The organism is Marinicauda sp. Alg238-R41, assembly GCF_947331485.1.
GTDB classification, from domain to species: Bacteria; Pseudomonadota; Alphaproteobacteria; order Caulobacterales; family Maricaulaceae; genus Marinicauda; species Marinicauda pacifica.
Genome location: NZ_CAMZOJ010000001.1, coordinates 1541878 through 1656258, shown reverse-complemented (window position 1 = coordinate 1656258; position 114381 = coordinate 1541878). Strand labels below are relative to the sequence as shown.

100 protein-coding genes and 3 tRNA genes (2 of these 103 cut by a window edge) are annotated in these 114381 nt (G+C 64.2%); 40 read left to right on the top strand and 63 right to left on the bottom strand.

Annotation, left to right across the window (positions count from 1 at the left end; genetic code table 11):
- The 7 genes from PGP17_RS07895 to PGP17_RS07865 all read right to left on the bottom strand — a co-directional run.
- Positions 1 to 1352, bottom strand: partial view of a serine hydrolase domain-containing protein gene (locus PGP17_RS07895; protein ID WP_270374878.1) — the 5' portion only. 718 nt of this gene lie to the left of the window's left edge; 1352 of the gene's 2070 nt are visible here — the first part of the coding sequence; its start codon is at positions 1350 to 1352; its stop codon lies beyond the left edge, outside the window.
- 36 nt (positions 1353 to 1388) lie between these two features.
- Complete coding sequence (locus PGP17_RS07890; protein WP_270374877.1) at positions 1389 to 2525, bottom strand: DUF819 family protein; 1137 nt, start codon at positions 2523 to 2525, stop codon at positions 1389 to 1391.
- A gap of 46 nt (positions 2526 to 2571) precedes the next feature.
- Entirely contained in the window at positions 2572 to 3561 is a 990-nt protein-coding gene (gene dgcA, locus PGP17_RS07885; RefSeq protein ID WP_270374876.1) for an N-acetyl-D-Glu racemase DgcA, read from the bottom strand.
- A 5-nt stretch (positions 3562 to 3566) separates the two neighbouring features.
- Positions 3567 to 4610 (bottom strand): DUF1611 domain-containing protein, encoded by a 1044-nt coding sequence (locus PGP17_RS07880; protein WP_442915140.1) that lies wholly within the window; start codon positions 4608 to 4610, stop codon positions 3567 to 3569.
- 13 nt (positions 4611 to 4623) lie between these two features.
- Positions 4624 to 5745, bottom strand: a complete 1122-nt coding sequence (locus tag PGP17_RS07875; RefSeq protein WP_270374874.1) for a YkvI family membrane protein — start codon at positions 5743 to 5745, stop codon at positions 4624 to 4626.
- Between the two features lie 123 nt (positions 5746 to 5868).
- Positions 5869 to 8208 (bottom strand): TonB-dependent receptor, encoded by a 2340-nt coding sequence (locus PGP17_RS07870; protein ID WP_270374873.1) that lies wholly within the window; start codon positions 8206 to 8208, stop codon positions 5869 to 5871.
- 263 nt (positions 8209 to 8471) lie between these two features.
- On the bottom strand, positions 8472 to 9203 hold the full coding sequence (locus PGP17_RS07865; RefSeq protein ID WP_270374872.1) for a GntR family transcriptional regulator: 732 nt from the start codon (positions 9201 to 9203) through the stop codon (positions 8472 to 8474).
- 149 nt (positions 9204 to 9352) lie between these two features.
- Here PGP17_RS07865 and PGP17_RS07860 point away from each other — a divergent pair, with 149 nt between their 5' ends.
- The 5 genes from PGP17_RS07860 to PGP17_RS07840 all read left to right on the top strand — a co-directional run bounded on the left by PGP17_RS07860 (position 9353) and on the right by PGP17_RS07840 (position 17257).
- Positions 9353 to 10546, top strand: coding sequence for a dipeptidase (locus tag PGP17_RS07860; RefSeq protein WP_270374871.1), 1194 nt, complete (start codon positions 9353 to 9355; stop codon positions 10544 to 10546).
- 33 nt (positions 10547 to 10579) lie between these two features.
- Positions 10580 to 12142 carry a serine hydrolase gene (locus tag PGP17_RS07855; protein WP_270374870.1) on the top strand — a complete coding sequence of 521 codons (1563 nt, stop codon included), beginning with the start codon at positions 10580 to 10582 and terminating at the stop codon, positions 12140 to 12142.
- 44 nt (positions 12143 to 12186) lie between these two features.
- Positions 12187 to 13740, top strand: a complete 1554-nt coding sequence (locus PGP17_RS07850; RefSeq protein WP_270374869.1) for an amidohydrolase family protein — start codon at positions 12187 to 12189, stop codon at positions 13738 to 13740.
- Between the two features lie 128 nt (positions 13741 to 13868).
- Complete coding sequence (locus tag PGP17_RS07845; protein ID WP_270374868.1) at positions 13869 to 15296, top strand: serine hydrolase domain-containing protein; 1428 nt, start codon at positions 13869 to 13871, stop codon at positions 15294 to 15296.
- A 5-nt stretch (positions 15297 to 15301) separates the two neighbouring features.
- Positions 15302 to 17257 carry a serine hydrolase domain-containing protein gene (locus PGP17_RS07840; RefSeq protein ID WP_270374867.1) on the top strand — a complete coding sequence of 652 codons (1956 nt, stop codon included), beginning with the start codon at positions 15302 to 15304 and terminating at the stop codon, positions 17255 to 17257.
- Between the two features lie 213 nt (positions 17258 to 17470).
- On the opposite strand, the gene PGP17_RS07835 is transcribed toward PGP17_RS07840, so the two are convergent.
- A tRNA-Ile gene (locus tag PGP17_RS07835) sits at positions 17471 to 17547 on the bottom strand.
- Between the two features lie 181 nt (positions 17548 to 17728).
- Between PGP17_RS07835 and PGP17_RS07830 the strand changes: the two genes are divergently transcribed.
- Together PGP17_RS07830 and PGP17_RS07825 are read left to right on the top strand one after the other, a co-directional pair.
- Positions 17729 to 18958 carry a mechanosensitive ion channel family protein gene (locus PGP17_RS07830; protein WP_270374866.1) on the top strand — a complete coding sequence of 410 codons (1230 nt, stop codon included), beginning with the start codon at positions 17729 to 17731 and terminating at the stop codon, positions 18956 to 18958.
- Positions 18959 to 19051: 93 nt separating this feature from the next.
- On the top strand, positions 19052 to 19786 hold the full coding sequence (locus tag PGP17_RS07825) for an SIMPL domain-containing protein (protein WP_270374865.1): 735 nt from the start codon (positions 19052 to 19054) through the stop codon (positions 19784 to 19786).
- Positions 19787 to 19860: 74 nt separating this feature from the next.
- Here the strand turns inward: PGP17_RS07825 and panD are convergent, their stop codons facing one another.
- Positions 19861 to 20226, bottom strand: a complete 366-nt coding sequence (panD, locus tag PGP17_RS07820) for an aspartate 1-decarboxylase (protein ID WP_270374864.1) — start codon at positions 20224 to 20226, stop codon at positions 19861 to 19863.
- Positions 20227 to 20417: 191 nt separating this feature from the next.
- On the opposite strand from panD, the gene PGP17_RS07815 reads away from it, so the two are divergent.
- Together PGP17_RS07815 and PGP17_RS07810 are read left to right on the top strand one after the other, a co-directional pair.
- A complete protein-coding gene (locus PGP17_RS07815) occupies positions 20418 to 21212 on the top strand; it encodes a carbon-nitrogen hydrolase family protein (protein ID WP_270374863.1) in 795 nt (264 codons plus the stop codon).
- A gap of 155 nt (positions 21213 to 21367) precedes the next feature.
- Positions 21368 to 22165: an exodeoxyribonuclease III gene (locus PGP17_RS07810; RefSeq protein WP_270374862.1), complete on the top strand. Its 798-nt coding sequence runs from the start codon at positions 21368 to 21370 to the stop codon at positions 22163 to 22165.
- An 18-nt stretch (positions 22166 to 22183) separates the two neighbouring features.
- Here PGP17_RS07810 and PGP17_RS07805 read toward each other — a convergent pair whose 3' ends face one another.
- The 4 genes from PGP17_RS07805 to PGP17_RS07790 all read right to left on the bottom strand — a co-directional run bounded on the left by PGP17_RS07805 (position 22184) and on the right by PGP17_RS07790 (position 26100).
- The gene (locus PGP17_RS07805) at positions 22184 to 23152 is read right to left on the bottom strand and encodes a DUF3137 domain-containing protein (protein ID WP_270374861.1); all 969 of its coding nucleotides are present in this window, start codon (positions 23150 to 23152) and stop codon (positions 22184 to 22186) included.
- Positions 23153 to 23226: 74 nt separating this feature from the next.
- Positions 23227 to 23889: a DUF2497 domain-containing protein gene (locus PGP17_RS07800; RefSeq protein ID WP_270374860.1), complete on the bottom strand. Its 663-nt coding sequence runs from the start codon at positions 23887 to 23889 to the stop codon at positions 23227 to 23229.
- A 104-nt stretch (positions 23890 to 23993) separates the two neighbouring features.
- A complete protein-coding gene (locus tag PGP17_RS07795) occupies positions 23994 to 25352 on the bottom strand; it encodes a TolC family outer membrane protein (protein ID WP_270374859.1) in 1359 nt (452 codons plus the stop codon).
- A gap of 91 nt (positions 25353 to 25443) precedes the next feature.
- The gene (locus PGP17_RS07790) at positions 25444 to 26100 is read right to left on the bottom strand and encodes a protein-L-isoaspartate O-methyltransferase family protein (protein WP_135943373.1); all 657 of its coding nucleotides are present in this window, start codon (positions 26098 to 26100) and stop codon (positions 25444 to 25446) included.
- A gap of 150 nt (positions 26101 to 26250) precedes the next feature.
- Here PGP17_RS07790 and PGP17_RS07785 point away from each other — a divergent pair.
- Positions 26251 to 26324: transfer RNA gene (locus tag PGP17_RS07785), tRNA-Cys, on the top strand.
- A gap of 34 nt (positions 26325 to 26358) precedes the next feature.
- Here PGP17_RS07785 and PGP17_RS07780 read toward each other — a convergent pair.
- On the bottom strand, positions 26359 to 26724 hold the full coding sequence (locus tag PGP17_RS07780; RefSeq protein ID WP_135943372.1) for a DUF962 domain-containing protein: 366 nt from the start codon (positions 26722 to 26724) through the stop codon (positions 26359 to 26361).
- Between the two features lie 348 nt (positions 26725 to 27072).
- Here PGP17_RS07780 and PGP17_RS07775 point away from each other — a divergent pair.
- A tRNA-Asn gene (locus tag PGP17_RS07775) sits at positions 27073 to 27148 on the top strand.
- Between the two features lie 133 nt (positions 27149 to 27281).
- Here PGP17_RS07775 and PGP17_RS07770 read toward each other — a convergent pair.
- The 3 genes from PGP17_RS07770 to PGP17_RS07760 all read right to left on the bottom strand — a co-directional run bounded on the left by PGP17_RS07770 (position 27282) and on the right by PGP17_RS07760 (position 30703).
- Positions 27282 to 27728, bottom strand: coding sequence for a hypothetical protein (locus tag PGP17_RS07770; RefSeq protein WP_270374858.1), 447 nt, complete (start codon positions 27726 to 27728; stop codon positions 27282 to 27284).
- A gap of 87 nt (positions 27729 to 27815) precedes the next feature.
- Positions 27816 to 29672 carry an ABCB family ABC transporter ATP-binding protein/permease gene (locus PGP17_RS07765; protein WP_270374857.1) on the bottom strand — a complete coding sequence of 619 codons (1857 nt, stop codon included), beginning with the start codon at positions 29670 to 29672 and terminating at the stop codon, positions 27816 to 27818.
- Between the two features lie 56 nt (positions 29673 to 29728).
- Positions 29729 to 30703, bottom strand: coding sequence for a LysM peptidoglycan-binding domain-containing protein (locus PGP17_RS07760; protein WP_135943369.1), 975 nt, complete (start codon positions 30701 to 30703; stop codon positions 29729 to 29731).
- A 127-nt stretch (positions 30704 to 30830) separates the two neighbouring features.
- Here PGP17_RS07760 and PGP17_RS07755 point away from each other — a divergent pair, with 127 nt between their 5' ends.
- Positions 30831 to 31382, top strand: a complete 552-nt coding sequence (locus PGP17_RS07755; RefSeq protein WP_135943368.1) for a TIGR00730 family Rossman fold protein — start codon at positions 30831 to 30833, stop codon at positions 31380 to 31382.
- Here PGP17_RS07755 and PGP17_RS07750 read toward each other — a convergent pair.
- A complete protein-coding gene (locus PGP17_RS07750; RefSeq protein ID WP_270374856.1) occupies positions 31379 to 32053 on the bottom strand; it encodes an SOS response-associated peptidase in 675 nt (224 codons plus the stop codon). The genes PGP17_RS07755 and PGP17_RS07750 overlap by 4 nt on opposite strands.
- A 53-nt stretch (positions 32054 to 32106) precedes the next feature.
- On the opposite strand from PGP17_RS07750, the gene PGP17_RS07745 reads away from it, so the two are divergent.
- The 3 genes from PGP17_RS07745 (at position 32107) to PGP17_RS07735 (ending at position 35144) form a co-directional block, all read left to right on the top strand.
- Positions 32107 to 32538, top strand: coding sequence for an NUDIX hydrolase (locus tag PGP17_RS07745; protein ID WP_135943366.1), 432 nt, complete (start codon positions 32107 to 32109; stop codon positions 32536 to 32538).
- Positions 32539 to 32544: 6 nt separating this feature from the next.
- The gene (locus PGP17_RS07740; RefSeq protein ID WP_233342126.1) at positions 32545 to 32949 is read left to right on the top strand and encodes a TIGR02301 family protein; all 405 of its coding nucleotides are present in this window, start codon (positions 32545 to 32547) and stop codon (positions 32947 to 32949) included.
- A 227-nt stretch (positions 32950 to 33176) separates the two neighbouring features.
- Positions 33177 to 35144 (top strand): HAMP domain-containing methyl-accepting chemotaxis protein, encoded by a 1968-nt coding sequence (locus PGP17_RS07735; protein WP_270374855.1) that lies wholly within the window; start codon positions 33177 to 33179, stop codon positions 35142 to 35144.
- Between the two features lie 63 nt (positions 35145 to 35207).
- Here PGP17_RS07735 and PGP17_RS07730 read toward each other — a convergent pair whose 3' ends face one another.
- Both PGP17_RS07730 and PGP17_RS07725 read right to left on the bottom strand, forming a co-directional pair.
- A complete protein-coding gene (locus tag PGP17_RS07730) occupies positions 35208 to 36545 on the bottom strand; it encodes a dihydroorotase (protein WP_135943364.1) in 1338 nt (445 codons plus the stop codon).
- Positions 36542 to 37504, bottom strand: coding sequence for a glycosyltransferase family 9 protein (locus PGP17_RS07725; RefSeq protein WP_270374854.1), 963 nt, complete (start codon positions 37502 to 37504; stop codon positions 36542 to 36544). Before PGP17_RS07725 ends, PGP17_RS07730 begins: the two co-directional genes overlap by 4 nt.
- Before the next feature lie 91 nt (positions 37505 to 37595).
- Here PGP17_RS07725 and ygfZ point away from each other — a divergent pair, with 91 nt between their 5' ends.
- Entirely contained in the window at positions 37596 to 38426 is an 831-nt protein-coding gene (gene ygfZ / locus PGP17_RS07720) for a CAF17-like 4Fe-4S cluster assembly/insertion protein YgfZ (RefSeq protein ID WP_270374853.1), read from the top strand.
- Here ygfZ and PGP17_RS07715 read toward each other — a convergent pair.
- A complete protein-coding gene (locus PGP17_RS07715; protein ID WP_270374852.1) occupies positions 38423 to 39472 on the bottom strand; it encodes a cation transporter in 1050 nt (349 codons plus the stop codon). The genes ygfZ and PGP17_RS07715 overlap by 4 nt on opposite strands.
- A complete protein-coding gene (locus PGP17_RS07710; RefSeq protein ID WP_135943361.1) occupies positions 39469 to 39891 on the bottom strand; it encodes a hypothetical protein in 423 nt (140 codons plus the stop codon). Before PGP17_RS07710 ends, PGP17_RS07715 begins: the two co-directional genes overlap by 4 nt.
- Before the next feature lie 169 nt (positions 39892 to 40060).
- Between PGP17_RS07710 and PGP17_RS07705 the strand changes: the two genes are divergently transcribed.
- From PGP17_RS07705 to PGP17_RS07680, 6 genes are all read left to right on the top strand, one after another.
- The gene (locus PGP17_RS07705) at positions 40061 to 41461 is read left to right on the top strand and encodes a cytochrome ubiquinol oxidase subunit I (protein ID WP_135943360.1); all 1401 of its coding nucleotides are present in this window, start codon (positions 40061 to 40063) and stop codon (positions 41459 to 41461) included.
- Positions 41458 to 42462, top strand: a complete 1005-nt coding sequence (cydB, locus tag PGP17_RS07700; protein ID WP_135943359.1) for a cytochrome d ubiquinol oxidase subunit II — start codon at positions 41458 to 41460, stop codon at positions 42460 to 42462. Before PGP17_RS07705 ends, cydB begins: the two co-directional genes overlap by 4 nt.
- Positions 42410 to 42601 carry a DUF2474 domain-containing protein gene (locus PGP17_RS07695; protein ID WP_135943358.1) on the top strand — a complete coding sequence of 64 codons (192 nt, stop codon included), beginning with the start codon at positions 42410 to 42412 and terminating at the stop codon, positions 42599 to 42601. Before cydB ends, PGP17_RS07695 begins: the two co-directional genes overlap by 53 nt.
- 56 nt (positions 42602 to 42657) lie before the next feature.
- Entirely contained in the window at positions 42658 to 43245 is a 588-nt protein-coding gene (locus PGP17_RS07690; protein WP_135943357.1) for a DNA-3-methyladenine glycosylase I, read from the top strand.
- Between the two features lie 105 nt (positions 43246 to 43350).
- Complete coding sequence (locus PGP17_RS07685) at positions 43351 to 44496, top strand: beta-ketoacyl-ACP synthase III (RefSeq protein ID WP_270374851.1); 1146 nt, start codon at positions 43351 to 43353, stop codon at positions 44494 to 44496.
- Complete coding sequence (locus PGP17_RS07680; RefSeq protein WP_270374850.1) at positions 44493 to 45554, top strand: hypothetical protein; 1062 nt, start codon at positions 44493 to 44495, stop codon at positions 45552 to 45554. Before PGP17_RS07685 ends, PGP17_RS07680 begins: the two co-directional genes overlap by 4 nt.
- A 19-nt stretch (positions 45555 to 45573) precedes the next feature.
- Here the strand turns inward: PGP17_RS07680 and PGP17_RS07675 are convergent, their stop codons facing one another.
- On the bottom strand, positions 45574 to 45948 hold the full coding sequence (locus PGP17_RS07675) for a hypothetical protein (RefSeq protein ID WP_135943354.1): 375 nt from the start codon (positions 45946 to 45948) through the stop codon (positions 45574 to 45576).
- A 30-nt stretch (positions 45949 to 45978) separates the two neighbouring features.
- On the bottom strand, positions 45979 to 46809 hold the full coding sequence (locus PGP17_RS07670; protein WP_270374849.1) for a universal stress protein: 831 nt from the start codon (positions 46807 to 46809) through the stop codon (positions 45979 to 45981).
- Between the two features lie 123 nt (positions 46810 to 46932).
- Here PGP17_RS07670 and PGP17_RS07665 point away from each other — a divergent pair, with 123 nt between their 5' ends.
- Both PGP17_RS07665 and PGP17_RS07660 read left to right on the top strand, forming a co-directional pair.
- Positions 46933 to 47574, top strand: a complete 642-nt coding sequence (locus PGP17_RS07665; protein WP_270374848.1) for an HD family hydrolase — start codon at positions 46933 to 46935, stop codon at positions 47572 to 47574.
- Positions 47571 to 48572, top strand: coding sequence for an NUDIX hydrolase (locus PGP17_RS07660; protein ID WP_135943352.1), 1002 nt, complete (start codon positions 47571 to 47573; stop codon positions 48570 to 48572). Before PGP17_RS07665 ends, PGP17_RS07660 begins: the two co-directional genes overlap by 4 nt.
- A 1032-nt stretch (positions 48573 to 49604) precedes the next feature.
- On the opposite strand, the gene PGP17_RS07655 is transcribed toward PGP17_RS07660, so the two are convergent.
- Positions 49605 to 50333, bottom strand: coding sequence for a hypothetical protein (locus tag PGP17_RS07655; RefSeq protein ID WP_270374847.1), 729 nt, complete (start codon positions 50331 to 50333; stop codon positions 49605 to 49607).
- 842 nt (positions 50334 to 51175) lie between these two features.
- On the opposite strand from PGP17_RS07655, the gene nadA reads away from it, so the two are divergent.
- From nadA to nadC, 3 genes are all read left to right on the top strand, one after another.
- Entirely contained in the window at positions 51176 to 52354 is a 1179-nt protein-coding gene (gene nadA, locus PGP17_RS07650; RefSeq protein WP_270374846.1) for a quinolinate synthase NadA, read from the top strand.
- A 155-nt stretch (positions 52355 to 52509) separates the two neighbouring features.
- On the top strand, positions 52510 to 54039 hold the full coding sequence (locus PGP17_RS07645) for an L-aspartate oxidase (RefSeq protein ID WP_270374845.1): 1530 nt from the start codon (positions 52510 to 52512) through the stop codon (positions 54037 to 54039).
- Positions 54036 to 54881, top strand: coding sequence for a carboxylating nicotinate-nucleotide diphosphorylase (nadC, locus tag PGP17_RS07640; protein WP_270374844.1), 846 nt, complete (start codon positions 54036 to 54038; stop codon positions 54879 to 54881). Before PGP17_RS07645 ends, nadC begins: the two co-directional genes overlap by 4 nt.
- Before the next feature lie 23 nt (positions 54882 to 54904).
- Here nadC and PGP17_RS07635 read toward each other — a convergent pair whose 3' ends face one another.
- From PGP17_RS07635 to PGP17_RS07615, 5 genes are all read right to left on the bottom strand, one after another.
- The gene (locus PGP17_RS07635) at positions 54905 to 55624 is read right to left on the bottom strand and encodes a cell wall hydrolase (RefSeq protein ID WP_270374843.1); all 720 of its coding nucleotides are present in this window, start codon (positions 55622 to 55624) and stop codon (positions 54905 to 54907) included.
- 271 nt (positions 55625 to 55895) lie between these two features.
- Positions 55896 to 58562, bottom strand: coding sequence for a pyruvate, phosphate dikinase (gene ppdK, locus PGP17_RS07630; RefSeq protein ID WP_270374842.1), 2667 nt, complete (start codon positions 58560 to 58562; stop codon positions 55896 to 55898).
- 59 nt (positions 58563 to 58621) lie between these two features.
- Positions 58622 to 60826, bottom strand: a complete 2205-nt coding sequence (gene glyS, locus PGP17_RS07625; RefSeq protein ID WP_270374841.1) for a glycine--tRNA ligase subunit beta — start codon at positions 60824 to 60826, stop codon at positions 58622 to 58624.
- Between the two features lie 26 nt (positions 60827 to 60852).
- Positions 60853 to 61461, bottom strand: a complete 609-nt coding sequence (locus PGP17_RS07620; protein WP_270374840.1) for a glutathione S-transferase family protein — start codon at positions 61459 to 61461, stop codon at positions 60853 to 60855.
- On the bottom strand, positions 61461 to 62339 hold the full coding sequence (locus PGP17_RS07615; RefSeq protein WP_270374839.1) for a glycine--tRNA ligase subunit alpha: 879 nt from the start codon (positions 62337 to 62339) through the stop codon (positions 61461 to 61463). The genes PGP17_RS07620 and PGP17_RS07615 overlap by 1 nt, the downstream gene beginning before the upstream one ends.
- A 249-nt stretch (positions 62340 to 62588) precedes the next feature.
- On the opposite strand from PGP17_RS07615, the gene PGP17_RS07610 reads away from it, so the two are divergent.
- On the top strand, positions 62589 to 63191 hold the full coding sequence (locus tag PGP17_RS07610) for a hypothetical protein (protein ID WP_270374838.1): 603 nt from the start codon (positions 62589 to 62591) through the stop codon (positions 63189 to 63191).
- Between the two features lie 26 nt (positions 63192 to 63217).
- Here PGP17_RS07610 and PGP17_RS07605 read toward each other — a convergent pair whose 3' ends face one another.
- The 6 genes from PGP17_RS07605 to PGP17_RS07580 form a co-directional block, all read right to left on the bottom strand.
- On the bottom strand, positions 63218 to 65416 hold the full coding sequence (locus tag PGP17_RS07605; RefSeq protein ID WP_270374837.1) for a 3-hydroxyacyl-CoA dehydrogenase NAD-binding domain-containing protein: 2199 nt from the start codon (positions 65414 to 65416) through the stop codon (positions 63218 to 63220).
- 18 nt (positions 65417 to 65434) lie between these two features.
- Positions 65435 to 66643 (bottom strand): acetyl-CoA C-acetyltransferase, encoded by a 1209-nt coding sequence (locus tag PGP17_RS07600; protein WP_135943340.1) that lies wholly within the window; start codon positions 66641 to 66643, stop codon positions 65435 to 65437.
- Positions 66644 to 66679: 36 nt separating this feature from the next.
- Positions 66680 to 67846, bottom strand: coding sequence for an acyl-CoA dehydrogenase family protein (locus PGP17_RS07595; RefSeq protein ID WP_135943339.1), 1167 nt, complete (start codon positions 67844 to 67846; stop codon positions 66680 to 66682).
- Positions 67847 to 67973: 127 nt separating this feature from the next.
- Positions 67974 to 69764 (bottom strand): acyl-CoA dehydrogenase C-terminal domain-containing protein, encoded by a 1791-nt coding sequence (locus tag PGP17_RS07590; protein WP_270374836.1) that lies wholly within the window; start codon positions 69762 to 69764, stop codon positions 67974 to 67976.
- Between the two features lie 55 nt (positions 69765 to 69819).
- On the bottom strand, positions 69820 to 70302 hold the full coding sequence (locus tag PGP17_RS07585; protein WP_135943337.1) for a MerR family transcriptional regulator: 483 nt from the start codon (positions 70300 to 70302) through the stop codon (positions 69820 to 69822).
- Positions 70303 to 70675: 373 nt separating this feature from the next.
- Positions 70676 to 73171 carry a ligase-associated DNA damage response DEXH box helicase gene (locus tag PGP17_RS07580; RefSeq protein ID WP_270374835.1) on the bottom strand — a complete coding sequence of 832 codons (2496 nt, stop codon included), beginning with the start codon at positions 73169 to 73171 and terminating at the stop codon, positions 70676 to 70678.
- Positions 73172 to 73266: 95 nt separating this feature from the next.
- On the opposite strand from PGP17_RS07580, the gene PGP17_RS07575 reads away from it, so the two are divergent.
- From PGP17_RS07575 to PGP17_RS07565, 3 genes are all read left to right on the top strand, one after another.
- Positions 73267 to 75549, top strand: coding sequence for a prolyl oligopeptidase family serine peptidase (locus PGP17_RS07575; protein ID WP_270374834.1), 2283 nt, complete (start codon positions 73267 to 73269; stop codon positions 75547 to 75549).
- Between the two features lie 79 nt (positions 75550 to 75628).
- Positions 75629 to 76600: a hypothetical protein gene (locus tag PGP17_RS07570; RefSeq protein ID WP_270374833.1), complete on the top strand. Its 972-nt coding sequence runs from the start codon at positions 75629 to 75631 to the stop codon at positions 76598 to 76600.
- Positions 76601 to 76706: 106 nt separating this feature from the next.
- Positions 76707 to 77531, top strand: coding sequence for an alpha/beta fold hydrolase (locus PGP17_RS07565; RefSeq protein WP_270374832.1), 825 nt, complete (start codon positions 76707 to 76709; stop codon positions 77529 to 77531).
- A 15-nt stretch (positions 77532 to 77546) separates the two neighbouring features.
- Here PGP17_RS07565 and PGP17_RS07560 read toward each other — a convergent pair whose 3' ends face one another.
- A complete protein-coding gene (locus tag PGP17_RS07560) occupies positions 77547 to 79202 on the bottom strand; it encodes a thiamine pyrophosphate-binding protein (RefSeq protein WP_270374831.1) in 1656 nt (551 codons plus the stop codon).
- 158 nt (positions 79203 to 79360) lie between these two features.
- Here PGP17_RS07560 and PGP17_RS07555 point away from each other — a divergent pair, with 158 nt between their 5' ends.
- Together PGP17_RS07555 and PGP17_RS07550 are read left to right on the top strand one after the other, a co-directional pair.
- On the top strand, positions 79361 to 79831 hold the full coding sequence (locus PGP17_RS07555; RefSeq protein WP_135943331.1) for a hypothetical protein: 471 nt from the start codon (positions 79361 to 79363) through the stop codon (positions 79829 to 79831).
- 116 nt (positions 79832 to 79947) lie between these two features.
- Entirely contained in the window at positions 79948 to 80367 is a 420-nt protein-coding gene (locus PGP17_RS07550) for a hypothetical protein (RefSeq protein WP_135943330.1), read from the top strand.
- A gap of 54 nt (positions 80368 to 80421) precedes the next feature.
- Here the strand turns inward: PGP17_RS07550 and PGP17_RS07545 are convergent, their stop codons facing one another.
- Positions 80422 to 82434, bottom strand: a complete 2013-nt coding sequence (locus PGP17_RS07545; protein ID WP_270374830.1) for a TonB-dependent receptor — start codon at positions 82432 to 82434, stop codon at positions 80422 to 80424.
- Between the two features lie 122 nt (positions 82435 to 82556).
- On the opposite strand from PGP17_RS07545, the gene PGP17_RS07540 reads away from it, so the two are divergent.
- Positions 82557 to 85160: a M14 family metallopeptidase gene (locus PGP17_RS07540; RefSeq protein WP_270374829.1), complete on the top strand. Its 2604-nt coding sequence runs from the start codon at positions 82557 to 82559 to the stop codon at positions 85158 to 85160.
- A 79-nt stretch (positions 85161 to 85239) separates the two neighbouring features.
- Here the strand turns inward: PGP17_RS07540 and clpA are convergent, their stop codons facing one another.
- From clpA to PGP17_RS07525, 3 genes are all read right to left on the bottom strand, one after another.
- On the bottom strand, positions 85240 to 87564 hold the full coding sequence (clpA, locus tag PGP17_RS07535) for an ATP-dependent Clp protease ATP-binding subunit ClpA (protein WP_135943327.1): 2325 nt from the start codon (positions 87562 to 87564) through the stop codon (positions 85240 to 85242).
- Positions 87565 to 87568: 4 nt separating this feature from the next.
- A complete protein-coding gene (gene clpS, locus PGP17_RS07530; protein WP_135943326.1) occupies positions 87569 to 87895 on the bottom strand; it encodes an ATP-dependent Clp protease adapter ClpS in 327 nt (108 codons plus the stop codon).
- A 272-nt stretch (positions 87896 to 88167) separates the two neighbouring features.
- Entirely contained in the window at positions 88168 to 88581 is a 414-nt protein-coding gene (locus PGP17_RS07525; protein ID WP_270374828.1) for a phasin family protein, read from the bottom strand.
- Between the two features lie 230 nt (positions 88582 to 88811).
- Here PGP17_RS07525 and PGP17_RS07520 point away from each other — a divergent pair, with 230 nt between their 5' ends.
- Positions 88812 to 90119, top strand: coding sequence for a D-alanyl-D-alanine carboxypeptidase (locus PGP17_RS07520; RefSeq protein WP_270374827.1), 1308 nt, complete (start codon positions 88812 to 88814; stop codon positions 90117 to 90119).
- A gap of 182 nt (positions 90120 to 90301) precedes the next feature.
- Here the strand turns inward: PGP17_RS07520 and PGP17_RS07515 are convergent, their stop codons facing one another.
- The 3 genes from PGP17_RS07515 to PGP17_RS07505 form a co-directional block, all read right to left on the bottom strand.
- A complete protein-coding gene (locus tag PGP17_RS07515; protein WP_270374826.1) occupies positions 90302 to 90763 on the bottom strand; it encodes a J domain-containing protein in 462 nt (153 codons plus the stop codon).
- Positions 90764 to 90834: 71 nt separating this feature from the next.
- Complete coding sequence (locus tag PGP17_RS07510) at positions 90835 to 91719, bottom strand: division plane positioning ATPase MipZ (protein WP_270374825.1); 885 nt, start codon at positions 91717 to 91719, stop codon at positions 90835 to 90837.
- Between the two features lie 50 nt (positions 91720 to 91769).
- Positions 91770 to 92372, bottom strand: a complete 603-nt coding sequence (locus PGP17_RS07505) for an SPOR domain-containing protein (protein WP_270374824.1) — start codon at positions 92370 to 92372, stop codon at positions 91770 to 91772.
- Positions 92373 to 92381: 9 nt separating this feature from the next.
- Between PGP17_RS07505 and panC the strand changes: the two genes are divergently transcribed.
- Positions 92382 to 93239 (top strand): pantoate--beta-alanine ligase, encoded by an 858-nt coding sequence (gene panC, locus PGP17_RS07500; RefSeq protein ID WP_270374823.1) that lies wholly within the window; start codon positions 92382 to 92384, stop codon positions 93237 to 93239.
- A 4-nt stretch (positions 93240 to 93243) separates the two neighbouring features.
- Here panC and PGP17_RS07495 read toward each other — a convergent pair whose 3' ends face one another.
- From PGP17_RS07495 to PGP17_RS07440, 12 genes are all read right to left on the bottom strand, one after another.
- On the bottom strand, positions 93244 to 93660 hold the full coding sequence (locus PGP17_RS07495) for a DUF1489 family protein (RefSeq protein WP_135943320.1): 417 nt from the start codon (positions 93658 to 93660) through the stop codon (positions 93244 to 93246).
- A 46-nt stretch (positions 93661 to 93706) separates the two neighbouring features.
- The gene (locus tag PGP17_RS07490; protein ID WP_270374822.1) at positions 93707 to 94405 is read right to left on the bottom strand and encodes a hypothetical protein; all 699 of its coding nucleotides are present in this window, start codon (positions 94403 to 94405) and stop codon (positions 93707 to 93709) included.
- Between the two features lie 102 nt (positions 94406 to 94507).
- The gene (locus PGP17_RS07485; RefSeq protein WP_270374821.1) at positions 94508 to 95443 is read right to left on the bottom strand and encodes a cupin-like domain-containing protein; all 936 of its coding nucleotides are present in this window, start codon (positions 95441 to 95443) and stop codon (positions 94508 to 94510) included.
- Positions 95444 to 95526: 83 nt separating this feature from the next.
- A complete protein-coding gene (locus PGP17_RS07480; protein WP_270374820.1) occupies positions 95527 to 97533 on the bottom strand; it encodes an acetyl/propionyl/methylcrotonyl-CoA carboxylase subunit alpha in 2007 nt (668 codons plus the stop codon).
- Complete coding sequence (locus tag PGP17_RS07475; protein WP_442915139.1) at positions 97530 to 98333, bottom strand: DUF817 domain-containing protein; 804 nt, start codon at positions 98331 to 98333, stop codon at positions 97530 to 97532. Before PGP17_RS07475 ends, PGP17_RS07480 begins: the two co-directional genes overlap by 4 nt.
- 77 nt (positions 98334 to 98410) lie before the next feature.
- Positions 98411 to 99208 (bottom strand): enoyl-CoA hydratase-related protein, encoded by a 798-nt coding sequence (locus tag PGP17_RS07470; RefSeq protein ID WP_135943317.1) that lies wholly within the window; start codon positions 99206 to 99208, stop codon positions 98411 to 98413.
- A gap of 157 nt (positions 99209 to 99365) precedes the next feature.
- A complete protein-coding gene (locus tag PGP17_RS07465) occupies positions 99366 to 99746 on the bottom strand; it encodes a hypothetical protein (protein ID WP_270374818.1) in 381 nt (126 codons plus the stop codon).
- Between the two features lie 141 nt (positions 99747 to 99887).
- Positions 99888 to 100205 (bottom strand): hypothetical protein, encoded by a 318-nt coding sequence (locus PGP17_RS07460; protein ID WP_270374817.1) that lies wholly within the window; start codon positions 100203 to 100205, stop codon positions 99888 to 99890.
- A gap of 128 nt (positions 100206 to 100333) precedes the next feature.
- Positions 100334 to 100858 carry an NAD(P)H-dependent oxidoreductase gene (locus tag PGP17_RS07455; RefSeq protein WP_270374816.1) on the bottom strand — a complete coding sequence of 175 codons (525 nt, stop codon included), beginning with the start codon at positions 100856 to 100858 and terminating at the stop codon, positions 100334 to 100336.
- Between the two features lie 143 nt (positions 100859 to 101001).
- Complete coding sequence (locus PGP17_RS07450) at positions 101002 to 101286, bottom strand: nucleotidyltransferase family protein (RefSeq protein WP_270374815.1); 285 nt, start codon at positions 101284 to 101286, stop codon at positions 101002 to 101004.
- A gap of 265 nt (positions 101287 to 101551) precedes the next feature.
- Positions 101552 to 102220: a hypothetical protein gene (locus PGP17_RS07445; RefSeq protein ID WP_270374814.1), complete on the bottom strand. Its 669-nt coding sequence runs from the start codon at positions 102218 to 102220 to the stop codon at positions 101552 to 101554.
- Between the two features lie 23 nt (positions 102221 to 102243).
- Positions 102244 to 103851 carry a carboxyl transferase domain-containing protein gene (locus PGP17_RS07440; protein WP_270374813.1) on the bottom strand — a complete coding sequence of 536 codons (1608 nt, stop codon included), beginning with the start codon at positions 103849 to 103851 and terminating at the stop codon, positions 102244 to 102246.
- A 142-nt stretch (positions 103852 to 103993) separates the two neighbouring features.
- On the opposite strand from PGP17_RS07440, the gene PGP17_RS07435 reads away from it, so the two are divergent.
- The 4 genes from PGP17_RS07435 (at position 103994) to PGP17_RS07420 (ending at position 107863) form a co-directional block, all read left to right on the top strand.
- A complete protein-coding gene (locus tag PGP17_RS07435) occupies positions 103994 to 104815 on the top strand; it encodes a DUF5694 domain-containing protein (RefSeq protein ID WP_270374812.1) in 822 nt (273 codons plus the stop codon).
- Positions 104816 to 104892: 77 nt separating this feature from the next.
- Positions 104893 to 105732: an enoyl-CoA hydratase-related protein gene (locus PGP17_RS07430; RefSeq protein WP_135943311.1), complete on the top strand. Its 840-nt coding sequence runs from the start codon at positions 104893 to 104895 to the stop codon at positions 105730 to 105732.
- Positions 105729 to 106088, top strand: a complete 360-nt coding sequence (locus PGP17_RS07425; RefSeq protein ID WP_135943310.1) for a GFA family protein — start codon at positions 105729 to 105731, stop codon at positions 106086 to 106088. Before PGP17_RS07430 ends, PGP17_RS07425 begins: the two co-directional genes overlap by 4 nt.
- A complete protein-coding gene (locus PGP17_RS07420) occupies positions 106085 to 107863 on the top strand; it encodes a patatin-like phospholipase family protein (RefSeq protein WP_270374811.1) in 1779 nt (592 codons plus the stop codon). The genes PGP17_RS07425 and PGP17_RS07420 overlap by 4 nt, the downstream gene beginning before the upstream one ends.
- Here PGP17_RS07420 and PGP17_RS07415 read toward each other — a convergent pair whose 3' ends face one another.
- From PGP17_RS07415 to PGP17_RS07390, 7 genes are all read right to left on the bottom strand, one after another.
- Positions 107864 to 108091: a DUF3126 family protein gene (locus PGP17_RS07415; RefSeq protein ID WP_135943309.1), complete on the bottom strand. Its 228-nt coding sequence runs from the start codon at positions 108089 to 108091 to the stop codon at positions 107864 to 107866.
- Positions 108092 to 108735: 644 nt separating this feature from the next.
- Positions 108736 to 109602 (bottom strand): hypothetical protein, encoded by an 867-nt coding sequence (locus tag PGP17_RS07410; RefSeq protein WP_158291171.1) that lies wholly within the window; start codon positions 109600 to 109602, stop codon positions 108736 to 108738.
- The gene (locus PGP17_RS14960) at positions 109563 to 109736 is read right to left on the bottom strand and encodes a DUF6471 domain-containing protein (RefSeq protein ID WP_371872204.1); all 174 of its coding nucleotides are present in this window, start codon (positions 109734 to 109736) and stop codon (positions 109563 to 109565) included. The genes PGP17_RS07410 and PGP17_RS14960 overlap by 40 nt, the downstream gene beginning before the upstream one ends.
- Entirely contained in the window at positions 109687 to 110541 is an 855-nt protein-coding gene (gene cysE, locus PGP17_RS07405; protein WP_135943307.1) for a serine O-acetyltransferase, read from the bottom strand. The genes PGP17_RS14960 and cysE overlap by 50 nt, the downstream gene beginning before the upstream one ends.
- A 34-nt stretch (positions 110542 to 110575) precedes the next feature.
- Positions 110576 to 111166 (bottom strand): NUDIX domain-containing protein, encoded by a 591-nt coding sequence (locus PGP17_RS07400; RefSeq protein WP_135943306.1) that lies wholly within the window; start codon positions 111164 to 111166, stop codon positions 110576 to 110578.
- A gap of 40 nt (positions 111167 to 111206) precedes the next feature.
- Positions 111207 to 114308, bottom strand: a complete 3102-nt coding sequence (locus PGP17_RS07395) for an efflux RND transporter permease subunit (protein WP_270374810.1) — start codon at positions 114306 to 114308, stop codon at positions 111207 to 111209.
- 2 nt (positions 114309 to 114310) lie between these two features.
- On the bottom strand, positions 114311 to 114381 hold the final stretch of the coding sequence (locus tag PGP17_RS07390) for an efflux RND transporter periplasmic adaptor subunit (protein WP_158291170.1). It continues 892 nt past the right edge of the window; 71 of the gene's 963 nt are visible here — the last part of the coding sequence; its start codon lies beyond the right edge, outside the window — the gene reads right to left on this strand; the stop codon is at positions 114311 to 114313.

Sequence of the window (114381 nt, the reverse complement as noted above, 5' to 3'; positions counted from 1 at the left end):
GATATCTCATACACGCCGGCAAGCTGTGCGCCGTGTTCCGCCGCGCTGTCCAGCGTTGGGCGATCCTCCGTCTCGGCGGGGAAATAGCGATCCGTGAAGCCGGTGAAGAGCGCATCGCGTATGGTACCGGAGGCGCCGCTCACCCCGCTGCTGTTCATTGAAACGAACAGGCCCACGCCCTCATCAAGGAAGAGGTGGAGATTGGAGTGAAAATACTGCGTGTCCCCACCATGACCGATGATGGACAGACCGTTGCGATCCTGCTCGTAAAAGCCGAGCATCATGGCATTGAGGGACGAGAAATGACGGTCCGCGCTCGTGTGCATCTGTTCGGCCCGGCCCGGTTCGAGCAGCGGGCCGCCCTCATCGAGATGGGCGATCATGAAGCGGCCCATATCGGCCCCGGTTGATGACAGGGCGCCTGCCGGCGCGGCGGGAATGATCTCGAAGGCTTGCGCTTCGCCGTCAGAGGCTTTGGTATAAGCGCTCGACATCTGACCGGAAAACCGCTCTGGCAAGGGCTGACGGAACGTCGAGTTCTCCATCCCCAGCGGCTCGAAGATATGTGTTTCGACATAGTCGTCAAAGCTCAGGCCGGAGACCTGCGCCACGATGTGGCCGGCCAGCGCCGTAGCATAGTTGGAGTAGGCCGGCACTTCACCGGGCGGGAAGACGGCTCCGGGGATATTCTCGCGGACATAGTCCGCCAGCGAGGGTGCCGCACTGGTATCCGCCATGATCAGGTTTCGGAAGACCTCTTCAAAGCCCGGCGTATGGGTCATCACGTCCCGCAAGGTCACCGGCCGGCCCGCCGACGGCACCTCGAAATCGAGATAGCTGTTGATATCGGCATCGAGATCGAGCTCGCCACGCTCGACCAGCTGCATCACCGCGGTCCAGGTGAAGAGCTTCGAGGTGGAGCCGGGACGAAACAGCGTACGCTCCGGATCGACCGGCGTTTCGGTCTCCAGATCGGAATACCCATAGCCGCGATTGACGATGATCTCGCCGTCGCTGACCACAGTGACGACAGCACCAGCAATATCACCGCGGGCGAGCGCATAGGGCATGTAGCCATCGAGCCAGGCAGTCACGTCGGCGGGGTCGAGGAGAGGCTCACGCTCGGGCTCGACGTCCTCGATGCCGCTTGTCTGGGTCGGAACCGGCTGGTCCATCGGCGGCTCGATATTCTGGGCGTGAGCCGGAGCGAGCACCATCGCCGCTACCAGGGCGGTCAAGGCCGGCCGGAAGAAGGCTGCTGCCACCCTGGAAAACATGCTGATGAACGCGTTCGCCGGCCACGTCTTGCGGCGCATGCGGCGCCGCCACTCCAGTTGCGTATTCACGGACATTTCAACCTCCCGATTATGTTTTACGAGTAGACAGAGTCATGGAACCTGGCCTTCGAGCAGGGCAAATATTCCGACGCCCGCGAAGTTGCCCAGCACATAGCCAAGGATGCCGGTGAGAATTCCCGGCGCCACCAGATTGCGCCACTTGAAGAGGATCGCGATGGCCGCCGCGATCGGCGGTCCGGCAATACACGCAAGCGACGCGGTTACGAGTTCGGCATAGTTCAGCTTCAGAAGCCGGCCCGCGACCAGCATGAACGCCAGGTGGACGGCGAATATGAAGCCGACCATCACGAACATTCCGGGTGCAGCGCGGAGCATCTCGTTCAGGTCGGCACCGGCACCGATGATGGCGAAGAACAGATACATGAACATCATGGCTACGATGTCTTCGCCATGGAGGCCGGCGAGCAGTCTTCGCCCTGTCGTTGCCACAGCGGTGACGAGGAGTGTGAGCACGAGAAGCTCGTATTCGGGAAACCCGAGGGCGCCGGAGATCATGCTGCTCGCCGCCACCGCAGCCGCGGAGATGGCAAGCGCGCTCAGCAGGCCGAACAGGCTCGGCGCCGGTGCTGTCTCTGTCCGGGCGATGCCCCCCTCGCCCAGCGCGGCGTCCAGGCGCCATCCGTACCAGCGCTTGAACAGCCCCCACCCGGCGCACACGTTTAGAAGGACGATGAATCCCACGCCAAAAATGCTGTCGATCGCCAGTGCGGCGGACAGCTGAGAATTGTCATCGAACCCTACGGCCTCTGCGACGGCGACGAAATTGAGCGAGCCGCCGGTGTAGGTCGCCGTGAAAACCGCCGCGATCTTCGCCTCATCAGCTCCCAGATCGACAACGAGCGCGGCGAGGCCGGCGCCCACGATCGTCCCGGCCATGCCGACGAGGAAGGCGACAAGGACGCGTCCGCCTTCGCTGAACACCCGCACGAGATCGGCTTTCAGCAGGAACAGGGCGATCGCGAGCGGGACCATATAGGTCCAGATCGCCCCGTAGAGCGGCGCCGTCTTCGGCAAAATCTCAAATTGTGCCGCAACCAGCGCTGTCAGGAGAATGATGCCCGCGCCGGAAATGCGCCTGCCCAGCGCGGTTCGCTCAAGGCCTGCGGCCACAGCGCAGATCGCAAGCAGGGCTGCGAGCAGCCCGAAGATGTTGTCCGCACCGATCAACGGCTTCTGCCTGCGTCAGATCTGGCTCGCGATGGCGCCAGGCCGATCATGGGCATCCCCAGAACTGCGAGCGCGGCGCCTCCACCGCTCCGCCGCGATACTGCATGGACGGCATGGCATCCGATTTCAGATTGAGCGGCCCGTCCAGGTCCACGAAATCGCAGAGCTGAGCGATCACGAAGGCCGGTGCCATCGAGAGTGACGTGCCGAGCATGTTACCCACCATCAGCCCTTTGCCCGCCTCACGCGCTTCCCTTGCCAGGGCGAGGGCTTCGGTGAGACCACCGGTCTTGTCGAGCTTGATGTTAATCATGTCATAGCGCTGCAGCGCCGCCTGGAGCTCGCCTCGATGAAGGCAGCTTTCGTCCGCACACAGCGGAATCGGCGAGCTGAAGCCCTCCAGCGCCTCATCTGCGCCGCGCGGCAGGGGCTGTTCAACCATCGCCACGTTCAGGTCGGCGAACGGAGCGAGCACAGACTTGAGCAGATCGAAGGAAAAGCCCTGGTTCGCGTCGATGATGATCTCGGCATCAGGACGCGCCGCTCGCACGGCGGTCACGCGCTCGACCGGATCCACATCATTGAGCTTGATCTTGATCAGCGAGTAGTCGCGCGCACGCGCCGCCTGCTGCGCCATCAGCTCGGGTCTCTCCTGAATGCCCAGGGTGAAGGCGGTCTTTCGCTGCCGAGGCTCCACCCCGGTGAGCTCCCAGATGGAGACCTGCTTCTGCTTGGCCTCGAGATCCCACAGCGCGCAGTCGACGGCGTTCCGCGCTCCGCCATGAGGCAATAGCTCTTGAATTTCGCTGCGGCTTACTCCGGCTTCGATCGCAGGCCGGATTGCTTCGATCTGATCGAGCATCTCCTCGGAGCGTTCCTGCAGATAATAAACCGGTACGCCCTCTCCGCGGCCCACCTTGCCGTCCTGCTCCACGGCTACGACAACCGCTTCGAGACTGTCGAAGACATGGCCGGTGATGACGAACGGGGCCGTCATCGGCCAGCTCGCGCGGTGCACGCTCAATCGCATTGTCATGCCCCTTATTCTCCGAGCAGTCTGTCGATGATGCGGGCGGTCCCGTCTTTGATGGGATCGACAACCGGCAGGCCCGTTTCCCGTTCGTATCGGTCGACCAGCGCAGCCTTGTCGTCGTCCGGCAGCGCTGAGGTGTTGATGGCCACCCCGACGAAGCGCGCCTCGGGATTCACGCGGCGGGCAAATGTGAGACACTGCTCGATACTCTCGGAGACGGGCAGCACGGGGAATTTGCGGCCTACCCCGGCGCTCAGAAGATAGTCCCTTGACGGATCGTGACAGAGGACGAGCGCGTCCGGCTGTGCACCATGCAACAGTCCAAGACTCACGCCTGCAAAGCTCGGATGAGAGAGGGAGCCTTGCCCCTCGATGACGTCCCAGTGATCGGGTGAAGCGGCCGGCGACAGGAGTTCGGCAGCGCCGGACAGGAAGTCCGAAACGACGCAGTCCAGGGGAATACCTGTCCCTGCAATCATGATTCCGGTCTGTCCCGTCGCGCGGAAGTTCGCGTCCATGCCCCGCGCGCGCATCTCCCGCTCGAGTGCAAGCGCGGTGTACTTCTTGCCCACCGCGCAGTCGGTGCCGACCGTCAGCAGACGGCGCCCGGAGCGCTTCTCACCTGTGCCGACGGGAATGGACCTCGGCGGGGTCCGGATATCCAGAAGGCGCGCGCCGGACGCCCGCGCCGCGAGTTGTATCTCCGGAAAATCGGCAAGGCGCACATGCATGCCTGACACGACGTCGAGACCAGCACGGGCCGCTTGCGCAAGGTCATTGATCCAGGCTTTCGGGATCGTTCCGCCTTCGGAAGCCACACCGATCACGATCGACCCGACGCCCTCCGCGACAGCCTGCGAAATCGTCATGTCGGGGAGCCCGCCATCCACCTGGCACCCCTGGCCACGCAGCTGGCCGGCACAGTGTTCGCGGCGCCACTGGATGAGGCCAAGGCCTGTCTTGGCGTGGCCCTTGTCCCGGACATCACCAAAATAGATGAGGTAGGGAGCCTTCAGCTGGACGGTCCGGAGGCCGGTGGGGATCGAAGCCACACCCTGGAAGTCCTCATTGGTTGCAAGAGACACGGTGTTCCTCCGTCTGTTTTTCTTTCGCCACTGCGATCTTGAAAAGTCCGATTGTTAGGAGCGGGGCGACGACAATGGCGATGAAGGCGTACGACAAAATGCCGTAGCCGCCGGCGATCAGGTCGATGATGCCGATTGCTTCGGCAAGAAAGATCGCGGTCGCCAGGAAGACGATTGCCAGGACAAACCGCGCCCAATGCGGGAAGGCGCGGCCGCTCGCGGTCATCGCTGCCGCGATGCGTTCGTTGATGGCGTGGATGATCCCAACACCGGTTTCCACGAACGTGCCGAAGAGCACGACCTGGAACAGAATACTCAGCCACACGACATTCAGCGTCTGAAGCAGGAAGACCACCGGCACGGCTTGTTGCTGGATGTCTGGATAACGGGCGAGCATGGCGACGAAGACCAGCACACCGGGAATGACGCTGATCGCGCCCGCAAGTGCGCCGGAGAGGATGGCTTCCCGGCGTGTCTTCAGGCTTGGAAGAACGAAGAGCACGGCGGCGAACGCGACCAGATTGTAGGCCGCGTAGCGAACGCCATCGAGAAGCCATCCGCCATCGACCTGCCCGACCTCCAATGTGGACGCGATGGCGTCGCCGAAGGAGATCGCCACCCAGATGAAGAACACCGCGTAGAGCGCAAACAGGAGCAGAGACCACCAGGCCATGACCCGGGCTATGACAGAGCCTCCGAAGAACGCCAGCACTCCGATGGTAAGCAGCAGGCCGAGAGATCCCGCAATCGTCGAAATCCCGAACGCTTCCGCCACCATCCGGCCCGCCGCAGAACCGAGCACCGAAAGCACGAGAAGCGCGATCAGCACATACAGGATCTCGAACAGGCGCCAGAAGGGGCCCAGGAGCGCGACAAAGAACGTCTTGTAATCATAGGCTTTCATGATGCGCGAGAACTCGAAGCCCAGCGCAAGGATTATTGCCCACGTTGCCGCGGTCGCGGCAAAGCCGAGCAATCCGCCCAGAGCTCCGTGAGAGAGGAAGAATTCCGCGATCTCACGCCCGGTGCCGTAGCCACCTCCGATAATCACAGACTGGAAAACCAGGCCGGGGAGAAGATATGTCCTGAAAATGCTGGTCATTCTGCCTGTTGACGACAATGTCCCTGCCCTGGCCTTTCAGCCGAGGCGTTACCCCTGACCGGGTAGTGGCGCGTCCGGCAGGACGGTCGAACCGTCGCTGCCGGACCCATCGCGATGGCCTGCCTAGTAGCGCAGGGAAAGGCTCAGTCCGACAGACCGCGGCCGATTGACGTTGGTCGCGATGATCGGAGCGTCGAGCTGGCCCTCCGCCGTGATGAACTGCTGAAGCGGGTTCGAGGCGGTGCTGACGGCCTCGATGTCGTTCAACAGATTCGTCCCGAAGACATGCAGCCCCCACCTGTCGTTGGAGACGCCCACTCGCAGATTGAGAAGCTCCAGAGAGTCCAGTTCAGCCGACTGGAAATTCTGGACGTTGGAGAAGCGCTCGCCGACATACTGGAAAGAGCCGGTGGAATTCAGCGTCCACCCGGCCGGTCCGATCGGCCGCTCGAACGAATAACCGGCCGACATGCTGAACTCGGGGATGTTCGACGGATGATTGCCCTCACGCAGATCGAAAGGCCCAACCGGTCCGCCTGGTGGCGCGGTGATGAGCGCACCCTCTTCAAACTGGGCATCCGTCAGCGTCATGTTGAGGAAGGTGGACAGGCTGTCATTCACCTCCAGTGTCGTCTCGATTTCCATGCCGACGATGGATTGTTCGGGGCCGTTGACCGTATTGTTGGCCGGTGTATTCACCCAGATCTGGGTGTCTTCGTAGGTCGTCCGGAAGACGCCGACATTGGTGATCAGGTTGCCGTCGAACCAGGACGCCTTGACGCCCGCATCGACCGACAATACCGAGTCTTCATCGAAAGTGAGATTGTTGAGGAAGACGTCCTGATCCCCGCCCGAAGCGCCAAGCGCCGCAATGGCATTGCCGATGCCGCCATTGCGTGCACCGCGCGCCACGTTGCCGTAGAGCAGAATGTCCTCCGAAACTTCGAACTCGACACCGGCGCGCGGCAGAAATTCTTCAAGCTCGAATTCGAAATCGGTACCGACGCCTGCGCTCTCGAGAACCGCGAGCGTACTGACAAACCCGATCGGATTGCTTTCAGTCCAGGGAATGAGATTACCGCCACTGTCGAACTCGGGCACGAGATTCACGACATTGTCCTGTTGGAGCGATGCCGTGACGGTGTCCTTCACATAGCGGGCTCCGCCGATCAGACGAAACCGGTCGGTGACCTCGTAAGTCACCTCTGCGAACGCAGAATATTGCTCGGACACAGTACTCGAGAGCCTCGTGGCGAGATTCTCGGTCGCTGGCGTCGTCACGGTGACAAATCCGTCGCCTGTAAGGAATTGACCGCTGACATCCTGTCGATCGCGGTAATAGGCGCCGGCAGTGAAGTTCAATGGACCCTCGAGGTCCGAGACGAAACGCAGTTCTTGCGAGAATTGCTCGAACTCGCCGCTGCTCGTCGAGAAGGTCGTCGTATCCACCGTCGGAAAGAAGGGAGCCAGACCGAACGAGTTACCGGCGCTGAACAGCGACGACGAGGTGTCGCGTTCGTAGTAGCCGGTGATGGATGTCACCTCGCCGACGTCGAAACTGTAGGAGATGCGACCGGCATAGAGGCCGAAATCGTCAGAGTAGTTACCCGAGCGCGGTGAGGCGCCGAAAGTCAGATCCTCGGGATCGGAGCCAGGGTCGACCTGTGTGGATTCGCCGAGCTCATCGCGGGAAAGGAAAGCGGACAGCCGGACCTCGAGTTTCGGAGTCGGTCGTGCGAGCAGCACGGCGCGCCCGCCAGCGGTCTCGAAATCGTTGACGTCCTCGCCCTCGCTGGGATTGTCGATGAAGCCGTCATCTTCGCGCTGAAAGCCGGACACGCGGAGCCCCAGCTTTCCGGGCACGAGAATGAAGGAAGACGCGTTCTGGACCGTATAGGCCATGCCGCCATCCTCGATCGACTCGATCCGCCCGGCCGCTTCACCGGTGAAGCGCTCACCATCAAGATCGGGGTCGTTGGTGAAGTAACGGATCACGCCGCCCACTGCGCCTTCGCCGAACAGGGTGGGCTGGGGCCCCCGGATAACTTCGATCCGGTCCAGGTCCACCGAGCTGAAGTCGCGGATATTGCCTGATCCCGTCACAGAGACATCGTCGAGGAAAACGCTGAACACGGTGCTGGTTTCGTAGCCGCTACCCGCGCTGCGTACCCCGCGGATCGCGATGTCGTTGGAGTTCTGACGCGTTTTTACGTTCTGCATCCCCGCAATGGCTCGGGCGAGGTCCTCGATATCCTGGATACCGCGCTGGCGAATGTCGTCGCCGGAAATCCCCGCGATACTTGCGCCGATGTCCTGGACCGATTCCTCGCGGAACCGCGCCGTGACGGTAATCACGTCACGTGATGCGCTCTCGTCTGCGCCCCCCGGCGCGGTGTCTTGTGCCGCCACGGGCGCGGCCATGGCCACGCTCGCAAGAAGCCCGATTTTCAGATGATGAGACATGATACACTCCCCTTTTTGCCGCCACAGCTGTCAAAGCGCTATTTTTTAGCAGCCTTATTCGACACTATGGCAGTTTTGTTGCGTTGGGAAGGCAAAACTCAAAATTCGCAAGCAAACCTGGGCACCGGACACGGCGACACCCAGGCAAAGGCGTGAAGCCGCATGCCGTTAACTGGTTGATTTTTGAGATGATGGCGCGTCACCGGCCGCTCAGGGCGACCGTTTCAAGTCCGGCCGACAGCACCGGCTGCAGCCGGTGAGTGTTAACTCCGGCTGGGAATTTTCAGATCCTGCATGTAGAGCTGATCGTGCATGAACAAGGCGTCCAGCACACGCTCCTCGGAGCTGGAGAGCATCTTGTGAACCTGTGCGCGAATATCATCCGAGGCATCGCGCCGGACCGCATCGACCAATGCGCGCTGGTGTTCCCAGGTATAGGGCAGCGTGCGGTTGAGCTTCACGTAGAGCCAGTAGATTCGCATCGTCGTATCCTCCAGCTGGCGCACCCAGTGGATCATAAGCGGATACTTCACGTGCTGGGCCATGAAGACGTTGAAATGCTTGTTCGCCTTTAGAATATTCAACGCGAGCTGATCATCCTGGATCGGGGTTTTGTGCGAGGTGTCCTCATTCATCCGCACGATTTGCTCATGGTCCACCTGGGAGGCAGCCATCGCGAAAACCTCCGGTTGGAGGATTTTCCGCATCGCGAAGTTCTGCTTCACGTCAAGAAGAGTCAGCGGGGCCACTCGGGTGATTCTGGGGGAGACCGAGACGAGGAATTGCTGTGCGGTGAGCTGTTCCATGATGTTCCGCGCGGTCGTGCGGCTGATATCGAACATCTCGGTGAGGATATTCTCGGACACTTTCTGACTGGGCGCCAGTTTCTGCGTCACGATCGCGTCCATGATGACCTCGTAGGCCGAGGCCGGATCGCCGCCCCCTGTCATCGCTGGCTTTCGTATCTGCGCCTTCTTGCTCATTCCGTCGATCACTTCGTTTCCTGGGGTTTCACCGACCGCCTGAGGGATCCACCTCCCCTAAGGACAGGGCTTATATAAGCCTTATTCCAAAATAAGGCTGTATTAATGCCGCGCTTTCCGTTAGCGTAGATGGCGTAGCGAGGATGAGAAAGCGATTTGGCATGAAGTTGACGGCAAACTCCAAGGTCAAGAACGCGCATGGCGCGACGCGCAGAAACCTTCTGAAGGGCGGATTAGGCGCTGCGCTGGCCGCGCCCATGCTGAACTCCGCGGGCTTCAAGGTATTCGCACAATCGGAAACCACGTATTCGGCCCGTGCCGTCGCGCTAGTGGATCGCAGCCTTGTCATCGACATGCTGTCCATCCTCGCAGATCTCGGCGACATGCTTGAGGCTGGCTATAGCGAGCGCCCCAAGCTGGAAGACGGCCTGGCGATCACCGACGCGCATCTGGAAAAGCTTCGCGCATCCGGGATCAATGTTTTCCACCCCGCCGTTGGCCTGGGAGGCCGGGACAGCGCACTCGCCTTCATCGCACGGCTCAATGCCTATGCCGCCGAACGGCCGGATGTCTTCCGCCGGATCGATGCCGTCTCCGATTTCGACAGGATCATGGAGGACGGCCGGATCGGCTATATCGTCGGTATTCAGAACGCGCAGCACTTCGAGACGCCCGACGATGTGAACGAATTCTACAACCTCGGACAGCGCGTCAGTCAGCTCACCTACAATTCCCAGAACCGCATTGGCGCGGGCGCAACCGAGCGCGTTGACGGTGGCGTGACCCATTTTGGCGCGGCGATCATCGAGCGCATGAACGAGGTCGGCATGGCCGTCGACGTCTCCCATTGCGGTGACCGCACGACGTTGGACGCCTTCGAGATTTCCAGCGCCCCGGTTCTGATCACCCATTCCAATGCACGCGCCCTGGTGGGCAACCACCCCCGGGCCAAGTCCGACGAGGCGATCCGCGCGATGGCACGTCAGGGCGGCGTCATGGGCATTACCGGCGTGCGCAACTTCGTTCGCGATCGCGAGCCCACGACGATCGAGCATCTGCTCGACCATTTCGACTACGTTGCAGACTTGGTGGGCATCGAACATGTGGGCGTCGGGACCGACATGGACGCTGATGGCTATGACGACGTGCCGCAGCCCGCCTATGACCGGTTGAGGAGCGGCTACAACGAGTCTTACGCGTTCCGTGGGCGGATCGACACGGACGGTTTCGATCACCCGAAAAAGATTTTCGACCTGACCGAAGGACTTATCCGGCGCGGCTATTCCGACGCCGACATCGAACTCGTCCTCGGCGGTAATTTCAGACGTGCGCTCGGCCAGATATGGAAGCCGTAACCTCGACGCACGCGATGTGGGGAGGACACCATCATGAAATGGACAGATCTGGCGGCCGCAACGGCGGCTGCGGCGATTTTCACGGCGAGCACGACCGCCCAGGAACTCACCGCCGAGCGGATTGACGCCGCGGCACGCGAGACCGTTGAAGCGTTCGACATTCCTGGCATGGCCGTCTCGGTCGTCAGGGGTGGGGACGTCATCTTCACGCAGACCTACGGCGTGCGCGATGTGCGGGCCCCGGAGGTTCCGGTCGACCAGAACACGATCTTCCCGTTCGCTTCGGTCGGCAAGGCGTTCACGACGGCAGCGCTCGCCATGCTCGTGGATGAGGGCAAGCTGAACTGGGACGATCCGGTGCGCCGTTTCATCCCGGAATTCGAGATGTCCGATCCCTACATCACCGAGCATTTCTCGGTACGCGATCTGGTGACGCACCGGTCCGGGTTACCCCTGGGTGCCGGCGACCTCCTCGTCTTCCCGGATGCCGATCCGGAAGTATCCGATATCCTCGCGGCCATCCGGAATATTCCGCCAGAAACGAGCTTCCGCGCGGAATATGCCTACGACAATCTGATGTATGTCATCGCTGGCGAGGTCGCTGCTCGTGCAGCCGGCAAGCCCTGGCACGAAGTGATCGAAGATCGGATCTTCGAGCCGCTGGGCATGGAGTCCTGCCAGGCCCTGCCCTCCGAGGCGGCCGCCGATGACAACACGGTGACCCAGCATTCGCGCGCACCTGGGGAGACCGAAGCCACCCCCATCGACCCGCGTTATATCGTGGGAGACAACACCGCACCCGCCGGCGGCCTGAGCTGTTCGATTGCCGATCTCTCGACCTGGGCCCAATTCTGGCTGAACGAAGGCGTCGGTCCGGACGGCGAACGTCTCCTGTCGCAGGAACAGGTTGAAGAACTCTGGAGCCCGGTCACGCCGCAGAATGTGAGCCCGCTCCTGGAGCAGCTCTCCGGCACCCACTTCTCGCTCTACGCGCTCGGATGGTCGCTGCGTGATTTCCATGGCGAGTTCTTCGTCGGACACAGCGGCGGTCTTCTCGGCGCAGCATCCTATTTCGGCCTACTGCCGGACCAGGACCTGGCCGTCTTCGTGACAAGCAATATTTCGACTTACGGGTCCTCTGCGCTCGCGCTCCAACTGCTCAGCGACGCTGCAGCTCCGGAGGCAGAATCCGACTGGCTGGGCACGCTCCACGGCGCCTATCTGGCAAGCCAGGAGACCGCGATCCGCGACTCCGGCGCCGGCGACGAGCCGGATGTCGCCATCGATCCGGTGCGCGATCTGGAAGCCTATGCCGGCGAGTATGTCGATCCTTGGTACGGGCTGGTCACTGTCGAAATTCGCGATGGCGGCCTGTTCCTGGACATGAGCCGGTCTGAAGTCCTCGATGCGCCGTTGGTGGCCGTGGGCCCCGATCGCTTTGTCGCCCGCTGGCCCGACCGCAGCCTTAATGCGGATGCTTTTGTCGATTTCACCGCCGAGGACGGCCAGGTTGTGGGAATGACCATGGAGCCGGTTTCCGAGACCACGGATTTCTCTTTCGATTTCCACGATCTCGATTTCACCAAACGTGACTGATGGCGAACCGGCGCTACACACCAGCTCGCAAGGAGAGCCCGGCCATGATCAAACTTCTGCCACTCTGTCTGGCCCTCGCCGGACCGGCACCCGCTGCCCTCGCGCAGATCGCGTCCGGCGACTCCTATGACCTCGTCATTCTGGGTGGACGGGTTATCGACCCCGAAACCGGTCTGGACGCCGTGCGCAACGTCGCGATCGAAGGCGACCGCATCGCCCGCCTCACCGAAGAGCCCATCTCTGGTCTGCGCACGATCGACGCCTCCGGGCTCGTCGTCGCGCCGGGCTTCATCGACCTGCACGCGCATGGCCAGACCCTGCTTGCGGGCCGCGTCCAGGCCCTGGATGGCGTGACGACGGCGCTGGAGCTGGAGGCCGGCGTATATCCGGTGGCCGAATATTACGAGGACGTGGACGCGCAAGGCCGGGCCGTCAATTACGGTGCCTCGGTGGACTGGTCCCGCGTCCGCAGCGCGGTGCTGACCGGTGCCGAGCCCGCCTCCCATGACGATGAGTTCGACGCGCACGGCCACGACACGGACTGGCGCTACACGCCTGCCAGTTCGCAACAGACCGCCAGCGTGCTGGAGCGTGTCGAAGACGGCCTTGACGAGGGCGCGCTGGGTGTCGGCGTACTCCTCGGCTACGTCCCGGGGTCGGGACGCAACGAGTATTACGCTCTGCACGAACTGGCCGCGGCGCGCGATGTGCCCACCTTCACCCATGCCCGCTATCTCTCCAATCTCGAGCCGGACAGCTCCTTGGAAGGCTTTCAGGAGATGGTGGCCGTCTCCGCCGCGACTGGGGCGGATATGCACATCTCTCATCTCAACAGCATCAGCCTGCGCGATATCGGTCTGATCCGGCCCTTGCTCGAGGCGGCCCAGTCGCACGGCGTGAACATCACCGTGGAGGCCTACCCCTACGGCGCCGGCTCGACTGCAATCGGTACAGCGCTTTTCGAAGGGACTGACTGGCAGGCCCGGTTCGGCGGGATCGAGAAATCCGATTTCACCCTCGCCGGCCAACCGCTGAGTGACGAGGAATTCGACAGGCTCCAGACCGAAGCACCCGGCACGACCATTGTCGTCCACTTTCTCGACACCGAAAACGACCCGGACGACCGTGCCATCCTCTCCCAATCCATTCTCTTTCCCGGAGGCGCCATCGCATCGGACGGCGGAACATGGCTCGTCGACGGGGAGGAATTGCCCGGCGATACGTGGCCGCTGCCGGCCGATGCCGACTCCCATCCTCGCAGCGCCGGCACGTTTTCCCGCTTCCTGCGGACCTATGTGCGCGAAGCCGGAACGATCGGGCTTAGCGAGGCGCTGGCAAAAACCAGCCTGATCCCGGCGCAGATACTGGAAGACGCCGTGCCGCAAATGCGCACCAAAGGACGTCTCCAGGAGGGCGCGGACGCCGACATCGTCGTCTTTGACCTTGCCGCGGTCAGCGACCGGGCGACCTACGAACAACCGGCGCAGCCCTCGACCGGATTCCAGTACGTCATCGTGGCCGGTACGCCGCTCGTCTGGGCAGGTGAGCTGGACACGACGGTCCTGCCAGGTCGCCCGATCCGGCGGACGCCAAACTAGCCTTTGTCGAACAATGAGATCGCCGCAATGGCGACCGACCAGTAGAAGGGGGAAGACCAATGGGCCCGAAAACGAGAAGACGCGGAGACGGCTACGTTGCTGCTGCCGCGGCAGTGTTGATTTTCGCCATGCCCGCTGCGTCGATCGCGCAAAGCGCGCCCCACTCCGACACTCTGGTCGAACAGGAGACGCTGGACGGGCTGCATGATTTCGTGGACGGCGTCATGGCTCAGCAGATTGCCAGCCATGAGGTTGCCGGCGCCACGATCTCCGTCGTCCATGACGGAGAGCGCCTGTTCTCGGCAGGCTATGGATACGCCGATATCGATGCGGGCGCGCGGGTCGATCCTGCAGTGACGCTGTTCCGGCCCGGCTCGGTCTCCAAGCTCTTCACCTGGACCGCGCTGATGCAGCAGGTCGAGCAGCGCCGGGTGGCCCTCGACGAGGATGTGAACGCCTACATCGATTTCGAAATTCCCGCCTATGAAGGCGAAGCGTTACGCGTCCGCGATCTCCTCACCCACAGCCCGGGAATGAGCGATGTCGGCGGCATCACCGCGCCGACCCTCGAAGAGCTCACGCCCTATGGCGAGTGGATCGCCGAGCACATCCCCCAGCGCGTCTGGGCGCCCGGCACGGAGATCGCCTATTCCAACTACGGCGTTGCGCTGGCCGGATACATCGTCGAGCGCGTCTCCGGCGAGCCCTTCGCCGACTATGTCGAGGCCCACATCTTCACCCCGCTCGGCATGGAGTCCACGACATTCCGCGAACCCTTGCCGGACGCACTCGAAGACCGGATGGCGAGCGGATACGAGGCGGAAGACGGACGCCTCGTGGCCCAGCCCTTCGAGCTGTTCAGCAACATCATGCCGGCCGGGTCCGGCACCTCCACCGCTCACGACATGTCGCGCTTCATGCTCGCGATGCTGAACGAAGGCGAATATGGCGGCGCGAGAGTCCTTCAGCCGGACTCGGTCCAGCTGCTGTTCGAGAACTCGCTTCGCAATGCGCCGGACCTGCCGGGCATGGCGCACGGCTTCTATGTCGTGCGCGAGGCCGGACCTCGCCTGGTCGGCCATGGCGGCAACACCGGCGACTTCCATTCCAATCTGATCCTCGCCCCCGAAGCCGGCTTTGGCGTTTTCATCTCGGTCACGGGCGGAGGTGAAAGCTCGGCCGGGCGCACAGATCTCACCAACGCGATCATCGGCCGTGTCTTCCCGGAGGAGCCCGCCGCCCGCGAACCGCGCCCCTCCGCCGAGGCGTCGCCGGCAGGACGCTACCGGGCCAATCGGCGCGACTATTCACGTCCCGCGCGAGAAGAATACGACATCGTGGTTGCCGAGGCCGGTGACGACGCCCTCACGATGACCAGCCAGGACGAAACGACGTACTGGGAGCGCACCGGCCCCCTGACCTATGAGAAGGTCACCGGCGCCCGGCCCGGCGGTCCCTTCGAGCGGATCCAGTTCCACAGCGGCGAGACCGGCCTCGTCCTGTCCTTCAGCAATCAACCCTACATGGCGTATCGCCGCGTCGCCACCGAGGAGTAGCCCTCATGACCCTGCCCAATCTTAAAACCCTCGTCTCAGTCCTCGCGCTCACTGCGGCCTTGGGCGGTGCACAATCGTTCGCACAGGACAGCGAAGCGCCGGCTATCGTGCAGCCGGACGACTGGAGCCTCGATCAGCGCGACGCCGTCTCGATCCTGACCGCACCGGAAGGCGATCTCGACATCGCCGTTATCGAGGTCGGCCCGGCAGAGGATGCGGTCTCTGCCGCCGCCGCCGCCTGGCAAGCCTATGCCCCGGATGCGGAACGCGAAGTGGAACTCACCACCCCGGGCGCACCCGAGAACGGCTGGGAAGAGCGCGTCGCGATCAGCTACGTCACCTCGCCTTCCGAACAGGCAACCGTGAACGCGCTCGCGCTGCGCCAAGGCGAGACCTGGACCGTGGTCATCACCAACGGCGCGCAGGCGACCGCGAACAAGCGATCGGCTGCCGTCTCGCTGGCGCGCGACTCCGTGCGCGCGGAAGGCTTCGAACGCGAAGACTTCTCCGGACAGACCGCCCATGCGCTCACGCCCGAACGCGTCGAATTGCTGCGCGAGTTTGTGGCCGAGGCGGCCGAGCGGCTCGACGTGCCGGGGGTCGGGCTGGCACTCATCGACCAGGGCGAGGTCGTCTACGAAGGCGGCGTCGGCGTGCGCGAGCTCGGCGGGGCCGCGCCGGTCGACGCCGATACCCAGTTCATGATCGCCTCGAACACGAAGGGCATGTCGACGCTGCTTCTTTCGATCCTCGTCGATCAGGGCGCGCTGGAGTGGGACCAACAAGTCGTCGAGCTCTACCCGTCCTTCCGGCTTGGGTCCGACGAGACCACACAGTCAACGCTGGTGCGCCACCTTCTGTGCGCCTGCACCGGTCTGCCCCGCAAGGACTGGGGCTTCATTCTGGCTGACCTGGACACGCCTGCCTCCGATGTCTTCCGGCAGCTATCCGAGACCCAGCCGACCAGCGAATTCGGCGAACTCTTCCAATATAACAATAATATGGCCGCTGCGGCGGGCTATATCGGGGGCACGCTTGCCTACCCGGACATGGAGGTCGGCGCAGCCTACGACCGCGCCATGGAGGAGCTGATTTTCGAACCGCTTGAGATGGACGATACCACGTTCGACTTTGCGCAAGGCGAAAGTGGAAACTGGGCGCGGCCGCACGGGCTGGACGTGGACGGCGCGCAGACCGTCATGTCCAACCACTTCAATCGGGCTGTCTATCCCTATCGCCCGGCAGGCGGCGCGTTCTCGACCGCCTCGGACATGGCTCACTACGTCCAGCTGGAGCTGTCGAAAGGCCTGACACCGGATGGCGAGCGTCTCGTCAGCGAGGAGAACCTGCTCGCCCGCCGCGAACGCGGCGTCGAGGTCGGCGAAGGCGTCTGGTACGGCATGGGCCTCTTCGATGAAGTGAACTGGGGCTTGCCCGTGGTCACCCATGGCGGAACACTGCTCGGCTATCACAGCAACTGGTATGCGCTCCCCGAAGCGGGCGTCGGCGCGGTCATCCTGACCAATGCGGACACCGGATCCGCGATCCTTCGGCCGTTTTTGCGGCGCCTGGTCGAAGTGCTCTACGATGGCCGTCCCGAAGCCATGGATCAGATCGAAGCGGCAGCAGCGCGCTTCGATGCTCAGGCCGACGCCCGCCGTCAGGGGCTGACCATTCCCGGCGATCCCGCCGTGCTCGACAACCTTGCCCGCCGGTACGAGAGCCCGGGCCTCGGCGTACTGACCATCTTCGAGCAGGACGGCGAGACCTGGATCGAGGCCGGCGCAATTCAAGGCCCTCTGGCCACGCGTGAAAACGCGGACGGCACGGTATCGATCGTGTCCGTCGGCCCGGGCGTCATCAGCCTGGAAGCGGAGATCGGGATGCAGGATGGCACGAGAACCCTCACCGCGCGCGATAGCCAGCACGAATACGTCTACGTAGAGGCTGAGACCGACTAGAGACGCCAGCCAGACTCCGGCAAACAAGCCACGAACAATTAATCCCGGCGGGCGCCCGCATCGCGCCCGCCGGGATTTTCTTGAGTCTCGGGCGGCGGCATCGCTATCGGTCAGCATTGATGCAGTAGTGCTGAAAACCGACCGGCAAACTGGGGGCGGGTTGGTGGCAATTCTCGTTTTTATATATTTAATTTCAATATCTTAAAATGAAAATGGTGGGCCCGGAGGGACTCGAACCCCCAACCAAGCGGTTATGAGCCGCCGGCTCTAACCAGTTGAGCTACAGGCCCTGCGTCTGCGTGTCCCGCATGGCGGTGCGCAGGCAGGCCCTCCTCATAGCCAAACCCGGCCGCGGAGGAAAGACGGTGTCTCACGCGCTTCAAATCGGCTAGGAACACGCATGGGTCCAGGCCCGGATACCGGGCAGGCTGGATCGCGTTTTCGAGAAGATCGCGAGCAAGACAAGTTACGATGCAGCAAACGCCGCCCGACACCGAACAGACGTCCAATTCAACCGGCGATTCGCCCGACCCTAATGTGGGCAACACGGTTGATAACCTGTTCGACCGCCTCAACGCCTCGGTGCGCGAGCTTTACGAGTGGAGCCACGCCAACCAGTCTACTGCGCTCACCGCTCTGGCCATAGCGGCGGGGATCTATCTCACGCTTCTGGTCCTGCGCATGATCATCGCAGCGGTCATCAAGCGCTTCGCCGACTCCGATCCCACCTCGGTGCCGGCCATCCTGTCCCGCGCGATCTCGAAGATCGGCTCGCTGTTCCTTCTCGTGATCGCGATCGCGTCGACGGCGGCCCTCTTCCCCGTTCCCGAACCTGCGCAGGGCCTGATCCGCGGCGTTCTCACGCTCGCCATCATCCTGCAAACCGCAGCCCTGGTTCAGGAAGTCGCCGTCTCCCTTCTGGTGCGACGGGCGCAACGCGGCGGCGAGGGAGGCTCCGGCCTGGCCAACGCGGTCGGGGTGTTACGCTGGCTTCTGGTCGGCGTGATCTGGATCATCACCTTCATCATCCTGCTGGATACGGCCGGGGTTCAGGTGACCGCGCTGATCGCGGGCCTGGGGGTTGGCGGGATCGCCATCGGTCTGGCCGCGCAGGGGATTTTCTCCGACCTCTTCGCCTCTATCTCCATCCTGTCAGACAAGCCTTTCAAGAAAGGCGATTTCATCATGTTCGGCACGATCTGGGGCACGGTCGAGGAAATCGGTCTGCGCACGACGCGGATCCGGTCTCTGTCCGGCGAGCAGATCACCGTCTCCAATACCGACCTGATCGGCGAGCGCGTGCACAACTACCAGCGCCTTCAGCGGCGGCGCCACGTGATGAATGTGGGGGTCCTCTATCAGACCCCGGCCGAGACGATCGAGGCCATCCCCAAATGGGTCCGCGAAGACTGGGAAAAGATCGAGCTGCTCACCATCGACAGGCTCCACTTCATCGGCTTTGGCGACAGCTCGTTGAACTTCGAGTTCGTGTGCTGGGTCGAGGCACCGGACTTCGTGACGTATCGCGACACGATCCAGGCTGCGGCGCTGGCCGTCATGCGGCGCTTTGCGGACGAAGGCGTGGACTTCGCCTATCCCACGCGCACGCTCTTCATGGCCGAGCCCTCGGGGAACCCGATCGATCCCAGGGGGCTTGTGAAGTTCGAGACCGGCACGGACTCCGACGTGAATGAGAGCTGAAGCCAAATGCCTTCAGGACTTCTTGTGCAGGCCATGATTTGGCCACCGGCGGGGCGCCAAGCTGCGACGAGTTGATCAAAGGAGAATTTATTCATGTTGCGTCCCCTGCTTCTTGCCACCGCCCTCGTCCTCCCCGGCGCCATGGCCGCCCCGGCCTTTGCCCAGAGTGCGCAGACCGAGGCGAGCGAACCGGCGACCCTGTCCCTGACGGCCAGCGGCGAAGTCAGTATCGCGCCCGATATGGCGGTCGTGACCGCTGGCGCCGTTACGCGCGGCGAAACGGCCGCAGAAGCGCTGCGGGCCAATTCGCGCCTGATGAACGAGGTTTTCGCCGCTCTGGACGAGGCCGGCATCACCGGCAATGACCGTCAGACGTCCAATCTTTCGGTCAATCCGGTCTACGCCTCGCAGGACCCGAACCGCTCCCGCCCCCAGTCCAGCGACCGCGAGATTGTCGGCTACGAGGCCCGCAATACCGTGACTGCGGTGGTTCGCGACCTTGATTCGCTGGGCCAGACCATTGATGCGCTGGTGGACAGCGGAGCAAACGAGCTTCAGGGCGTCTCGTTTTCAGCCGAGGACCCCGCCGAGGCCCGCAATGAAGCGCGCCGCCGCGCGGTGGCCAAGCTGAACGAGTTGCGCGATCTCTATGCGGACGCCGCCGGGTTCACCGTGCTGGGCCTGCAGTCGATCAGCGAGAGCGGCGGCTATTCCGAGCCGATGATGATGCGTTCAGCCGGCATGGCGATGGACGAGTCCACGCCGGTCGCGGCCGGCGAAGTGACGGTTCGCGTTACGGTCAACGCCAGCTGGCGCATCGACGACTAGACCGTTTCCAACACACGAAAGCAAAAACCCCGGAGCCAGGCTCCGGGGTTTTTTACGTGGGCATGGTGCAGGAATTACGCAGCTTTGGGCTGGGAAATCACCTGATTATCCTCGTCCAGCAAAACCACGGTCGGCTGGAAAGACCGCGCCTCTTCGGCATTCATGGCACAATAGGCCACGACAATGATCCGGTCGCCCGGCTGGGCCAAGCGCGCGGCCGCACCGTTGATGCCGAACGTCTTCGATCCGCGCGGCGCGGTAATCGCATACGTCGTGAATCGCTCGCCGTTATTGATGTTCAGCACATCGACCTGCTCATGAGGCAGGATACCGGCGGCATCGAGGAGATCGGCGTCGATCGAGATCGAGCCCTCATAATGCAGATCGGCCTGGGTCACGGCGGCGCGGTGAAGCTTCGCCTTCATCATGGTCAGTTGCATGGCACGCGCGCTCCTGTTGGCGGGTCTGCAAGAGAAATGTTGCGCTGCATATAACCGATTTCCATCGACGAATACAGGCCCTTGCAGACCGGTGTATCAGCACCGGTCTTGCTCAGCCCTGATATAGGAAGGCATGCTCGCGAATCCACCGGTCCTGACCTTGTCTCCACTTTAAAAAAAGCACTCCGCTCATGGCTCGCTTCGCAATCGCCCAGCATGGCGCCTCGTCCGATGTGGCGGTCAACATGGCCAAGGCCGTTCAGATGGTCGAGGACGCGGCCCGCCAGCGCGCCAGGCTGGTCTGTTTTCCCGAGATTCACCTGACGCCGTTCTTCCCCAAGACCAGAGGCGGCAACGCCGAGGCGTGGCGCATGGCCGAAGACGGTCCCGAGATCGCGACCTTCCGCGACCTCGCGCGGCGTCATCAGATCGTGATCATATCCAACCTGTATCTGACGGGCCCGGACGGAAAGGCTTATGACGCCTCCCCCATCATCGACGCGGACGGCGACGTGCTGGCCATTGCGCGCATGAACCAGATCGCCCAGTTCGATGGGTTTTGGGAGCAGGACTATTACGCGCCGGGGCGCGGATTCGAGGTTCATGACACCGCCGCCGGGCGCATCGGTGTGGTGATCTGCTTCGACCGGCACTTTCCTGAAAGCTACCGGGCCGTTGCGCGCGCAGGCGCCGATATCGTGTTGACGCCGACCTGCATCGAGCGCGACGAGCCGCTCTCCCTGTTCGAGGCGGAGATGCGCATCCTCTCCTTCCACAACTCGGTATACAGCCTGCTAGCCAATCGCTGCGGCGAGGAGGCGCCGCGCGCCTATGCCGGCCACTCGCTGATCTGCGGGCCGCAGGGCGAGGTGCTGGCGCGTGCCGGTCGCGAAAGCGAACTCCTGATCGCCGATTACGACCTTGAGGACCGGCGCCAGATCGTACGCGAGCGCGGCTTTCTCGACGCGAAGCTCACGATTTCCTGAACACGGGCACCCCTTGCGCGGTTGCGTTCACCGGACCCAGCCTCGCCAGGCCAAACCGGCACAGCCGAGAGGCTTGCCAGCATCATGGAGAATACCCTTACAAGGGTGTATCTCCGCTTGGAACGCCCTTCAGTCACAGACGGACCCTGCACCTTATGACCCTCTCCGTAACCTCGTGGAACGTCAATTCCATCAAGGCCCGCCTGCCCAACGTGATCGAATGGCTCAAGGAGGCTGCGCCCGACGTGGCCTGCCTGCAGGAGCTCAAATGCGTGGACGAGGCGTTTCCCCGGCTCGAGATCGAGGACCTTGGCTACAATGTCGAGACGGTCGGGCAGAAGACCTATAACGGCGTGGCCCTGCTCTCGAAACGTCCCATCGAGGAGGTTGCCCTGCGCGGCCTCCCCTTGCCGGAGGGCGAGGAGGACGAGCAATCGCGCTATATCGAGGCGGTGATCGGGGCCGAATCCGGCCCGGTTCGCATTGCCTGCCTCTATTTGCCCAACGGCAATCCGGCGCCGGGGCCCAAGTATGACTACAAGCTCTCCTGGATGAAGCGCCTGCATGATCGCGCCCAGGAATTGCTCGCGCTGGAAGAGCCCGTGATTCTGGCCGGCGACTACAATGTCATTCCGCGCAACGCGGACGTGCACGATCCGGCGCGCTGGGAAGGCGATGCGCTCTTTCGTCCCGAAACCCACGATGCCTTCTATGCGCTGCGCTGGCTCGGCTACTCGGACGCTTTCGAACAGGCTGACGGGCGCGCCCACCAGTACACGTTCTGGGACTATCAGGCCGGCGCCTGGCCGAAGAATAACGGCATAAGGATCGACCATCTGCTGCTGAGCCCGCGGGCGGCCGACACGCTGGAGAGCGTCGAGATCGATAAGGGTCCCCGCGGCAAGGAAAAGGCGTCCGATCACACGCCTATCACCGGGCATTTCGCGCTCTAGATCACGGCGGGCGCCTGGCTAGCTGGAGACGCCGCCGAGCGTTTCCTTTTCCAGAAGCGTCCGGGCAATCTCCTCGATCAGGCTTATCTCGGTGTGCAGGGTCTCGACCCGCTTACGGTCGGCGAGCGTGGACAACATGGAGCCCGCCTCGAACTGATTTCCCGTTTCCGCCGCGATCAGCAGCTCGCCGCGCCCGGGCGCCTCGGCCAGGGCTTCATCGAATACGCAGCGGATTCGCTTGCCTTTCAGCGCCGTTTCAAGGCGCAGCAGACGCTCCATGAAGGTTGGAGTCAGGAGATAGCGGCTCATCACCTGATCGGTCGCATAGACCTCGAACTGCTTTTCGAACGCGGGATCGACCAGGCCGACCCGTTCCAGGTTTTTGCCGGAGAAGGAAGTCTTCACCCAGCCTTGCAGGGCGTTGAAGATGCCCTGATCGCGGGTGACCAGGGTCACGCCCTCGATGGTGCGCGGAAAGGCGATGCGAATCAGCGCGCCGCGAAACACGGTTTCGTAATAGGTGCGCTTTTCCGTCTCGCGCTTTTCTTCAAGATGGGCTTCGTAAAGCTCGAACTCGACACCATCGAAGCGGCCTTCGAAATGGTCCTCGAACGCCCTGCGCGTGTAGGACGGCACCAGCCCATGATCGCGGAACGCCTCAAAGCGGGTCGGACTGGCAGGTGCCGGCGCATAGCTCATCGAGAAGGCGCTGGCGATCCGGGTATTGAGCTCGAGTTTCACCTGCTTGCGCAGGGCACGCAAGGGAGCGGACGCCCACGCCAATCCGCCGACGAGCGTACCGATCGCCGCCAGGAGCAGGAAGGGTGCTGGCAGACCGACAAGAGCCAGCACGCCGGCGATGGCGGCCGCAGTGATGAGGGCGCCGAATCCCCCGACAATGGATCGGCGGACTGCGCGCTTGCGCTGGCTTTCACGCGCTTCCAGCCACGGGCGCAACTGCTCGTAAACGGCGTCGAGGGATTTCAAGTCTGTCTCCGAAATGAAAACGGGCGCCGGCTTGGCCGGCGCCCGAAAACTCTAAAACCGCGTCGCGGGCCTGCCTAGTGACGGCGGCGCGCCACACGTTCGATTTCGGCTTGAACCTTCTCTTCCACGATGGACGGCAGATTCTCGTCCAGCCATTGCTTGAGCATCGGACGCAGCATTTCGCGCACGATGCCTTCCAGCGTCAGCCCTTGTTCGGACGAAACGCGCAGGTTCTCGGACAGGGCTGCAAAGGCGCTCGATGCCGCGCTCGACTGCACGTCGCCCAGCAGGGACTCGTCATCGGCGGCCGGAGCCGGCTTCGGTGCCGGTTCGGGCTCGGCTTCGAATTCCGGTTCCGGTTCGACTTCCGGTTCGGGCTCAAGCTCAGGTTCTTCCGGCTCTTCCTCGCGATCCACGATCATGAGGTCGTCGGAAATCGACATCGGATCCGTGCCAGACATGTCGTCTTCGACGCGTTCGGTAAGCTCCAGAACATCGTCATTGTCGCCGAAATCGTCATCCGCCGCGGCTTCTTCAGCCTGCGGCTCGGACTCTGCTTCAGCCTCGGCCTCTGCCTGAGGCTCGTCCCCGTCCATGTCGGACTCAGGCTCGGACTCGGTTTCAGTGGACGCAGCCTCGGCCTCGGCCGGCGCGGCCTCTTCCTCGTCCTCGTTGATGATCCTGCGGATGGAGGCGAGGATCTCCTCCATTGTCGGTTCTTGTTCGGCGTTTGCCATGGGAAACGTCCTTCGTCCGTCGCGTTGAGAGCCAGCCTGATAGGCTTAAAACTAGTGCTGCGGCGCACCCAATGTCCAGCAAAGCTTGCCCGCTTGGCAGCACACTAGTTCCAGGGCGTTAAATCCAGGTTAGGGCCCCAGCCGCGATCGAGAGAAGCTTCAGCATCATAGGCATCAACCGGCAATTCCAGACGCTGGGCATCGAGCACGCCCATCGACTGCAGCAGGTTGTAGGATGCAACGTAGAGGTCGCGTTCGGCCTGAACGAGATTCAGGCGCGAGTTGAGCAATTCCTGCTCGGCATTGAGCACGTCCAGCGTCGTGCGCAGGCCGACAAAGGCTTCCTGCTCCACGCCGTCGAAGGCGATTTCGTTTGCCTGCACCGCTTCGCGGCTGGATTCGATCACCGCTCTGGCCGCGAGAAGATTATTCCAGGCCGTGGTCACTCCCTCGATGACCTGGCGACGGGCCTGAACCACCTGCAGCCGGGCCTGATCTTCTGCTGCGATCGCTTCGCGCACACGCGAGGCATTCAACCCGCCGGTGAACAACGGTACCGATACCTGGGCCCGGATCGTCGCCGATCCCCGCCCCCGGCCGGTAAAATCCGATTCCCGGTTTTCCGAAGCGGTCGCCTGGAGGCCGATCTCCGGACGGCGCGCGCCTCGCGCGATTTGCACCCCCTGGCTGGCCGCGATCTCCGAATACTGGGCCGCCAGCAATTCAGGGTTCGCCGCCAGCGCCACATCGGCCGCGTTGGCCAGGTCTTGGGGCAGGACCGGAAGGCCCTCCGGCTCGACCAGAGTCGTCGGCGTGATCCCGACAACGCGCTCGTAATTGGCGCGGGACGCCGCCAGCTGGGCCTGCGCAGCCGCGAGTTCGGCCTGGGCGCCCGACAGGCGTGCCTCGGCCTGAGCCACGTCGGTCCGCGTGATCTCTCCCACCTCGAAACGGTCCCGCGCGGCGTCGAGCTGGCGGGCCAGCACTTCGACGTTATTGCGGCGGATTGCAACGATTTCCTGATCCCGGATCACGGTGGTGTGCGCCGTGACCGCATCGACGAGCACGCCCTGTTCGGTGGACAGAAGGCGCATCCGCCCGGCCTCGATCCCGGCGAGAGCCTGATCGATGGCGCCCGAGATCCGGCCGCCGCGATAGAGCGCCTGGTTGGCGGTTACAGAATAGCCCGCGCTGCCGGACCCGGTCTGGCCAAGCGTCGCCTGGCTGCTGCCACCCCAGGTCTCGCTCTCGGAGACCGAAGCGCTCGCCGAGAGCGAAGGCAGCGCCCCGGCTCGCGCCTGATAATAGCCTTCATTGGTCTGGCGCAGCTGGGCGCGCTGGCCGGCCAGAACCGGATTGGACTCGTAGGCGGCAGCCAGCGTTTCTTCCAGGGTCTGGGCGGTGGCCGGAGCCGCGAGCGCCGCGGCACAGAGAATCGCGGTCGAGAGAAGTCGGAATGTCATACCTGCCTCGCGTGGTGAACCCGGCAACGCGTATACGCCGTCGCACTCAAAAAGTGAACACCGTTCACCCCGGTTTCACCGAGGCGGCGGCCTAGAAAACGAATTCGTCTTCTTTTCCAAAGCCGGGCACGAGAGTCGGCGTGCCGTCGAAAACCACATATTCGCCGACCGAACCGCCCTGCCCCTTGGTAAAGACCGTTGCACGCCCCACCGGGCCGGACCGCACGAAGGTCACCAGCCGGCCGCCTTCGGCCAGCTGCTCCAGCAGCGCATCCGGCACTTCGTCGACCGCGCCGGCAATGACGATCACGTCGAAGGGCCCCTGGTCGGGCACGCCGGCCGTGGGGTCGGCCTTGACCACGACTGCATTGTCGGCGCGCACCTCGGTCAGGCGCTCGCTGGCGCGGCGGACCAGATCGTCGTCTGAATCGATTCCCACGACCGTTTCCGCCAGACGGGCCAGAAGCGCAGTCGTGTAGCCGCGCCCGCAAGCCACATCGAGAACCAGGTCGGTCGGACGGACATTGGCAACGTGGATCAGCTTGGCCAGGTCCCGCGGGCTGATGAGGAAGCGTCCTTCGGCCACTTCAACCTCGGCATCGCCATAGGCCTTGGCCTGCTTGGAGCGCGGCACGAAGAGTTCGCGCGGCAGCTCGAGCATGGCATCCTGAATACGGTAGTCCGTCACGTCGTTGATCCGCACCTGGCTGTTGACCATCGCGCGGCGGGCTTGGACGAAATCGCTCATAGACCAGACACTCCCGAGTACCGTTCAGCGGGTGTATATCGCTTCAAACGACGCGGTGACAACGCATCCGTCGCAAGGATCGCAGCATCGGCTGCCGCTGGCGCGTTGCGGGCCGCCAAAGGCTTGGTTATACATTCGCATCCTGCGTGAGGCGCCATGGCGGAGTGGTGACGCAGCGGATTGCAAATCCGTGTACCCCGGTTCGATTCCGGGTGGCGCCTCCATCCCCCTCTTCGCGTTTAGCTATCGCCAGGCCGATCACTCTGCCGGACGGGCATGAGGATGATCCTCCACGCCGGCCCTCACCAGTTCCTCGCGCAAGCGCCCGGTCAGGAAAAGATAGAACATCCGGTAATCGCTGATCAGCGACCACCAGGGATGGGTGAAGGTCGCCGGCCGGTTGTGCTCGACAAAGGCGTGGGCGACCCAGGCGAAGAAATATCCCGCCACCGGCACAAGAAGCAGAGCCCACCAGGTCTGGGTCAGAAGCGCATAGGCCAGCACCACCGGTGCGGCCGTCGAACCGATGAAGTGCCAGACCCGCGTGGCCGGCACCGCGTGCTCGCGCAGATAGAACGGCCAGAATTCCGAATATGTCGCACAGCGGCCTTGCTTGCCTGCCATGTCACGCCTCCCTTGCGTTGCAATCATCACGTTCTGCAGCCTAGCACAGGTGCGGAATATTCTCGATAACCCCGTGGTTTCTTAACCTTACGGATAGACCTGTCACCAGTTTCCCCCATTCCGGCGTTAATATTAGGACGGCGTTAACCCTCGAATCGTTAAACATGAGTCGTCTTCTTCGGAAGACACCCCACCATCCACCCAAGCCTTTTCGGGAGCCCTTCGTGGCTCCCGTTTTTTCTTGCCGGATGGACGGGCTGCGGAAAATGGCAGGTCGCGGTGAAAACCTGTCTTGCCCCGCACGGACGGCGTTGCTAAAGACCACGTCCTCCAGACGAGAGTGGATATTCCCCGGTAGCTCAGTTGGTAGAGCAGGTGACTGTTAATCACCGGGTCGGCGGTTCGAGCCCGTCCCGGGGAGCCATCTCACATTCTGGATTTTCTTCATATTTCAAACGCCTGCCTGGCCAGCGTGGCTGCGCCCAGCACAAACGAATACGGCCCGCGCTGCGCGCAGGCCGTTCCGCTTGCTGTCTCTGCAAAGCTGGGGCGTGCGCCTAGGCGCGCCCGAGAAGCCCGGCGAAGAACCGGCCGACAGGCCCACCCTTCTCCTGGCTCTTGGCCCCTGCTTCCTCGCCCGAGCTGGATCTGAGAAACGCACGCGCCTGATCCTCGGTCTCGACGACCGCGATCGTGCGGCCCTCCCCCGCGACGACTTCCTGGAAGGCCTGGATAAAGCGGTAGCCGGTCTCGCGCGTCGGCAGGACCGCCGCCACACTGAGCGAATCGGGCGTGGATCGCACGAACATCTGCGCCAGTCCGCGCGCCTCGCCGGCCGGGATATGGATTTCAGCCTCGCTCATGTCCATGAGCAGCTTGCGCGCACCGGAATCCTCGACCATCGCGGAATAGAGCGAGAAGGACTCCATCGCCTCCTCCCAATCCACGCTGCCGACGCGCCGGGACAGAATAATCCCGTCGTCAATCTCAAGTGATCGGCTCATGCCTCCCCCTTCTTAGGTCTGAGCGGCTCGTCTAAATGTGAAAATCACTATCGGGATAAACCCTTAGCAAGAGCTGAATACGAGTATTCAGACCTTCAGTGCGCGCACCCGGGCAGGCGCCGTATCGGACTGGTCTGCCTGGCGCCGCCACATGCTGGCATAGAGCCCGCCCGCAGCCAGCAACTCCTCGTGGCGCCCGGATTCCACCAGCGCACCTTCCTCCAGAACGTGAATCTGGTCGGCGCCGGCAATGGTGGACAACCGGTGGGCCACCGCGATCGTCGTGCGTCCGCGAGCCGCTTCGGCCAGGGCCGCCTGGACTTCGGCCTCGGTGTGGGAGTCCAGCGCCGAAGTCGCCTCGTCCAGGATCAGGATGGGCGGATTCTTCAGGATCGCCCGCGCCACACCGACACGCTGCTTCTCGCCGCCGGACAGGCGCAGGCCCCGCTCGCCGACGCGCGTCTGCATGCCCGCCGGCAGGCCATCCACAAAGCTCTTCAGACGCGCGCGCTCGATCGCGTCCATCACGTCGGCGTCGGTCGCCCCGGGCCGGCCGTAGAGGACGTTTTCCCAGAGCGTATCGTTGAACAGCACGACCTCCTGGGGCACCAGCCCCAGCGCGTCGCGCAGCGAGGCCTGGCTGACCCTGGAGATGTCCTGCCCGTCGATCAGGATGCGGCCGCTATCGGGATCGAAAAAGCGGTAGAGCAGACGCAACAGGGTCGATTTGCCCGCGCCGGACGGGCCGCAGAACCCGACAAAGCTCCCCGGCTCGATGGTCAGGCTGAGATCGGCAACTGAGCGCTCCCGGCCCTCATGGGAAAAGCTCACATCCTCGTAGCGCACCTCTGCGCCGGAAACCTCCAGCGCCGGGGCATCCGGGATGTCGGCAACCTCGGGGCGCAAACGCAGCATCTGGAACAGGCGCTCCAGATCGACGGTGGCCTGTTTGATCTCGCGATACGCCCAGCCGAGAATATTCAGCGGCTGGTACACATTCATCAGCATCAGCGTCAGGGCCGCAATATCGCCCGGCTCCAGCTCGCCGCGGATTGCCAGCACCCCGCCCAGCAGCGCAACCGCCAGCAGGCCGCCATTCATGATCGCGGCCTGGGCTGCGTTCAGCCCCGCAAGGCTTTGCTGGCTGGCCGCAGCCGCGTCGGCATACCGGGTCTTGGACGCGTTATAGCGGTCGACTTCGCGCTGCTCGGCGGCGAAGGCCTTGACGGTTTCGAAATTGGACAGCGTATCGACCGAGCGCGCATTCACCTCGGTGTCGGCCTCGTTCATCCGGCGGCGCAGCTTCACGCGCCATTCCGTCATCACCCCGGTCACCACCGCGTAGGCGAGGACGGCAATCACGATGACCACCGAGAATATCCAGTTGTAGATCACAGCCGCAACGATGGCCGCGAGCGTCAGCTCGACAAGCGCCGGCAGGATGTTGAACACCAGGAAGCGTAGCAGGAAATCGACCGCGTTCGCGCCGCGATCGATGATCCGGTTGACCGCGCCCGTGCGCTTCATCTGATGATAGCGCAGCGACAGGCTCTGCACGTGAGCAAAGCCCTGGACCGCCACGAGACGCTGCGCGTCGTTGGACACAGGAGCAAACAGCGCATCGCGCGCCTGCGGCGCCGCAGTTCCGGCAAAGCGCGCGAGGCCGTAGGCCAAGAAGGCGCCGCCAAAGCTCCACCAGGCCAGCGTGCTCAATGTGCCGTCGGTCGCCGCGCGCGTGAGCACGTTGACCCCTTCACCGAACAGGACCGGGGCCCCGACAGAGAAGAATTTCGCCAGCACGGTCAGGCCAAAGGCGATCGCCATGCGTACGCGCCACTTGGCCATTTCCGGCGAGGCGAGCAGCGTCAGGAGCCGCCCGATCGCCTCGTCCAGCCGGCCTTCGGGCGCCGGCCCTTCCTGTGTGTCGTCGCTGGGTGCTGTCATCGCGCGTTAGGTAGGGCGCATGGTGCGCAACTGCCAGTCCCGCGGATCGCCCGGGCTCAGCCCTCGCTGTCCTCGCCTTCTTCACCGGGCACATCCAGCACCTGACCGGGATAGATCAGGTCGGGATCGCGGATCTGGGACTGGTTGGCTTCGTAGATGACGGTGTACTGCACGCCTTCGCCATAGAGGCGGCGCGCGATCCGCCACAGCGAATTGCCCGGCTGCACGACGACCCGATTATCGCCCATGTTCAGCTCGTCTGCCGAGACCCGCTCGAACGGCAGCACGATCACGGCCGTGACCTGCCCGTCCTCGATCTGGTCGATCTGCAGATCGTAGACGCCCGGCGCGAAGGTCTCGTCGGCCTGAACCGTCCAGCGCCCGGCAGCGTCCGCCGTGGTCTCGCCGACCACGTCGCCATCGGCCAGCACGCGGATGCCCGCGCCCGGCGCGGAGCGGCCGCTGAAGATCACCGCGCCGGCTTCGTCATAGTCGACGGTTTCCAGCGACAGCGATCCCATGGATATGCCGTCGAACGGCGACTGGAGGACTTCGCTCGCGCCGCCCGGACGGCCCAGCACCACGAGTGGCGTGCGGTCGCGCGATTCCGGAATGGCCACAACCACCACCTGGTCGGAGCGGATTTCCTGGCCCGAGGGCGTACGCATGAGAAGGCTCAGTTCGACCGAGCCCGCCGGCAGCGGGTCCTCGATGATCATGACCCACTCGCCCGCGGCATCGATTTCGGCCTCGGCCACCTCGCGCTCGCCGGCCAGCAGGCTGACCCGGGCACCGGGGCTGCCGCGCCCGGCGACAACGGCGGTGCCGCGAGGGTCGACGCGCACGACGTCGAAGCTCGGCGGGGCGAGTGCCGCGCTCTCGGCGGGGGCCTCGGCCTCGCTCTCGGCCTGGGAAGCGGCCGGGGCAGGCTCGGGGGTGTCAGCTTCGCGCGTGAAGACATAGCCCAGCGCCGCAGCCACAGCGACAATGAGCAAGGCGGCTGCAATCAGTAAGGATCGAGTTGCACTCATGGAGGTCTCCTTAAGGGCGCTCGGCCGTGGGGGATGACGCCAGGGTCGCGCCATCATTTACATAGGATTAAGCTTACCATACCGAGGCGTCGAGTCTGGAACACCACTCTCTTCATACAGGTATGACATGGCAAAACTACGAAGCGTTTGCGTCTATTGCGGGACCCGGACCGGCAATGAACCCGCTTTCGAGGCACTCGCCGAAGAGGCCGGGCGCCGGGTCGCGCAGGCCGGCTACCGTCTTGTGTTCGGCGGCGGAACGGCCGGGCTGGCCGGAATCGCCGCGCGTGCCGCAGCCGATGCCGGCGGAACGGTGCTCGGTGTTATCCCCGAATTTCTGATCCCGGTGGAAGGTGCGTTCGAGGGGATCGAGCTGCGCAAGGTGGCCACCCTTGGCGCGCGCAAATCGATGATGATTGCCGAATCGGACGGATTCCTGGCCCTGCCCGGCGGCACCGGAACCCTCGAAGAAGTCTTCGACCTGCTCACCCGGCGCAATCTCGGCCTCGAAAACAAGCCGGTCGCCTTTGTCGACAATCAGTTCTGGGGTCCGTTCTCCACCCTGCTCGACCACGTCGTGCGCTACGAATTCACCGATCCTGCCCTGGTCGACGGACTCAGCTTTGAACCGGACATCCAGAGCGCGCTCGCAGCTTTGCGCATCGGCGAGCCCGGCTAGTCCAGTTCGCCCTGCAAACGGGCGACAGGCTCGATAAGCCCGGGGCCGCCATTGCGCACGGAGTTTACCTTTTCGGAAACCTCGCGCAGAACAAACGTCCCCTCTGGCGGCGGCTTCAGAAACGGCGCGGGCTCTGTGCCGGGGTCGAGCCAGTCACTGGCTGCGCCAGGATCGATGAGAACCGGCGTGCGGTGATGAATGGACGCGATGTCTTCATTGGCCGCCGCAGTCAGGATGGCAAAGCTGTCAATCTGCGCCTCGCCTTCGCCCCAACGCTCCCACAGACCGGCAAACATCATGGGCCTGGCGTCGCTCCGCGTGATGAAATAGGGCGTCTTCGTCTCACCCACCCGGTGCCATTCATAGAACCCGCTCGCGGGAACCAGGGCCCGGCGGCGCGCCAGTGCCTGGCGGAAGCTCGGCTTCTGCGCCGCCGTTTCATTGCGCGCATTGATCGGGTCCTGCGATCCCGGTCCGCGTTTCGACCAGTGCGGAACCAGCCCCCAGCGTACCGGCGTCAGGCGCATCCCGCCTTCCGCACCCCGGCGCAGCACCGGCAGGTTCAAGGATGGCGCGACGTTATAGTTCGGCTCCAAATTGGGCCGGTCTTCAAACTCGAGGAGTTGCCGCAACTCGTCGAGCGTGTAGGAGATGACATAGCGTCCGCACATGAACCCTATCGGGCCGCAAGCCCCGGTCCGCCGTCAAGCCAGGGACACCGCTCATGACTCATCCCCGCCCGGTCGCCTGCGTCGGTCTCGTCGTCTGGAAGGACAACGAGGTGCTGCTGATCCGGCGCGGCCGGCCTCCGATGGAGGGCGCCTGGTCCATCCCCGGAGGCAAGATCGAGTTTGGCGAAAACACACAGGAAGCCGGGTTGAGGGAGCTGGCTGAGGAAACCGGAGTCGAGGCGCGCATCGAGACTCTTCTGGGTGTCTACGAGGCGATCGCTCCGGACAGCCATTACGTGCTGATCGACTTTACCGCCGAATGGGTGAGCGGCGATCCCGAGCCCGGCGACGATGCCAGCGAGGCCGAATTCGTGCCATTGGACGAGGCGCTTTCGCGCCTGTCATGGGACAAGACGCGTACGGCTGTGCAGGACAGCTTCCACGCGCGCGCCGCCTCAATCCAGCCGAAATCGAAAGGCAACTGACGTTTCATGATCGTTATGCTCCGCCCTCTCCTCATTCTCGCTGTCGCGCTCAGCGCCACGAGCGCACACGGGCAGACCTATCAGTCCGTGCAGGATCCCGCGGCTCCGGTCACGCGCGGCTATCCGGTGGAGGAGCTCGCAGGGATTCTCGGCGAACTGCACTACCTGTCCTTCGCGTGCGGCGGCGAGAACGATCAGCAATGGCGCGAAGTGATGCTGGAAATGCTCGACCTCGAGGCCCCGACCCGCGGCGCCTATCGCGAGCGGCTCGCCAACAGCTTCAACGAAGGCTTCCGCTTTCACGAACGGCGCCAGACACGCTGCGGCGCCGAGGCGGAGCTCGCGCGCGAGCAACTGGCCAGCCAGGGACGCGCGCTGGCGGAGTCCCTCGAGAACGAATATTTCAACTGACGCACCGATGTGCGGCTGCGGATTTCCGCGTCATTTCCGATTCTCGTGCAGGTAATGCAGAATATTCCATATTACACCTCAGATAGAAAATTCGGCGAGAAAGCGACTTTCCCTATTCTCAGGCCAAAATGACCCCTTTCAGGCTGTTTTGTGCAAGAGTCTTGCATAATTCTTCGGTAACCATTCGAGCGCACCCGTGAACGCATACGTTCAATCGGGGCATCGCAATGCACAAACTCACCTTAAGGCAGCAATTGGTTGGCGGCTTCCTGCTCGTCGCCATCCTCACCACGATCGTCGGCGCGATAGGATTTTTCGGCACGCGCGGCCTGGCGACCACCTTTACCCAGTATCGCGCAACCGCGCGTCAGAGCCTTCTGGTCGACGAGGTGAACGGAGACCTGGCCACCGCCCGTCTTGACGGGTTTCGCTGGCGTGCCAACGGCGACCCTGCCATCGCGCAGCAATTCGAAGCACGTATTGCCGAGTTGATCGAACTTCTCGACGAGGCCGAACTCTCCGCCCAGATACCCGAGGCCGAAGCGTATCTGGCAGCTTTCCGGCAAGCGCGCAGCCAACAGGCCATCCGCGACACGCAGGCCGAGATCATGGCGGAGTCCGGTCTTCAGGGTCGCATCGCGCTGACTGGTGTCACCGAGTCCGCCTATGCCGACGGAGACACAGAGGCCTCATTTTTTGCCTCCCTGGCCAAGGAGCACCTGCTTCTCGCCCGGCTGAACGCCGAGCGGTTTCTGGTCAGTAATCTTTCCGAAGATGCGCAGCGTGCCCGCTCCGAGATCGATCTCGCCCGGGGATCGCTGGCCACACTCCTGCCGCTCCTGCAAAACCCGGAGCGCCGCGCTCTGACTATGGAAGCGCAGCAACAGATTGATCTTTACGCGCAAGCGGTTGACGCCACGGTGACGGCGATCCTCACACGCAATCAGTATCTCGGTGAGATGGACACGGTTGGCCCGGCCATTTCCGGAGCCGCAAGCGAACGCCGCGCGGCCAATCTCGAACGGCAGAACACGCTCGGCCCGCAAGCTCAGGCCAGCGCGGAACGCACGCAGACGCTGGTGCTGGCTGCGGTGATTGCCGGCGCGCTCGCGGCCATCGCTCTGGGGCTGGTCTTCGCCAGCCAGATCAGCCGCGCCCTGGGCAAGATCACGACAAAGATGGGCTTGCTGGCAGACGGTGACACCTCGATCGAGATCGAAGGCGCAAATCGTGCTGACGAGATCGGCCACATGGCCCGCGCGCTGGAGATCTTCCGCGACAACACGATCAAGATGGAAGAGGCGCGCGCCGAAGCCTCGCAGGCCGAGACGCGCGCGCAGCAGGCCCGCCGTGAGGGGGCCCTGAAAATGGCCGACGCATTCGAGAGCTCGGTGGGAGGGATCGTCCAGGCCCTGGCCAAGGCCTCCGAGGGACTTGAAGCCAATGCGCGCGAGCTGAACAGCGCGGTTTCCCAGTCGGGAACGCGTTCCAGCTCGGTCGCCGCCGCTGCGGTTCAGGCCAGCGCCGGCGTCGAGGCTGTCGCCTCGGCCGCCGAGGAGCTGACCGCCTCCATCCAGGAAGTCTCCAGCCAGGTGAGTTCGGCCGCGACCGCGGCACGCAGCTCCAGTGACCATGCCCGCGTCAGCAGCGAGCAGCTGGACCGCCTGAACGAAGCGATTGTCGGTGTGGACGAGATCATCCGCTCCATCACCGGCGTTGCCGAGCAGACCAATCTGCTGGCACTCAACGCCACCATCGAAGCGGCCCGCGCCGGGGAAGCAGGCAAGGGGTTCGCGGTCGTGGCCAGCGAGGTGAAAACGCTTGCGCGCCAGACCCAGACCCTCACCGACGAGATCGACTCGCAGCTGAAGAAGATCGGCCAGGCCGCGACCGATGCCATCGGCTCGACGCGCGAGATCATCGGGCGCATCCGCGAAATCGACGATACGTCGTCTGCGCTGGCCGCAGCGGTGGAGGAACAGACCTCGGCGACCAGCGAAATCTCGGCCTCCGCCCAGCAGGCCGCACTCGGGGCCCGCACGGTCTCCGGCGACATCACCGGCGTGCAAAGCGCTGTGTCGGATTCTGAAAAGGTCGCACGGACGGTCGACCAGGCGGCGAGTGCGCTGCGGGCGCACTCCGATACGCTTCAGCGTGAAGTGGCGGACTTCCTGCAGAATGTCCGCGCTGCCTAGACGGCGCGCACAGGGTGAACAGATCGGGGCGGTCCGGCACTTGCCGGGCCGCCCTTCCCGTTTCTAGACCGCGCCGAGTGTCTCCACGAAGCGGCAGGCCTGGCCCGTGGACGGCCGGGTCAGCTCACCCTCGCGCATGACAGCGGTGCCGCGCACGATCGTCCCGACCGGCCAGCCCTTGACCCGCTCGCCGGTGAAGGGCGACCAGCCGCATTTGGACGCCAGCCAGTCTTCGGTGATCTCGCGCTCGGCATCCAGATCGACCAGCGTCACGTCGGCGTCGTAACCATTCGCGATCCGCCCCTTGCCGGCCAGGCCGAAAATGCGCTGCGGTCCGTGGCTGGTCAGGTCGACCAGGCGCTCTAGGCTCAGCCGGCCTTCGGCCACATGGTTCAGCATTAGCGGCAGCAGCGTCTGCACGCCCGGCATGCCGGACGGGCTCTGGGGATAGGGGCGATCCTTCTCCTCGATCGTATGCGGGGCATGATCGGAGCCCAGCACGTCGGCCACGCCCTGCGCGATACCGCGCCACAGCCCCATGCGGTGCTCGTGCCCGCGAATGGGCGGGTTCATCTGGGCATAGGCCTTCAGCCGCTCATAGGCCTCGGGCGCTTCCAGCGTGAGATGCTGGGGCGTGATCTCGACGCTCGCCACATCCTTGTGCTGTTCCAGGAAATCGATCTCCTGGGCCGTGGAGATGTGCAGCACGTGAATGCGCTTGCCCGCCTCGCGCGCCAGGCGCACGAGCCGCTCGGTCGACTGCATCGCCGCGGTCGCGTCGCGCACCTCCTCATGGCTCGTCCAGTCGCCGTCGCGGGCGAGACTGCGGCGGTCGGCCAGGCGGAACTCGTCTTCGGAATGGAAGGCTGCCCGGCGCTCGATGACCTTCAGCACCGCAGCGACGCCCTCATCGTCATCGACCAGCAAATCCCCGGTCGAGGCGCCCATGAAGACCTTCACGCCGCAGCACCCGCGCATGCGCTCCATCTCGCGCAGCACGGCCGGGTTCTCCTTGGTCGCCCCGGCATAGAAGGCAAAGTCGCAATGCATGCGGTCGGTGCCGCGCTTGACCTTGTCTTCCATCAGGTCGGGCGTGATCGTGGAGGGCTTGGTGTTGGGCATCTCGAACACGGCGGTCACCCCGCCCATCACCGCGGCGCGGCTTCCCGACTCCAGGTCTTCCTTCCATTCGAGGCCCGGCTCGCGGAAATGGACCTGGCTGTCGATGATGCCGGGCAGCACGTGCAGGCCGGTCGCGTCGATGACTTCGCCGGCCTGGTCGGCGGACAGATTGCCGACGGCGGCAAACTTGCCGTCGCGAATCCCGACATCGGCGCGCGCGCGCCCGGCGTGGCTGACCACGGTGCCGCCCTTGATAATCGTGTCAAACGTCTCGCTCATCGTTTCACGTGCTCCTCGATCAGACTTTCCGCTGCGGCGATCACCGGTTCAAGTTCCAGATCACCCATCAGGCTTTCGGAGGCAAAGCGCAACCGCGCCCGTTCGCGCTCATCGGCCGGGCCACCGGCGCGAATGGCGCGCGCTTTGCGCCCCCACGGCCCGTACAGGCGCTCGTCGGTGGGTCCGAACAGGCCCAGCGTCGGCGTGCCGGCCGCAGCCGACAGGTGCATCAGTCCGGAGTCGTTGCCTACGAACAGGCTGGCCTTTTCCAGACAGGCCGCAGCCTCGTCGATGGCCAGCTTTCCGGTCAGGTCGATCACCCGGTCCGGGTCGAGCCCGGCGGTTGCTTCGCGCGCTGCCGCCTCGTCGCCCGGTCCGCCGAACACCGCGATCCGCGCGCCGGCCAGCGCCCCGTCCGGGCCGGTCAGGTGCGCGGCGAGCGCCGCGAAGCGCTCGCACGGCCATTCCTTGAAGGGCGCGGCCGCCGCCGGCGCGATCGCCAGTATGGCCCCCTCGCCGCCCAGCAGTGTCTCGGCTTTCGCCCGCGCCGCCTCGCTCGACCACACCGTGGGCGCTGGCGGCGGGGACAGGCCGATTACCGAAGCCGCCTCCTCCACCTTGTGGACCGGCGCGCTCGCGCCTGATGCCTTGCGTTTGACGTGGCGCTTGCCGGCCAGCAGGAACCAGCTCGTGGCCGAGGCTCGCAAGTCGATCACGATATCCCAGCGCCGCGTCACCGTACGCCGCCACAGATCGATCCAGTGCCCGCCGCCGGCCCGCTTGGCCATCACGATCACCTCGTTCACGCCGGGCGCATGGGCAAACAGCGGCGCGGCCAGCGGTCCGCACGCGACGGTCACGCGCGCATCCGGGTATGTCCTGGCCAGATGGTCCAGCAGACCGGAGGACAGGACCGCATCGCCGATGCGGGTGGAGGTGATGAAGAGTATCCGCGTCATGTGAGCGCCGCACTTACCCTGTTGCGCGCAATCTTGCCAGCGTTCGCGATCAGGCCCATGTACCGGGCCACCCGCAAGAGAGGCTTCGCCCATGACCCGACCGGCATTTCTGACCGCGCTGCCCGACCGGGCCGTCATCGAGATCACCGGCGCGGACGCCAGGACCTTCCTTCAGCGGGTCATCACCAAAGGCCCGGCCGGCCTCGAACCCGGCCGCGCGCAATTCTCCGCGCTGCTTACTCCGCAAGGCAAGGTGCTGGCCGACTTCTTCCTGTTCGACAATGGCGAGGGCGGCCTCTTCATCGACCTGCCCGCCAGCGAGGCGGAGGCGCTGCTCAAGCGTCTCTCGCTCTACCGCCTGCGCGCCGACGCCTCGATCGCCCCGCGCGCCGACCTGGCCGTGGCGCAGGCGCGCGGCGAAGGCGAGGCGGAGCTGGCCACCCTTGCCCTTGCCATCTCCCCCGATCCGCGCCGCGCGCAAATGGGCCAGCGCGCCATCGTGCCGGCCGGCGGGCCGGTCGATGAAGACGAGTACGAGGCCGCTCGGATCGGTGAGGGTCTGCCCGAATTCGGCAAGGATTACGGACCGGCCGAGGTCTTTCCCACCGATGTGAACCAAGATCTTATGGCCGGCATCGACTACAAGAAAGGCTGCTTTGTCGGCCAGGAAGTCGCCAGCCGGATGCATCGCAAGGGCGGCGTGAGAAAGCGCACCGTCCGCGTGTCAGCCGATAACGCGCTCGAGACCCAGGCCCCGGTCAGCTCCGGTGAAACGCCGCTGGGCACGATCACCTCGACCGCCGGCAAGGACGCCCTGGCGCGCGTGCGCCTCGACCGGCTCAGGGCCGCCCTGGAGCGCAACGAAACACCCGAATCCGGCGGCTGCTCCCTCGAGATCACCCAGGACCTGGACACGTTTTAGGAGGACTCGGTGCGGTCCCCGGACCCCGCCTTTGAGGAGTCGCGCATCGCGTCGTGCGCCTTTGATTTACCGGCCTGCCCGCCGGGCTTGTCGCCTCGATGGACCGGAGGCGGCCAGCTTCCCCGCTGAGCGACCCCCACTTCGATCAGACGCCAGTGATCCTTGTCCAGAAGCTCTTCGGCCATGTCCTGCGGCAGGTGGGGCGTCTCTTGCGGGCTGACCATCGCTCGAAAATAGCGCCCGGTTTCGCGGATCTGGATATGGGCCCCGTGATAGCGTTCCCCCAGAGCGTCGAGGATGCGATCGGCGTCAGGCTCGATTTCCATGGAGCCAAGCTTGCGCGGCGCACCGTCGAGCAGCGAGGTCGTGGACAGGCGCAGGCCCGTCAATCCATCCTTGAGGATTGACAGCGATATGAGCACCGCCATCGCGGAGTCCGCCCACCACAGCCCCAGCGCGATGCCCAGAACGCCGGCGATACCCGCCACGCCGGTCTGCCAGTCCGCAGCGTTGGTATCGGCATCGATGTAGAGAACTTCATCGTTGATCTGCCGGGCCAGCTTGCGCTTCTTGCGTCCGAGGATGACCGGCGGAATCACCGAGAAAACGAGTGCGCCGATCATCAGCCAGCCCAGCCACACCTGGTGTTCGAAGATCGTGCGCGAGCCAATGCTGGGATGCTCCATCTTGATAAGGCCCATCGCGCCTTCATACAGAAGAAAGCCACCGATCGCGGCCAGTGCAGCCGCGGACAGGAAAAACGCGAGTGACCCCGCACGGAAGAAGCCATAGGGAAATTCCTTGCTGGGCGGCAGGCGTTCGATCCAGCGCGTGATCAGGAAGAAGGCCGGGGCCAGCAGCGAGAGCATGTCTTCGATCCAGGCGGTGCGGAATGCTTGCGAGCCACCGGCTACCACCCCCATTACGATGACGATGGCGACCAGCCAGAACAGGGTTTGCCACTCCAGCCGCTCGGCCTCGTGAAGTGCCTTGTCGACCTCCGGCGGCCGACGTGGATCCATCGGATTGGAAATATGTCCGCTCATGACGGCTTCTCTTGCTGGTAGAGATAGCGATCGGCCGCGAGCAGAAAGGCGTTCTCGCCCGCGCGCACGCCCCACACACGCTCATCCCCGTCCGGACCGGAGAAGGGTCGGGTGAAGCCGGCCTCCTTGAACGGGGTCTTGCGGGGAAAAGAGGCGATCATGTCCAGCTCGCCGCGCTCCAGCTTGTTGACCAGATGATGAACTTCCCCGGTGTCGTAGCGGATTTGCGCTACTCCAAGGTATTGCGCGAAGCCCTCCACCCGCTCCCGGTCGGCGCGAACTTCCGCCTCATCCAGGATCAGGCCCACGCGAAGTTCGCCTCCATGCACGCGCTCCAGCGTGCCTCGGGGATCGTTAGGGAGGCCCCGCCCGCACGCCGTCAGCGCGAAAACGAGCAGAGAGAACAACACGGTTCGCATCACGCACAGCGAACGCGGCGCCGATTAAAGCGTTCCACGCCCGCCCAGGCAGCGTGGTCCAGCCCTGCGGCACGCTGCCGCGTGGCAACTGGCCATCGTGACGAGCCTGTGAGAGGAATTACTAGAAGGACACGTATGGGTCTGGAAGAATCCGAAAGGTCTTCGCTCCATGTTCGATTTCGACGCTGTCTTGCTGGCCCGCATCCAGTTTGCCTTCACCATCGCGTTTCACTTCCTGTTTCCCGCCTTCACCATTGGGCTCGCAAGCTTCCTGGCGGTGCTCGAAGGCCTATGGCTGTGGACCGGGCGCGAGGTTTTCCTGCGGCTGTTCAAGTACTGGGTGAAGATTTTCGCCGTCGCGTTCGGCATGGGTGTCGTGTCCGGCATCGTGATGACCTACCAGTTCGGCACCAACTGGTCGGTCTTCTCGGAGCGGACCGGAGCGATACTGGGGCCGCTCATGGCCTACGAAGTTCTCTCGGCTTTCTTCCTGGAGGCCGGCTTTCTGGGGGTGATGCTGTTCGGCCTGAACAAGGTGGGCAAGAAGCTTCACTTCATGGCCACCTGCCTGGTCGCGTTCGGCACCTTCTTCTCCGCCTTCTGGATTTTGTCGGTGAACAGCTGGATGCATACCCCGGCCGGGTTCATCCTGACCGATACCGGCGTCTTCCATCCGGACAACTGGCTGGAAATCGTCTTCAATCCCTCCTTCCCCTACCGGCTGCTGCACACGGTGACCGCGGCCTATCTGACCACCGCGTTCGCGGTGGGGGCCGTGGGCGCCTGGCACCTGCTGAAGAACAAGGCCGACCCGGCCGCGCGCGTCATGCTGTCCATGGCGATGTGGATGGCGGCCATCGTCGCGCCGGTCCAGATATTCCTGGGCGATCTGCACGGGCTGAACACGCTGGAGCACCAGCCGGCCAAAATCGCCGCCATGGAGGGCCATTTCGAGCCGATGGAGGGCGCACCGCTCATCCTGTTCGGCCTGCCCAACGAACAGACCGGCGAGGTGGAGATGGAAGTGTCCATCCCTCACCTGTCCGCCTGGATTCTCACCCATGACTGGAACGGCGCGACGCCGGGCCTGTCCGACTTTGCAGAGGAAGACCGGCCGCCGGTCGCGATCGTGTTCTGGAGCTTCCGCATCATGGTCGGGCTGGGCATGCTGATGGCCCTGACCGGTCTGGTCAGCCTCTATCTGCGCTGGCGCGGGCGGCTGTATGACAGCGCGTGGTTCCACCGCCTCGCCCTGGCGATGGGACCGTCCGGCTTCGTCGCCGTGATTGCCGGCTGGATTACCACCGAGGTAGGGCGCCAGCCCTATGTCGTCTACAATCTCCTGCGCACCTATGATGCGGCTTCGCCGGCCAGCGCCGGCGAGGTGGCAACCTCCCTCATCGTTTTCATCGTGGTCTATTTCATCGTGTTCGGGGCGGGCACGTTCTACATCCTGCGCCTGATGGGCAAAGGCCCGGAAGACCCGCAGAGCGAGGATGAACCCGCAGCCCCGACCCGCGCGGCCGGTCCCGGCCAGCGGCCGAGATCAGGGGAAGGATTTTCGTCATGAATGAAGCGCTTGTCCTGACCTGGGCCTTTCTTCTGGCCTTTGCCGTGCTCGCCTACGTAATCCTGGACGGGTTCGACCTGGGCATCGGCATCCTCCTGCCCTTCGCGCGCGATGACGACGACCGCGACATCATGATCAACTCCGTCGCGCCGGTCTGGGACGGTAACGAGACCTGGCTCATCCTGGGCGGCGGCGGGCTGTTTGCCGTCTTTCCGCTCGCCTACGCGATCATCATGCCCGGAATCTATCTGCCCGCCCTCTTCATGCTGATGGGCCTGGTGTTTCGCGGGGTCGCCTTCGAATTCCGGTTCAAGACGATCCGCGCGCGTCGCTACTGGGATTGGGGGTTCATCGCCGGCTCGGCGCTCGCCGCCTTCATGCAGGGCGTAATCCTGGGAACCATCATCTCGGGAATCGAAACCGATGGACGTCAGTTTACCGGCGGCGCCTTTTCCTGGTTCTCCGGCTTTTCGATGCTGACGGGTCTCAGCGTCGTGATCGGCTACGCGCTGCTCGGCGCAGGCTGGCTGGTGCTGAAGACCGAAGGCCAATTGCAGTCGCGCATGCGCACGCTCGCCCTGCCCGCCCTGGGCGGCACGCTGCTGGCCATCGCCGCGGTCAGTGCGTGGACACCCTTTCGCCACCCCGAAGTCGCAGAGCGTTGGTTTGCCTGGCCGAATATCGCTTTCCTCAGCCCGGTTCCCCTGCTCGTGGCGGGCCTCGCCGCGCTGGTTTTCTACGGCCTGACCAGCCGGCGCGAGCTGATGCCATTCCTGGCCTCGATCGGACTTTTCACACTCAGCTTCATCGGACTGGGGATCAGTTTCTTCCCCTATGTCGTTCCTGAGTCAGTCACCATCTGGGAAAGCGCCGCGCCGTCCAGCTCGCTCTGGTTCATGCTGGCCGGAGCTGCCGTGCTCCTGCCGCTGATCCTGGCATACACGGCTTATGCCTACTGGATCTTCCGAGGCAAAGTCACCAAGGAGACGGGCTATCACTAAATTCGATCACAATCGCTATTCGGACGATTCCGGCGACCGCCCGCTCTGGTCGAGGCTGGCCTGGTTTGCCGTGCTGTGGTCCGGGTCCGTACTTGTGCTGATGACGGTGGCCTATTTCATCCGCCTCGCGATTCTCTGACGCTTTCCTTCGTTCCCGGTTTGATCTAATCGGAGGAGAGTCGAAGGAGACCGTCCATGCCGCATCGCTGTCCCTGGCCGGGGGAAGACCCGCTCTACATCGCCTATCACGATACCGACTGGGGTGTGCCGGAGTATGACGACCGGGCGCTGTACGAGAAACTGGTCCTGGATGGCTTCCAGGCAGGTCTCTCCTGGATCACCATCCTGAGGAAGCGGGAGAATTTCCGCGAGGCCTTCGACCGATTCGATCCGCAGGCCATCGCGCGCTATGGCGAGGCTGATATCGACCGCCTGCTGGCCAATTCCGGCATCGTGCGCTCGCGCGCCAAGATCGAGGCCGCCATTCAGGGCGCCCGGGTCTGGTGCGATATCCAGGACAGTCCGCGCGGATTCTCCCAGCGCCTCTGGGACTTTGTCGACGGCGCGCCGGCAACCCACCACTACGCCAGCATGGCCGAGGTGCCGGCTCAGACCCCGACCAGCCAGGCCATGAGCAAGGAGTTGAAATCGCTTGGTTTCAAGTTCTGCGGCCCGGTCATCGTCTACGCCTTCATGCAGGCGGTCGGCATGGTCAACGATCACCTGACCGGGTGTTTCCGGCACGAGGAAGTCGCCCGGCTGAACACGCCGGCCTCTGCCTGACTGCGCCCGCGCGGCGCATTGACGCGCTGCAAGGTCGACAGGGCGCGTCTCCCGGCGATAGTTTGTCACTTGAACAAGTGACTCTGTCGCGGGTTGGGAGAGTATATGACCGCCGCCATGATCCGTTCCACGGGCCTGTGGACACCGGAAGATTCCATTTCGAATGAAGAGCTTGTGAGCTCGTTCAACGCGTATGTTGAGCGCTACAACGAGACTCATGCAGACGAGATCGAGCGCGGCGAGATCGAGCCTCTTTCCCCGTCCTCGGTGGAGTTCGTGGAAAAGGCCTCCGGCATCAAGTCCCGCTATGTGGTCGACAAGTCCGGCGTGCTCGACATCGAACGCATGGTCCCGAACGTTCCGGCACGCGACAACGACGAGCTGTCCATCCTCGCCGAGATCGGCGTGAAGGCCTGCCGCGACGCTCTGGAGCGTGCGGGCAAGACGGCCCAGGACATTGACGGCGTCATCGTGGCCGCATCCAACATGCAGCGCGCCTATCCCGCCGTCGCCATAGAAGTCCAGGACGCGCTCGGTATTGACGGTTTCGCCTTCGACATGAACGTGGCCTGTTCCTCTGCGACCTTCGGCATCCAGGCCGCCGCCGACATGATTGCCGCCGGCCACGCGCGCGCCATCCTGGTGGTCAATCCCGAAATCTGCTCGGGGCACCTGAACTGGCGCGACCGCGACAGCCATTTCATCTTCGGCGATGTGGCCACCGCCATCCTGCTGGAGCACGAAGATCTCGGCGAAGGCGGCTGGGCCATTCTCGGCACCAGGCTCAGAACGAAGTTTTCCAACAATATCCGCAATAATTTCGGCTTCCTGAACCGCGCCGAACGCCCTGCCGGCGACAATACGCCCGTCCCGAACGGCGCGCCGAAGGACGACAGACTATTCGTCCAGGAAGGCCGCAAGGTCTTCAAGGAAGTCGTGCCCATGGTCTCCGACATGATCCGGACGCACATGGACGAACTCTCCATCACGCCGGACGATCTCAAACGCGTCTGGCTGCACCAGGCCAATATCAACATGAATCTGATGATCGCCAGGAAGGTGTTCGGACGCGAGGCCGGCGGCAAGGACGCGCCGACCGTCCTGGACGAATACGCCAACACCTCGTCCGCCGGCTCGGTCATCGCCTTCCACCTGCACTCGCAGGACATGCAGGCCGGCGACCGCGGCGTGCTGTGCAGCTTCGGCGCCGGCTATTCGGCCGGCACCGTCTTCGTGGAGAAGCGGGGGTGAGCGCGCCCGACGTGCTGAGCGCGCGCATCCTCGCCAAGACCAACGAATACCTCGATTTCCCCAGCGTCGTGGGCCACGAAACGCCCTTCCTCGACCATCTGGCCCGCGACTTTGAAAGCCTCGGCCACACCGTCCACCGCCCGCGCAATCTGTGCGTGGTCGAGCTCGGGGACGGTCCGGTCATGCTCGCCCATGTCGACCGGCATGGCGGCGTGGTCGATGGAGGCGGGGCGATCATCTACGCCGCCCACGCCATCAAGAACGACAAATATGGCGAGCAGGCCCCGGCATCGGCCGATCTCGCGGCCAAAGTGCGTGAGCGCTATGTCGGCGAGGAAGTCTTCGCCTATGACCGTCTGACCGGCGGGCGCATCGCCTACGGCACGATCGACGGCGTGGAGCAGAACCCGGACGGGCATATTCGCCTGGACGTGCCCGACCTGCCCGCGCTCGATGCCGGCACGCCGGTCGCCTTCGCCCGCCGTCTCGAACGCGGCAATGCCTATGTGGTGGGCCAGCTGGACAATCCGGTTTCCGCGGCGGTTCTGCGGGTCTGCGCCGAGCAGGGCCTGACGGGAACCCTCGTCTTCACTGCGGAGGAGGAGATCGGCCGGTCCGCTGAGCATTTCCTGGGCTGGGCGGATGCGTCCCTGAAAACGCGCCAGGACCTGCTCGTGCTCGACACAACGCCGTTCGACGACGGCGCGATCAGCCAGGCCGGGGCCGTGGTGCTGCGCCGCCGCGACGCGACCGCCGACTTCAACGATGCGATGTATGATCGCCTGCATGCCGCCGCGAAGGCCTGCAACGCGCCCATCATCACCAAGTGCGAATACATCACCGCGGAAAACGCCGCCCGCGAAGCCCAGGGCCTGGCGGCCAAGTCGCTCGGCCTGACCGAGCTCGGAAAGATCACCGCCCGGTCGAAAGGCGCGTTCGCCGGCACCACCTTGCAGGTGCCGACCTTCAACTACCACTCCAATCAGGAGAGCACGACGCCGCAGGCGCTCGTCGCCTATGCGCGAACGCTGATCGCGGCGTCCAACGCCCGGCCCTGACCGGGCCGGGCGCGGCCCGTCACAGCCTCGTGTTTTCGGTCACCTTGTAGACCAGGTCGTCGCCGTCGGCCTCGTGGATGGTCACGTAATCGCCCAGCCGCAGCGCGTGATCGCCCAGCCGGTAGACCGGCTCGTCCGGCCCTTCGTCCTCTTCGTCATAATGGAAGAACCAGTTCTTGCCGCGATGGGCGAGCCAGCCATCCGCGCGCTCGTCCTCGTCCGGGCTGAACCGCTCGACCACGCAATCGGTCTTGTGCGCTTTCCACAAATCGGGATCCAGACGCCCCTCGCCGTTCAGCGGGGCATGGATGAGATAGCCGCGATCGTCGTCCCCGCCGGGAAATCCGGCGTCGGGATTGCGCGACAGGCGAAGGACCACTCGGGTCAGGGCCATGGCGTAAAACTCTCCGTGTTGAAAACAGTGTCAGTGCGCGATCAGCAGGGACGGCCCGTCGACCGCCTGGAGCAGCGTGCGGGTCACGCCGCCGAAAATGAACTGGGTGATGCGCGAATGCCCGTAGGCGCCCGCCACCAGAAGGTCGCTGTCGGCGGCCGCATCCAGCAGGCCTTCGCCCAGACCGCCCTTGCCCGCCACCTTGCGGCTTTTCGCCTCGATGCCGCGTGCCGCCAGCCAGTGCGTGAGCCGGTTCGGCGCCGCAGCCGCGCGGTCCTGATAATCCAGATTGCGGTCGGAGTGCAGGATGGTCACCTCCACGCCGGGGCGAAGCAGCGGATCGGCCGCCATGGCCGCGCGCGCGGCTTCCTTCGATCCGTCCCACGCCATGCACACGCGCTTCGGCGCGATCTCGCCCGAGCGCGGCACGTAGAGCGGACACGCCTCGTCGACCAGGCAGGAGGCGGTAAAGTCGGCCAGTGATCCCTTGCCCGCGGCGGCCTCCGGGCAGGCGACCAGAAGCCGGATCAGGCGCGCCTGCTCGGCCGCTTCGGCCGGGCTGTCGGTAATCCGCTTGAACGAGGCACCCGGGTGATCGCCGCCCAGCATGCGGTCGAAGCGCGCCTTGGCGTCCTCGCACGCCCGGTCGGATTCCTCGCGCACCGCATCGATGGCGGTCGACACGACCGAGGCGCCCGCCGCGCCGGGTCCCGACCACATCATGTAGGTCGCCGGGTCGGGCTCCACGAACAGGCCGCGAATGTCGGCATCGAACAGCGGCGCCAGTTTCAGCGCCGCCTCAAGCGGGCGCTCGTCGGATTGAGCGCCCTGAAGCGGGACAAGTATGCGTTCACGGGCCATGGTCGGGCGATCTCCTGTTGCAGGAATACTGGTTGACCAGGCCGGTTGCTCCGGCCTTTCCTTCAACGTATGCCCTTCCGGCCCGTTCCGGGAGAGGAAGATCGTAAAAAAAGTAGGGACATAATGGCACGCCCGGCCTCCGCATCGAAAAAACCCAGAGCCTGGCAACGCATGCTCTCCGGGCGGCGGCTCGACCTGCTGGATCCCTCGCCCTTCGATATCGAGATTGACGACATCGCCCAGGGCCTCGCCCGCGTCGCGCGCTGGAACGGCCAGACGAAGGGCGATCACGCCTTCTCCGTCGCCGAGCATTCTGTCATCGTGGAAGCGCTGTGCGCAGAGCTGCAGCCGGACTGGCCGGCCAAATGGCGCCTCGCCGCCCTGTTGCACGACGCCCCCGAATACGTGATCGGCGACATGATCAGCCCGTTCAAGGCGGCCCTGGGCTATGACTACAAGGCGTTCGAACACAGGCTGGAAACGGCGATCCATGCCCGTTTCGGCCTGCCGGGCGAACTGCCCAAAACGGTGCACAAGACGATCAAGCAGGCCGACCGGATCAGCGCCTTCTTCGAGGCGGTCGACATTGCCGGCTTCTCGGTGGAAGAGGCGCGCCAGTTCTTCGACGCCCCGCCGCCCGGCCTGCGCGTGGAGATCAACCCGCGCCCGGCCGCCGAAGCGCAGCAGCTTTTCCTGGAGCGGTTCGCCGATCTGATCGACGACATCGAGAACCGGTCCCGACGTGTCGCGGGCCGGCGGATATGAGATCGGCCCCGCCCCTCAAACCGGCCGGCTATGACGGGCTTGTCGTCGGGCTGAATGCGGTGATCTTCGCGGCCAAGGAGTCCGAAATCTCCGTTCTGGTCGCCAAGGGCGTCGCGACGCCGGAGACCGCCCTGCCCTTCGGCCCCTTCGACCCGGAAAAGCACCGCACCTTCGAGATCGGCCTGCGCGAATGGGTGCGCGAGCAGACCGGCTTCGAGCTCGGCTATGTCGAACAGCTCTACACCTTCGGCGATCGCGGACGCGAGGCGCCGCTGGCGGCCCTGGCGGGCGCGGAGGGCGGGCGCGTCATCTCCGTGGGCTATCTTGGCCTCGCCCCCGAACCGCGCACCCTGAAGGGCGCCGGGGCGAGTTGGGCGCCCTGGTCGCGCTTCTACCCGTGGGAAGATCATCGCGGCGGCCGTCCGGCGGTCCTGAACGAGGTGATCGAACCGGCGCTGCGCAACTGGATCGACGAGGCGGCCGGGCCGGGCGCCCGCGCCGCGCGCTACGACCGGGCGCGCGCCACCTTCGCCCTGGATGACGCGCCCTGGACCGAGGAACGCGCGCTCGACCGCTATGAATTGCTGTACGAGGCCGGGCTGGTCCCCGAAGCGGCCCGCGACCAGAGCGGAGAGCATTTCGCCCACCCGATCGAGGGCCTCGGCGAACCCATGGCCTCCGACCACCGCCGCATCCTCGCCACTGCCATTTCCCGCCTGCGCGGCAAGCTGAAATACCGCCCCGTCGTCTTCGAGCTGATGCCCGAACTCTTCACCCTCTCCCAGCTCCAGCGCGTGGTCGAAGCCATCGCAGGCTATCCGATCCACAAGCAGAATTTCCGCCGCGCCCTCGACCGCGCCGGCTTCGTCGAAGGCACGGGCCGCATGCAGTCCCAGACCGGCGGCCGCCCCGCCGAACTCTACCGCTTCCGCCGCGAAGCCGTCCGCAAAGGCGAAGTCCTCGGCCTCGCCACCCCGAGGCTGAAAGACGGCGCGTAACCGGTCTTCGCTCCCCGACGCAAGCCGGGGCCCAGGAGAGGACAGGGTGCTGCCTTTTGGTGACGGCATTCCACGATCCCTGGATCCCGGATCAAGCCCGGGATGACGAAGGTTTATAGCATTGAATTAAGTAACTTATCCCTGTTCGTCATTCCGGCCGAGCGAAGCGAGAGCCGGAACCCAGAGAGGACAGGGCGCCATCGAACAGGCCGTCATCCGATCCTTCGAGGCTCGCTACGCGAGCACCTCAGGATGAGGGAGAGGCAGACATCAAGCTACTGAATTAAATGATAAAAATAACTCCCCCCTCCCCAACCCACTCCCCTCATGCTGAGGTGCGAGCAAAGCGAGCCTCGAAGCATCGGAGGGCAAGTGCCGCCCCAACCTTTCGTCATTCCGGCCGAGCGAAGCGAGAGCCGGAACCCAGAGAGGACAGGGTGCCACCCTCTGATGACGGCATTCCACGATCCCTGGATCCCGGATCAAGTCCGGGATGACGAAGGTTTATAGCATTGAATTTAAATAACTTATCCCTGTTCGTCTTTCCGGCCGAGCGAAGCGAGAGCCGGAACCCAGAGAGGACAGGGTGCCATCGATCAGGCCGTCATCCGACCCTTCGAGGCTCGCTACGCGAGCACCTCAGGATGAGGCGAGGCAGACATCAAGCCATTGTACTAAAATATAAAACTACACCATCTCCCCAGCCCACCCCCCTCATGCTGAGGTGGGCGCGCAGCGCCCCTCGAAGCATCGGATGGCAAGCTCAAGCGGAAACCGGCGTGTGCCGCGCTTCACCAAAGCATGCATGCAAGCGGCACCATGCTTCCAAATGTTACAAATCGAAAGGCAAACTTAAGACGGCGGCTAATCCAGCGGACCCCGCCAATCTTTTCGTATAGATTGGGGTTGTATAAAGCACGTATCGTTATGCGTTGGTTATACTTTGTTCTATCCATATGATCTATATATAGCGCTAATACTACGTGCGCCGATATCATCGTCAAAAATATAAAAGTACACATCTCACGGCTCTCAATTTCCGATAGTCCGGCAGTGAGCCAAGAGGTCAGTTTCAGGAATTGTGATCGGTGGCACGCCCTCTTCCTCTGCGGATTGGAGCGCGCGAATTGCAGGTCGGTAATTTACTTGAGCAGCTCGCCGCAGCAGCGCAATGCCGTAGTGTTGCAGCGGGGTGTCTTTCCACATCTGGTAAAGACGATACTGGGCTTCTGGCAAACCCGATAACGGGCGAGGAGTTGTGATGTAGGTCGAGCCGACACGTTGCCGATCGAATCGGGACGTCCCGGTCGTGGCCGCGAGACGAAGCCAACACTCTCCCTCGGTCGGATTTCCCTCGGCTACCAGGCGGTCGCCAATCTCCAGGGCCAGATATGCCGCCCTGAGGGTCTGATCGAGCGAGTGTCCAACAGCTCGATACTCCTGCATGAGCGCCTCGGTCGAACGCTCGGCTTGTTGCTCGGAGAAGGAGGAAAAGCCGTCAGGCGCCCAATGCTCGTCTGGTGTCGAACAGGCGAACAGGAGACACACCGCTCCTAGAAGACCGATGGCTGTTTGAAATTTCTTCACCCCACACCCCCTCCCCCATGAGACGTCCGGCCAGAAACAGGCAAGCCGTCCGCCGCGCACGGACTTTGCGCGGCGAATTCGCGCGAATGGCGAGTTTGCGCGGGGCCGGGCGTGCTGACAAGGGACGGTTTCGGGCTTGGTCAGGCTTTGATTTGCAGAAATGGATGATGTCATCTTTCTTTCCCAGCGAACGCTGGGACCCAGAGAACGTAGGGCGCTACGTCCTCTCTGGGTCCTGACTTTCGTCAGGAAAGAGGGGATATTTCGTCCCAAGAACGTCATCCCGGCCGAGCGAAGCGAAAGCCGGGATGACAGTGGCGAGGCCCAACGCCACGCGAACGCTGGACTCCTCGCTCCCCGACGAAAGTCGGGGCCCAGGAAGGGCCGGATTGCCACCCCTCTGATGACGGCATTCCACGATCTCTGGGTCCCGGATCAAGTCCGGGATGACGAGGTATATAGCATTGAATTTAAATGATTTATCTTACTTCGTCATTCCGGCAGAGCGAAGCGAGAGCCGGAACCCAGAGAGGACAGGGTGCTGCCCTCTGATGACGGCATTCCACGATCTCTGGGTCCCGGATCAAGTCCGGGATGACGAGGTATATAGCATTGAATTAAATAAGTTATCTCTCTTCGTCATTCCGGCCGAGCGGAGCGAGAGCCGGAACCCAGAGAGGACAGGGTGCCGGCATCCGATCCTTCGAGGCCCGGCTTTGCCGGGCACTCAGGATAAGGGCCTGGGGAACCAACGCCCTCTCCCCAACCCACTCCCCTCATGCTGAGGCGCTCGCCGCCAGGCGAGCCTCGAAGCATCGGAGGGAAAGCCCGCCCCGAAACACCCCGGCCAGGAGGCCCCAGCCGAAGATTTATCTTGCCCCGCCCCTTGTCGCGGGTGTAATCCATCCCACCTTAGGCTCAAAGAGAGCATAAAAGGCGTGTGACACTCACCTTGAGACGATCACGCCGATTTTTCTGGCCTACGAAATGCTCAAAGCGAGCAAAAGGAGGACACCATGGACCGGATGGACGTCATCGCCCCCGAAGGCTCCACCGTCACGCAGACGCCGGATACCGGTTTTTCCGGCTCTGGCGGCGCCTCCTCACCCGTGTGGCCGGACGCAAGCGAGCTGGTCTATGACGACGGCGTCAAGGCGCGCGTCGATCATCTCTATACGCGCGTGAAGGATGTCGTGACGCCGATGGAGTGGCCGCAATTCGCGCCCGTCATCGACGCCATCCTGCGCCTTAAGGAAGAGCGCGGCGCGACCATCCTGGCGCACAACTACATGACGCCGGAAATCTTCAACTGCGTCGGCGACATCACCGGGGACTCGCTGAAACTCGCCCAGGTCGCCGCCGAGGCCGAGGAGGACGTGATCGTCCAGGCCGGTGTGCACTTCATGGCCGAGACCGCGAAAATCCTGTCGCCGGAAAAGACCGTGCTGATCCCCGACATGGAGGCCGGCTGCTCGCTGGCCAGCTCCATCACCGGCGCCGATGTCCAGCGCATCAAGGCGGCCTATCCCGATTATCCGATCGTGACCTATGTGAACACCTCCGCCGAGGTGAAGGCGTATTCCGACATTTGCTGCACGTCCTCGAACGCCGTTCAGGTCGTCGAGGCGGTGGCGCAGCAATGGGATACCGATACCGTCATCATGATCCCGGACGAATATCTCGCCAAGAACGTGGCCGCCCAGACCGGCATCAAGATCCTGACCTGGAAGGGCAGCTGCGAGGTGCACGAGCAGTTCACCCCCGAAGACATCGACGATCTGCGCGCCGCCCACCCGGATGCGGTCATCCTGACCCACCCCGAATGCCCGCCGGACGTGATGGCCCGCGCAGACTTTGCCGGCTCGACCGGCGCGATGGCGGCCTATGTCAAGGACAAGGCCCCCTCCAAGGCCATCCTGATCACCGAATGCTCGATGAGCGACAATGTCTCGGTCGAGAACCCGGACACGGTCTTCGTGAAGCCGTGCAATCTGTGCCCGCACATGAAGCGGATCACGCTGACCGGCATCTACGAAGCCCTGCGCGACATGAAGCACGAGGTCGAGGTCGACCCGGTCATCGCGCAAAAGGCCCGCGCCAGCCTGCAGGCCATGCTGGACCTGCCCAAGCCGGATGCTCCGCCGCATTTCGATACCGGGCGCGACATCATCAACGTGCCCTATGTGAGCGTATAAGCGGTGGATCGCACCGGTCTCACCCCCTCCAACGCTGAAACCCCGGGCGAGCCAAAGGCGAGACCCGGGGCCTCGGCACGAGCCCGCGGCCCGGTCCTGGCTCTGCGCCCCGGATCGTGTCCGGTACTTGGCCGGGATTACACGAGGGACGCCCGATGACCCGCCCCCTTCTCATTGCCGGGGCCGGCATTGCCGGCCTGTGGGCCGCGCTGCATGCGGCCCCGCGCAAGGTCATCCTGCTGACCGGCTCGAAGCTGGGCGAGAATGCCTCCACCGGCTGGGCCCAGGGCGGCGTCGCCGCCGCGCTCGCCGAGGACGACAGCGCCGCGCTGCACGCGCAGGACACGCTGGAGGCCGGCGCCGGTCTTGTGAACGCCGAAGCGGCCCGCCTGCTGGCGGCTGCCGGAGCGGATGAAATTCGCGCGCTCGATGCCCTCGGGGCAAAGTTCGAGCGCGACGCCGACGGGCGCTGGGCGCTGTCGCGCGAAGCGGCCCACTCGCGCCACCGCGTGGCGCGCATGAGGGGCGACCAGGCCGGCGCCGGCATCCTGGCCGCGCTGATCGCCGCGGCCAAAGCCGCCCCCCATATCGAAATCCGCGAATCGTGGCGCGCCGAAAGCCTGCTGAGCGATACGGACGGCGGGTGCGCGGGCATCCTCGCCCGGCGCCCCGATGGCCGGCTGGAGCCGGTCGAGGCCGATGAAACCATTCTGGCGCTGGGCAGCCTGTGCGGGCTCTACGGCGTCACCACCGTGCCCTTCACCAGCCAGGGCAAGGCGCTGGTCATGGCCGCCCGTCTGGGCGCAGTCATCGAAGACCCCGAATTCGTCCAGTTCCACCCGACTGCCATCGATGTCGGGCGCGACCCGGCCCCGCTGGCGACCGAGGCACTGCGCGGCGAAGGCGCGATCCTGATCGACGCGAAGGGCCATCGCTTCATGCGCCAGGTCCACCGCGATGCGGAGCTGGCCCCGCGCGATGTCGTGGCGCGCGCGGTTCACCGCCAGGTGCGCAGCGGACGCGGCGCCTTTCTCGATTGCACCGGGGCGGTCGGGGCGGCCTTCCCCGATCACTTCCCGGCGGTGTTCACCGCCTGCATGGAGGCCGGGATCGATCCGCGCACGACCCCCGTCCCGGTGGCCCCGGCCGCGCACTACCACATGGGCGGCATCGCGACGAATCTTGACGGCTTTACCGGCGTGGCCGGCCTCTATGCGGTGGGAGAATGCGCGTCGACCGGCGTGCACGGCGCCAACCGCCTGGCCTCCAATTCTCTTCTGGACGGGCTGGTCTTCGGACGGCGCGCCGCCCTGGCCTGCCGCACCTCGACGCGCCGGGCCGGACCCGCACTCACCGCAGAGCCGGGCCGCGACCTGCCTCCGCTCGCCCTTAAGCGTCTGCGCCAGATGATGGCGCGCGAAGCCGGGGTCGAACGCGACCGCGCCGGGCTGATGCGCGCGGCGTCCCTGATCGACGAGCTGGAGGCCCGCCACGGCGCTTGCGACGCGCTTGTCTCGGCGCGCTTCGTCGTTCACGGGGCCCTGGCGCGAGACGAAAGCCGCGGCGGTCATTTCCGGACCGATTTCCCCGCCACGAAGGCGCACGGCGTCCATACCCGCCTGACCCTGGACGCCCTGTGCGATGTCTGTCCCTCTCCCCTGCTTGCCGCCGGACCTGCCGAATGAATTACCCTATCCCCGCCGGCCTCGTCTCCGACACGGTCTCCCGCGCGCTTGCCGAGGATCTGGGCGGGCGCGGCGACATCACCTCGCTCGCGACGATCGAACCGGGGATAGCCGCCGAGTTCACGATCGCGTCGCGATCGAAAGGCGTGCTGGCGGGGATAGAAGCGGCCAACGAGACGTTTTTTCAGGTCGAGCCTCAGTTAGACGTCACATGGCTGCGCGATAACGGCGAAGAGCTGCATTCCGACACGGCGATAGCGGTCGTACGCGGCGATGCGCGTGCCGTCCTGACAGCCGAGCGTACAGCATTGAATTTCCTCGGCCGGATGTCGGGGATAGCGAGCCTCACCCGCGATTACGCCGCCGCGATAGCGGGGACAGGCGCGGTCGTGGCGCACACCCGCAAGACCACGCCGACGCTGCGCGCCTTCGAGATCGCCGCCGTGCGCGCCGGGGGCGGCGCCGCTCACCGCTTCGGGCTCGACGATGCAATTCTAATTAAAGACAACCACGTAGCGGTTTGCGGCGGGGTGGCCGAAGCCGTCACCCGCGCCCGGCGCTATGCCGGTCACATGACCCGCGTCGCCGTCGAGATCGACCGGCTCGACCAGCTCGACGCCGCGCTCAAGGCCGGGGCCGAGAGTATCCTGCTGGATAACTTCTCTCTGGAAGAGCTGAGCGAGGCGGTACGCCGGGTGAAGGGCCGCGTGACCCTCGAAGCGTCGGGCGGAGTCACGCTGAAGACCGTGCGCGCCATCGCCGAAACCGGCGTGAACGTCATCTCGGTCGGCGCGCTCACCCACTCCGCGCCCAATTTCGACATCGGGCTCGACGCGGCTTAACCTACCGGAAAAGCTGTAATTTCCTAGGCTTCGCGCTCAAGCAGCCCGCGTTCGGCCCGGCTCGGGAAGCGGTAGAAGATATGCTCCCCCACCGTGCGGGTGCGCACTAGGCTCCCGCTCCAGTACGGATCGATCTGCACCGTGTGATAATGCGTCGCCTGGCGGGTCACGGGGCGGGCAAAACCCATCGTCATATGCGCGGCGACACGCTGGGCGCGATCCCATCCACGCCCGCGTGGTGCGGTTTCCATCGACCCGTCGCAGGTGAAGGTGAACTGGCAGCCCGTGGATAACTCGGAGCCCTGATAGACAACGCCGCAAATCGTTTCGGGGTAGGCGCGGTGACCGACCCGGTTCACGACGACCTCGGCCACGGCCAGCTGACCATAGATGTTCTCGGAGCGCGCCTCGTAGTAGATCGCCTCGGCCAGGCAGCGCTGTTCGCGCGCCGCGCTCTGGGCATTGACCAGATGGTCGGCGCCAAACGTCTGTAACTCCGCGACATTCCGGGTCGGCAGCAGCAGCGTGCTGTTCGAGGCGGAGTCCAGCTCAAGAGCCGCGGACTGCAGCAGGACGGAACCGCCGTCCCACACATCGTGTTCTTCTGCGGCCAGAGACTTCTCGGCCAGCGCGCGCCATTCGGCACGCTCTTCCTGCGCTTCCAGGCGCTCGCCCGCCATCGGCAGCACGATCGCGGTCGCAGCGACGGCGGAAATTGCGCCGAGTGCTTTTAGAGCGCCCATGAGGCGCTTTCTCGAAAACCTGACGGTCATAAGTATTCCGTCTCCCTTGCGCGACAGCGCGCCCGACATGCATGCGGCGCACTCTCGCTGCTGGGCCTGTCGCACTCTGGCCGACCCGGCGTTTATCTGCTCTACGCAAACGGTGCGTGTGAATAGGCGGGCTGGCAAGCCCGGTCAATCACACCCTCTCGTGACGCAAGATTGGGTCCAGTCACGCCAATATCAAGGACCGCGAGGCCTTAACCAGTTATTTCAATAGATTACCAAAAACCTACTTGGTCTTGGCCAGGGCAGACTGTGCCGCCGCAAGACGCGCGATTGGCACGCGGTATGGCGAACATGACACATAATCGAGCCCGACTTCTTCACAGAAGCGAATCGAGGCGGGGTCTCCACCATGCTCGCCGCAGATGCCGAGCTTGAGATTGTCGCGTGTGGAACGCCCCCGTTCGACGGCGATGCGGATGAGATCGCCGACCCCGTCCTGATCGAGGGACACGAACGGGTCCTTCTCGAAAATCTGGGCTTCAAGATAGTCGGCCAGGAACCGGCCCGCGTCGTCGCGCGACAAGCCGAACGTGGTCTGGGTCAGATCGTTGGTGCCGAAGGAGAAAAACTCCGCGTGCTTGGCGATGTCGTTGGCGCGCAGCGCCGCGCGCGGCAGCTCGATCATCGTGCCGATCAGATAGACCGGCGCGGTTCCGGTCTCGCTTTCCACCTGGCGCGCGACCGCTTCGATGCGCACCTTGAGGATTTCAAGCTCCTTGGCCACGGCGACCAGCGGGATCATCACTTCGGCGACCGGTTTGACCCCGGTCTCCTTCTCCACGATCGTCTGCGCCTCGAAGATGGCGCGCGCCTGCATCTCGTAGATTTCCGGATAGGTGATCCCCAGCCGGCACCCGCGATGACCGAGCATCGGGTTGCTTTCGGCCAGCGACCTTGCCCGCTCCAGCAGCGCTTCGCCGGGCAGGCCGGTCGCCTCGGCCACCGCTTTCACCTCCTCGTCGGTATGAGGCAGGAATTCGTGCAAGGGCGGATCGAGCAGGCGGATGGTGCACGGCCGGTCTTCCATGATGCGGAAGATTTCCGCGAAGTCATCGCGCTGCATGGGCAGGATTTTCGACAGTGCCTTCACCCGGCCCTGCTGGTCTTCGGCCAGGATCATCTCGCGCACCGCCGCAATGCGGTCGGCGTCGAAGAACATGTGCTCGGTGCGGCACAGGCCGATGCCCTCGGCGCCAAACTCCTTGGCCGTCTGCACGTCGGCGGGCGTTTCCGCATTGGTGCGCACCTTCATGCGGCGCGCCCGGTCGGCCCACACCATCAGGGAGGCGAAATCGCCGGTCAGCTCCGGCTTGATCATCTTCGCTTCGCCGGCCAGCACCTCGCCAGTCGAGCCGTCCACGGTGATCATCTCGCCCTGCTTGATGGTCCGGCCGCGCACGGTGAACGTTCCGGCCTCCAGGTTGATCTTGATTTCGCCGGCGCCAGAAACGCAGGGCCGTCCCATGCCGCGCGCCACGACTGCCGCGTGGCTCGTCATGCCGCCGCGTGCCGTCACGATGGCCTGGGCGGCATGCATGCCGTGAATATCCTCGGGGCTCGTTTCCACGCGGACCAGGATGACCTTGTCGCCCAGCTTGGCCATGTGCTCGGCCTCGTCGGCGTCGAACACGACCTTGCCCGAAGCGGCCCCCGGAGAGGCAGGCAGGCCCTTGGTGATCACGTCGCGCTCGTAGCTTTCGTCGATGGTCGGGTGGAGCAGCTGGTCGAGCGCACCTGGCTCGACGCGCATCACCGCCTCTTCCTCGCTGATCAGCTTGTCCTCGACCATGTCGACCGCAATCTTCAGCGCCGCGCGCGCGGTGCGCTTGCCGTTGCGCGTCTGGAGCATCCACAGCCGGCCCTGCTCGACCGTGAACTCGATGTCCTGCATGTCGCGATAGTGCCGCTCCAGCGTATCGAACACGTCCACCAGCTGGCCGTAGACGGCCGGCATCGCCTCTTCCATGGAGGGCTGGCTGTCACCCATCTTCTCGCGCATCACCTTGGTCAGGCATTGCGGCGTGCGGATGCCGGCAACGACGTCCTCGCCCTGCGCATTGATCAGGAATTCGCCGTAATAGCCCTTCTCGCCCGTGGACGGGTCGCGCGTGAAGGCCACGCCGGTCGCGGAGGTGTTGCCCATATTGCCGAACACCATCGCCTGCACGTTCACCGCCGTGCCCCAGCTGGCCGGAATGTCGTACATGCGCCGGTAGGTGATGGCCCGGTCATTCATCCAGGAGCTGAAGACCGCCCCGATCGCGCCCCACAGCTGGTCGCGCGGATCGGTCGGGAAGGGATGGCCCAGCGCATCGTGCACCGCGGCCTTGTATTCGACGATCAGCTCTTCCCATTCCTCAGCCGAAATCTCGGTATCCAGCGTGTAGTCGCGGTCTTCCTTGAAGCGCTCCAGCAGCTCCTCGAAGGTGGAATGGGGCACTTCCAGCACCACGTCGGAATACATGGTGATGAAGCGGCGATAGGAATCCAGCGCGAAACGGCGGTCGCCGGACAGCTCGGCCAGGCCCTCGGCGGTCTCATCGTTAAGGCCCAGATTGAGCACGGTATCCATCATGCCCGGCATGGACGCGCGTGCGCCCGAGCGCACCGACACGAGCAGCGGGTTCTTCGGATCGCCGAACGTCTTGCCGACCTTCTCTTCCAGCGCCTTGAGCCCGGTCTCGACCTGCTCGGCCAGCGTGTCGGGATAGGCCCGGTCATTCTCGTAGAAGGCGGTGCAAACCTCGGTCGTCAGCGTGAAGCCTGGCGGAACCGGCAGGCCCAGACGCGCCATCTCGGCGAGGTTCGCGCCCTTGCCGCCGAGGAGATTCTTGTCGCCCTGCGCGCCGTCCGCGCTACCGGCGCCGAATGCGTAAACCCACTTGGCCATGACCGGCTTACCTCTTTTTCTGTCGCTGCGCCGCGCGCGGCGCACGTGTATCTGCCCGACTAGCCTTCAAGCTTGCCGAAATCGGCCACGCGCTCAACCGAGGCGCGGATCCGGGAGAGAAGGAGTAGTCTGTTGCGGCGCAGTTTATCGTCGTTATCGACATTGACTACAACGGCGTCGAAGAAAGAATCCACCGGCGCGCGAAGTCCGGCCAGCGCGCGCATCGCGCCCTCGAAATCTTCTTTCGCCAAAGCAGCTTGCGCCACCGTCTCCGCGCCCTCGATGGCGGCGATCAACGCCTTTTCTTCTGTCGCCTGTGACGTCTTCGCAACTGCAACAAGAATTGCGGCCTCGTCCTGCTCCCCGGTTTCGGGCGCATGGGCCTTTTCGCTGGCGTCTACGGCCGCGGAAATCTCGCTCAACGCCTCGGCCCGCGCAGCCGTCAGGTCGAAACCCTTCTTCTCTTCCGCCTTGAGGATATTCGCCGCCCGGCGATAGCCGGCCAGCAGCGCGGTTCCGTCCCCGGTCTCCAGGAAGTCCTGCAGCGCGCGCGCCTTCTTCGTGACCCGCACTAGATCGTCATCGCCCAGCGCGAACACCGCGTCGATCACATCGAAGCGCACGCCCTCATCCTTGAGGTGGACTTTCAGGCGGTCAGCGAAGAACAACTCGAGTTCGATGGAGATATTGCCGGGAAAAAGCTGATTTCCGCGGCTCAGTGCCCCGTTGAGTTGCTCATCGAGCACCTCTCCAGCACGTAAGAATGCCTGCGAGACATGGAAAGAAATATCTAGCGAGAGAACGATGCGAACCACTCCCAGCGCCGCGCGCCGCAGCGCGAACGGATCCTTCGACCCCGTGGGCTTTTCGTCGATCGCCCAGAAGCCGACCAGCGTGTCGAGCTTGTCCGCCAGCGCGACGGCGGCGCTGACCGGCGCGGTCGGCACCGCATCGGACGGGCCTTGCGGCTTGTAGTGGTCCTTGATGGAGTCCGCGATCTGTTCGTCCAGCCCGGCCTCGAGCGCGTAATAGCGCCCCATCGCACCTTGCAGCTCCGGGAACTCGTAGACCATCTGACTGACGAGATCGGCCTTGCACAGGCGCGCCGCCTTTTCAGCCATGTCCGCATCGGCCCCGACCACAGGCGCCAACTCGCGGGCCAGCGCCGCGACGCGTTCGACCTTGTCGGCGACCGTGCCCAGCTTCTCGTGGAAGGTGACCTTGGAGAGTTCGCTGGCCATGGCTTCCAGGCCGCGCTTGCGGTCGAGGTCCCAGAAATGGCGCGCATCCGACAGACGCGCGCTCAACACCCGTGCGGCGCCGGCGGCGATAGCCTGTCCGCCATCGGGCGCATCCTGGTTGGCGATCATCACGAATTTGGGCGCGAGCTTGCCGGTCTTCGGATCGCGCACCGCGAAGTATTTCTGGTGCACCTTCATGGTCAGGGTGATGACCTCGGGCGGGAGGTCCAGGAAGGCTGGATCCATCTCGCCCAGGACCGGCACCGGGTGCTCGACCAGCCCGGCGACTTCGGCCAGCAGGCCCTCGTCCTCGACAAGCTCCAGCTGCGCATCGGCGCAGACGGTTTTTGCTCCGTTCAGCACCTGGCGCTCACGGTCGGCGCGTTTCAGCACCACGCCGTTATCGGCCAGCTTGGCGGCATAATCGGCAAAGCTGTCCACCGTGAAGACGCGGTCGCCTTTCGAATGAATGCGGTGGCCCTCGGTCGTGTTGCCGCTTTCGATCCCGAACACCTTAAACGGCACAATCTTACCGTCGAACACCGCTGTGATCCGGTGCAGCGGACGCACCCATCGTTGGGCCTTGTCGCCCTCGCCAAACTTCATCGATTTCGGCCAGGGGAAGCTCTTCACGATCTCCGGCACCGCCTCGGCGATCACCTCGGTCGTCTTGCGGCCTGGCTTCTCGATGATGGCAACATAGAAGCTGCCCTTCTTGCTCTCTTCGACCTTGCACTGGTCGAGGCTCTCCAGCCCCGCCCCGCGCAGGAAGCCCTCGATCGCCTTGTCCGGCGCGCCCACGCGCGGACCCTTGCGCTCCTCGCGCACATCCGCGGTCTGTGCGGGCAGACCGGACGCGACCAGGCCCAGCCGGCGCGGCCCGGCAAAGCCTTCCAGGCTGTCCGGCGACAGCCCGGCGGCCGACAGTTTCTCGGTCATGAGGCGGACGAGATCGGCCTCGGCCCGCGCCTGCATGCGGGCCGGGATTTCCTCGGAGAAGAATTCGAGAAGCAATTCAGACATGAGCGGGAGAAAATCCGGTTTTGAGGTCAGGCCTTCGGCGCCAGCTCGGCGTCGATTTCCAGCATGCGCCGATAGGCTTTACGCGATTGCAGGCGCTCAAGATAAGCCTTGATCGCAGGCGTGGGTTCGATCATGCCGAACGCCACCATCCAGGAAACGGCCCCGCCCGCGCAGATATCGCTGGCCGAGAAACTGTCTCCGAGCAGGTAGTCGCTTTGCGTGAGGGTCTCGTCGACGCGCTTGACGACGTCGTCCAGCTCACCCCACCCGATCATGCCGGGTTCGGCCTTCCAGCCCTGCCCTTTGGAGATCATCGCCGGCTCCATCACGCCAGGCCGATAGACATGCCAGAAATAATGCTGCGCGCGCTTCGGATCGTCGAGCGCCGGCGCGAGACCGGCCTCCGGAAAGACATCGCACAGATAGAGCGAGATGGCCGACAGCTCGCCCAGCGTCTGGCCCTTGTGGCGGATGGCCGGGACTTTGCCGCTGGGATTGATCTTGAGATATTCGGCAGACCGTCCGGCGCGCACATTGATGGTTTCGAGCGTATACTCGGCGCCCATCTCTTCGAGCAGCCAGAGCGTGCCGGTCGAGCGCGTGCCCGGGCAGTGATAGAGGGTGAGATCACTCATTACGCGGCTTCCTTTTCCATCGCCATCCAGGCGCTGGCGCACCCTTTGGCGAGTTCACGAACCCTTGCGATCCAGCTGGCGCGTTCGGCCACGGAGATCGCTCCGCGCGCGTCGACCAGGTTGAAGAGGTGGGAGGCTTTCAGACACCAGTCATAGGCGGGAAGCGGCAGCGGCTTTTCCAGGTTCAGCAACGCCTGGCACTGCGTCTCCGCGCCCTTGAACCAATCGATCAGCATGTCGACATCGGCGTGTTCGAAGTTGAAGGCCGAATGCTGGCGCTCATTCTCCTGAAACACGTCGCCATAGCTCATCCCGGCGCCATTGAAGTCGAGATCATAGACGTTTTCGACGCCCTGCACGTACATGGCCAGGCGCTCCAGCCCGTAGGTCAGCTCGCCGGAGACCAATTCCACGTCCAGCCCGCCGACTTGCTGGAAATAGGTGAACTGGGACACTTCCATCCCGTCGCACCACACTTCCCAGCCAAGCCCCCAGGCCCCGACAGTCGGGTTCTCCCAGTCGTCTTCGACAAAGCGCACATCGTGCAGCTTGCGGTCGATGCCGATCGCGTCGAGTGAGCCCAGATAGAGGTCCTGCAGATTGTCCGGGCTCGGCTTCAGCAGCACCTGGAACTGGTAATAGTGCTGCAGCCGGTTCGGGTTCTCGCCGTAGCGCCCGTCGCCGGGGCGACGCGAAGGCTGGACATAGGCCGCGCGCCACGGCTTCGGACCAAGGCTGCGCAGCGTCGTCGCAGGATGCAAGGTCCCCGCCCCGACCTCTGTATCGTAGGGCTGGAGAATGGCGCAGCCCTGATCGGCCCAGTAGCGCTGCAGGGTAAGGATCAGGTCCTGGAACGAGGGCGCGTCGGCGTTTCGCATGTCGGCGGGATCCGGAAAAGTGGGATGGGCGCGAACCGGTGTCCGCAAGGATGAAAACCGAGCGCGAACCTAGGCCCGCTGCGCAGCGCGATCAAGCAGACGGCACGGCTTGAGAACGCAAAAAGCCCAGGCCCGATCCCGAGCCTGGGCTTTTTGTGATCCTCGCGCGGAATAAGCGCCTTACGCGGCGCATTGCGCCGCCATCCGTGCCACACTGACCCCTCTCACCCCGTTGCGGAGACTGGCCCCATGAGACGCACGATCAACGACCTCATCGCGCATATCCGCGCGCTGGAGGACGAGCTGGAAACGGAGCTGATCGCGCGTCGGCGCGAGCTGGGGGTGCGCTGGGAGGAAGGCCGGGCCGTCTTCGGCCGCGAAATGACCGCCCGCCATCACAAGCTGAAAATGTCGGTGGGGCGGTTTCTGGCGAAGGCTGGCCTGTTGGAGATTCTTACCGCGCCCTTCATCTATGCGGTGGCGATTCCCGTGGCGCTGCTCGATCTGACGGCCAGCCTGTTCCAGACGATCTGCTTCCGCGTCTACGGGCTGCGGCAGGTGAAGCGGCGCGAGTACCTGGTGTTCGACCGCCACCGCCTGCCCTATCTGAACGTGCTGCAAAAAATCAATTGCCTCTACTGCTCCTACGCCAACGGCGTGCTCGCCTATGTCCACGAGATCGCCTCGCGCACCGAGCAGTACTGGTGTCCGATCAAGCACGCCGAACGCGTCAAAGGGACTCACCTGCGCTATGCGAAGTTTCTCGATTACGGCGATACGCAGAATTACCCGCAGACCCTGGAGCAGCAGCGCGCGCGCCTGAAAGCGGATGCGGAGGAGGCTCAGGGGTAAGCCCCGTCAAGCCTCCTCCACGTTTCTCAGGCGGCCGCCTTCGCGCCGCCGAAGCGCCCATAGAAGGTTTCCTTCTTCGCCGCCATGTCGCGCAGGAGCTGGGGTACCTCGAAGGGCTTGCCATACTTCTTCGCCAGCTCGTCGGCGCGGGCCACGAAGTCGGCCGTGCCCACCGTGTCGATGAAGGACAGCACACCGCCAGTATAGGGCGCGAAGCCCCAGCCCAGGATCGAGCCGACATCGGCCTCGCGCGGATCGGCAACGATGTCTTCTTCCATCGTGCGCGCCGCTTCCAGGGCCTGGGCGTACAGGATGCGATCCTTGATCTCCTGCACGCTCGGCTGCTCGGCGAGCAGCTTGCCGTTCGGAGCGAACTGATCGAGCTCGTCCCAGAGCCGCTTGCCATCGTCGGAATAGACGTAGAAGCCCTTCTTGTTCTTCCGCCCGTAGCGGCCGAGCTCGTACATCTTCTCGATGACTTCGGCGTTCGGCGTCTCCTCGAACTCGGACCCGAGATCCTTCTTGGTCTGCTGCAGCACCTTGTAACCAAGGTCGATGGCGACCTCGTCCTGCAACGAGAGCGGGCCGACCGGCATGCCGGCCATCTTCGCAGCGTTCTCGATCAGGGCCGGCTTCACGCCTTCGGTCAGCATGTACATGCCCTGCTCGATATAGCGCATGACGCAGCGATTGGCGTAGAAGCCGCGCGTGTCGGCCACGACAATCGGGGTCTTCTTGATCTTGGCCACGAAGTCGATTGCGCGGCTGATCGCCTTGTCGCCCGTCTTCTCGCCGACGATCAGCTCGACCAGGTTCATCTTCTCCACCGGGGAGAAGAAGTGGATGCCGATGAACTCCTCGGGACGCTGGGAGCTCCCGGCCAGCGAGGTGATCGGAATGGTCGAGGTGTTTGAGCCGAGGATCGCACCCTCCGGCAGGTGCTCCTCGATCATCTTGTAGATCTTGGCTTTCAGATCGGAGTCCTCGAACACCGCCTCGACCACGAGGTCCACGTCTTTCAGCGCGGAATAGTCGGTGGTCGCGGTGATGAGCGCACCGAGCTGATCGGCCTTCTCCTGGGTCAGCTTGCCGCGCTTCACGCCTTTGGCGAAGTGATCGAGCGCATGCTGCTTGCCCTTGTCGGCGCCTTCCTGGTCCTTGTCGAGCACGACCACCTCGATGCCGGCCTGGGCCGATACCGTGGTGATGCCCGCGCCCATGAAGCCGCCGCCGCCGATGACGCCGATCTTCTTGATCTCGGCCTTGTCCTGACCTTGCGGACGGCGGACGCCTTTCTCAAGCGCCTGCTTGGACAGGAAGAGAGAGCGGATCATGTTCCGGCTTTCCGGACGCATCAGCAGCTTGGTGAAGTAACGGCTCTCGATGCGCAGCGCGGCATCCATCGGGACCTGCAGACCTTCGTAGACGCAGGACAGGATGTAACGCTGTGCCGGATAGTTGGCGTAGGTTTCCTTCAGGAGCATCGGGGATGCGCCGGCGAAAACCTGCATTCCGGCGGGATGGTAAGGCCCCCCGCCCGGGATCTTGAACTTGTCCTGGTCCCAAGGCTGCTTCGCGCCGAGCTTGTCTTCCTTGACCAGCGCCTTGGCCTTGGCAACGATTTCAGACACGGGCGCGATCTCGTGGACGACGCCTTGTTCCTTGGCCTTGTCGGCGTCGAACTGCTTGCCCTGCAGCATGATCGGGGCGGCATTCATCACGCCGATCAGACGCGGCAGGCGCTGCGTTCCGCCACCGCCCGGCAGGACGCCCACCAGGGATTCGGGCAGGCCCAGCTTCGCACCGGTATCGTTCGCCATGACCCGGTAGTGGCAGGCCAGCGTGACCTCGAACCCGCCGCCCAGCGCCAGGCCGTTGATCGCCGCGGCAATCGGCTTGCCGCAGGTTTCCAGCTCGCGCAGCTTGGTGTTGAGCAGGAAAGCGGTGTCGAACAATTTCTGCTTGGCTTCGGTTTCCGACAGGCCTTCCAGCTCCGCCATGCCGCCGCCGAGTTCGGACAGGTCCGCGCCCGCACAGAACGCCTTCTTGCCGCTCGTGATCACGGCGCCCTTGATGGCGTCGTCGGACGAGATTTTCTCGACGATCTGGCCGAGTTCTTCCATCACCTTGTTCGACAGGACGTTCATCGAGACGTTCGGGCTGTCGAAGGTGATCAGAGCGATGCCGTCGGCATCGGTTTCAAATTTGAAGTGTGTGTAGCTCATGATCTCAAATCCCCTAGCTTAAAGGCGCTCGATGATGGTCGCGGTGCCCATGCCGCCGCCGACGCACAGCGTGGCCAGGCCGACGCCCTTGCCGGTGCGCTCCAGCTCGTCGAGCACGGTGCCCAGGATCATCGCGCCGGTCGCGCCCAGCGGGTGACCCATGGCGATGGCGCCGCCGTTTACGTTGGTCTTGGAGTGGTCGACGCCAAGATCTTCCATGAAGCGCAGGACGACGGCCGCAAAGGCTTCGTTCATTTCATAGAGATCGATATCGTCCGGGCTCATGCCGGCCTTCTTGAGCGCCTTGCGGGCCGACGGGGCCGGACCGGTCAGCATGATGGTCGGCTCAGACCCGATCGAGGCCATGGCCCGGATCCGCGCGCGCGGTTTCAGGCCGAGCTTCTCGCCCATCTCTTTCGAGCCGACGAGGATGGCGGCGGCACCGTCCACGATGCCCGACGAATTGCCCGCATGATGGACGAACTCGATGCGCTCGACTTCGGGATATTTCTGGATCGCGACCTTGTCGAGACCGACAAAGGCGGAAAGGTCCTTGAAGCTGGGCTTCAGGCTGCCCAGCGACTGCATGTCGGTTTCGGGGCGCATGTGCTCGTCATGGTCGAGCTGGACCAGGCCGAGCTGGTTCTTCACCGCCACGATCGACTTTTCGAAGCGCTTCTCATCCCAGGCTTTCTTCGCGCGCTTCTGCGATTCCATCGCGTAGGCATCCACGTCGCTGCGTGAATAGCCGTATTTGGACGCGATCAGGTCGGCCGAGACGCCCTGCGGCACGAAATAGTGGTCAAATGCCATTTCCGGATCGACCACCATGGCGCCGCCATCGCTGCCCATCGGCACGCGGCTCATCGCTTCGACGCCGCCGCCGATCGCCATGTCGGCTTCACCCGACATCACCTTGGCTGCGGCCAGGTTGGTTGCTTCCAGGCCCGAGGCGCAGAAACGGTTGACCTGGAAACCGGATGCGGTCTCGGCGTACTTGGCGTTCAGCGCGGCAGCCCGGGCGATGTTCGCGCCCTGCTCGCCAACCGGGCTGACGCAGCCCAGAATCACGTCGTCGACGAAGTTCGTATCCAGGTTGTTGCGATCGCGGATCGCCTCAAGCTGCTGGGTCGCCAGCTGGAGAGCCGTCACCTCGTGCAGCGAACCGTTCTTCTTGCCTTTGCCGCGCGGCGTGCGCACGGAGTCGTAGATGTAAGCTTCAGTCATGAGGGGATCCTCCGGTTTGACCTGGATTCGAGTGTCTTAAAGCGTGCGCGAAATCAGCAGTTTCATGATCTCGTTCGTGCCGCCGTAAATGCGTTGCACCCGGGCGTCGCGCCACATGCGCGCGATCGGGTATTCGTTCATGAAGCCGTAGCCGCCGTGCAGCTGCACGCATTCGTCCACCAGCTCGCACTGGATATCGGTGACCCAGTATTTCGCCATGGATGCGGTCGAGGCATCGAGCTGACCCTTGATCAGCAGATCGGAGCAGTACTGGCAGAAGACCTCGGCGATGGTCGCCTTTGTCTTGAGCTCGGCCAGCTTGAACTGCGTGTTCTGGAAAGCCATCACAGGCTTGCCGAACGCCTGGCGCTCCTTGACGTAGGCGATCGTCTCGTTGAGCGCGCGCTTCATCATGCCGACACCCTGGACGGCGATCTGCAGGCGTTCCTGGGGGAGCTGCTCCATAAGCTGGATGAAGCCGCGGCCCTCCTCATCGCCCAGAAGCGCGTCGGCGGGCACCCACATGTCTTCGAAAAAGAGCTCTGCGGTATCCTGCGCCTTCAAGCCGACCTTGTCGAGATTGCGCCCGCGGCGGAAGCCTTCGGCATTGTCGGTCTCCACCAGGAAGAGCGAGGTGCCCTTCGCACCGGCTTTCGGGTCGGTCTTGGCTACGACCACGATCAGATTGGCCGTGCCGCCATTGGTGATGAAGGTCTTCGACCCGTTGATGCGGTACCCGTTGCCGTCCTTGACGGCCGTGGTCTTCACACCCTGCAGGTCGGAGCCTGCGCCCGGCTCGGTCATCGCGATCGCGCCGACGTACTCGCCGGAGATCATCTTCGGAATGATGCGCTGCTTCTGCTCTTCCGAGCCGTAATGCCACACATAGGGGCCGACGATGGAATTATGCAGGCTTGCGCCCCAGCCGTCGATACCCAGTTCGGAGACGGCCATGTGGAACACGTAGTCATGGCGCCAGTCGCCGCCCGCGCCGCCGTATTCCTCCGGCGCCGCCGGGCACAGCAGACCGGCCTCGCCGCCCTTGTTCCAGATTTCCCGGTCGACCTGGCCTTCCTTCTCCCAGCGATCTCCGTGGGGCAGGCATTCCTTGGTCAGGAAGCCACGCACGGCGTGGTCGTACATGTTCACGTCTTCCTGGTCGAGCCAGTCGGGTTTCGCGGTCTGCAGAACCTGGGCGTTCATCGTGTGTCTCCTACTGTCGATTGAGCGGCCTGACCTGCCCTTGCCCGTCTTGGGCTTTGCTGGCGGACCGACTTCTGAAAGCAGCCTCGCCCGCGGCCAGAGCCGCAGGCGAGACAGGGATCAGGTGCTAGAAGGCCTCGGCTTCGAGCGCCATGAGCGGCTCCGCGCCCGCTTCGATGCGCGCGAGATGCATGTCGGCCTGCGGCAGCCAGCGCGCAAGGAAGTAGCGGCCGGTCTTCATCTTGGACTCATAGATCGGGTCGCTTGAGCCCTCTTCCAGCTTTGCCAGCGAGACCTTGGCCATCTTCGCCCACATGTAGGCAAAGCAGGTCAGGCCGAAGAGGTTGAGATACTCGCTCGATGCCGCACCGGCATTGTCGAAATTCTCAAGTCCTTTCTCGACCAGCCAGCTGGTGGCTTTTTGAAGCTTGGCCTTGGTTTCCGCGAGCCCCTTCACGAAGGGCTCGAGATCGCCGCTGCCCTGGTTCTCGGCCACGAACGCATCCAGCTCGGCAAAGAAGGTGTTGATCGGGCGCATGCCCTTCATGGCCAGCTTGCGTCCGACCAGATCGAGCGCCTGAATGCCGTTCGTGCCTTCGTAGATCAGCGTGATGCGCGCGTCACGCAGCGTCTGCTCGACACCCCATTCGGCCGTGAAGCCGGACCCGCCATGAACCTGGAGGCCCTGCGAGACCGAGTCGTAGCCCTTCTCGGTCAGGTAGGATTTGATGATCGGGGTCAGCAGCGCCATGTAGTCGGCGGCCTTCTCGCGAACCTCCTCGTCGGGGTGCTTCTGTTCCAGATCGCCTTGCAGCGCAGTCCACAGCGTGAGCGCGCGGGCGCCTTCCACGAAGGCTTTCTGATCGAGCAGCATGCGGCGCACATCAGGGTGCACGATGATCGGATCGGCCGGCCCGTCGGGATTTTTCGGTCCGGTCAGGGAGCGGCCCTGAAGGCGGTCCCGGGCGAAATCAACCGAGTATTGGTACGCGGTCTCGGCCAGTGCCATCCCTTGCAGGCCCACGCCCAGGCGCGCCTCGTTCATCATGATGAACATGATTTTGAGGCCCTTGTGTTCCTCGCCGACGAGCCAGCCCTTCGCACCATCGTAATTCATGACGCAGGTGGCATTGCCGTGAATGCCCATCTTCTCTTCCAGGCCGCCGCACTGGAGGTCGTTGCGCTCGCCCGGCTCTCCGTTTTCGTCCGGCAGGAATTTGGGGACCACGAAGAGGGAGATTCCCTTCACACCTTCGGGCGCGCCCTCGATGCGGGCCAGCACCAGGTGAACGATATTCTTGCTCATCGGGTGTTCGCCGGCCGAGATCCAGATTTTCTGGCCGGTGATCGCATAACTGCCGTCGCCATTGGGAACGGCCTTGGTGCGCAGCATGCCCAGATCGGTGCCGCAATGGGGCTCGGTCAGGTTCATCGTGCCCGACCACTCGCCCGTGATCATCTTCGGCAGGTAGAGTTCTTTCTGCTCATCCGTGCCGCCGGCATGCAGCGCGCGCGCCGCGCCGCCAGTCAGACCCGGATACATGCCGAATGCCATGTTGGAGGACGTGATCATCTCGCCCATGGCCAGGCCGACATATTCCGGCAGGCCCTGGCCGCCATATTTGGGGTCGCCGGAAATCGCCGTCCAGCCGCCCTCGGTGAACTGCGTATAGGCGTCGGCAAAGCCTTCCGGGACTTCGACTTCGCCGTCGCTCTTCAGTTTACATCCCTGGCGGTCGCCCACCTTGTTGAGCGGGTAGAGCACGTTTTCGCAGAACTTGCCGCCCTCTTCGAGCACGGCGTCGATGATGTCGGGCGTCGCTTCTGAGAAGCCCTCGATATTGTTGTACTGCTGGACGTTCAGCAGCTCGTTGAGGACGAAGCGATGGTCGCGAAGGGGGGCGCGATAGCTGGGCATGGGTCTCAAAACTCCGGACGTTGGGTGTGTGCGTGGGTGAGCGATACGCTCGAATCTATTCGGGTGAACTTCCCGTCCAAGGGGTCAGGCGGGCCGCGGCGAGCAGTTCGAAAGCACGCGCGCGGCGTTTGATGTCTTCAGGCGGTTCACGATTGGCCAAGCGATCTTCTATCCAGCTGCACCCGGCGCGAAGTTCGGCCAGCGCCTCTTCCAGATCGTCGCGCTGGCGCTTGAGAATGCCGATACGCTCCCGGAACCGGTTCAACGAATTTTCAAGATGGGCCGTCCCGCGCGAATCCAGCGCTTCGAGGTCGAGCATCTCCTTGATTTCATCGAGCGAGAACCCGACCCGCTTGCCGCGCAGGATCAGGACGAGCCGGGCACGGTCCGCGGCGGTATAGAGCCGGGTCGAGCCACGCCGCTTGGGCGTCAGCAACCCCTTCTGCTCATAGAAGCGCAACGTCCTGGGCGTGACGTCGAACGTCTCGGCCAGGTCGCGGATCGAGAAGAGTGCATCGGGTCCGGCAGGCTGGATCATGGCCGGCACGGTGGGACAAGTTGACGTTCACGTCAACGTCAGTTTTTCGAAGAAGCGCTTTTATCGACCCGAAACAGCCTTCGCGAGCCAGAGACCAGAAGACTCAGAGTAATGATAAGGAATGTAATATTAGAGAAAGCGAAGGGGACAAAGATGAAGGTGCGCGTCGACATATACGAAGACGAAGTCGAGGGTGATTATGGGCACGTGCCCGGAATTATTGCGATTTGCTCAAAGTGCAACCATCGAATCGAGGCGCGCGGAACGGGGAATGCGTCAATAAGGCACGCGGCAGCTCAGTTTCGGGAGGACTGCCCGCTCGACGAAAGTAATTGGTATGACGCCGAAGAATGGGTAGAAGGCCCGTTTTGACCTAATTGCTCATCGCCTCGGCGATGATGTCCTGGGCTGCCTCTTCAAGGACCGCGTCCTGGGCTGCCCCCGCGACCGGCTCGCGCCCGATCTCCAGCATCACCGGCACGGCAAGAGGGGAGATGCGCTCCAGCGCAACGTGATCGATCCGCCCCGCCACGCGTCGCAACGCGTCCGACAGCCGGCGAATGTCCAGCAAGCCCGACCCGGCATCCTCCCAGGCGGCCTGAAGCAGGATGTGATCGGGCTCGTGCTCGCGCAGCACGTTATAGATCAGGTCGGCTGAGAACGTGACCTGGCGGCCCGTCTTCTCCTGTCCGGGAAAGCGTCGTTCGATCAGGCCCGCAATCACCGCGCAGGTGCGGAAGGTCCGCTTCATCAAGGCGCTCTCGGCAAGCCAGGCATCGAGATCGTCGCCCAGCATGTCCTCGTCGAACAGCGCGCCCATATCGACACCGGACATATCCTCCAATGCCCAGACCGAGAGCGCATATTCGTTGGCCACGAAGCCCAGGGGCTTCAGCCCTGCCCGCTCCAGCCGCCGCGTCAACAACATGCCGAGCGTCTGGTGGGCCAGCCGGCCCTCGAACGGGTAGCAGACCAGGTAATAGCGGTTGCCGCGCGGAAAGGTCTCCACCAGCAGCCGGTCGGGCGCAGGCAACCGGGACTTCAGCTTCTGCAGACCCAGCCATTGGCGGATCGGAACCGGCAGTGCACCCCAGCGCTCTGGATCGTGCACCAGATCACGCACCCGCGAGGCCAGATAGGTCGACAAGGGGAACTTGCCGCCATTCCAGCTGGGCACTTTGGGCGTATCGGCGGCAGACCGGCTGACCAGGCATTCGCTGACGGTGACACCTTCGAAGCGCAGGATCTGACCGGCGAACAGGAAGGTGTCGCCGGGGCTCAGCTGATCGGCGAACCACTCCTCCACCTGGCCGAGTTGCCGGCCGCCCCGGGCGTGGTTCGACGCCGAGGAGCCGGGCGCGACCAGCCTGACATTGAGCATCGGGCTTTCCACGATCGCCCCGATATTCATCCGATGGCGTTGGGCCACGTCGCGGTTGCGCGCCCGGTACCGGCCATCGGATCGCGAGACCACGATGCGGCGGAACCGGTCATAGCTCGCCAGCGCATAGCCCCCGCTCGCAACGAACTCCACGACCCGGTCGAACGTCTCGCGATGCAGATGGGCGTATGGCGCCGCCGACGTCACCTCGCGATAAAGCGCGTCGGGCAGGAAGGGGTCGCCGCAGGCTCGCCCCATCACGTGCTGGGCCAACACATCGAGTGCGCCGGCGCGCAACGGCTCGCCGTCGAGCGTCTTCTCCGCGACCGCTTCGCGAGCCGCCATGCATTCAAGATGCTCGAACCGGTTGGTCGGCACCAGAACGGCGCGCGATGCTTCGTCCAGACGGTGATTGGCCCGGCCAAGCCGCTGGATGAGGCGCGCTGAGCCCTTGGGCGCGCCCATCTGCAGCACCAGGTCCACATCGCCCCAGTCAATTCCGAGATCGAGGGTGGAGGTGCACACCACCGCCTTGAGCGCGCCAGCCGCCATCGCGCCTTCCACCTTCCGGCGCTGCTCGACGCTCAGACTGCCGTGGTGAAGCGCGATGGGCAGGTTGTCGTCATTGATCGACCACAGGCCCTGAAAGATCATCTCGGCCTGGGAGCGTGTGTTGACAAAGATCAGCGACAGGCGCGCGTCCTTGAGCTGCGCGTAAACGGCCGACAGCGCATGCTTGCCCGAATGGCCCGCCCAGGGGATCCGGTCATCCGGCGTCAGGATGTCGACCTGCGGCGATGCCCCCGCACTACCGGTAATCACGGTAGCAAACCGCGGCTCTGCCTCACTCTGCCGGGCAAGCCAGCGCGCGTGACCGTCCACGTCCTTGACCGTCGCCGACAGACCGACGCGGCGCGCGGCAGGCGCATAATTCGCAATGGCCGCCAGGCCGAGCGCCAGCAGGTCGCCCCGCTTTCCCGGCGCCAGTGCATGGACTTCGTCGATAATGACGGCCTGCAGGTCGGCAAAGAAGGCCTCCCCGTTCTCCTGTGCGGCAAACAGTGCCACTTGCTCGGGTGTTGTCAGTAGAATGTCGGGTGGCCGCTGACGCTGTCGCGCGCGTTTCGATTGCGGCGTGTCGCCAGTGCGCGTCTCGATGCGCAGGGCCAGCCCCATCTCCTCCACGGGCGTCATCAGATTGCGCGCCACGTCCTGGGACAGCGCCTTGAGCGGCGAAATATACAAAGTATGCAGCCGGTAGGGCCGGTCGCGGCCCTGCCCCTCCACGCGCCCGGCCAGATCGACAAGGCTCGGCAGGAAACCGCCCAGCGTCTTGCCGCCCCCGGTCGGCGCGATCAGCAAGGCGTCCTCGCCGCGCCGCGCCGCCTCGATCATCTCCAGCTGGTGGGCACGCGGCGCCCAGCCGCGCGAGGCGAACCAGTCGGAAAACCGCTGCGGCAGCGTCGAAGGGAGGCGAGTATCATCCATCGCGAATTTATGTAGTCGACCGCGTCACGTATCGACAGGGGCGGTTGCGCTCCCTACCTTCTGGCCAACGCCAAAAACCCTAGGGGAAACCATCCATGAGACTGATTTTGATGAGCGCCGCATCTGCTCTGGCTCTGACCGCCTGCAGCCAGCCGGCTGACACCGGGACGAACGAAACTGCCGAAAACACGGCGGCAGACGCCAGCGATACCGCTCAAAGCGAACGCGAGATTGATGTGGCCCTGGATTACCCCGAGACCCGCCGGGTCGATCATACCGACACCTATCAGTCCGCCGAACGCGGCGAGGTAGAGGTCGCCGACCCCTATCGCTGGCTCGAGGACGATGTGCGCGAAAACCCGGAAGTCGCCGACTGGGTCGAGGCCCAGAACGCGCTGACCTTCGCGTATCTGGAAGAAATCCCCGGCCGCGAGGCGATCGCCGACCGGATGGAAGAGCTTTACGACTATGAGCGCTTCTCCTTGCCCGACAAGGAAGGCGGCAAGTATTTCTTCAGCCGCAATGACGGGCTTCAGGACCAGTCGGTCTTCTACGTCCAGGACAGTCTGGACGGTGAGCCGCGCGTCCTGATCGATCCTAACACCTGGTCCGAAGACGGCACGGTGGCGCTGGCCGGCGCCTGGCCGAGCCCGGACGGGCGCTATCTCGCCTATTCCATCCAGGACGGCGGGTCGGACTGGCGTACGATCGAAGTGCTCGACATCGAGAACGGCGAACCGGTCGGAGACCGGATCGAATGGGTCAAGTTCTCCGGCGTGAGCTGGGCCAAGGACGGATCGGGCTTTTACTACTCTCGCTACCCCGAGCCGGAAGAAGGCGAACAATTCACATCCCTCAACGTGAATCAGGCAGCCTACTTCCACGAAATCGGGACGCCGCAGAGCCAGGACCGCGAAGTCGTTTCCGATGCGGAAAACCCTGAAATCGGCTGGGGTGTCGGCGAGACCGATGACGGCGAGTATCTGGTCATCAACTCCTGGCGCGGAACCGACGGGTCGGGAATTTCGGTGCTCGATCTCGATACGCCCGATGCCGAGCCGGTCGAGATTTTCGAGGGCTTTGCCAACAACCACTATTACATCGGCAATGAAGGCTCCCGCTTCCTCTTCTTCACCGATCTCGATGCGCCTAACGGCCGTGTCGTGAGTGTTGATCTGGAGAACCCGGACGAGCTCACAGACGTCATCGCCGAAAGCGAGGCTCCCATCGAAGGCGTCTCCCTCGTGGGCGGTCACCTGATCGTCGAGCGTCTTGAGGACGTGAAGTCGGCCGTCGGCGTCTACACGACGCAAGGCGAGCTGGTTCGCGAGGTCGAACTTCCCGGAATCGGAGCCACTGGCGGTTTCGGCGGCGAAGCCGACGATCCGGAAACCTTCTACTCCTTCACCAGCTTCAACCGGCCGACCACCATCTATCGCTACAATGTCGAAACCGGCGAGAGCGAGGTGTTCCGCGAGCCGGACCTGACCTTCAACCCGGACGATTTCGTCGTCGAGCAGGTCTTCTACGAAAGCACCGGCGGCGCTCAGATCCCGATGTTCATCGTGCATCATCGTGATGTCGAGCCTAACGGCGAGCAGCCGACCCTGCTCTACGGGTATGGCGGCTTCGCCATCTCGCTGACGCCCACCTTCTCCACCTCCAACCTGCAATGGATGGAAATGGGCGGCGTCTATGCGGTCGCGAACCTGCGCGGCGGTGCCGAATACGGCCGCGACTGGCACGATGCCGGCCGCCTGTTCAACAAGCAGAACGTCTTCGACGACTTTGCCAATGCCGGCGAGGAACTCATCGATCTGGGCTGGACCAGCCCGGCCAACCTCGCCATTTCGGGCCGGTCCAATGGCGGCCTGCTTGTCGGTGCCGTGACGAACCAGCGTCCCGATCTGTTCGCCGCGGCTTTGCCGGGTGTGGGCGTGATGGACATGCTGCGGTTCAACCAGTTCACCGCCGGCCGGTTCTGGGTCGACGATTACGGCAGCCCGCAAGACCCGGAGATGTTCGACTATCTCAGCACCTATTCGCCCTATCAGAACATAGAGGACGGCGCCGAGTATCCGGCCATCATGGTGACCACCGCCGACACCGACGACCGCGTCGTGCCCGGTCACTCCTTCAAGTACACGGCCGCATTGCAGGAGGCCGATACCGGGGATGAGCCGGCACTGATCCGTATCGAGACGCGTGCCGGCCATGGCGCAGGCACACCGGTCTCCAAGCTGATCGAACAGAAGGCGGACGAATGGGCCTTCATCGGCTTCCACACCGGCGTCGACCTTGACGGCTACGCCGAGGGCCGCTCGGGCGGGACCGGTGCCGAAGACGATGCCGAAACAGGGTCCGGCGGCAGCCGCTAGGCGCGCTGGAGCCATGTGTTAGACATGAAAGGGCGGGCCTCTTCGGGTCCGCCCTTTTATTGCGGTCGGGGGAGTGACCATGACCGAAACGCTGACCCGCTTCTTCCAGATCGAAGAGGCGCTTCGCGCCGGGCGTCCGCGCCCGGATTCCACCGGCACGCGGTTTGCCGCTGCGGCGCTGCTGCCCTCGTCGAGAACCGCAACGCAATGCAATGAGGCGACGCGTTCTCGCTATGAGGCGCTGACATCCGGTCTGGGCGGCGGGGGCTGGTTTTCCTCCTCCGCCCCATCGGGCAATCTGCGCTGGGTCTATGCAGCGATCCTGGCTGCGAACGATATCCCGGCGGAGCGCTTTCTCGACGCGCGAGGCCAGCTGCGCGAACAGGCAAAACGCGAGGCCGGACCGCGCCTTCATGCCGGCGGGGCCCGCGCCGCGCTGGTATTGTCGATCTCGGGCGAGCTCTCCAGCTACACGATGCGCCGCTTTTTCGAGCTGAAACGCGCCCTCAACCCGCCCTGGTGGCGTCGCAACGATGCGGTCACCGACACCTTCGCCGCCGGTCATGCCGCGCGCGACGATGCACCCGAGAGCGTGAAGCGCGCACGGGACGCCGCAATCGCCGTATTCGCCGACAACAAACACGCCAGAAGCCACAAGCGCGAAGGCGCCCGTCTGAGTGCCCTGCTCGACCGCGATCCGCACGAGGTGCTCGCCTGCTTCGACACGCTGGAGACCGCGCGGCGCACCAGCGCCTACCTGAAACACCGCTCCGACCGCAGTCTGACCATGGAGTGGGCCGTCCAGGGGATGACCCGCGAGGATCTCGCCGCGATCAAGGACATCATGCAGGCTCTGCCCCGGCACATGACAAGCGCCGGACACGCGAAGGCGCGCCTGGCCTATCTGGTTCATACGACAGGCGGAGCGGACCTGCCGCTCGGCAGTGTCAATGCGCTTTCGGCCGTGCTGGCCGCGCAAGCCGCGATGATCGCCGCCATCACCGCATCCACGACGGCTGCCACCAGCGCCGCGGTCACGTCGGGCAGTTGAATACGGCACCGCCATAATCTTTTGGCAGCGCATCATACGGGACCCGGCGCTTTCCTTCCTTCGCTGCACTTGCGAAGATGACCTCCCATCAGTGAGAGACCCGCACGTGACCGCCACCTCCCGTTCGACCGTCATGCTGGCCAATGCGGCCGCTTTCATCACCCCGCAGACATTCCAGCGCCGCGCCGTCTCCCAGTTCGTGACGCCGCGCGTGCGCAGCCAGACCGAGCGGGGACGCGAAATCCTCGACACGCTTCGGGCAGAGACCTTCCAGGGGCCGGTCGGCCGGCAGCGCGCCTACGTCGGCGGCGACGGGCCTGCCGTCTTCTTCCAGCACGGCTGGGAAGCGGACAGCGCCGATCTTGCCACCCACGCGGACGCCCTGCTGCAATCCGGCTTCAAGGTCGTACTGATCGATGGTCCAGCTCACGGGCAGAGCGAGGGACGTAAGGCCATGATGCCGGAATTCGGGGCCGGCCTGGCAGCCGCCGCGGACACGTACGGCCAGCCCTTCGCGGTGGTCGCTCACTCCATGGGCACGCCGTCCGCCGTCATCGCGATGAGCCGCCATGGGCTCTCTCCGGACCGGTTCGTCTCCCTCGGCGCACCGCGCTCGCTGCCGGAAAACGTCCGCTTTCACGGCCGCTCGGCCGGTCTCAGCCATCGTGCCGTACGCTTGATGCTGGAGGGGCTGGAACGCCGCTTCGGCGAGCCGATCGATCATTTCGACGTGGCGCGCGACGCTCCCTCGATGACAGCCAGGGCGCTCTTCGTTCACGGCACGGGCGACCAGATTGCGCGGGCCGCTTCGTCGAGCGAAATCGCCCGCGTCTGGCCTGGCGCGGAACTGGAGCTCTATGAAGGCCTCGGCCATCGCGGCGTACTGCGCGATGCCCGCGTCATTGAGCGCGTGCGCACTTTCCTCAGCTAGCGCCTCGCCCTGCGCTCAGGCCGTACCGCGCACCTGGCTCAGCGTACGGCCCGGGGCAATGGTCTCGATATCGCCGCGGATCACGATCATGGCGGGGCGTTTGGCCCGGCGCGCACGTTTGAACGCGGCGCCGAACTCGTCTTCATGCTCGATCGTTGTGGCGTACAGACCGAAGCTCTCGGCGAATTTCTTGAAGTCCGGATTGGTCAGGTCCGTGCCCGAAACCCGGTTCGGGTATTCGCGTTCCTGATGCATGCGGATCGTGCCGTAGGCGCCATTGTCGACCACGATGAAGATCACGTTCGCACCATAATGCATCGCTGTCGCCAGCTCCTGCCCGCACATCAGGAAGCAGCCATCGCCATTAACCGAGATCACCTCGCGTTCGGGCGCCATGATCTTCGCGGCCACCCCTGCCGGCACGCCATAACCCATCGCGCCGGATGTCGGAGCCAGCTGGGTCCGGTAGCTGCGGTGCTTGAAGAAGCGATGCAGCCAGGCCGCGTAATTGCCCGCCCCGTTGGTGACAATGGCGTCCTTCTTCACCAGTCCCGACAGCTCGGCGAACACCTTGGACAGATTGACCCCGCGCTCGACCTCGACTGGTGTGGAAAACGCCTCGAACTCGGCGTGCGCCGCTTCGGCCTGACCGGCCCAGGCGGGGTTTTCGACCCGAATGGATTTGAGCATGCGCGCCGCCTCGCCGATCGATGCGTTGACGGCGAGTGCGGGCTGGAACACCCGTCCCAGTTCCTCGGCGCCGGGGTGAATATGGATAAGACTCTGGCGCGGCACTGGCGCTTCGAACAGCGTATAGCCGGACGTGGTCATCTCCCCGAGCCGCGGTCCGAGCGCAATCACGAGGTCGCTGTCGCGTACACGCGCAGCGAGTTTGGGATTCGGGGCGATGCCGACATCGCCGGCATAATTGGGCCGTGTATTGTCGTAATAATCTTTCGCCCGAAACGTGCAGCCAACGGGCAGGCCGTTGCGCTCCGCAAACAGGCGCGCATCGTTGACCGCCGCCGCGTCCCAGCCGCCGCCGCCGAGCAGCAGGAAGGGACGTTCCGCCGCTTCGAGGCGCGCCTTGATCTCCGCGATCGCATCCTTCGAAGGCGCAGCGCGGGCCGGCTCGACGCGCGGCACCGGCGCGGCCTCAGCCGTTTCCACGAGCATATCTTCAGGCAGGGCCAGCACGACGGGTCCGGGACGTCCGTTCATGGCAGTGGCGTAGGCGCGCGCCATGAATTCTGGCACACGGGCCGGATCGTCGATCTCGGCCACCCATTTGCACTGATCGGCAAAGAAGCGGCGATACTCGATCTCCTGAAAGGCCTCGCGCTCGCGCATGTTTCGCGCCACCTGGCCGATCAGCAGGATCATCGGCGTGGAGTCCTGCATCGCGGTGTGCACACCGATGGCCGCATGGGTCGCGCCCGGTCCGCGCGTGACCATGCAGATACCCGGCCGGCCAGTCATCTTGCCATAGGCCTCGGCCATATTCGCGGCCCCGGCCTCGTGGCGGCAGGTGATGAAGCGGATCCGGTCTCCGGCATCGACCAGCGCATCGAGCACGGCCAGATAGCTCTCGCCGGGCACGCCGAACGCCAGGTCCGTGCCCTGCGCCACCAGCGCGTCGACAAGATGCTGTGCTCCGGAACGTTCGATCATGGCGGTCTCCTGCGCGTGTCGGTCTGTGAGCAGGTAGCGCGCGCCGCACGCTCAAGGCAAGCACGAGCCGCCCGGCACGTTCACTCGGCTAAGCAATGATTCAGGGTCGGAGCGCAGGGTAAAAGACGAAGAGCTTCCCATTCGCTCAGGAGCGAGCCATGACCATCGAAATCCAGCACCGCGGCCCCCGACTCGTCGCCACCCAGTCCGGCCGGCTCGGCTGGGCCGAGCTTGAGGACGCCTTCGAGGTCTGCGCAGCCTGGCTGGATCGGGACACCTCTCTCACGCAAGTCCTGTTCGACCTGCGAGGCGCCCGCCTGGACCTGACCGGCATCGAAGCCGACCAGCTTGCCGAACTCGTCACGTCGGTTTTTCCCCGCCCGGTCGTCGCGGCTGTGGTCGAGCCCGAAGCGCCCCAGGGCCGCGAGCTGCTTGTCGCATTTGCCGACAAGCTGGAGCGGCTCGGCATCTGCCTGGCCATCTGCGGCTCCTTGAAGGGGGCGGCCAAATACCTTCATGCGCTGGAAACCGGTGCACGCCCGGTTCCCGCATTATCTTTCATGAAACAGATCAGGGTCGAGATCGAACGTATCATCCAGCCCCAGGAACTCTATCTGGGAAGCCGGTAGACCCCCGCATTGCCATCAAAGCTGACTAGCGCGGATGTGTAACCGGATATTCCATACTCACACTTCGTTCAGAATACCTCATATACTGAATACATTCAGTATATGAGGTGCAGGTAATGGCCTTCGAGATTGTCGTGCAAGGTACATGCATGATCGCCACCCAGACCGGTATTCTGGACTGGCAGGATTGCGACTACGCGTTTGCCCGTTGCGACGATATGCTGGCGGCCCATCCCGGAATCGACCGGTTGCTGCTCGACCTGAGCGGAGCCCGGCTTGCCATGAAGCCGCTCGAAGCGCGAAGCCTGGCCAAGCTCGCGCGGGCAGCCTTTTCTCGCCCGGTGAAGACAGCCATCGTCCATCCGATCGACGAAACCGGCGCTGCTTTCCTGCAATCCTATGTGATGGCGCTGCAAGAGAACGGAGCGCGGGTTGCGCTGTTTCGCGGCATTGAGCCGGCGCAGGACTTCCTGCGTCCACGCAACGGCCTTGCAAACACGGGCCTCCTGCCGACCTGGTTGCGAAAAGCGATGTAGAAGGTCGCTCCTCGTATACCTCAGAGACGCCTGCCAGCCTGAACCCGCCTCGATTCACCTTGAAAGGCGAACTCCAACCGAAACACTGCGGGGCTCGCCCGGGAAGTAGCGGTAATTGCCGAAGGCGTAGTCGGCCCGTTCCGCATAACGGTCATAGAGGACATTTCGGATCGACGAAAACACGTCCAACCCCGGCCGCAACGTGTAGCGAGCGCGAAGGTTCAACAGGTCGTGGCCGTCATAGTGCGCCGTATTGGCCGCATCGGCGAAATACTCGTCGACATGGATCCACTCCGCCTCTACCTGGCTGTCGAATGTCGGCTCCCAGACCGCGCGCACATTCCACAGCCATTCCGGCGCGGTATCGACCCGGTTGCCTGGCGCAATGCCCTCCGTGGCATCGGCAAACGCGTATTCGTGAACGGCCCAGGTTACCGAGGCTGAAACCGTCAGCCGCTCGCCCAGCGGCTGGACCAGGCTTGCCTCCACGCCGTCATGCGTGGTTTCCGCGTCCGACACGTTGAAGCCATTGGCATCGCGGAAGAAGACATTGGTCTTGTCCATGGTGAACCCGACCAGCTCGATCCGGCCCGAGGCCCAGCTCTGCATGCGCAGGCCCGCCTCCAGGCTGTCCAGCTCTTCAGGATCGAATCCGCCGACCTGCTGACCGGAATCGAGGCGATAAAGCTCTGCGGTCTGAGGCGCGCGCACGCCGCGGGCCGCACGCGCAAACAGCTGAAGCCGGTCGGTCGCGTCGAAGACCACGCCGGCATGCGGCGCAAATGTGGTGAAGCTGTCGGTCCGGTCGGCCGGCCGCAGATACCGCCCGGTCACGCCGTTGGCAGTGCGATTGTCATAGTCGTAGCGTGTTTGCTCCAGGCGGGCGCCACCTTCCAGCGACAGCCGCTCGCTCAGCTCATAGCGCCCCTGCGCGAACACGGCCGCCACACCGGCCTCAACGGCATAGTCATAGTGAAGCCCCTGGGGAAAGCTGCCGAAGCCCGGCTGGGTCTGATTCTCGATCAGGAAGCCGTTTGTCCATTCGCCATCGATGCCCAGCATGAACCGGCTTGTCTCGGTCTCGCGCACCAGCGCGGACTGCAAACCCAGCGAGTCGTGCCCGGTGGTCTCCAGCGCCTCGCTCGGCAGGAAATGGAGCCGGAAATCCATCTCGTTCGAACGCCCGTAGACGGCCCCCGTGGCGCGCCAGTTCTGCGAAAGGTTCTGATCAAGATGCAGAGATATCCGGGCCGCGCGCGCATTGCGGAAGGCTTCCGGATCGGCGTTCTGTTGCGACAGCGCCTCGTTCTCATACGCCTCGAAGCCGCTCACATAGGTCGCCGTTTCCTGATCGAGATCGACCAGGCTGGCGCGCAGCGACCAGTCGAGCGCGCCGGCCGCGCCATCCAGACGCGTCTGGAGCGTGTAGCGATCAAGCTGCGCGTCCTCACGCCACCCGTCCTCGTGACGCAGCCCCAGACCGATGAAGCCTGACCCGAAGCCGGTCTCGCCTCCCGCGTAGGTCCGAGCGCGCACCCGCCCGAAGCTGCCCGCTTCCAGCTCGGCGAGCCGCCCGGCCTCGTCCGGCTCCGGCGTGATCACATTGACCAGGCCATGCAGCGCATTCGACCCGTAGACGGCCGCGCCCGGGCCACGAACGACCTCGATCTGACCGGCCAGGTCATCAACCGCCTCGAACAGCCCGTTGATATTCGCAAATCCGGCCGCACGCAGCGGGATACCGTCTTCCAGATAGAGGAATGAACCCGCGCCGGCTCCGCCGGTAAAGACCGGCGAACGGATCGCCGTCAGATGCTCGACGCCATTGCCCCGGTTGATGAAAACGCCCGGCGAGCGGTTCAGGACTTCGGAAATATGCTGAGCGCCGATCCGGCGCAGCTCCGCCCGGTCGAACACCGTGACGGGAGTGGCGAGCGTTTCGGCCACCTCGCCGGTGCGGGCACCGGAAACAACGATGACATCGTCGCCCGGCGAAGCCTGGGTCATCACGAGGGCGAGCGCGGCAAGAAGCATGGCAGGGTCCTGGTCGGTTACGTCGCTCGTCATCTAGCGCGCCGGTCGGCTTCGATCACCCCTTTGCGCTGAGTGTTCGCATACGCTTGACCCCGGCCCGGTGCGTTTTACGCTTCGGGCAAGGACTACGGGACATCAGATCCAGGGGAGAGACAGTGCTCAATCGTTTGCTGGCCGCCGCCGCGGCCGTGTGTATCAGTGTGGGTGCGCAAGCCCAATCCTACACGCCGCGCCCTGTTGAAGACCTGCTCGCGCAGGACGTCACCTATGACAGCGCCATCCCCAAGCCGGAGGATGTGACCGGCTTTGCGTCCGGGCAAATTATCTCCACGCCGGAAATGCTCCATAGCTATGCCCGCGCCGTAGCGGCCGCCTCCAACCGAGTCAGCATCGAGGTGATCGGGCGGTCCCACTTCGGACGTCCCATCCTTCGCGTGACCACCACCTCCCCGGCGAATCAGGCCCGGCTGGAGGAGATTCGCGAGGCTCATCTGGCGTTCTCTGACCCCGGCCGCACGGCTGAAGTCACCGAGGAGACCCCGGTCATCGTCCAGATGACCCACGGCGTGCACGGAACCGAGGCGTCGGGCTACGATTCCAGCGCGCCCCTGCTCTACTTCCTCGCCGCAGCACAGGGCGAGGAAATCGAGGCTCTGCTCGAAACCACGGTGATCAACCAGATCATCCTGATCAATCCGGACGGGGCGAGCCGCTTTGCCCACGACGTGAACATCCATCATGCCGAGGCTCCGGTTGCCGACCCCCAGCATCGCGAGCACACCGGCTCCTGGCCGTGGGGGCGGACCAATCATTACTGGTTCGACTTGAACCGCCAATGGCTGCCCGTGACCCAGCCCGAAGCTGCCGCACTCGTGGACGCAACCCATCACTGGATGCCGAACGTCGCCGCGGACCTGCACGAGATGGGCAGCAACTCCACCTTCTTCATCTCACCAGGACCGGTGGACGGCCTTCATCCGCTTCTCAGCCAGGCCGGACTGGAGCTCAATCTCGAGATGAACGAGTTGCTCGACGAGCAATTCAGCGCCGAAGGCGCGCTCTATGTCGCCGAGGAACGGTTCGACGACTTCTACCTGGGCTATGGCTCCAGCTACCCGGGCCTGCTCGGCGGCGTGCCCTACCTGTTCGAACAGAGCTCGGTCCGCGGCATCATCCAGGACACCGAGCGCGGCACGCTGCGCTATGACGACAAGATCGGTCAGCAGGCACGCACCGCCATCGCGCTCATCCGGGCCAGCCACGCACGCCGCCAGGACCTGCTCAACCACCAGCAGGCCTTTTTTCGCGAAAGCCTGCGTCTGGCCGGTGAGAATGCGACCAGCGCCTACGTCTTCACCTCGCACGACGAGGGGCGCCTCGCCGCCTTCCTCGACCTGCTGGCCCACCACCGGATCGATGTCTTTGAACTGGACCGGGCCGTGACCGCCTCCGGCGTGCGCTATCAACCCGGCCAGTCCTATGTCGTGCCCTTGGCACAGGCGAATTACCGCGTCATCGAAGGCCTGTTCGAGACTCGCGTGATCGAGGACAAGACTGCCTTCTACGACGTGTCCGGCTGGACCCAGCCGCTGGCTTACGACCTCGACTACGCCGCGCTGCGCCCGGGCGCCTTCGGGCAGGACGCGATCGGGGATCAGGTGACGGCACGCATCACCGCGAATGAACCGCCCGCCAACTCCAGCATCGCCTACGTCATCGACTGGTCGGAGTTCTACGCACCGCGCGCCGTCTATCGCCTGCTCGATGCCGGCCTGCACCTGCGCGTCATTCCCGACGAGATCGAGCTTCAAACCGAAGCGGGCAATGTGAGCATGGCACGCGGCTCCATCCTGGTCCCGGTTGCGGGCCAGGTGCTCGAGGCAGATGCGATCCACGAGCTGGTCAGTCAGGGCGCGCGCGAAGACGGCGCCGTGATCCATGCCGCCAGCTCCTCGGCGACGGCCAGCGGGTCGGATCTCGGCGGCTTCTCGCTATCCAATGTCGAGCGCCCGAACGTGCTGCTCGTCACTGGCGAGAGCGTCAATAGCGGCGATGCGGGAGAGCTCTGGCATCTGCTCGATCATCACATGCATATGCCGGTGGTGATGATCGACGCGGAAAATCTCTCCGACTCTGACCTGTCCGGCTACACTCACATCCTGCTGCCTGACGGGCGGTATGATCCGCTTGGAGAGTCTTTCGCCGAGACGCTCTCCGGATGGGTCGAGGATGGCGGGGTGCTGGTCGCCACGCGTGGCGGCGCCCGGTTTGCCGCCGAGCAGGAAATCGCGGCGGTAAAGACGGTCGATACTGCCAGTCGGCCCGAGGATGAAGCCCCGAGCGGACCGCAGGCATACGCCACGATCGACGACTGGGACGTGGAGCACACCATTTCCGGTGCGCTGTTCGAAGGCGTGATCGATACCACCCACCCGCTGGGCTACGGCTATCGCGATGCCACCCTGCCCGTGCACAAGATCGGCACGACCGCCTTTGCTACCGGCGAGGACCCGTTCGCGACGCCGCTGCGCTATGCGTCCGGCGACCCGATCCTGTCCGGCTATGCCTCACAGCGCAACCGCGATGCGCTCGCCGGGCTGGGCGCCGTTCACGCCACACGGCGCGGCGAGGGATCGGTCATCCTGTTTGCCGACGATCCGTATTTCCGCGCCTACATGCTCGGCTCGTCGAAAATGGTCCTGAACGCCATCTTCTTCGGCAATGACTTCAGGAGATCTGCCCGGGGCGAGGGCCAGTAGCTCTCCGCTCACGCCAGCAAAAAGCCCCGCCGGCATTCGCCGGCGGGGCTCTTTCTTGCCCTAAGACCTCGGACGCGCCCTAGCGCACCGTCTCTTCGGTCTTTTTCTTCTTCGGGCCCTTGGGCTTTTTCAGCCGGTCGGCCGGGATGATCTCGAAGTCGAGGCGTTCGGGATCGGCCGCATCGACATCGACCTTGACCACGCCGCCCTTTTTCAGCTGACCGAACAAGATCTCGTCGGCCAGCGGCTTCTTGATGTGCTCCTGGATGACGCGGCTCAGCGGACGCGCGCCGAACTTCTCGTCATAGCCCTTTTCAGACAGCCACGTGGTCGCGGCTTCGGTCAGTTCGAAGCTGACACCGCGATCGGTGAGCTGGGCTTCGAGCTCCAGCACGAACTTCTCCACGACCCGGCCGACAATCGACTGCGACAGCCCCGCGAACGGGATGATCGCATCGAGACGGTTGCGGAATTCGGGCGTGAACAGTTTCTCGATCGCCGCCAGATCCTCGCCTTCACGCTTGCCGCGCCCGAAGCCGATGGCTTCCTTGGCAGCGTCGGAGGCGCCCGCATTGGTGGTCATGATCAGAACCACGTTGCGGCAGTCGATCTTCTTGCCGTTCGTGTCCGTGATCTGGCCGTTATCCATGATCTGCAACAGGATGTTGAAGATGTCCGGGTGGGCTTTCTCGATCTCGTCGAGCAGCAGGACCGAATGGGGGTGCTGGTCGATCGCGTCGGTCAGCAGGCCGCCCTGATCGTAGCCGACATAGCCCGGCGGTGCGCCGATCAGACGGCTGACCGTGTGACGCTCCATGTACTCGGACATGTCGAAGCGCAGCAGCTCCACGCCCAGAATGGAGGAGAGCTGACGGGCAACCTCGGTCTTGCCGACCCCGGTCGGGCCGGAGAAGAGGTAGCAGCCGATCGGCTTGTGCGGCTCGCGCAGACCGGCCCGAGCGAGCTTGATCGCGCTGGCCAGCTTGCCGATTGCCTCGTCCTGGCCATACACGACCCGCTTCAGGTCGGTATCCAGGCTCTTCAGCGCCGCCTCGTCCGACTTGGAAACCGATTTCGGCGGTATGCGGGCCATCTTCGCGATGACCGTCTCCACATCCTTCACGCCGATCGTCTTCTTGCGCTTGGACGCAGCGACCAGGCGGGTCGATGCCCCGGCCTCGTCGATCACATCGATCGCCTTGTCGGGCAGTTTGCGGTCGCCCATGTAGCGGTCCGACAGCTCCACGGCCGCCTTCAACGCATCGTTGGTAAAGCGGATATCGTGGAAATCCTCGAAATAGGGCTTCAGCCCCTGCAGGATCTTGATCGTATCGGGCACAGAGGGCTCGACCACGTCGATCTTCTGGAAACGGCGCGCCAACGCGCGATCCTTCTCGAAGTGCTGTCGGTACTCCTTGTACGTCGTGGAGCCCATGCAGCGCAGGCCGCCCGACTGCAGCGCGGGCTTCAGCAGGTTGGAGGCATCCATCGCCCCGCCCGAGGTCGCGCCTGCACCGATCACGGTGTGGATCTCGTCGATGAACAGAATGGCGTGCGGCTTGGCTTCGAGCGCCTTGACCACCTGTTTCACGCGTTCCTCGAAATCGCCGCGATAGCGGGTTCCGGCCAGCAGAGTGCCCATGTCGAGGGAGTAGATCACCGCCTCTGACAGCACGTCAGGCACTTCCTTCTCGACGATCTTGCGGGCCAGGCCTTCGGCGATCGCCGTCTTGCCCACACCCGGATCGCCGACCAGCAGCGGGTTGTTCTTGCGCCGGCGGCACAGGACCTGGACGCAGCGCTCCACCTCGGACTCCCGTCCGATCAGCGGATCGATCCCGTCCTTGCGCGCCTTCGCGTTCAGGTCGACGCAATACGCGGCCAGCGCATCGTCCTTGTCCTCGCCCTTGGCCTCGTCTTCCAGGTCCTCGGCCCCGGTCGCCGCGCGCGTTTCGCTGGCGCCCGGCTTCTTCGCGATGCCGTGGGAGATGAAGTTGACCGCGTCGTAGCGGGTCATGTCCCGCTCGGCGAGGAAATAGGCCGCGTGGCTTTCGCGCTCGGCGAAGAGGGCGACGAGCACATTGGCGCCGGTCACCTCCTCGCGTCCCGAATTCTGGACGTGGATGACGGCACGCTGGATGACCCGCTGGAAACCGGCGGTCGGCTTGGCGTCCTCGACCTCTTTCAGGATCAGGCTGGCCAGCTCGTCATCGACGTATTCGTTGAGCGTGGAGCGCAATTCATCGACGTCGACGTCGCAGGCGCGCATGACCGCACCGGCGTCCTCGTCGTCGCAAAGCGAGAGCAGCAAGTGCTCCAGCGTGGCATATTCGTGCTTGCGCTCGTTGGCGGCTGCGAGCGCGCGATGCAGGCTCTGTTCGAGAGCGGGCGAGAATGATGGCACGTCGCTAATCCTTTTCCATCGTGCACTGCAACGGGTGCTGGTTCTGCCGGGCTGCGTCCATCACCTGGGCGACCTTGGTCTCGGCCACCTCGTATGTGAAGACACCACATATTCCCACGCCATGCTGGTGCACATGTAGCATGACCCGAGTCGCGTCTTCTGGGGACTTGTGAAAAATCCCCATCAGAACCTCGACGACAAATTCCATCGGCGTGTAGTCGTCATTGAGCAGCAGCACCTTGTACATGGACGGGCGCTGGGTCTTGGCTTTCGGCTTGAGGGCCAGACCGGTTCCCCGTCCGGGTTGGTCTGAGCTGCGCCGTTCAGTCATGGCGGTCTACACATCCTTCATCGTGAGCAGCATCTGGTCCGTAAGTCGTGATCCGCAATGCTACAGGCTCACATTTTCACCCTGACAATGGTAATTAAATAGTGGCGCACCCGGTTCTGGGAAGCCCTTGCATCCGGTTCGTCGCAGCCCGGCGCGTAAAAACCACAGTCAGGGCGCGCTATCCCCGCCAGACAAAAAGAAGGCCCGGCACTAGGGGCCGGGCCAGTCTGGGAGGAAACGTTTAGGTCTGCAAGGCTGGCGCCGTTTCGCGCCTAGCCGGTTGCCGACCCGGCCCTTCTCGCCGCGCCCGACATGCGCGTGCTCAAGGGCTGAAATCCGTCTTTGACCATGTCGCTCATCAGGCCGCCGGTGCGTGACAGCTCGCCAGCACAGGCGTCGAGCGCTGTCTTGGTATAATCGGCCTGGACCGCGATGAGTTCCTGAATTGACTGCGCGGAGGCCATGCTCCGGGCCGCCGTCAACGCGCTCTCGGCCGATTGCCGGGCAAATGCCGCCGAGCGGGTGTTGAAGGTGTCGAGCGATTTCGACGTGGCTTTTGCCGACTGAAGAAGGGCGCTCACCGTATCCTTGTGAAGATCGGCGCACTGGGTGAAGGCGGCCAGAAACGGGTCGGTTGCCGCTTTCGCAGCCCCCTCGCCGGTCTCGGTTTTCTTCGCCGTCGCCATATCGGCGCCTCCAGTTCCGGTCCGAAGAGCGGGTGTTCGCGCTGAAGCAGCGGGAAACATCGCCTTCGCATCTGCAGCAAATCTGACTCCGGGAGCCGGTCGGGTCAAGCACTTTTTGTGCGATGCAACATATCGTTTTCAGAAAAGAGAACCGCATGTGACTGCCACCGGGCCCGCGAGAGCGATTCGGGTTAACGCGTTTTCAACGCTCGCGGCGGCACAGTCGCGCCATGATCCGCGCGCCCTTCCTTCTCGTTCTGGCGTTCCTGCTCCTGGCTGGAGTCGCGCCCTCCCATGCGCAGAGCCGGAGCGCCGCCTTCGTCGCGGACATGGACAGCGGCGAAGTCCTGCACGCGCGCCAGGCCGACGAACCGCGCCACCCCGCCTCTCTGACAAAGATGATGACCTTGTACATGCTCTTCGAGGCGCTCGAAGACGGCCGGGTCAGCATGGACACGACCCTCACCGCCTCGGCCGAGGCGGCGTCGCGCCCGGCCTCCGATCTCGGTCTGGAGACCGGTGACACGCTGAGCGTGGAAACCGCCATTCGCGCCCTGGTCATCCGCAGCGCGAACGACGTGGCGGTCGTCGTCGGCGAGCACCTGTCGGGCACGGAGAGTGCGTTCGCGGCGGACATGACGCGCCGCGCGGCGGAGCTGGGTCTCCAGGCGACGCTGTTCCGCAACGCCTCCGGCCTGCCCGATAACGAGCAGATCACGACCGCGCGCGACATGGCCCGTCTGGCCCATGCGCTGAGCCGCGACTTCCCCCAGTACTGGCACTATTTCTCCGAGGAGCGCTTCACCTACGGGTCGCGCACCTGGCGCAACCACAATTCGCTCGTCGGCCGCGTGGACGGCGTGGACGGGCTGAAAACCGGCTATATCCGCGCTTCGGGATTCAACGTGGTCACCACCTCGCAGCGCAACGGCCACCGCCTGGTCACGGTCGTGATGGGTGGACGCACGGCTGCCGTGCGCGACTCTCATGCCGAGGATCTTCTGGAAGCGGCCTACACGGCGATTGATGCGCGCGCGGAAGGACGGCTTCTGGCCGCACTGCAAACGCCGCGCCTCAACCCGGTACGCGAACAGGCGATCCTGACCGCCGAGCTGGCCGATCTGCGCGAACCCACCGCGATGGGCTCGGCCGAAGGCGCACCGCCCGTCTCCGTCGTGCTGGCAGACCCGGCCGACATGCGTCCAGCGCGCAGCCGGCCCGCCCCATTGTCCGAGCCGACGCCCGCCGTACAGATGGCCACCGCGCCTGCCCCGCAGGCCGACACCGCGGCAAGCTGGGCCGTTCAGGTGGGAGCCTACACCTCGCAGGCTGCGGCCCTGGCGCGGCTGGAGAGCCTGCGCGATGCCCACCTGGCCTCCGAGCCGGCCCTTACCCCGTTTGCCGAGGCAGTCGACCGCAATGGCCGCACGCTCTGGCGTGCCCGGTTTAACGGCGTGGACGCCAGCGGTGCCCGCCGGGTCTGCCAAACCCTGGCCAATCGCGGCGAACCCTGTTTTGCGGTGAGCCCGAACGCATAGGGTTCGCGAACCTGTCTTGCAGCCCTTCGAGGCTTACGGCTACGCCCTGAGCCGCTCAGGATGAGGGCGATGACGGCATTCCACGCTCTCGGGATCCCGGGTCAGTCCGGAGATCCGGAAACCCTGAGGGGACCGGGTGAAGGGGTTGAATGACAGCGGACACCCCCGCAACCGGACGCCGGTTACTTTTTCAACGCATCCAGCAACACGTCGCGCGCCAGGGTGACGCGGGAGGCGAGCCCGTCCGACCCGCCGGCGTCGGGATGCACGCGCTTCATCAGCGTGCGGTGAGCGCTGCGGATTTCGTCTTCTCCGGCATCCTTGCCGACGCCCAGAATTTCGCGCGCCTCGCCCGCGTCCATGCCGCGCTGTGAGGGGGCACGGCTGCCGGTTCGCTCCTGCCCGCCCGCCTTGGATCGCCCGCCTCTCATCGCGATTCCCAGCATCCCGATCGCCGCCCCCGCGATGGGAACGCCGAGTACACCGGCGCCGCGCAGCGTCAGCAACAGGCCGGCCAGCACCCCGATCACGCCCAGCGTGATGCGCGTGCTCTGGGCCGCCGTCTCGGTCTTCATGCGGGAAAAGACAAAGCCAAGCCCAAGCAGGAGCCCGAGAACCGCAACAAGGCCGAAAATCAGGGTCACCGGCGTGTCCTCATGCGGCTGGAACAACAAACCAGAGCATCTTCATCGGCTCTGAAATCGAGGCCGAGACTCTAGAACGGGATGCGTTCGCCCTCGAGCCCGGGCAGTTTGAGCACGATGAGAAGATCGCGCAATTCCTGACGCGCGGCCACGTGGCTCAAGGTGAACTGCTTGGCCGATCCGTCCTGGGTCAGGTCCAGCAGGGTCAGCCCAAGCGGGAAGAGTTCGCGATAGATCACCCGCTCGCCAAAGCCCGGCGCGAGCCGGAAGCCGACGCGCTCGGACAGTTTTTTCAGTCCTTTGCCCACGCGTCGCTTGTTGCGCGCATCCAGCATGGAAATCCGGTTGCGCATGACGACCCAGTCGATCGACTTCTTCTCCTTGACCGCTTTCTGCTTGCGGCATTCCCACACCAGCGCCGAGTACACGCTGGGGCGGCCGACCTCGAACGTGTCCGGATCGACATCGGCGAGCAGGTCGAAATCGACGAAGGAATCGTTGACCGGCGTGATGATCGTGTCCGCGCTGGAATGCGCGAGCCTGGAGAAGTGTGTGTCGGCGCCCGGCGCATCGACCACGATGAAGTCGCAACGGGCCTTCAGGTCTCTGAGCGCGGCCTTCCAGGCCTCGACCTCTTCGGCCTCGGCCTCGTCCAGCGAGCGCGCCGTACTGGCCTGCACGACGACCTGTTCGGGAATGGGCAGATCCAGTCCGCGCCGCTCGCTCCAGCGGCGGCGATTGTCGAGATAGCGGCCAAGCGTGGACTGGCGCACATCCAGATCGATGACGCCGACGCGGCGGTTCATGCGCATCAGCGCGACGGCGAGATGAATGGCTACGGTGGACTTGCCCGCCCCGCCCTTCTCATTGCCCACGACAATAATGTGCGCGGGCCGGTCGGAAGACCGGCCCGAGGAGTCGCGATCGCGGGCAGGATCGAAATGTGGCGACGACATGGCGCTACAGATAGTCCGGCTCGCAAGAAAGCTTAAGGGGGGCGTGCAGCTTAATTTGCGACGGCCTCACCGCGAAAATCGGTCACCTGGCACCACTCCGCGCGCTGTTGCACCGCGGCGCAGGCGGCCATGGCCGCGGCCCGGTTATCGTACGGGCCTGCCTTCAGGCGGAACCAGTGACCTGAGTCCAGATCGACCTCGCTGACCACGCCGGACCGCCCCTCGAACTCGGAGCGCGCGCGATAGGTCTGCCAGCCGGTCTCGGCCAGCTCGCGGCTGCGGTAGGAGGCGACGTGAACGCCATGGAAGACCGGCGAGAAACCGGAGAGGTCCGGCGCCGGTTCATAGGCGGGTTGCGGCTCGCTGGCGGTGGTCTGGAGCGGCGCGTTCAGAGCCGCGTCCAGAGCATCGAGTTCGCCCTGTGCCTGCTCCAGCCGCGGATCGCCGCTGCGCGCCGCCATTTCGAGCTGACGGGCGACGCGCTGCGCCTGGGGATGGGCGTAAGACACCGGCTCGCGCGTTTCCGGCATGGACGCACACGCCGCCAGCGGAAGCAGGAGGAGCAGAAGGCCCAGCCCGCTTGCCCGCACGCCCCGGCGCCGGATAGCGTGCTCGCGGTTTTGCGTTTGCCGTGTCGTGTTTTGCGCCCTCATGGAGCCCTCATGCTGGAATCACTGCCTATCGATGCCGTGGATACTGTTGCCGCCCTGCGCCGCCAGGTCCAGAGCTGGCGCAAGGATGGTCACAGGATCGGCTTCGTGCCCACCATGGGCGCGCTTCATGAAGGACATCTTTCCCTTGTGACCCGGGCGCTTGAAGACGCCGACCGTGTCGTGGCCAGCATTTTCGTCAACCCGGCCCAGTTCGCGCAGGGCGAGGACTTCGAGACCTATCCGCGAACGTTGCAGGCCGATGCGGCCAAGCTGGCCGGAGCGGGCTGCCACCTGCTCTTCGCACCCACGGTCTTGGAAATGTACCCGAACGGATTTGCCAGCTCTGTCCACGTCGAAGGGCCGGCCTTCGGGCTGGAGAGCCAGTCGCGCCCGCATTTCTTCGGCGGCGTCGCAACGGTGGTCACCAAGCTTCTCAATCAGGTCCAGCCCGATCTCGCCGTATTCGGGGAGAAGGACTACCAGCAACTGCTCGTCATTCGCCGCCTGGCACGCGATCTCGACCTGCCGGTCGACATTGTCGGCGCGGAAACCTCGCGCGACGGAGACGGCCTGGCCCTCTCCTCGCGCAACGCCTATCTGAGCCCGGCCGAACGCGAGCGGGCCGGTCGGCTCAACGTGATCCTCGCAGAGCTGGCTCGCGAGATCCGGTCCGGTCAGCCGCTCGAACCCGCGCAAATGGCTGCACGCGAGCGCGCCGAAGCGGTCTTCGACAGCGTCGACTATGTCGAGGTGCGCGACGCAGACACTCTCGAACCGATCGTCGCGGAACGGGTCTCAGGCCCGGCCCGTGTCCTGGCGGCGGTCCGCGTCGGCAAGACCCGCCTGATCGACAACATGGCCGTCTAGCACCTCACCAGGCGCCGAGTTCCAGCAATTTGCGGCGCAGATCCTCGGGCAGGTTTTCTCCGCCTGCGGCAACCGACAGATCGCCGGGCGCATCCTCGGGCTTGAGATACCGCCACCCCTGGAAGGGCCGCTTGGGCGCCGGATTGGTCCGGATCAACTCCGGTTCCAGCACGATCCGGCATCGCTTCACTCCGGCCGAATCCGTGATCTCTTCCAGGTCCAGAACACGCTGACGCACCTGAACCACCCGCTTGATGACCCAGTAGATCGACCCGCCATCGAGAATTTCGTCGCGGCGCTTTGGAAACATCCGCGTGACATGGCTGGTCGGCTGGCCCTTGCCGAAGACCCGGTCGCGCCAGCGCTCGAGGTCCTCGATGGACTCCGTACCCACGGACAGTTTGATCAGATGAAGCGCCATGACTGACGCAAATAGGCCGAGTCAGCGCGCGCTTCAAAAACCGCGATCAGTCGGCCGGGGTAAACTCTGCCGAGATCAGCTCGATCCGGCTGTTCTGGCTGAAGGGCTGGAAGGCCGCCGAGCCCTCGATCTCAAACGCCAGCTCCTCCATGCGCGGGGCTTCGGCGCTGGCCTCCCGCCCGAAAGAGACGCGCATCATGAACGTTTCGATTCGCGCAGCCATGTTCGGCTTGAAGCTCTCCGGTGCGGAATACTCGATCCAGGCGATATGACCGGCCGTCTCGTCGACCGCCACCCGGCCGGTCAGGTGCTGGACAATACGCTCCGACCCGTCCCCGTCCTCTGCACTGAACAGCGATAGCGGCGTGAACGCGTAGACCAGCAAGCCGTCCTCGCGCCCCAGCTCGCTCACCTCGCCGCCAATCGACGCCCGTAGATTTTCGACATTATAGGCCCCGTCGAAGGAGGAATCCTCCTCCTCGCCGTCCGCCTCGTCGTCGCCCTGCCAGGCTTCCCACAACTCCACCTCGGCCTCGGTCATGGCGGTCTCGGCGGGCGCGAGCAGGGTCAGCTCGGCCTGGCGCTGGTCGTCGTAGGTCACGCGGAATTCGATCCGCGCCGGGCCCTCGGTCACACGGAAATGCCCGGTGGAGAGCTCGGTCTCGTCCACCTGGATGGTGAGCGCCTGCTCGAGCGGCTGGGGTAAGGCGGCGGAAAGCGCAAAGAGCGCGCTGGCGAGGAGCATCGGTGCAAATCCTTTTCGTGACTCGCCTGCGATGATACGCCCGCCAGCCCCTCAGCCGAATATTAAATTCGGTTCAGACTGCGCCCGATGGCCGCCCGGCGGTCAGACCGTCGCGCGGTCGCGGAAGCCGGTTTCGGCCGCCAGATCGACGTCGAAGGTCGTTTCGCTCTTGGGATTGGGCCGCTTGGCGCCGAACAGGCGCACCGCCAGCCTCCAGCTCTTGGACAGGGCGAATTTGGCATAGGCGCCGACACCCTGCGCGTCCGCCGATTTCGGCGTGATGCCGAAGCGGCGCAGGACGCCATTGGCGTGCAGGACCGCGTTCTTCATCATCGACTCGCGCGTCACCACCTCACATGTGATCGAGACGCTCAGCCCTCCGGTATTCTCGACCCGGTGCGGCGCATGCAGCGGCCAGGACAGGAAGTCGCCCGGCTGCAGGTCGAAGACGGCGGCATCCGCGTCCCAGGCCTGATCGAAGGGAATGTCCTCGGTCTGGTCCTTGTGCAGGATGGCTTCCAGCGACTCCTCGCTCACCCAGGGCGCATGCGGGGGATAGACGCGGAACCGCTTGTCGCCGCGCACATGCAGGAAGACGGTCTCGGACACGTCGGAATGGTAGAAGGCCTGCGCGGTCGGCGACGAGATGATGATGCTCCCGTAGGCGCGCAGCGGCGCATAGCCTGGATTGAGACGCTTGATTTGGTCGAACAGGGCCGTGAACAGCGGCTTGTAGGCCTTGTCGACATTCATCGCGTCGCGCAGCTGGATCCACAGCCGTCCGGCGCGCACCGCGTCCATGAGTTCCAGCCCGTTCAGACCGCCCCGCTCCCCGGCCCGCCAGCTATCGCGGTCGGTCGGGTCGTCGCCCATCGTGCAGATATCGGTCAGCTCGCGCGGATGGCGCTCGATCAGCTCGGCCAGAGCGAAATCGGTAAACTCGGGCGCCTGGTGCAGGCGATGGCGCGACGTCACGACACCATTGCGAAACTCGCTGCGCTTTTCGTCATTCCAGTCAACGAGAACAGGGGTGGTCATCAGATTACTCCGTCACAAACCGGGACGCCCGAGGGGGCTCTGGTGTGTGACGGAGCAGAAATCGTGCCGGAGACGAATCTGGTTCAGGCCGCGGCCTCTTCGTCCTCGGTCAGAGCCACGAGCACATCGCCGGCCCCGACCTGGTCGCCCGATGAGACGCGGATCTCGCCGACCACACCGTCGCGCGGTGCGGCGAGCGATTGCTCCATCTTCATGGCTTCGAGCACGCAGAGCGTTTCGCCCTTTGTCACCGACTGACCGACCTCCACGTTGATCGACAGCACCTTGCCGGGCATCGGCGCCTTCACCGCCGCCTCCCCGTCCAGGCCTTCGGCCGCCGCTTCGGCGTTGAAGGGCTTCATCAGCACGCTCTCCCCGCGCAGCGAGACCAGCAACCCGTCCTCGACCGTTTCGGCTTCGGCAACCACCTCCTCGGAGTCCACCAGGGCCGCCACATGGCCGAACTCGCGCAGCAGGCTGATGCGCGGCATGTCCAGACGCACGCTGTCATCGCCGACTTCGGCCAGGAAGCCCGCGCCATCCGGCGTCAGGCGCACCTCGATACGCTCGCCCTCGCGATCGAACGCCACGGCCAGATAGGCCGGCGCGTTGACGCGGAATCCGTCGCGCGACGCCCAGGGATCGTTGGCCGGCGGCGTCATCGGGCCGCCGTCCAGATAGGCGAGCGCGGCCATCGCATAGTGCAGCGTCGACACGCCCTCCGGCGCGAGGGCATCAAGATGGGCTTCGATGAAATGCGTGGTCACGGCGCCTGACCGGAAGCCGTCTGAATCCAGCGCCCGGCGCAGGAAACCGGCATTGGTGCGCACCGGATACACGCGGACGTCCTCGTCGATCGCATCGACCAGCCGGTCGATCGCCTCGGCCCGCGTCTCGCCGTGAGCGATCAGCTTGGCGATCATCGGATCGTAGTGGATGGAGACTTCGCCGCCTTCCTCCACGCCGGAATCCACCCGCACGCCACTACCAGGCTGCGGCAGGTCGAGCCGGTGCAGCGGACCGGTCGACGGCAGGAAACCGGTCGCCGGGTCCTCAGCATACAGACGCGCTTCCACGGCATGACCGGACAGCGAGATCGCGTCCTGCTCGGGAACCGAACCGCCCGCAGCCACGCGCAACTGAAGCTCGACCAGATCGTAGCCCGTCACTTCCTCGGTCACCGGGTGTTCCACTTGGAGACGTGTATTCATTTCCATGAAGAAGAAGCCGTCTTCGGTCAGCGGGCCGGAACCGTCCACGATGAATTCGATCGTCCCGGCGCCCACATAGTCGACCGCGCGCGCTGCGCGCACCGCGGCCGAGCACATCGCGGCGCGCACGCCCGGCGTCATACCCGGCGCAGGCGCTTCTTCCAGCACTTTCTGGTGACGGCGCTGCAGCGAGCAGTCGCGTTCGAAGAAATGAACCACGCGCCCGCGGCTGTCGCCGAAGACCTGGACCTCGATATGGCGCGGGTTTGCGATGAATTTCTCCAGCAGCACCCGCTCTTCGCCAAAGCTGGAGGCCGCCTCGCGCTTGCAGCTTTCCAGCGCATCCAGAAAGTTCGCGCCGTCCTCGACCTTGCGCATGCCCTTGCCGCCACCGCCGGCGACCGCCTTGATCAGCACCGGATAGCCGATTCCGTCTGCGGTCTCCTTCAGGAAGGCCGGGTCCTGGTTGTCGCCATGATAACCGGGCGTGACCGGCACGCCGGCCTCCTCCATCAGCGCCTTCGCGCGGTCCTTCAGGCCCATGGCCTCGATCGCTTCGGGGCTGGGGCCGACAAACACCACGCCGGCCTCGCGGCAGGCGCGCGCAAAGCCCGCGTTTTCCGAGAGGAAGCCATAGCCGGGATGGATCGCGTCGGCGCCGGTCTGCCGGGCCGCCGCGATGATCTTGTCGCCGAGCAGATAGCTTTCGCGCGCGGCGGGCGGCCCGAGATGCACCGACTCATCGGCCATGCGTACATGGGGCGCCTGCGCATCCGCGTCGGAATAGACCGCAACGGTGGCGATGCCCATGCGCTGGGCGGTCCGCACGATACGGCAGGCGATTTCGCCGCGATTGGCGATGAGAAGTTTCTCGATCATGGCGTCTCTTCTCTGTCCGGCGGGCCCGCGCGCTGAACTGCCGCGACGAGCACGAAGCTGATGATCATGAGCAGGTACCACGATCCCAGCTTGGCAAGCGAGACCGGGGTCCACCCCTCATGCTGGCCCGGATAGGTCCAGGCCCTGGCGTAGGTGCCGAGGTTTTCGGCAAACCAGATGAAAAGTGCAACCAGAACCAGCCCGAGCAGCAAGGGCATGCAGCGGTGTGCGCGGTCGGGCCGGAACCAGATGATCGACGGCCCGTACAGGAGCGCGCTGACCGCAAACAGGCCCAGCCGCACGTCCAGCGTGTAGTGATGGGTGAAGAAGTTGATGTAGATGGCAAGCGCCAGCAGGCCTTGCGCCCACAGCGGCGGAAAACGGTCGAAGCGAAAATCGAACAGCCGCCAGACGCGCGCGAGATAGCTGCCAACGCTCGCATACATGAAGCCGGAAAACAGCGGTACGCCGGCAATCACGAGTATGGCCTCGCCCGCCTCAGGATAGATCCAGCTCCCGACCGCGACCTTGAAGATCTCCATCGCCGTGCCGACCGCGTGGAAGACGGCAATGACGCGCACCTCCGCCCAGCTTTCCAGGCGGGTCGCGATCATGACGGCCTGGATAGCGATCGCCGCGAGCGTGATGACGTCGTAGCGCGCCAGGGCCGCTTCGGCGGGATAGAAAAGGAAGCTCGCGACGAGTACGCCCAGCATCAGCGCGCCGAACAGGCACGCCCAGCCCTGCTTGATCCCGAAGGCGAGAAATTCGAACAGGGCCAGCGTGACCGGCCCGCGCACCACCCGGTCGCGAAGAGCTTCGCGCCGGGCGTGCAGCCAGGTTTCGAGGCCGCGCAGCCTGCCGTGATGTCCGGGGTCTACTGCGCCCAACGCGGCTGGCGCTTTTCAAGGAAGGCGGACAGGCCCTCGCGGCCCTCTTCGCTGGCGCGGCGGTCAGCAATGCGCCGGGCCACGTCGTGCAGCAGCGAGTCATCGATCTCCTGGCCCGCAACCGCGTCGACCAGCTCCTTGGCCGCATGAACCGCCCCGGGCGCCGCGCCGAAGGCGAGCTGGGCGAGATGCTCCATCATGTCATCCAGCTCGTCCACGCTCTCGACGGTATACTGGGCGAGGCCGATCTTCTCGGCGAACGTGCCGTCAAAGCTCTCACCCGTAGCAAACAGGGCTTTGGCCCAGCGCGGGCCAATGGCGCGCACGACGAAGGGCGAGATGGTTGCCGGCGTCAGGCCGAGGCGCACTTCGGAAAACCGGATCTTGGCGTCCTTGACGGCGACGGCCACGTCGCACGCGGCCATCAGCCCGGCGCCGCCCCCCATCGCAGCCCCCTGCACCAGCGCCACGGTCACCTGCGGCAGCTCATGCAGGCGGCGCAGCATATTGGCCAGGCCCAGCGCGTCTTCGACATTGTCGCTATGGGTCCAGTCGGCGGCGGCCTGCATCCATTCGAGATCCGCTCCGGCCGAAAACGTCTTGCCGGCGCCGCGCAGGAAGACGATGCGTACCTGCTCGTTGGCGCGCAGTGTCTCGAAGATATCGGACAGGCGCGCAATGATGTCGGCATTGAAGGCATTGTGCTTGTCGGGCCGGTTCAGCGTAATGATCGCCGTACCTGCCCGGGTTACGTTCAATTGAACCTCTTCGTGCACGTCGCTCATCTTGCAGGACTCCTTCTTCGGGCCGGTGACTTCGGCAGGAAGTGAGCTTTAGGATACGCGCGCGCTCGCGCCAAGCCACGATGGTCAGAGCGCAAACGAAAACCGCCGCCCCGGAACGGAGCGGCGGCTTGAATTCGGACCGATGGTCGGTGTGCGTCTAGTCGCCGCGGAAGATCAAGGCCTTGATCATCGACAGGATGGTGATGGCGACCAGGTAGAAGATCGCCAGGAAGGCGACATATTGCCAGAAGCCGGTATTGGTTACTTCCGGCATCACGAAGCTTTCGCCCTCGCGAACCATCGGAAGGACCCGGTCGACGACCACGTGAACGACCGTTCCGACAATCGTGAAAATCAGGATGGCGCCATAGGCCTGCATCACCAGAGCCATGACCAGCGCAATCACCCCGGCCTGGATGCCGAAATGAACCCAGTTGACCGAGCCGTCTGCGGCCAGCGGTCCGTACATTTCAAGGCCCGTGTAGAGCCAGTTCCACACCGGTTCGATGTAGACCCAAATCTGATCGACGAATTCCATAGTGTTCCCCTCCAACACGGCTCTAAGGCCGACGATGGGGCGAACACTGCCAAACTATTAACGAAATGCCAACGTTTTTCCGGGCGTTAACCCTATTCTTTCAAGGGTCACACTCCGTGGCCGGACGAGGTGAAACCCCGTCTAGCGCTTGAATATCAGATGCTTGATGACCCCGAGAACCGAGATCAGGATCAGGTAGCCGATCAGAAGGAGCAGGACCTGTTCCCAGAAATCCACTTCGAATAGGGGCGGAAGCCGCAGATCGGACCCGTTCGCAAAAACCGGCGCGAACACATCGATCAGGATGTGGAACACGGTCGCGGTCAGCGCAAATGCGGGCACGCTCTTGCCATCGGGCAGCATCAGCACCGCGAAAAGCAAGATGATGAGGCCGCGCAGATGATTGACCTCAGCGAAGCCGGCGCGCGCATACTCTATGGCAGCGGTCACGTATTCCATTGCCCCGGTCCCCCTCCTGCCCGTGTCGCGGACAGATTAGCCAAATCGGCTGCGTCTCGCCAGCTGCCACTTGACGATTTCGACGAATTGTCGGGACCGGACTTTCGCGCCGCCGGGCGGTTACGTCCTCAGCCGCCTTTGCGTCCGAGCGCGCTGGCCTTCGCCAGAAGCCGCTCGCGGCGCTGCGCGCTGCCTTGGACATTGCCGAAGATCGAATGCCGCACAGGCTTGAAGCCGGAGATGCGCAGAATGCCCTTCTCCAGCGCCTTCAGCGAATGGCCGCCGAAGACGAGCCGGTAGGCGAGGCCCGGCATGCCCATCGTCACCACGATGCGCGCCGACTTGCCCTTCATCTTCTGGGCGGGCCACCGCCCACCGTCCTTGACGGTTTCGAGGAAGAAATTCTGCCGGCCCAATTGCTCCAGAAACGCTTTGAGCTTCGCCGGCATGGTGCCGAGCCAGAGCGGATAGATCAGCACGAGGTGATCGGCCGCGCTGACGGCCGCCTGCGCCTCGGCCACGGCCTCGGGCGGTGCCGAGCTGAACTGATGGCCCGCCTCACGCGCGCCGGCCGCATACGCCTCGCACAGCGCCGCACAGAAATGACCTGGGTCGGGGTCAGGGTGACCATTGATAAGCAGGATGTTGGTCATTGGGGGCTTACCTTCTCGTACCACCAGCTCGAAGTTTAGCACGCCGTACCCACACCTCTGGCTGGGGCGAATTGGCGCGGCCAATGTCAATGACAAGGCGGCAGAACGAATGAGGCATCGTCGGGCAGAGGCCAGCGGTAGGACTAAGCGGGCACCGCTTCGGCAAAAATACGGTCACGAAGCCGGGGATGCACACTGTCGCGCGTCATGCTGTCGACCTTGAGTCCGAGCCGCTCCACGAGGAAGTCATCGACATGAGCGAGGTCGAACAGTGTCGGTCCCGTTTCGAAATCCACAATGAGATCGAGATCGCTGTCCGGCCGCGCCTCGCCGCGCGCGTGCGAGCCGAACACGGCAATGCCCGTTACGCCAAAACGCCGGCGCAGCTCGGGCTTCAAGGTCTTCAGCTTTTCGATCATGGCGTTCATAGCGGTGATTGTAGCGCGGGATCGGCCGGGCGATAAACGCCGTCGATCCGCGAGGCGCCGAAACAGGTATCTCGCGCGGCGCTCGCTAGTGGTCTCGCACCGCCCCACTCAGAAATGCCCCGGATCGCGGTCTGGATGGCCGGTGACAACGAAGGATGAAGCTTATGGGATAGATTTACGGATAGCGAAAAATGAAAAGACAATCACGACTAAGCATTATGTAAATCAGGTGGATAATCTTATGGATTCAGACTTAGGTACTTTTTTAACTTCTGTTTACAGTTTTTCTGGTGTTTTCAACTAAGTCTTTCCAACTTCTCTCAAGATCACTTGAAGATGATCCGGAAGCACGAGATACATTCGCACCTTTTTCACACAGAAATTCACCTACTTCATCGAGAGTACCCATCACATATCGAAGAGTGGCCTCCGTTTTGGACAAACTCTTATCTGATTGAGAGTATAACATCACCACGCTGTGAAGTGCTTCTCGATATGCATTAAACCCATGATAAAACTCAATAATATACTTCGAAGATGGAAGAGACAATTGCGCTACATTTGGAGCCCAATCTAGCAACTTTTCACAGTTTATCGAACTCTGAATACCGGCATTTCTGATTAAAATATCGGGCACAATAGAAGGTATATCGTCAAGTTCCTTATCCAAAAAACAGCGAAAATGCGCCATTTTAGATTGTATTACGATAATGAATTGCTCTGAAGCAAGTAGATTTGCTTTTGCATTCACCTCTTGTTTGCGTTCTGATGCACCAAATAGAAAAACTGCAACACCCCCGCTCAATGCAGCACCGAGCGCTGCGCCAAGCAATGCCGACGCGTCTATTGGAACTTCTGCCCGCAATAAAGCTATAGACAATACAATGAAGTAGGCAGATATAGAAACTATAATAATATAATTATATAAGCTCATTTCGACATTGCCTCGCCTCGCCACTACATCCTGAACACGCCGAACCGCGTATCCTCGATTTCCCGGTTCAGGCAGGCCGACAGGGCGAGCGCGACGACGCTTCTTGTGTCGCGCGGGGCGATCACGCCGTCATCCCACATCCGCGCGGTGGAGTAATAGGGCGAGCCCTCCGCCTCGTATTTATCCCGGATCGGCGACTTGAACGCCTCTTCCTCTTCGGCCGGCCAGTCTTCGCCGCGCGCTTCAAGATTGTCGCGCTTGACCGTGGCCAGCACGCTCGCGGCCTGCTCCCCGCCCATGACGGAGATGCGCGCATTCGGCCACATGAACAGGAAGCGCGGCCCGAAGGCGCGCCCGCACATGCCGTAATTGCCCGCGCCGTAGGAGCCGCCGATGATGACGGTGATCTTCGGGACCTTCGCGCACGAGACCGCAGTGACCAGCTTGGCGCCGTCCTTGGCGATGCCGCCGGACTCGTATTTGCTCCCGACCATGAAGCCGGTGATGTTCTGCAGGAAGAGCAGCGGGATCTTGCGCTGGCAGCACAGCTCGATGAAGTGCGCGCCTTTGAGCGCGCTTTCGGAGAACAGGACGCCGTTATTGGCGATGATCCCGACCGGCATGCCGTGCAGGCGGGCAAAGCCGCACACCAGCGTCTCGCCGTAGAGCTTCTTGAACTCGTCAAATTCAGAGCCGTCGACCAGGCGCGCGATGATCTCGCGCACATCGTAGGGCGTGCGCACATCGGCCGGGACCACCCCGTCAATCGTGTCGGGATCGACCCGGGGCTCGCGTGGCTCGGCGATATCGAGCTGGGTGCGCTTGGTCGTGTTCAGATTGCCCACGATGCGCCGCGCGATCTGCAGCGCGTGATCGTCATTGGCCGCATAGTGGTCGACCACGCCGGACTCGCGTGCGTGCACGTCCGCCCCGCCCAGATCTTCCGCAGAGATGACCTCGCCCGTCGCAGCCTTGACCAGCGGCGGGCCGCCCAGAAAGATCGTGCCCTGCTTGCGCACGATGATGGTCTCGTCGCTCATCGCCGGCACATAGGCGCCGCCTGCGGTGCAGGAGCCCATCACCGAGGCGATCTGGGGAATGCCTTCGGCCGACAGATTGGCCTGGTTGTAGAAGATGCGGCCGAAATGCTCGCGGTCGGGGAAGACTTCGGCCTGGTGGGGCAGGTTCGCCCCCCCGGAATCGACCAGATAGACGCAGGGCAGCCTGTTCTCGCGCGCGATCTCCTGCGCCCTGAGGTGCTTCTTGACCGTCATCGGGTAATAGGTGCCGCCCTTCACGGTGGCATCGTTGCACACGATCATGACTTCGCGCCCCGCCACGCGGCCGATACCGGTGATCATGCCCGCCCCGTGCACATCGCCCTCATACATGCCGTTGGCCGCCAGCGGGGACAGCTCCAGGAAGGGCGAGCCGGGATCGAGCAGGCGCTGAACGCGCTCGCGCGGTAAGAGCTTGCCGCGGGCCAGGTGCTTTTCCCTCGCGCGCTCATGCCCGCCCTTCGCCGCCTCGCCGGTCCGCGCCTGCAGCTCCTCGACCAGCCGGGCCATCGCCTCGTGATTGGTCTTGAAGGTCTGCGAGGACGGATCGAGCTGGGTGGGAAGCTGGGTCATGACACGGCTTTCAATCTCTGGAACGGTCGGTTGGAAGCGTGATTAGCCTGCCGCGCCCCGCACGCGCAATGGTGTGCATCCGCTTGGCCGTCCGCGCGCATCATTGCTGCAGGACAGCATTTTTCTTCAGGAGGATGACCCCATGCTGACACTTCTCATCGCCGCAGGCATGCTCGCCGCCGCGCAATCCGGCCCGGCGCCCGGCTCCCAGGTAACCGGCTCTCTGGCCACCGACGCCGCGCCCATCGAGGTCATGGTGCTGGGCACCTATCACTTCACCGGCGGCGGGCAGGATCTGCACAATGCCGACGTGGACGACCACCTCGCCCCCGAACGCCAGCGCGAGATCGAGGCGGTGGTCGATGCGCTCGCCAGCTTTGACCCCGACAAGATCATGGTCGAGCTCACCCCCGAACACGAAGCCGGGTTCAACGAGACCTACCGCGCCTATCGCGCCGGCGAGCACACCCTCACCGTGAACGAGCGCCAGCAACTCGGCATGCGTCTGGCCGCCCGGCTCGGCCATGAGCAGCTCTATGCGGTCGACTATCAGAACGGGATGGATTTCGAGGCGATGCTGGGCGCGGCACAGGCGAACGAACAGGACCGCCTGCTCGCCGAGTTCGAGAATTTCAACGCACGCATCCCCGCGATGATGAGCCGCTTCGAGACCGGGCCCGTCAGCGAACGCCTGCGTGGGGCCAACGCGCCGGAGACCGCGCAATTGCATTCCGTCTACCTGACCCTGGCCCAGATGGGATCTGTGGAGGACCCGGTCGGCGCACACCAGATGGGCAACTGGTGGGAGCGCAACCTCGTGATCTTCTCGCGCATCGCCGCGCACAGCGAGCCGGGCGAACGGATCCTGGTGATCTACGGGTCGGGCCACACCTACCTGCTGGAGCAATTCTTCGGCGAGGCGCCGGGCTTCGATCTGGTCGATCCGCTGAGCATCCTGCCCTGACCGGTTGACGACGGCGCTTGTTGAAGCGGCTCCGGGTCGGGCATGATCGCTTGCGAACACGCACGCGAGGAGGCCTCATGCCCGACTACACCAGTTTCGCGCTCAGCGAAGACGGCCCGATTGCCCGCATCACCCTGAACCGGCCGGACAAGCGCAACACGATGATCCCCGCCTTCTGGCGCGAACTGCCCGAGGCGGTGCTCGCCCTCTCCGATGCCGGCAAGACGCGCGTTCTCATCCTGGAGGCGCAGGGTCCGGTCTTCACCGCGGGTATGGATGTCTCGGTCTTCACCGATCCCAATGCGCTGAAATCGGATACGGCCTCGATGCGCGAGGCCTTTATGACGGCCGCGCTCTCGCTGCAGGACGCCTTCACGGCGTTCGAGCGCGCGCGCTTCCCGGTCATCGCCGCCATGCAGGGGCCTTGCGTCGGGGGCGGGGTGGACATGATCGCCGCCTGCGATCTGCGCTACGCCACGACGGACGCCTGGATGCGGATCGAGGAAACCAATATCGGCATGTTCGCCGATGTCGGCACACTCCAGCGCCTCCCGGACCTCATCCCGCCTGGCATCGCGCGCGAGCTCGCCTACACGGGTGAAAACCTCACCCCCGAACGCGCCGAGCGTCTTGGTCTCCTCAACGGCGTGTTCGAGGACGAGACCGCCCTGCGCGAGGGCGTCGACGCAGTGGCCCGGACAATCGCCTCCAAGCCGCCGCTGACCATTTCCGGCACCAAGCGGTCTTTCCTCTATGCCCGCGACCACACGGTCGCCGACAGCCTGGAGCACGCCATGACGCTGCAGGCCTCGCTCTGGAACAGCGCCGACATCATGGAGGCCTTCGCCGCGCGCAGCGAAAAGCGGGCGGGCGCATTTGAAGACCTGACGCCGGTCAGAAGGCTCGGCTCAGAGTGATCGAAGGGCGTTGCCATTGCACAAGCCTGTCCTGGCGCACGCCAGCGCTTCCCGCGTGGCTGTCGGTGTGCACATGCAGCTTCTGCCGTCGTGCCGGGGTGTTGTGGGGCGAAGTCGCCGCGGACACCGCCCAGCTCCGCGACGAGGCGGGCACGGCCACCCGCTACCTTCGCGAGAACGCCACGCTGGCTTTTGTCTTCTGCTCAGCCTGCGGCAATCTCAGCCACTGGGAGAGCCTGACCGGTCCGGTTCGCCTCAAGCTGAATTTCAGGCTCGCCGATCCGGCATTGCTTGAAGGGCTGAATGTCCGCACATTCGACGGTGCTGACAGCTTCACCTATCTAGACACACCATGATGCCCCCCCTCAATCTCGGCTTCCTGCCTTTCCTGAACCGCGTCGAAAAGGCCGCGCTCAATGCGGTCGAGGCCGAGGTGGAATGGTTCTGCCTTCCGGCCGGCCAGACCCTGTTCGACGCCGGCGATCCGGCCGACGCCTTCTATCTCGTCCGCTCCGGCGCGCTGGCCGCCTTCCATACCGGCCCGGACGGGCGTCCGGAGCTGGTGGGCCATATCCGCCAGGGCGAACCGGTCGGCGAAATGGCGCTGATGGAGGACCGCCCTCACACTGCCAGCGTCTACGCCTTGCGCGATTCAGAGCTGGTGCGCCTGCCCAAGGCGACCTTCCACCGCCTCACCCGGCGCCATGCCTCGCTGATGCAGGAGCTGGCGCGCATGATGCTCTACCGCCTGCGCGGCGGGGAGTTGCGTGCGCGGACCGAGCCGAAAGTCTTCGCTCTCATCGCCACAAGCCCGACCATCGACCTTGCCGAACGCGCAAGGTCGCTGCGCGACGCGCTCGCCGCGACCGGGCGCAGCTCGGTCATCCTGGACGAGGATGCGGCCGGGTGGCCGGGAACGCGCCTCGATGCGTTCGAGGACGAGAACGATATCGTTTTCCTCTGCGCGAAGCTGTCCGAAGCAAACTGGGCGAGGCGCGCCATGGGCCGGGCCGACCGGATCTGGGTGCTGGCGCGCGCCGACGCGCACCCGTCCGTGCCTCTCATGCCGGACGATGCCAGCCCGGCCGCCAAGCTGAAGCTGATCGACGTGGTCATGCTCCACCATGGCGGCGACAGGCCCGGGGCCGGCGCGCGCGCATGGATCGAGGCTGCCGACGCGGCGCGCTGCTTCCACCTGCGCCAGGGGCCCAATGAACGTGAAGACTATGCCCGGCTGGCCCGGATCATTGCCGGCCGCTCGATCGGGCTCGTGCTGTCGGGCGGAGGCAGCCGGGCCTACGCCCATGTCGGCGCGATCCGCGCTTTTCGCGATGCGGGCATCCATTTCGACGTCACCGGCGGCGCGTCCATGGGCGGGATCATCGCGGCCGGCATCGCCATGGGCTGGAGCCAGGACGAGATGGAGGACCGGATCTACCGCGCCTTCGTCCAGACCAGCCCGCTCAATGACTGGGTCCTGCCGGTCGTGGCCCTGACCAAGGGACGCAAGGTCGACCGGCGCCTCGACGAACATTTCGGCGACGCCCTGATCGAAGATCTGGTCCGGCCCTTCTTCTGTGTCTCGTCCAATCTGAAAGACGGATCGACCCATCTTCACCGCACCGGCCGGCTCAGCCATGCGCTGCGCGCCTCTATCTCCGTACCCGGCCTGCTCCCGCCGGTCACCGATGGCGAGAACGTGCTGGTCGACGGCGCCGTCTTTTCCAATTTTCCGGTAGACCAGCTGCGCGCGCTTCACCGCGGCGTCAATGTCGGCAGCGACGTCACGCGCAATATCGGCCTGGATCCGCAGGACTTCATCAACCCGCCGGGCTTCTTCAGGTGGATGATGCGCCACGGCCTGTCCGATCCCCCGCCCATCGCCTCGCTGCTGATGCGCGCGGCGACGGTCGGCGTGATGGAGCAACACGCGCAGACGCATTCGGAGGTGGACCTTCTGGTCCTGCCCGAACTCGATATCGAATTGAGGGAATGGCGCCGCTTCGACGAAGCGGTGGAGGCCGGCTACACCGCCGCGACCCGATTGCTGCGCGACACCGACAGCACCGTTCTCGACCGGCTCAAAGGCAAGGCGGGGCAGACCGTGCCGGTCCGCCCCGGCGAGACTTGATCAGAGATCGGCCAGATCGATGTCCAGAACGATGATCTCGAAGGCGTAGGAGGTCTCGCCCTCTTCCACGTTCTTCGACACCACGCCCAGACACTCGGCGCCCTTGTAGATTTCGGCGCATTCGTCGGGACGCTGGCGCAGCTGGACGCGCAGCTCCGGGTTCAGCTTGCCCTGAAGGAAGGTTTCGACCTTGGCGGCTTCGTCGCGATTGAAAACGGGAGCGTTCACGGGGCTATTTCGCCTCTCTTGGCTGGATCGGGTTGGGGAAGAATAAGGCGCGCACACTAGCGCGCAAGCACATCCGATCAACCGGGCAAAACGGTAGAGGACATCGCAAGGGGCGCAGGCCGATCACCAAGGCCCAGACGTTCATCGCCGAAGAGCAGACGCTGGTGTGCTCCCCTGCTTGCGGGGAGCTGTCGCGGCCGCAGGCCGTGACTGAGGCGGCATGCGCCCGTCGATCCCGCCCCCTCCGTCCCTCGGGGACACCTCCCCCGCAAACGGGGGAGGACATCGCAGAGGTCAGCCGATGATCACCAAACCAGGACGCCGGTGTGCTCCCCTGCTTGCGGGGGAGCTGTCGCGGCCGCAGGCCGTGACTGAGGGGGCATGGCCCGACGATCCCGCCCCCTCCGTCCCTCCGGGACACCTCCCCCGTAAACGGGGGAGGACATCGCAGAGAACGCAGAATAATCGCCAAAGCACAGACGTTCATCGCCAAAGCGCAGACGCCGGTTTGCTCCCCTGCTTGCGGGGGAGCTGTCGGTGAAGCCGACTGAGGGGGCACGCGCCCTACCGGCCTTATGTAGCAAGCAAACCAAGCATGCTACGGGCCTTCGGGAAGCGGAATGATAATTAAGCTGCTCGTAGCCCTAGCTGGCTCGATTGTGCTTTTTGTAGGGGCCGAAATTTACAGACATTCCGTCTGGCCCAATAGCATCACACATGTTGTGAAAGATCGTGCGACGGGTGATGCCAAAAATGTCGTGATAGATGAGAATGCCAGCTACGTGCGCCGAACCGCCGTTCTGCACAATGGAGGCAGATTTTCTGCCAAACGTCGCGGCCATATTTATTCGCTCGACTTGGCCGGGGAAGACAACGCCTTGCTTGGTAGCGGGGCTGCTCTCTTCGGTGAGGGTAATTTTGACGGCTTCCCCAGCCTCAAAAACACGGTAGCGGCAAATAACTCTCTTAACGAAGCATGGGGTTTGGCCGTGGTTCTCAATAAGAATAACAAATTGCCCTGGCTTATCCGTGGTTGGGTGGACGATGTCGGAAAAGCGAAGGGATATGTAAGCGCGGAGCGTTTGTCGGTTGGCGAGCCGCGTTTCGTCGAGCGTTTCGCTGGTGACGCGCGACATAGCGCGCGTTTCCCGCAGCGTTTCAAAGATCAGAGCAACGCCGCCAACGCTGACGATGATCCCAATCACGCCGACCCACAAAATCGCATAAGTCCAACTCGACATATCGAGCTGGGCCTGAAGATCGCTTTCGGCGTGCTCTCGATTGTGACGGGCTTCTATCTGCTCAGCAATGCAGGACAAGCGCGCGCTATCGGCTTCGATTGCGCTGCATATGTCATTGGCGTCGGCGTAATATGCATATTGGTTGGCTGCGCCTTCCTGGGCGGCGCGATTTTCATGGTAATATCGCCATGAACTTGTGAAAGCCCAAATTGCGATGGCGCCCATAAAAACTACAAACGCAACTCCTGCGATCCAATAGCTTCGAGACATGCCAACACTAACGCCGCTGTGAACTTACCGCATGAGAGCCTATTGCGGATATTCGGCTCTGTCTCGCTTAGACCACCCCAAGTCCTACTTCCCCTCGTCCAGGGTCTGGTCCATGCGCTTGGCGGGCTCGACACAGGGGCCGCCGACCGGGCGGGCCGGAACACCGGCGACCGTGCAGCGCGCCTGGACAGGCTTCAGCACCACAGACCCGGCAGCAATACGCGCCTCGTCGCCCACGGTGATATTGCCGAGGATTTTCGCGCCCGCGCCGATCAGGACGCCATTGCCGATCTTGGGGTGACGCTCGATGCCCGCCGCGCCGGTCCCGCCCAGCGTGACCTCGTGCAGGATGGAGACATCGTCGCCGATCACGGCGGTTTCACCGATCACGACGCCGGTCGCATGGTCGATCATCAGGCCCTGGCCGATGCGGGCGGCGGGGTGGATGTCCAGCCCGAACCGCTCCGAGATCCGGCTTTGCAGATGGAAGGCGAGCGTCTCGCGTCCCTGCCCCCACAGCCAGTGGGCGATGCGGTGGCTCTGCGTGGCGTGAAAGCCCTTGAAATACAGGAAAGGCTGCAGCAGCGACCGGCAGGCCGGGTCGCGCTCGGCAATGGCCAGCATGTCGGCGGCGGCGAATTCGGCGATGGTCGGGTCCGAGCGCAGGCTTTCATGCACGACATCGTTGATGACGAGGGAGTCCAGCTGGGCATCTTCCAGCTTCGCGGCGATGCGGTGCGCCAGCGCGTCCTTGAAGCCGTCATGGCGCAGGATGGCGGCGTTGACGAAGCTCGCCAGCATCGGCTCTTCGGCTGCGGCACTGGCCGCTTCGACGCGAAGCCGCGACCAGGCGAGCCTGACCGCTTCCTTGCCGCGCGGCGCGGGCGTGCGAATTCCGTGATCCTCTGCGAGGTTGTCGACCCTGTCGTCCGCGCTCATCACCCAGTCTCCTGCTCTTTTCACGCCGGGGCGGTCATGTGAGTGCCCGCAAAACAGGTGCGGGTAAACTCTCTCTTCGGCGCATGTAGTCAGCCTTGGCCAGCATTGCGACCGTAAAGGCATCACGAATCTCGCCGGTCATCGCAAGATGCAGCGCTTCATCAAAGCTAACACGCCGGCTCTTGAGATCGGCCTCGCTGGCCTCCAGCGCCGTCTCGCCCGCGCTCAGCCCCCAGGCCAGAAAGGCGAAGGCCTGCTCGTCAGTGACCGAATTGGACAGGTCCATCTCCAGAAACAGCGACCAATGCTCAGCGCGGTATCCGGTTTCCTCGGCGAGCTCGCGCTGTGCGCTGACCAGCGGATCGTCAGTCTTCGGTCCGCCGCCCTCGGGCAATTCCCATGAATGGCTGTCCAGGGTGAACCGGTGCTGGCCGACCAGCAGCGTGGTGCCGTCCTCGAAGATCGGCAGGACGCCGATCGCGAAGTTGCGCGGGCTCATCACGCCATAGACGCCCGGCGTGCCGTCTGGCTGGATCACGTCGTATTCGGTCACCGAGATCCACGGATTCTCGTAGGCCGTCCGTTCGGAGAGGATGCCCCAGGGTCCGCGCCGTTGCCTGATCATTGCCGGTTGTCCTTTCGCCTGCCGCGCCGTTCCGGCGCAGTTAGGCCGGTGCCGGTTCGCGATGCAACCGGGCCTCCCCGGACAATCGCACCAGCAGCACAAAGGCGGACGGTGCAAAGATCAGCGCCAGTATGGCCGATCCGCCCACCCCGCCGGCCACCGCGGCTGCGAAGGGCAGCCAGAAGGCATCGCCCTCGATCAGCAGTGGCGCGAACCCGCCAATGGTGGTCAGCGTCGTGGCCAGGATATGACGGGTGGCATCCATCACGGTCTCGCGAATCGCGTCCCGGTCCCCGGCACGGGCTGCCTCGTTGGCCTTCAGCGCGGACAGGACGACGATCGTGCCGTTGATCGACAACCCGACCAGGCCCATCGACCCGACAATGGCGTTGAAGCCGAGCGGCGTGCCGAACAGCCAGACGCCGAACATGGCGAGGCCCACCGACAAGGCGCCGGTCGCAAAGACGATTCCCGCGTAGCGGAAGGAATTGAAGGCGAGCACCACCGCGCCGACCATCAGGATCAGGAGCGGAATGGCGGTCGACATCAGATTCGCCATCGCCTCGCCCTGGCTTTCCGCCTCGCCGCCGACGATCAGCCGGTAGCCCGGCGGCAGGTCTATCTCTGCGGCGTCCAGCCGCTCCATGAACTCAGCCAGAACCGGCGCGGGCAAAGTGAAGGGCAGCAGGAATCCGCGCACCGAGTTGGCGCGCTCGCCATCGACCCGGTAGATCGCGGAAATCTGGGGTTCCAGCGTGACCGGGCCCAGGCTGCCGACCGGCGTCGAGCCGAGGCCACTGCCCGGTGTCAGGCTCAGCGGTGCAGGCGCGATCCGGCCCACCGAATTTCGCCGGTCCTCCGGTGCGATCACCCGAACGGGTAATTCCTGCACGCCTTCCAGGACGCTGCCGCCGAGCGCCCCGCTGAACTCGGCACTGAGCCGGGCCGACAGATCGGACAGGCGCAGGCCGGCCAGGCTCGCCGAAGCCTCGTCGGCGTCCAGGCGCACCACCGGTTCGCCGGGCAGAAGCTGAGCCTCTGTGTAGGTCACGTCCGGCACGCTGGAGAGCACGCCGCGGATCTCGTCGGCCAGGCGGTTCAGGGTTTCCAGTTCCGGTCCCACCAGTTCCAGCTCTATCGGCGCCGGGGTGGGCGGACCCTGCTCGAACGGCAAAGCCAGGAATTGCGTATCGGGAAACGCTTCGCGTGCCTCGCTCTGAAAAGCGCTGACCACGCGGCGCGTGGTCTCCGCATCGCGCGTGCGTACGAAACCGGCCGCATAGTTCGGCCGTCCCGATTGCCCGCCCACCATGTTGTAATAGACCCGCGGCGCGCTCTCTCCCAGAACCCAGCCGACCTGCTCGACGCCGTCCTCGGCCATCAGCATGGCGGTCGCCTCGGCGGTGCGGTTCCGGGTCGCTTCCAGAGAGCTGGCCGGCGGCAGGGTCATGCGCAGCTGGAACATGTCGCGCTCGGTCTGCGGGAAGAACTGGCTCGGAAGCGTGGTGGCGGCCGCGATCCCGGCAATGGGCAGCAGGATGCCGAGCGCCAGGCCCAGCATCGGCTGGGCGGTCACCGCATCGAGCACCTTGCGGTAGCCGCGGGCCAGGATCGGCGTACGAAGACCATCGCGCCAGAAGGGCGCGCCCGCCTCCCCGGCCCGCCCGTCGTCGAACCAGGCGGCCAGCGCGAGAATGACGGTGAATGCCAGAATGAAGGAGCTCGCGACCGCGAAGATCACCGAGATGCCGATCATCGAGATGAACTCGCCGGCCACCCCCGGCATGAGCGCGATCGGGGCGAATGCGAAGATCGTCGTGAGCGTCGAGGCGAGCAGCGGGCCGAACAGACTCTTGGCCGCTTTATCCACGGCAGGCAGTCGCTCATAACCTCGGGCCCGTAACAGCCGATAGTCGTCAACGACCACAATGGCGTTGTCGATTAGCAACCCAAGTGCAACAACTAGCCCTGTCACGGACATTTGGTGTAGCGGTTCTCCGTACGTATTAATCAGAAAAAGGCAGAGCAGAACCGTCAGCGGCAAGGCCGATCCCACGATCAGCGCCGAGCGCCAGCCCATCATCAGAAACAGCACCGCGAACACGATCAGGGCCGAGAAAAACAGGTTTTGTGCCAGTCCGAACAAGCGCTTGGTGACATAGTCGGACTGGGCGAAGACGATCTCGACCTCGGGGCCCGGCGTCGCGTCGGCAAAGGCCTGCACCGCCGCCTGCGCCCGCACGTCCCAGCTGTCGACCTGAAGCTCGGGTTCCAGGTAGGCCGCCACGAGAATCGAGCGGCTCCCATCGATCCAGGCCTCTGTTTCTAAAGGGTCTTGAAGCCCGCGCTCCACCCGCGCAATGTCGCCGATACGCACCAGCCCGTCGCCCGACACCCCGCGCAGCGGCACGGCCCGCACCCGGTCCAGCGTGTCGAAGCTGCCGCGGACTTCGACCGTTAGATCAAGGCCTTGGCCTTCAATTCGGCCAGCCGGCGCCTTGGCATCGGACGCGGCCAGCACGGCGGCGACATCGCGCGCGCTGACGCCCAGCGCCGCTGCGGCATCGGTATCGAGGATGACCCGGACCTCTTCCTGCGGCGCGCCAAAAATCTCTACTTCTTCAGTGCCTTGGACATTTCGGAGCCGGTCGGAAAGGTCGCGGGCCAACCGGGACAGAGCGCCATATCCGGCGCCAGCCTCCTCCGGCCAGCTCAAAGCGACGATCAGCGTGGCCGCGCCCATATACTGGCGCACGACCTCGCTCGCCTGCACGGTCTCGGGCAGGCCCGGCTCCGCCGAGGCGACCTGGTCGCGCACTTTCGTCCAGGCCTGCTCGACCCGGTCCTCGCTCAGATCCTCGCGCAAGGCGACTGAAATTATTGAGATATTTGCGCGTGAAATGGAGTCGATCTCATCGATCTCCTCCAGCTGCAGCAAGGCTTCCTCGATCGGTTCGGTGACCAGCGCCTCGACCCGGCGGGCATCGGCACCCGGGTAGACCGTCACGACCCGTCCGAAGCGCTCGACCAGCGTGGGGTCTTCCTGGCGGCCCATGGTCGCCAGCGATGCCATGCCTGCCGCCACGATCAGGAAGAGCATCAGGCCGGTCAGGCGCGGGAAGCGGTAGAAGAGCGTCGCCATCTCTAGGTGCCCTGCCCGGCAGGCACCACGCCCTGACCCGGTGTCACGCGCTGCAGGCCGGCGGACAGCACAA

Bases quoted from the DNA above. Each gene is read 5' to 3' on its own strand.
- dgcA (WP_270374876.1), bottom strand. From the start codon at position 3,561: ATGACAATGCGATTGAGCGTGCACCGCGCGAGCTGGCCGATGACGGCC.
- PGP17_RS07875 (WP_270374874.1), bottom strand. From the start codon at position 5,745: ATGACCAGCATTTTCAGGACATATCTTCTCCCCGGCCTGGTTTTCCAG.
- PGP17_RS07870 (WP_270374873.1), bottom strand. From the start codon at position 8,208: ATGTCTCATCATCTGAAAATCGGGCTTCTTGCGAGCGTGGCCATGGCC.
- PGP17_RS07860 (WP_270374871.1), top strand. From the start codon at position 9,353: ATGAAGTTGACGGCAAACTCCAAGGTCAAGAACGCGCATGGCGCGACG.
- PGP17_RS07855 (WP_270374870.1), top strand. From the start codon at position 10,580: ATGAAATGGACAGATCTGGCGGCCGCAACGGCGGCTGCGGCGATTTTC.
- PGP17_RS07850 (WP_270374869.1), top strand. From the start codon at position 12,187: ATGATCAAACTTCTGCCACTCTGTCTGGCCCTCGCCGGACCGGCACCC.
- PGP17_RS07845 (WP_270374868.1), top strand. From the start codon at position 13,869: ATGCCCGCTGCGTCGATCGCGCAAAGCGCGCCCCACTCCGACACTCTG.
- PGP17_RS07840 (WP_270374867.1), top strand. From the start codon at position 15,302: ATGACCCTGCCCAATCTTAAAACCCTCGTCTCAGTCCTCGCGCTCACT.
- PGP17_RS07830 (WP_270374866.1), top strand. From the start codon at position 17,729: ATGCAGCAAACGCCGCCCGACACCGAACAGACGTCCAATTCAACCGGC.
- PGP17_RS07825 (WP_270374865.1), top strand. From the start codon at position 19,052: ATGTTGCGTCCCCTGCTTCTTGCCACCGCCCTCGTCCTCCCCGGCGCC.
- panD (WP_270374864.1), bottom strand. From the start codon at position 20,226: ATGCAACTGACCATGATGAAGGCGAAGCTTCACCGCGCCGCCGTGACC.
- PGP17_RS07815 (WP_270374863.1), top strand. From the start codon at position 20,418: ATGGCTCGCTTCGCAATCGCCCAGCATGGCGCCTCGTCCGATGTGGCG.
- PGP17_RS07810 (WP_270374862.1), top strand. From the start codon at position 21,368: ATGACCCTCTCCGTAACCTCGTGGAACGTCAATTCCATCAAGGCCCGC.
- PGP17_RS07800 (WP_270374860.1), bottom strand. From the start codon at position 23,889: ATGGCAAACGCCGAACAAGAACCGACAATGGAGGAGATCCTCGCCTCC.
- PGP17_RS07795 (WP_270374859.1), bottom strand. From the start codon at position 25,352: ATGACATTCCGACTTCTCTCGACCGCGATTCTCTGTGCCGCGGCGCTC.
- PGP17_RS07790 (WP_135943373.1), bottom strand. From the start codon at position 26,100: ATGAGCGATTTCGTCCAAGCCCGCCGCGCGATGGTCAACAGCCAGGTG.
- PGP17_RS07780 (WP_135943372.1), bottom strand. From the start codon at position 26,724: ATGGCAGGCAAGCAAGGCCGCTGTGCGACATATTCGGAATTCTGGCCG.
- PGP17_RS07770 (WP_270374858.1), bottom strand. From the start codon at position 27,728: ATGAGCCGATCACTTGAGATTGACGACGGGATTATTCTGTCCCGGCGC.
- PGP17_RS07765 (WP_270374857.1), bottom strand. From the start codon at position 29,672: ATGACAGCACCCAGCGACGACACACAGGAAGGGCCGGCGCCCGAAGGC.
- PGP17_RS07760 (WP_135943369.1), bottom strand. From the start codon at position 30,703: ATGAGTGCAACTCGATCCTTACTGATTGCAGCCGCCTTGCTCATTGTC.
- PGP17_RS07755 (WP_135943368.1), top strand. From the start codon at position 30,831: ATGGCAAAACTACGAAGCGTTTGCGTCTATTGCGGGACCCGGACCGGC.
- PGP17_RS07750 (WP_270374856.1), bottom strand. From the start codon at position 32,053: ATGTGCGGACGCTATGTCATCTCCTACACGCTCGACGAGTTGCGGCAA.
- PGP17_RS07745 (WP_135943366.1), top strand. From the start codon at position 32,107: ATGACTCATCCCCGCCCGGTCGCCTGCGTCGGTCTCGTCGTCTGGAAG.
- PGP17_RS07740 (WP_233342126.1), top strand. From the start codon at position 32,545: ATGATCGTTATGCTCCGCCCTCTCCTCATTCTCGCTGTCGCGCTCAGC.
- PGP17_RS07735 (WP_270374855.1), top strand. From the start codon at position 33,177: ATGCACAAACTCACCTTAAGGCAGCAATTGGTTGGCGGCTTCCTGCTC.
- PGP17_RS07730 (WP_135943364.1), bottom strand. From the start codon at position 36,545: ATGAGCGAGACGTTTGACACGATTATCAAGGGCGGCACCGTGGTCAGC.
- PGP17_RS07725 (WP_270374854.1), bottom strand. From the start codon at position 37,504: ATGACGCGGATACTCTTCATCACCTCCACCCGCATCGGCGATGCGGTC.
- ygfZ (WP_270374853.1), top strand. From the start codon at position 37,596: ATGACCCGACCGGCATTTCTGACCGCGCTGCCCGACCGGGCCGTCATC.
- PGP17_RS07715 (WP_270374852.1), bottom strand. From the start codon at position 39,472: ATGAGCGGACATATTTCCAATCCGATGGATCCACGTCGGCCGCCGGAG.
- PGP17_RS07710 (WP_135943361.1), bottom strand. From the start codon at position 39,891: ATGCGAACCGTGTTGTTCTCTCTGCTCGTTTTCGCGCTGACGGCGTGC.
- PGP17_RS07705 (WP_135943360.1), top strand. From the start codon at position 40,061: ATGTTCGATTTCGACGCTGTCTTGCTGGCCCGCATCCAGTTTGCCTTC.
- cydB (WP_135943359.1), top strand. From the start codon at position 41,458: ATGAATGAAGCGCTTGTCCTGACCTGGGCCTTTCTTCTGGCCTTTGCC.
- PGP17_RS07695 (WP_135943358.1), top strand. From the start codon at position 42,410: ATGCCTACTGGATCTTCCGAGGCAAAGTCACCAAGGAGACGGGCTATC.
- PGP17_RS07690 (WP_135943357.1), top strand. From the start codon at position 42,658: ATGCCGCATCGCTGTCCCTGGCCGGGGGAAGACCCGCTCTACATCGCC.
- PGP17_RS07685 (WP_270374851.1), top strand. From the start codon at position 43,351: ATGACCGCCGCCATGATCCGTTCCACGGGCCTGTGGACACCGGAAGAT.
- PGP17_RS07675 (WP_135943354.1), bottom strand. From the start codon at position 45,948: ATGGCCCTGACCCGAGTGGTCCTTCGCCTGTCGCGCAATCCCGACGCC.
- PGP17_RS07670 (WP_270374849.1), bottom strand. From the start codon at position 46,809: ATGGCCCGTGAACGCATACTTGTCCCGCTTCAGGGCGCTCAATCCGAC.
- PGP17_RS07665 (WP_270374848.1), top strand. From the start codon at position 46,933: ATGGCACGCCCGGCCTCCGCATCGAAAAAACCCAGAGCCTGGCAACGC.
- PGP17_RS07660 (WP_135943352.1), top strand. From the start codon at position 47,571: ATGAGATCGGCCCCGCCCCTCAAACCGGCCGGCTATGACGGGCTTGTC.
- PGP17_RS07655 (WP_270374847.1), bottom strand. From the start codon at position 50,333: ATGACATCATCCATTTCTGCAAATCAAAGCCTGACCAAGCCCGAAACC.
- nadA (WP_270374846.1), top strand. From the start codon at position 51,176: ATGGACCGGATGGACGTCATCGCCCCCGAAGGCTCCACCGTCACGCAG.
- PGP17_RS07645 (WP_270374845.1), top strand. From the start codon at position 52,510: ATGACCCGCCCCCTTCTCATTGCCGGGGCCGGCATTGCCGGCCTGTGG.
- nadC (WP_270374844.1), top strand. From the start codon at position 54,036: ATGAATTACCCTATCCCCGCCGGCCTCGTCTCCGACACGGTCTCCCGC.
- PGP17_RS07635 (WP_270374843.1), bottom strand. From the start codon at position 55,624: ATGGGCGCTCTAAAAGCACTCGGCGCAATTTCCGCCGTCGCTGCGACC.
- ppdK (WP_270374842.1), bottom strand. From the start codon at position 58,562: ATGGCCAAGTGGGTTTACGCATTCGGCGCCGGTAGCGCGGACGGCGCG.
- glyS (WP_270374841.1), bottom strand. From the start codon at position 60,826: ATGTCTGAATTGCTTCTCGAATTCTTCTCCGAGGAAATCCCGGCCCGC.
- PGP17_RS07620 (WP_270374840.1), bottom strand. From the start codon at position 61,461: ATGAGTGATCTCACCCTCTATCACTGCCCGGGCACGCGCTCGACCGGC.
- PGP17_RS07615 (WP_270374839.1), bottom strand. From the start codon at position 62,339: ATGCGAAACGCCGACGCGCCCTCGTTCCAGGACCTGATCCTTACCCTG.
- PGP17_RS07610 (WP_270374838.1), top strand. From the start codon at position 62,589: ATGAGACGCACGATCAACGACCTCATCGCGCATATCCGCGCGCTGGAG.
- PGP17_RS07605 (WP_270374837.1), bottom strand. From the start codon at position 65,416: ATGAGCTACACACACTTCAAATTTGAAACCGATGCCGACGGCATCGCT.
- PGP17_RS07600 (WP_135943340.1), bottom strand. From the start codon at position 66,643: ATGACTGAAGCTTACATCTACGACTCCGTGCGCACGCCGCGCGGCAAA.
- PGP17_RS07595 (WP_135943339.1), bottom strand. From the start codon at position 67,846: ATGAACGCCCAGGTTCTGCAGACCGCGAAACCCGACTGGCTCGACCAG.
- PGP17_RS07590 (WP_270374836.1), bottom strand. From the start codon at position 69,764: ATGCCCAGCTATCGCGCCCCCCTTCGCGACCATCGCTTCGTCCTCAAC.
- PGP17_RS07585 (WP_135943337.1), bottom strand. From the start codon at position 70,302: ATGATCCAGCCTGCCGGACCCGATGCACTCTTCTCGATCCGCGACCTG.
- PGP17_RS07580 (WP_270374835.1), bottom strand. From the start codon at position 73,171: ATGGATGATACTCGCCTCCCTTCGACGCTGCCGCAGCGGTTTTCCGAC.
- PGP17_RS07575 (WP_270374834.1), top strand. From the start codon at position 73,267: ATGAGACTGATTTTGATGAGCGCCGCATCTGCTCTGGCTCTGACCGCC.
- PGP17_RS07570 (WP_270374833.1), top strand. From the start codon at position 75,629: ATGACCGAAACGCTGACCCGCTTCTTCCAGATCGAAGAGGCGCTTCGC.
- PGP17_RS07560 (WP_270374831.1), bottom strand. From the start codon at position 79,202: ATGATCGAACGTTCCGGAGCACAGCATCTTGTCGACGCGCTGGTGGCG.
- PGP17_RS07555 (WP_135943331.1), top strand. From the start codon at position 79,361: ATGACCATCGAAATCCAGCACCGCGGCCCCCGACTCGTCGCCACCCAG.
- PGP17_RS07550 (WP_135943330.1), top strand. From the start codon at position 79,948: ATGGCCTTCGAGATTGTCGTGCAAGGTACATGCATGATCGCCACCCAG.
- PGP17_RS07545 (WP_270374830.1), bottom strand. From the start codon at position 82,434: ATGACGAGCGACGTAACCGACCAGGACCCTGCCATGCTTCTTGCCGCG.
- clpS (WP_135943326.1), bottom strand. From the start codon at position 87,895: ATGACTGAACGGCGCAGCTCAGACCAACCCGGACGGGGAACCGGTCTG.
- PGP17_RS07525 (WP_270374828.1), bottom strand. From the start codon at position 88,581: ATGGCGACGGCGAAGAAAACCGAGACCGGCGAGGGGGCTGCGAAAGCG.
- PGP17_RS07520 (WP_270374827.1), top strand. From the start codon at position 88,812: ATGATCCGCGCGCCCTTCCTTCTCGTTCTGGCGTTCCTGCTCCTGGCT.
- PGP17_RS07510 (WP_270374825.1), bottom strand. From the start codon at position 91,719: ATGTCGTCGCCACATTTCGATCCTGCCCGCGATCGCGACTCCTCGGGC.
- PGP17_RS07505 (WP_270374824.1), bottom strand. From the start codon at position 92,372: ATGAGGGCGCAAAACACGACACGGCAAACGCAAAACCGCGAGCACGCT.
- panC (WP_270374823.1), top strand. From the start codon at position 92,382: ATGCTGGAATCACTGCCTATCGATGCCGTGGATACTGTTGCCGCCCTG.
- PGP17_RS07495 (WP_135943320.1), bottom strand. From the start codon at position 93,660: ATGGCGCTTCATCTGATCAAACTGTCCGTGGGTACGGAGTCCATCGAG.
- PGP17_RS07490 (WP_270374822.1), bottom strand. From the start codon at position 94,405: ATGCTCCTCGCCAGCGCGCTCTTTGCGCTTTCCGCCGCCTTACCCCAG.
- PGP17_RS07485 (WP_270374821.1), bottom strand. From the start codon at position 95,443: ATGACCACCCCTGTTCTCGTTGACTGGAATGACGAAAAGCGCAGCGAG.
- PGP17_RS07480 (WP_270374820.1), bottom strand. From the start codon at position 97,533: ATGATCGAGAAACTTCTCATCGCCAATCGCGGCGAAATCGCCTGCCGT.
- PGP17_RS07470 (WP_135943317.1), bottom strand. From the start codon at position 99,208: ATGAGCGACGTGCACGAAGAGGTTCAATTGAACGTAACCCGGGCAGGT.
- PGP17_RS07465 (WP_270374818.1), bottom strand. From the start codon at position 99,746: ATGGAATTCGTCGATCAGATTTGGGTCTACATCGAACCGGTGTGGAAC.
- PGP17_RS07460 (WP_270374817.1), bottom strand. From the start codon at position 100,205: ATGGAATACGTGACCGCTGCCATAGAGTATGCGCGCGCCGGCTTCGCT.
- PGP17_RS07455 (WP_270374816.1), bottom strand. From the start codon at position 100,858: ATGACCAACATCCTGCTTATCAATGGTCACCCTGACCCCGACCCAGGT.
- PGP17_RS07450 (WP_270374815.1), bottom strand. From the start codon at position 101,286: ATGAACGCCATGATCGAAAAGCTGAAGACCTTGAAGCCCGAGCTGCGC.
- PGP17_RS07445 (WP_270374814.1), bottom strand. From the start codon at position 102,220: ATGAGCTTATATAATTATATTATTATAGTTTCTATATCTGCCTACTTC.
- PGP17_RS07440 (WP_270374813.1), bottom strand. From the start codon at position 103,851: ATGACCCAGCTTCCCACCCAGCTCGATCCGTCCTCGCAGACCTTCAAG.
- PGP17_RS07435 (WP_270374812.1), top strand. From the start codon at position 103,994: ATGCTGACACTTCTCATCGCCGCAGGCATGCTCGCCGCCGCGCAATCC.
- PGP17_RS07430 (WP_135943311.1), top strand. From the start codon at position 104,893: ATGCCCGACTACACCAGTTTCGCGCTCAGCGAAGACGGCCCGATTGCC.
- PGP17_RS07420 (WP_270374811.1), top strand. From the start codon at position 106,085: ATGATGCCCCCCCTCAATCTCGGCTTCCTGCCTTTCCTGAACCGCGTC.
- PGP17_RS07410 (WP_158291171.1), bottom strand. From the start codon at position 109,602: ATGTCTCGAAGCTATTGGATCGCAGGAGTTGCGTTTGTAGTTTTTATG.
- cysE (WP_135943307.1), bottom strand. From the start codon at position 110,541: ATGAGCGCGGACGACAGGGTCGACAACCTCGCAGAGGATCACGGAATT.
- PGP17_RS07400 (WP_135943306.1), bottom strand. From the start codon at position 111,166: ATGATCAGGCAACGGCGCGGACCCTGGGGCATCCTCTCCGAACGGACG.
- PGP17_RS07395 (WP_270374810.1), bottom strand. From the start codon at position 114,308: ATGGCGACGCTCTTCTACCGCTTCCCGCGCCTGACCGGCCTGATGCTC.